This window comes from Seonamhaeicola sp. NFXS20 (assembly GCF_049132085.1).
GTDB lineage: Bacteria > Bacteroidota > Bacteroidia > Flavobacteriales > Flavobacteriaceae > Seonamhaeicola.
In genome coordinates this window covers 1-103,794 of the sequence record NZ_JAFMPU010000014.1, presented here as the reverse complement: position 1 = coordinate 103,794, position 103,794 = coordinate 1, and the positions used below count along the sequence as shown (strand labels likewise).

95 protein-coding genes, 6 tRNA genes, 1 other RNA gene and 1 pseudogene are annotated in these 103,794 nt (G+C 31.3%); 72 read left to right on the top strand and 31 right to left on the bottom strand.

The window, feature by feature from the left end:
- Both J1D01_RS16035 and J1D01_RS16030 read left to right on the top strand, forming a co-directional pair.
- Nucleotides 1-212: pseudogene (locus J1D01_RS16035) on the top strand (glucosamine-6-phosphate deaminase); the annotation flags it as partial.
- 214 nt (nucleotides 213-426) lie between these two features.
- Nucleotides 427-714: a DUF6371 domain-containing protein gene (locus J1D01_RS16030; RefSeq protein ID WP_421151555.1), complete on the top strand. Its 288-nt coding sequence runs from the start codon at nucleotides 427-429 to the stop codon at nucleotides 712-714.
- Between the two features lie 324 nt (nucleotides 715-1,038).
- Here J1D01_RS16030 and ssrA read toward each other — a convergent pair.
- From ssrA to J1D01_RS16015, 3 genes are all read right to left on the bottom strand, one after another.
- Nucleotides 1,039-1,434, bottom strand: a transfer-messenger RNA (tmRNA) gene (ssrA, locus tag J1D01_RS16025).
- Between the two features lie 191 nt (nucleotides 1,435-1,625).
- Nucleotides 1,626-2,444 carry a 3-deoxy-8-phosphooctulonate synthase gene (gene kdsA / locus J1D01_RS16020; RefSeq protein WP_372938061.1) on the bottom strand — a complete coding sequence of 273 codons (819 nt, stop codon included), beginning with the start codon at nucleotides 2,442-2,444 and terminating at the stop codon, nucleotides 1,626-1,628.
- Nucleotides 2,445-2,478: 34 nt separating this feature from the next.
- Nucleotides 2,479-2,838 (bottom strand): hypothetical protein, encoded by a 360-nt coding sequence (locus tag J1D01_RS16015; protein ID WP_421151553.1) that lies wholly within the window; start codon nucleotides 2,836-2,838, stop codon nucleotides 2,479-2,481.
- A 163-nt stretch (nucleotides 2,839-3,001) separates the two neighbouring features.
- On the opposite strand from J1D01_RS16015, the gene typA reads away from it, so the two are divergent.
- The 7 genes from typA to J1D01_RS15980 all read left to right on the top strand — a co-directional run bounded on the left by typA (nucleotide 3,002) and on the right by J1D01_RS15980 (nucleotide 10,818).
- On the top strand, nucleotides 3,002-4,801 hold the full coding sequence (gene typA, locus J1D01_RS16010) for a translational GTPase TypA (protein ID WP_421151552.1): 1,800 nt from the start codon (nucleotides 3,002-3,004) through the stop codon (nucleotides 4,799-4,801).
- Nucleotides 4,801-5,034: a uroporphyrinogen decarboxylase gene (locus J1D01_RS16005; protein ID WP_372938059.1), complete on the top strand. Its 234-nt coding sequence runs from the start codon at nucleotides 4,801-4,803 to the stop codon at nucleotides 5,032-5,034. The genes typA and J1D01_RS16005 overlap by 1 nt, the downstream gene beginning before the upstream one ends.
- A 160-nt stretch (nucleotides 5,035-5,194) precedes the next feature.
- Nucleotides 5,195-6,493, top strand: coding sequence for an O-antigen translocase (locus J1D01_RS16000; RefSeq protein ID WP_421151551.1), 1,299 nt, complete (start codon nucleotides 5,195-5,197; stop codon nucleotides 6,491-6,493).
- 14 nt (nucleotides 6,494-6,507) lie between these two features.
- A complete protein-coding gene (locus J1D01_RS15995) occupies nucleotides 6,508-7,482 on the top strand; it encodes a GNAT family N-acetyltransferase (RefSeq protein ID WP_421151550.1) in 975 nt (324 codons plus the stop codon).
- On the top strand, nucleotides 7,479-8,582 hold the full coding sequence (locus J1D01_RS15990) for a DegT/DnrJ/EryC1/StrS family aminotransferase (RefSeq protein WP_421151549.1): 1,104 nt from the start codon (nucleotides 7,479-7,481) through the stop codon (nucleotides 8,580-8,582). Before J1D01_RS15995 ends, J1D01_RS15990 begins: the two co-directional genes overlap by 4 nt.
- A 4-nt stretch (nucleotides 8,583-8,586) precedes the next feature.
- Nucleotides 8,587-10,074: an oligosaccharide flippase family protein gene (locus tag J1D01_RS15985; protein ID WP_421151548.1), complete on the top strand. Its 1,488-nt coding sequence runs from the start codon at nucleotides 8,587-8,589 to the stop codon at nucleotides 10,072-10,074.
- Nucleotides 10,075-10,164: 90 nt separating this feature from the next.
- Entirely contained in the window at nucleotides 10,165-10,818 is a 654-nt protein-coding gene (locus J1D01_RS15980) for an acyltransferase (protein WP_421151547.1), read from the top strand.
- Between the two features lie 31 nt (nucleotides 10,819-10,849).
- On the opposite strand, the gene J1D01_RS15975 is transcribed toward J1D01_RS15980, so the two are convergent.
- Complete coding sequence (locus J1D01_RS15975; protein ID WP_421151546.1) at nucleotides 10,850-11,722, bottom strand: glycosyltransferase family 2 protein; 873 nt, start codon at nucleotides 11,720-11,722, stop codon at nucleotides 10,850-10,852.
- Nucleotides 11,723-11,773: 51 nt separating this feature from the next.
- Here J1D01_RS15975 and J1D01_RS15970 point away from each other — a divergent pair, with 51 nt between their 5' ends.
- Together J1D01_RS15970 and J1D01_RS15965 are read left to right on the top strand one after the other, a co-directional pair.
- Nucleotides 11,774-12,865: a glycosyltransferase gene (locus tag J1D01_RS15970; RefSeq protein ID WP_421151545.1), complete on the top strand. Its 1,092-nt coding sequence runs from the start codon at nucleotides 11,774-11,776 to the stop codon at nucleotides 12,863-12,865.
- Nucleotides 12,865-13,278, top strand: a complete 414-nt coding sequence (locus J1D01_RS15965; RefSeq protein ID WP_421151544.1) for a sugar 3,4-ketoisomerase — start codon at nucleotides 12,865-12,867, stop codon at nucleotides 13,276-13,278. Before J1D01_RS15970 ends, J1D01_RS15965 begins: the two co-directional genes overlap by 1 nt.
- Here J1D01_RS15965 and J1D01_RS15960 read toward each other — a convergent pair.
- The 3 genes from J1D01_RS15960 to J1D01_RS15950 are packed head-to-tail and all read right to left on the bottom strand — an operon-like array spanning nucleotide 13,262 to nucleotide 15,776.
- Nucleotides 13,262-14,197 (bottom strand): glycosyltransferase family 2 protein, encoded by a 936-nt coding sequence (locus tag J1D01_RS15960; RefSeq protein ID WP_421151543.1) that lies wholly within the window; start codon nucleotides 14,195-14,197, stop codon nucleotides 13,262-13,264. The genes J1D01_RS15965 and J1D01_RS15960 overlap by 17 nt on opposite strands.
- Nucleotides 14,197-15,090 (bottom strand): glycosyltransferase family 2 protein, encoded by an 894-nt coding sequence (locus J1D01_RS15955; protein ID WP_421151542.1) that lies wholly within the window; start codon nucleotides 15,088-15,090, stop codon nucleotides 14,197-14,199. The genes J1D01_RS15960 and J1D01_RS15955 overlap by 1 nt, the downstream gene beginning before the upstream one ends.
- A gap of 2 nt (nucleotides 15,091-15,092) precedes the next feature.
- Entirely contained in the window at nucleotides 15,093-15,776 is a 684-nt protein-coding gene (locus J1D01_RS15950) for a cell division ATP-binding protein FtsE (RefSeq protein ID WP_421151541.1), read from the bottom strand.
- A gap of 211 nt (nucleotides 15,777-15,987) precedes the next feature.
- Between J1D01_RS15950 and J1D01_RS15945 the strand changes: the two genes are divergently transcribed.
- The gene (locus tag J1D01_RS15945; protein WP_421151540.1) at nucleotides 15,988-19,017 is read left to right on the top strand and encodes a tetratricopeptide repeat protein; all 3,030 of its coding nucleotides are present in this window, start codon (nucleotides 15,988-15,990) and stop codon (nucleotides 19,015-19,017) included.
- A 26-nt stretch (nucleotides 19,018-19,043) separates the two neighbouring features.
- Nucleotides 19,044-20,774: a TonB-dependent receptor gene (locus J1D01_RS15940; protein ID WP_421151539.1), complete on the top strand. Its 1,731-nt coding sequence runs from the start codon at nucleotides 19,044-19,046 to the stop codon at nucleotides 20,772-20,774.
- Nucleotides 20,775-20,863: 89 nt separating this feature from the next.
- Here the strand turns inward: J1D01_RS15940 and J1D01_RS15935 are convergent, their stop codons facing one another.
- The 3 genes from J1D01_RS15935 to J1D01_RS15925 form a co-directional block, all read right to left on the bottom strand.
- The gene (locus J1D01_RS15935) at nucleotides 20,864-21,472 is read right to left on the bottom strand and encodes a hypothetical protein (protein WP_421151538.1); all 609 of its coding nucleotides are present in this window, start codon (nucleotides 21,470-21,472) and stop codon (nucleotides 20,864-20,866) included.
- A gap of 129 nt (nucleotides 21,473-21,601) precedes the next feature.
- Nucleotides 21,602-22,831, bottom strand: coding sequence for a HEPN domain-containing protein (locus J1D01_RS15930; RefSeq protein ID WP_421151537.1), 1,230 nt, complete (start codon nucleotides 22,829-22,831; stop codon nucleotides 21,602-21,604).
- Between the two features lie 137 nt (nucleotides 22,832-22,968).
- Nucleotides 22,969-23,667, bottom strand: coding sequence for a class I SAM-dependent methyltransferase (locus tag J1D01_RS15925; protein ID WP_421151536.1), 699 nt, complete (start codon nucleotides 23,665-23,667; stop codon nucleotides 22,969-22,971).
- An 18-nt stretch (nucleotides 23,668-23,685) separates the two neighbouring features.
- On the opposite strand from J1D01_RS15925, the gene J1D01_RS15920 reads away from it, so the two are divergent.
- Together J1D01_RS15920 and J1D01_RS15915 are read left to right on the top strand one after the other, a co-directional pair.
- A complete protein-coding gene (locus J1D01_RS15920; protein WP_421151535.1) occupies nucleotides 23,686-24,177 on the top strand; it encodes a YkgJ family cysteine cluster protein in 492 nt (163 codons plus the stop codon).
- A 56-nt stretch (nucleotides 24,178-24,233) separates the two neighbouring features.
- Entirely contained in the window at nucleotides 24,234-25,070 is an 837-nt protein-coding gene (locus J1D01_RS15915; protein ID WP_421151534.1) for a sterol desaturase family protein, read from the top strand.
- A 100-nt stretch (nucleotides 25,071-25,170) separates the two neighbouring features.
- On the opposite strand, the gene J1D01_RS15910 is transcribed toward J1D01_RS15915, so the two are convergent.
- Complete coding sequence (locus tag J1D01_RS15910) at nucleotides 25,171-26,457, bottom strand: exo-beta-N-acetylmuramidase NamZ domain-containing protein (RefSeq protein WP_421151533.1); 1,287 nt, start codon at nucleotides 26,455-26,457, stop codon at nucleotides 25,171-25,173.
- 7 nt (nucleotides 26,458-26,464) lie between these two features.
- Here J1D01_RS15910 and J1D01_RS15905 point away from each other — a divergent pair, with 7 nt between their 5' ends.
- Nucleotides 26,465-27,700 (top strand): ABC transporter permease, encoded by a 1,236-nt coding sequence (locus J1D01_RS15905; protein WP_421151554.1) that lies wholly within the window; start codon nucleotides 26,465-26,467, stop codon nucleotides 27,698-27,700.
- 205 nt (nucleotides 27,701-27,905) lie between these two features.
- Here the strand turns inward: J1D01_RS15905 and J1D01_RS15900 are convergent, their stop codons facing one another.
- Nucleotides 27,906-28,838 carry a hypothetical protein gene (locus J1D01_RS15900; RefSeq protein ID WP_421151532.1) on the bottom strand — a complete coding sequence of 311 codons (933 nt, stop codon included), beginning with the start codon at nucleotides 28,836-28,838 and terminating at the stop codon, nucleotides 27,906-27,908.
- A gap of 127 nt (nucleotides 28,839-28,965) precedes the next feature.
- Nucleotides 28,966-29,361 (bottom strand): DUF2721 domain-containing protein, encoded by a 396-nt coding sequence (locus J1D01_RS15895; protein ID WP_076697666.1) that lies wholly within the window; start codon nucleotides 29,359-29,361, stop codon nucleotides 28,966-28,968.
- 53 nt (nucleotides 29,362-29,414) lie between these two features.
- Between J1D01_RS15895 and J1D01_RS15890 the strand changes: the two genes are divergently transcribed.
- The 24 genes from J1D01_RS15890 to J1D01_RS15775 all read left to right on the top strand — a co-directional run bounded on the left by J1D01_RS15890 (nucleotide 29,415) and on the right by J1D01_RS15775 (nucleotide 51,083).
- Nucleotides 29,415-30,686 (top strand): DUF2851 family protein, encoded by a 1,272-nt coding sequence (locus J1D01_RS15890; RefSeq protein ID WP_421151531.1) that lies wholly within the window; start codon nucleotides 29,415-29,417, stop codon nucleotides 30,684-30,686.
- A gap of 36 nt (nucleotides 30,687-30,722) precedes the next feature.
- On the top strand, nucleotides 30,723-30,947 hold the full coding sequence (locus tag J1D01_RS15885; protein WP_076697664.1) for a PspC domain-containing protein: 225 nt from the start codon (nucleotides 30,723-30,725) through the stop codon (nucleotides 30,945-30,947).
- 4 nt (nucleotides 30,948-30,951) lie between these two features.
- Nucleotides 30,952-31,986: a potassium channel family protein gene (locus tag J1D01_RS15880; RefSeq protein ID WP_421151530.1), complete on the top strand. Its 1,035-nt coding sequence runs from the start codon at nucleotides 30,952-30,954 to the stop codon at nucleotides 31,984-31,986.
- A gap of 96 nt (nucleotides 31,987-32,082) precedes the next feature.
- Nucleotides 32,083-33,705 carry an alanine/glycine:cation symporter family protein gene (locus J1D01_RS15875; protein ID WP_372938033.1) on the top strand — a complete coding sequence of 541 codons (1,623 nt, stop codon included), beginning with the start codon at nucleotides 32,083-32,085 and terminating at the stop codon, nucleotides 33,703-33,705.
- 18 nt (nucleotides 33,706-33,723) lie between these two features.
- Nucleotides 33,724-34,593 carry a ComEA family DNA-binding protein gene (locus J1D01_RS15870; RefSeq protein ID WP_421151529.1) on the top strand — a complete coding sequence of 290 codons (870 nt, stop codon included), beginning with the start codon at nucleotides 33,724-33,726 and terminating at the stop codon, nucleotides 34,591-34,593.
- Nucleotides 34,594-34,605: 12 nt separating this feature from the next.
- Complete coding sequence (locus tag J1D01_RS15865; RefSeq protein WP_421151528.1) at nucleotides 34,606-35,772, top strand: acyl-CoA dehydrogenase family protein; 1,167 nt, start codon at nucleotides 34,606-34,608, stop codon at nucleotides 35,770-35,772.
- A gap of 84 nt (nucleotides 35,773-35,856) precedes the next feature.
- Entirely contained in the window at nucleotides 35,857-36,051 is a 195-nt protein-coding gene (rpsU, locus tag J1D01_RS15860) for a 30S ribosomal protein S21 (RefSeq protein ID WP_372938030.1), read from the top strand.
- Nucleotides 36,052-36,147: 96 nt separating this feature from the next.
- Nucleotides 36,148-37,035, top strand: a complete 888-nt coding sequence (locus J1D01_RS15855; protein ID WP_421151527.1) for a tyrosine-type recombinase/integrase — start codon at nucleotides 36,148-36,150, stop codon at nucleotides 37,033-37,035.
- A gap of 37 nt (nucleotides 37,036-37,072) precedes the next feature.
- Entirely contained in the window at nucleotides 37,073-37,375 is a 303-nt protein-coding gene (gene hpf, locus J1D01_RS15850) for a ribosome hibernation-promoting factor, HPF/YfiA family (protein ID WP_372938028.1), read from the top strand.
- 102 nt (nucleotides 37,376-37,477) lie between these two features.
- Nucleotides 37,478-37,551, top strand: a tRNA-Thr gene (locus J1D01_RS15845).
- A gap of 41 nt (nucleotides 37,552-37,592) precedes the next feature.
- A tRNA-Tyr gene (locus J1D01_RS15840) sits at nucleotides 37,593-37,675 on the top strand.
- A 149-nt stretch (nucleotides 37,676-37,824) separates the two neighbouring features.
- Nucleotides 37,825-37,897, top strand: a tRNA-Gly gene (locus tag J1D01_RS15835).
- Nucleotides 37,898-37,956: 59 nt separating this feature from the next.
- Nucleotides 37,957-38,028, top strand: a tRNA-Thr gene (locus tag J1D01_RS15830).
- A gap of 65 nt (nucleotides 38,029-38,093) precedes the next feature.
- Entirely contained in the window at nucleotides 38,094-39,281 is a 1,188-nt protein-coding gene (tuf, locus tag J1D01_RS15825) for an elongation factor Tu (protein WP_421151526.1), read from the top strand.
- A gap of 62 nt (nucleotides 39,282-39,343) precedes the next feature.
- Nucleotides 39,344-39,416: transfer RNA gene (locus J1D01_RS15820), tRNA-Trp, on the top strand.
- A gap of 15 nt (nucleotides 39,417-39,431) precedes the next feature.
- Nucleotides 39,432-39,626 carry a preprotein translocase subunit SecE gene (gene secE / locus J1D01_RS15815; RefSeq protein ID WP_076697656.1) on the top strand — a complete coding sequence of 65 codons (195 nt, stop codon included), beginning with the start codon at nucleotides 39,432-39,434 and terminating at the stop codon, nucleotides 39,624-39,626.
- A gap of 13 nt (nucleotides 39,627-39,639) precedes the next feature.
- The gene (gene nusG / locus J1D01_RS15810) at nucleotides 39,640-40,194 is read left to right on the top strand and encodes a transcription termination/antitermination protein NusG (protein ID WP_076697655.1); all 555 of its coding nucleotides are present in this window, start codon (nucleotides 39,640-39,642) and stop codon (nucleotides 40,192-40,194) included.
- Nucleotides 40,195-40,270: 76 nt separating this feature from the next.
- Nucleotides 40,271-40,708: a 50S ribosomal protein L11 gene (gene rplK / locus J1D01_RS15805; RefSeq protein ID WP_421151525.1), complete on the top strand. Its 438-nt coding sequence runs from the start codon at nucleotides 40,271-40,273 to the stop codon at nucleotides 40,706-40,708.
- 17 nt (nucleotides 40,709-40,725) lie between these two features.
- The gene (gene rplA / locus J1D01_RS15800; protein ID WP_421151524.1) at nucleotides 40,726-41,415 is read left to right on the top strand and encodes a 50S ribosomal protein L1; all 690 of its coding nucleotides are present in this window, start codon (nucleotides 40,726-40,728) and stop codon (nucleotides 41,413-41,415) included.
- Between the two features lie 25 nt (nucleotides 41,416-41,440).
- The gene (rplJ, locus tag J1D01_RS15795; RefSeq protein WP_421151523.1) at nucleotides 41,441-41,962 is read left to right on the top strand and encodes a 50S ribosomal protein L10; all 522 of its coding nucleotides are present in this window, start codon (nucleotides 41,441-41,443) and stop codon (nucleotides 41,960-41,962) included.
- Between the two features lie 64 nt (nucleotides 41,963-42,026).
- Entirely contained in the window at nucleotides 42,027-42,407 is a 381-nt protein-coding gene (gene rplL / locus J1D01_RS15790) for a 50S ribosomal protein L7/L12 (protein ID WP_076697650.1), read from the top strand.
- A gap of 125 nt (nucleotides 42,408-42,532) precedes the next feature.
- Nucleotides 42,533-46,345 (top strand): DNA-directed RNA polymerase subunit beta, encoded by a 3,813-nt coding sequence (gene rpoB, locus J1D01_RS15785; RefSeq protein ID WP_421151522.1) that lies wholly within the window; start codon nucleotides 42,533-42,535, stop codon nucleotides 46,343-46,345.
- A gap of 29 nt (nucleotides 46,346-46,374) precedes the next feature.
- Nucleotides 46,375-50,676 (top strand): DNA-directed RNA polymerase subunit beta', encoded by a 4,302-nt coding sequence (rpoC, locus tag J1D01_RS15780; RefSeq protein ID WP_421151521.1) that lies wholly within the window; start codon nucleotides 46,375-46,377, stop codon nucleotides 50,674-50,676.
- Nucleotides 50,677-50,765: 89 nt separating this feature from the next.
- Nucleotides 50,766-51,083 (top strand): DUF3467 domain-containing protein, encoded by a 318-nt coding sequence (locus J1D01_RS15775; RefSeq protein WP_421151520.1) that lies wholly within the window; start codon nucleotides 50,766-50,768, stop codon nucleotides 51,081-51,083.
- Nucleotides 51,084-51,117: 34 nt separating this feature from the next.
- Here the strand turns inward: J1D01_RS15775 and J1D01_RS15770 are convergent, their stop codons facing one another.
- A complete protein-coding gene (locus J1D01_RS15770; RefSeq protein WP_421151519.1) occupies nucleotides 51,118-51,351 on the bottom strand; it encodes a (4Fe-4S)-binding protein in 234 nt (77 codons plus the stop codon).
- 126 nt (nucleotides 51,352-51,477) lie between these two features.
- Nucleotides 51,478-53,067 (bottom strand): peptide chain release factor 3, encoded by a 1,590-nt coding sequence (locus J1D01_RS15765; RefSeq protein ID WP_372938838.1) that lies wholly within the window; start codon nucleotides 53,065-53,067, stop codon nucleotides 51,478-51,480.
- 139 nt (nucleotides 53,068-53,206) lie between these two features.
- Between J1D01_RS15765 and idi the strand changes: the two genes are divergently transcribed.
- From idi to J1D01_RS15745, 4 genes are all read left to right on the top strand, one after another.
- Nucleotides 53,207-53,746: an isopentenyl-diphosphate Delta-isomerase gene (idi, locus tag J1D01_RS15760; RefSeq protein ID WP_421151518.1), complete on the top strand. Its 540-nt coding sequence runs from the start codon at nucleotides 53,207-53,209 to the stop codon at nucleotides 53,744-53,746.
- The gene (locus J1D01_RS15755) at nucleotides 53,730-54,140 is read left to right on the top strand and encodes a 6-pyruvoyl trahydropterin synthase family protein (protein ID WP_421151517.1); all 411 of its coding nucleotides are present in this window, start codon (nucleotides 53,730-53,732) and stop codon (nucleotides 54,138-54,140) included. Before idi ends, J1D01_RS15755 begins: the two co-directional genes overlap by 17 nt.
- Before the next feature lie 50 nt (nucleotides 54,141-54,190).
- Nucleotides 54,191-54,460: a hypothetical protein gene (locus J1D01_RS15750; RefSeq protein ID WP_421151516.1), complete on the top strand. Its 270-nt coding sequence runs from the start codon at nucleotides 54,191-54,193 to the stop codon at nucleotides 54,458-54,460.
- A 61-nt stretch (nucleotides 54,461-54,521) separates the two neighbouring features.
- Nucleotides 54,522-54,595: transfer RNA gene (locus J1D01_RS15745), tRNA-Thr, on the top strand.
- A 63-nt stretch (nucleotides 54,596-54,658) separates the two neighbouring features.
- On the opposite strand, the gene J1D01_RS15740 is transcribed toward J1D01_RS15745, so the two are convergent.
- Together J1D01_RS15740 and J1D01_RS15735 are read right to left on the bottom strand one after the other, a co-directional pair.
- Nucleotides 54,659-55,354: a DUF4369 domain-containing protein gene (locus J1D01_RS15740; RefSeq protein ID WP_421151515.1), complete on the bottom strand. Its 696-nt coding sequence runs from the start codon at nucleotides 55,352-55,354 to the stop codon at nucleotides 54,659-54,661.
- A 48-nt stretch (nucleotides 55,355-55,402) separates the two neighbouring features.
- Nucleotides 55,403-56,707, bottom strand: coding sequence for a DUF819 domain-containing protein (locus tag J1D01_RS15735; protein WP_372937811.1), 1,305 nt, complete (start codon nucleotides 56,705-56,707; stop codon nucleotides 55,403-55,405).
- A 524-nt stretch (nucleotides 56,708-57,231) separates the two neighbouring features.
- On the opposite strand from J1D01_RS15735, the gene J1D01_RS15730 reads away from it, so the two are divergent.
- Nucleotides 57,232-57,897 (top strand): M15 family metallopeptidase, encoded by a 666-nt coding sequence (locus J1D01_RS15730; RefSeq protein WP_421151514.1) that lies wholly within the window; start codon nucleotides 57,232-57,234, stop codon nucleotides 57,895-57,897.
- A 98-nt stretch (nucleotides 57,898-57,995) separates the two neighbouring features.
- On the opposite strand, the gene J1D01_RS15725 is transcribed toward J1D01_RS15730, so the two are convergent.
- The 3 genes from J1D01_RS15725 to htpG all read right to left on the bottom strand — a co-directional run bounded on the left by J1D01_RS15725 (nucleotide 57,996) and on the right by htpG (nucleotide 61,684).
- Complete coding sequence (locus J1D01_RS15725) at nucleotides 57,996-58,931, bottom strand: sterol desaturase family protein (protein WP_372937809.1); 936 nt, start codon at nucleotides 58,929-58,931, stop codon at nucleotides 57,996-57,998.
- A 118-nt stretch (nucleotides 58,932-59,049) separates the two neighbouring features.
- Entirely contained in the window at nucleotides 59,050-59,682 is a 633-nt protein-coding gene (locus J1D01_RS15720; RefSeq protein WP_421151513.1) for an MOSC domain-containing protein, read from the bottom strand.
- A 91-nt stretch (nucleotides 59,683-59,773) separates the two neighbouring features.
- Nucleotides 59,774-61,684 carry a molecular chaperone HtpG gene (htpG, locus tag J1D01_RS15715; RefSeq protein WP_421151512.1) on the bottom strand — a complete coding sequence of 637 codons (1,911 nt, stop codon included), beginning with the start codon at nucleotides 61,682-61,684 and terminating at the stop codon, nucleotides 59,774-59,776.
- 166 nt (nucleotides 61,685-61,850) lie between these two features.
- On the opposite strand from htpG, the gene J1D01_RS15710 reads away from it, so the two are divergent.
- The gene (locus J1D01_RS15710; protein WP_421151511.1) at nucleotides 61,851-62,858 is read left to right on the top strand and encodes a 3-oxoacyl-ACP synthase III family protein; all 1,008 of its coding nucleotides are present in this window, start codon (nucleotides 61,851-61,853) and stop codon (nucleotides 62,856-62,858) included.
- A 445-nt stretch (nucleotides 62,859-63,303) separates the two neighbouring features.
- Here the strand turns inward: J1D01_RS15710 and J1D01_RS15705 are convergent, their stop codons facing one another.
- Nucleotides 63,304-65,778: a TonB-dependent receptor domain-containing protein gene (locus J1D01_RS15705; protein ID WP_421151510.1), complete on the bottom strand. Its 2,475-nt coding sequence runs from the start codon at nucleotides 65,776-65,778 to the stop codon at nucleotides 63,304-63,306.
- 97 nt (nucleotides 65,779-65,875) lie between these two features.
- Here J1D01_RS15705 and J1D01_RS15700 point away from each other — a divergent pair, with 97 nt between their 5' ends.
- Nucleotides 65,876-66,238, top strand: a complete 363-nt coding sequence (locus J1D01_RS15700; RefSeq protein ID WP_421151509.1) for a CoA-binding protein — start codon at nucleotides 65,876-65,878, stop codon at nucleotides 66,236-66,238.
- Here the strand turns inward: J1D01_RS15700 and J1D01_RS15695 are convergent.
- Nucleotides 66,215-67,672, bottom strand: coding sequence for a sodium:solute symporter (locus J1D01_RS15695; RefSeq protein ID WP_421151508.1), 1,458 nt, complete (start codon nucleotides 67,670-67,672; stop codon nucleotides 66,215-66,217). The two genes, J1D01_RS15700 and J1D01_RS15695, sit on opposite strands and share 24 nt — an antisense overlap.
- Before the next feature lie 112 nt (nucleotides 67,673-67,784).
- Between J1D01_RS15695 and recR the strand changes: the two genes are divergently transcribed.
- The 13 genes from recR to J1D01_RS15630 all read left to right on the top strand — a co-directional run bounded on the left by recR (nucleotide 67,785) and on the right by J1D01_RS15630 (nucleotide 80,085).
- On the top strand, nucleotides 67,785-68,402 hold the full coding sequence (recR, locus tag J1D01_RS15690; protein WP_372937019.1) for a recombination mediator RecR: 618 nt from the start codon (nucleotides 67,785-67,787) through the stop codon (nucleotides 68,400-68,402).
- A gap of 9 nt (nucleotides 68,403-68,411) precedes the next feature.
- Nucleotides 68,412-69,509, top strand: coding sequence for a glycosyltransferase family 2 protein (locus J1D01_RS15685; protein WP_421151507.1), 1,098 nt, complete (start codon nucleotides 68,412-68,414; stop codon nucleotides 69,507-69,509).
- A gap of 112 nt (nucleotides 69,510-69,621) precedes the next feature.
- Nucleotides 69,622-70,935, top strand: coding sequence for a dihydrolipoamide acetyltransferase family protein (locus J1D01_RS15680; protein WP_421151506.1), 1,314 nt, complete (start codon nucleotides 69,622-69,624; stop codon nucleotides 70,933-70,935).
- An 87-nt stretch (nucleotides 70,936-71,022) separates the two neighbouring features.
- On the top strand, nucleotides 71,023-71,811 hold the full coding sequence (locus tag J1D01_RS15675) for a hypothetical protein (protein WP_372937016.1): 789 nt from the start codon (nucleotides 71,023-71,025) through the stop codon (nucleotides 71,809-71,811).
- Nucleotides 71,812-71,817: 6 nt separating this feature from the next.
- The gene (locus J1D01_RS15670; protein WP_372937015.1) at nucleotides 71,818-72,594 is read left to right on the top strand and encodes an exonuclease domain-containing protein; all 777 of its coding nucleotides are present in this window, start codon (nucleotides 71,818-71,820) and stop codon (nucleotides 72,592-72,594) included.
- A 6-nt stretch (nucleotides 72,595-72,600) separates the two neighbouring features.
- Nucleotides 72,601-73,212, top strand: coding sequence for a fumarylacetoacetate hydrolase family protein (locus J1D01_RS15665; RefSeq protein ID WP_421151505.1), 612 nt, complete (start codon nucleotides 72,601-72,603; stop codon nucleotides 73,210-73,212).
- Complete coding sequence (locus J1D01_RS15660; RefSeq protein ID WP_372937013.1) at nucleotides 73,212-73,553, top strand: Hpt domain-containing protein; 342 nt, start codon at nucleotides 73,212-73,214, stop codon at nucleotides 73,551-73,553. Before J1D01_RS15665 ends, J1D01_RS15660 begins: the two co-directional genes overlap by 1 nt.
- A gap of 3 nt (nucleotides 73,554-73,556) precedes the next feature.
- Complete coding sequence (locus J1D01_RS15655; protein WP_421151504.1) at nucleotides 73,557-74,807, top strand: competence/damage-inducible protein A; 1,251 nt, start codon at nucleotides 73,557-73,559, stop codon at nucleotides 74,805-74,807.
- Between the two features lie 82 nt (nucleotides 74,808-74,889).
- On the top strand, nucleotides 74,890-75,126 hold the full coding sequence (rpmB, locus tag J1D01_RS15650; protein ID WP_372937011.1) for a 50S ribosomal protein L28: 237 nt from the start codon (nucleotides 74,890-74,892) through the stop codon (nucleotides 75,124-75,126).
- A gap of 25 nt (nucleotides 75,127-75,151) precedes the next feature.
- Complete coding sequence (rpmG, locus tag J1D01_RS15645) at nucleotides 75,152-75,334, top strand: 50S ribosomal protein L33 (RefSeq protein ID WP_008271040.1); 183 nt, start codon at nucleotides 75,152-75,154, stop codon at nucleotides 75,332-75,334.
- 7 nt (nucleotides 75,335-75,341) lie between these two features.
- Nucleotides 75,342-75,494, top strand: coding sequence for a DUF4295 domain-containing protein (locus J1D01_RS15640; protein ID WP_372937010.1), 153 nt, complete (start codon nucleotides 75,342-75,344; stop codon nucleotides 75,492-75,494).
- Between the two features lie 253 nt (nucleotides 75,495-75,747).
- The gene (gene ftsY / locus J1D01_RS15635; RefSeq protein WP_372937009.1) at nucleotides 75,748-76,701 is read left to right on the top strand and encodes a signal recognition particle-docking protein FtsY; all 954 of its coding nucleotides are present in this window, start codon (nucleotides 75,748-75,750) and stop codon (nucleotides 76,699-76,701) included.
- Nucleotides 76,702-76,845: 144 nt separating this feature from the next.
- On the top strand, nucleotides 76,846-80,085 hold the full coding sequence (locus J1D01_RS15630; protein WP_421151503.1) for a S41 family peptidase: 3,240 nt from the start codon (nucleotides 76,846-76,848) through the stop codon (nucleotides 80,083-80,085).
- A gap of 48 nt (nucleotides 80,086-80,133) precedes the next feature.
- Here the strand turns inward: J1D01_RS15630 and J1D01_RS15625 are convergent, their stop codons facing one another.
- The gene (locus J1D01_RS15625; protein ID WP_421151502.1) at nucleotides 80,134-81,207 is read right to left on the bottom strand and encodes a serine hydrolase domain-containing protein; all 1,074 of its coding nucleotides are present in this window, start codon (nucleotides 81,205-81,207) and stop codon (nucleotides 80,134-80,136) included.
- A gap of 83 nt (nucleotides 81,208-81,290) precedes the next feature.
- Here J1D01_RS15625 and rimO point away from each other — a divergent pair, with 83 nt between their 5' ends.
- A complete protein-coding gene (gene rimO, locus J1D01_RS15620) occupies nucleotides 81,291-82,595 on the top strand; it encodes a 30S ribosomal protein S12 methylthiotransferase RimO (protein WP_421151501.1) in 1,305 nt (434 codons plus the stop codon).
- A 7-nt stretch (nucleotides 82,596-82,602) separates the two neighbouring features.
- Nucleotides 82,603-83,286, top strand: coding sequence for a peptidoglycan DD-metalloendopeptidase family protein (locus J1D01_RS15615; RefSeq protein ID WP_421151500.1), 684 nt, complete (start codon nucleotides 82,603-82,605; stop codon nucleotides 83,284-83,286).
- A gap of 97 nt (nucleotides 83,287-83,383) precedes the next feature.
- Here J1D01_RS15615 and J1D01_RS15610 read toward each other — a convergent pair whose 3' ends face one another.
- Complete coding sequence (locus J1D01_RS15610; RefSeq protein WP_421151499.1) at nucleotides 83,384-83,980, bottom strand: porin family protein; 597 nt, start codon at nucleotides 83,978-83,980, stop codon at nucleotides 83,384-83,386.
- Nucleotides 83,981-84,305: 325 nt separating this feature from the next.
- Nucleotides 84,306-84,683, bottom strand: coding sequence for a DoxX family protein (locus J1D01_RS15605; protein ID WP_421151498.1), 378 nt, complete (start codon nucleotides 84,681-84,683; stop codon nucleotides 84,306-84,308).
- Between the two features lie 42 nt (nucleotides 84,684-84,725).
- On the opposite strand from J1D01_RS15605, the gene J1D01_RS15600 reads away from it, so the two are divergent.
- Nucleotides 84,726-85,163 (top strand): winged helix-turn-helix transcriptional regulator, encoded by a 438-nt coding sequence (locus J1D01_RS15600; protein WP_421151497.1) that lies wholly within the window; start codon nucleotides 84,726-84,728, stop codon nucleotides 85,161-85,163.
- A gap of 169 nt (nucleotides 85,164-85,332) precedes the next feature.
- Here the strand turns inward: J1D01_RS15600 and secA are convergent, their stop codons facing one another.
- The 5 genes from secA to J1D01_RS15575 form a co-directional block, all read right to left on the bottom strand.
- Nucleotides 85,333-88,686, bottom strand: a complete 3,354-nt coding sequence (secA, locus tag J1D01_RS15595; protein WP_421151496.1) for a preprotein translocase subunit SecA — start codon at nucleotides 88,684-88,686, stop codon at nucleotides 85,333-85,335.
- Nucleotides 88,687-88,849: 163 nt separating this feature from the next.
- Nucleotides 88,850-89,071: a DUF2795 domain-containing protein gene (locus J1D01_RS15590; RefSeq protein ID WP_019387375.1), complete on the bottom strand. Its 222-nt coding sequence runs from the start codon at nucleotides 89,069-89,071 to the stop codon at nucleotides 88,850-88,852.
- A 152-nt stretch (nucleotides 89,072-89,223) separates the two neighbouring features.
- A complete protein-coding gene (locus J1D01_RS15585) occupies nucleotides 89,224-89,796 on the bottom strand; it encodes a cob(I)yrinic acid a,c-diamide adenosyltransferase (protein ID WP_372937388.1) in 573 nt (190 codons plus the stop codon).
- Nucleotides 89,797-89,950: 154 nt separating this feature from the next.
- On the bottom strand, nucleotides 89,951-90,715 hold the full coding sequence (locus J1D01_RS15580) for an O-methyltransferase (RefSeq protein ID WP_372937389.1): 765 nt from the start codon (nucleotides 90,713-90,715) through the stop codon (nucleotides 89,951-89,953).
- Nucleotides 90,716-90,780: 65 nt separating this feature from the next.
- A complete protein-coding gene (locus J1D01_RS15575) occupies nucleotides 90,781-92,643 on the bottom strand; it encodes an ABC-F family ATP-binding cassette domain-containing protein (protein WP_421151495.1) in 1,863 nt (620 codons plus the stop codon).
- A gap of 128 nt (nucleotides 92,644-92,771) precedes the next feature.
- Here J1D01_RS15575 and J1D01_RS15570 point away from each other — a divergent pair, with 128 nt between their 5' ends.
- The 9 genes from J1D01_RS15570 to J1D01_RS15530 all read left to right on the top strand — a co-directional run bounded on the left by J1D01_RS15570 (nucleotide 92,772) and on the right by J1D01_RS15530 (nucleotide 102,281).
- Nucleotides 92,772-93,572, top strand: coding sequence for a polysaccharide biosynthesis/export family protein (locus J1D01_RS15570; RefSeq protein ID WP_421151494.1), 801 nt, complete (start codon nucleotides 92,772-92,774; stop codon nucleotides 93,570-93,572).
- Nucleotides 93,573-93,579: 7 nt separating this feature from the next.
- On the top strand, nucleotides 93,580-96,036 hold the full coding sequence (locus J1D01_RS15565) for a polysaccharide biosynthesis tyrosine autokinase (RefSeq protein ID WP_421151493.1): 2,457 nt from the start codon (nucleotides 93,580-93,582) through the stop codon (nucleotides 96,034-96,036).
- 20 nt (nucleotides 96,037-96,056) lie between these two features.
- Nucleotides 96,057-96,920: an ABC transporter permease gene (locus J1D01_RS15560; protein ID WP_421151492.1), complete on the top strand. Its 864-nt coding sequence runs from the start codon at nucleotides 96,057-96,059 to the stop codon at nucleotides 96,918-96,920.
- A 115-nt stretch (nucleotides 96,921-97,035) separates the two neighbouring features.
- The gene (locus tag J1D01_RS15555) at nucleotides 97,036-97,386 is read left to right on the top strand and encodes a four helix bundle protein (RefSeq protein WP_372937971.1); all 351 of its coding nucleotides are present in this window, start codon (nucleotides 97,036-97,038) and stop codon (nucleotides 97,384-97,386) included.
- Between the two features lie 182 nt (nucleotides 97,387-97,568).
- The gene (locus J1D01_RS15550) at nucleotides 97,569-98,840 is read left to right on the top strand and encodes a polysaccharide ABC transporter ATP-binding protein (RefSeq protein ID WP_421151491.1); all 1,272 of its coding nucleotides are present in this window, start codon (nucleotides 97,569-97,571) and stop codon (nucleotides 98,838-98,840) included.
- Nucleotides 98,837-99,736, top strand: a complete 900-nt coding sequence (locus J1D01_RS15545; protein WP_421151490.1) for a class I SAM-dependent methyltransferase — start codon at nucleotides 98,837-98,839, stop codon at nucleotides 99,734-99,736. The genes J1D01_RS15550 and J1D01_RS15545 overlap by 4 nt, the downstream gene beginning before the upstream one ends.
- 4 nt (nucleotides 99,737-99,740) lie before the next feature.
- Nucleotides 99,741-100,442: a class I SAM-dependent methyltransferase gene (locus J1D01_RS15540; RefSeq protein ID WP_421151489.1), complete on the top strand. Its 702-nt coding sequence runs from the start codon at nucleotides 99,741-99,743 to the stop codon at nucleotides 100,440-100,442.
- A complete protein-coding gene (locus J1D01_RS15535; RefSeq protein WP_421151488.1) occupies nucleotides 100,439-101,551 on the top strand; it encodes a glycosyltransferase family 4 protein in 1,113 nt (370 codons plus the stop codon). The genes J1D01_RS15540 and J1D01_RS15535 overlap by 4 nt, the downstream gene beginning before the upstream one ends.
- 418 nt (nucleotides 101,552-101,969) lie before the next feature.
- Nucleotides 101,970-102,281: a GIY-YIG nuclease family protein gene (locus J1D01_RS15530; protein WP_421151487.1), complete on the top strand. Its 312-nt coding sequence runs from the start codon at nucleotides 101,970-101,972 to the stop codon at nucleotides 102,279-102,281.
- 201 nt (nucleotides 102,282-102,482) lie between these two features.
- Here the strand turns inward: J1D01_RS15530 and J1D01_RS15525 are convergent, their stop codons facing one another.
- Entirely contained in the window at nucleotides 102,483-103,232 is a 750-nt protein-coding gene (locus J1D01_RS15525) for a hypothetical protein (protein ID WP_421151486.1), read from the bottom strand.
- Between the last annotated feature and the right edge of the window lie 562 nt (nucleotides 103,233-103,794).

Sequence of the window (103,794 nt, the reverse complement as noted above, 5' to 3'; positions counted from 1 at the left end):
CAGTACCAATGGGTCCAGACCAAGTACTGGAAAAACGTCATGCCATATTCAAGCACCAATCGCAAAAGGATGGTGTGGTCTTTCAAGGATCCGATAGTAGAGAGTTCTGGCAACGCGCAGAAGATCGTAACCGTGAAACAGCCGATATATACCACCAATTAGGTTTAGCGCATTACGCTGCTATGGAGGCTTTTGTAAGATGGCATTATTAAAACCCTATAGAATTTTGATTAATAGCTAATTTTTAATCCTGCCTAATTTTATATTTATGGCAGGATTATTTTAATCAAAAAAGTAAAAAAAACTGATAAATATGTTATCAGGTTTTTTTTTGTTCTATCTAAATTAAAATCTTGAATATTTTTAATTTCTTTTTTTAATCATTTCCTTTATTAGGTTAACAACAATTTCTGGTTCTGAAAAGATATTGCAATTGTTGAGAGTGAAAAAACCGCTATTATTATGAGTATGTTTTTGCCAGACTTCATTTGGTTAGCCACAGGAAGTAAAGGAAATTTTAAATATGAATTATTAGAACCATTAAAAAAACGAAATTGTTTTGCATTTCCTGACAAAGGCGAATTTGAAAACTGGAACAATAGAGCAACTGAATTAAAGACAAAAGGTTTTAAGATTGCCGTTAGTGATTTGTTAGAGCAAACAGATTATAAAAATGGCTTTGATTTGGCAGATTATTATTTTAAGCTTAATTAAAATTTTTAAACTTCGTTGGTATCTGTCGTGCGTGTAGTTATGAAAGCCTAAAAAAGAAAAGATTGATTAATCAATCTTTTTTTCAAAATAATACTAAATTGAATAATCAAATTTTTTCAAGTTTAGATAAAATCAAACGAAATGAACGGGCTAAAAGGTGTTTTAATGTAATAAATGCACAAAATGAAGCTTTAAAAACAACTTTATTTTTAACTAAAAAAATTACACAAAACAGATACTAGAAAGCTAACAATACAAAAATCGTACAAATTTATAAAATACAAAACCTCAACTAGTTAAAAATCAATTAGTTGAGGTTTTTTAATGTGGAGTCGGAGAGAATCGAACTCTCGTCCAAACAAGTAATCAAAGGGCTTTCTACACGTTTAGTTTTTACTTAATTTTCGATAATAAGCCGGCTAAAAACTACCTACTTATTACTTAGCTTCTAAATCTCGAAAAGGTATCGAAGCGCTACCTAATCTTGGTTAATATTTACGATGCCTCTAAAAAGAACGCCATTAACCAAGGCTTTCTGGAGACATTTAGCTTACACACCTTGTGTGCCGAGGCTTGAACTTACTATAATTCAGTTATTAAGCAGCTAAAGCGTAATTATTTTCGCCGTTTAAAGTTTGATTTAGCCTTTTAGGTGTTTCAAAATCATTACACCACGTGCTTACCGTTTAATTAATCTCGCTGTCAAAACCAGTCGACCCCATTAATATATGGTAAGATTTAAATATTTTATTTGGGCGTTACCCTATCGGGTCAGGCTTTCGGTAGTCGCTCTTTTCAAGGAGCTCCAACAAATACCTCAATCCTTAACGCAGAGGGCAAAGGTATTAAAAACTTTCAAATTTGTTTTTAAATACAATACTAATAGAGCAAAAATTGTTCCAAAATACGTATTACAAATTGGTAATAGTTTTTCTTATAGCAACTAAGTTTGTAAGTAGTTTTTCCAAATTATTTAAATGTAGCATATTGGCACCATCACTTTTTGCGTTAGCAGGATCAAAATGAGTTTCAATAAATAATCCATCAACATTATTAACAATACCTGCTCTTGCAATGGTTTCAATCATTTCAGGTCTTCCGCCAGTTACACCAGCACTTTGGTTTGGTTGTTGTAAAGAATGGGTAACATCTAAAATTGTTGGAGCATATTGGCGCATGGTAGGAATACCTCTAAAATCTACAATCATGTCCTGGTAACCAAACATGGTACCTCTATCTGTTATCCAAGCTTTATCACTACCAGAGTCTTTTACTTTTTGAACGGCGTGTTTCATGGCTTCCGGACTCATAAATTGTCCTTTTTTTAAATTCACCACTTTACCTGTTTTAGCAGCTGCAACTACTAAGTCTGTTTGTCTAACTAAAAATGCTGGGATTTGTAAAACATCAACATATTGGGCTGCTAAAGTAGCATCGGTAACTTCATGAATATCTGTTACTGTGGGTACATCAAAAGTATTAGAAACTTTTTTAAGAATTTTTAAAGCTTTTTCATCACCAATGCCAGTAAAACTATCAATTCTGCTTCGGTTTGCTTTTTTAAAGCTACCTTTAAATACATAAGGAATTTGTAATTTATTGGTAATAGTTACTATTTTTTCGGCAATTCTTAAAGCCATGTCTTCTCCTTCAATAGCGCATGGGCCAGCTAATAAAAAGAAGTTGTTAGAATTAGTATGTTTAATCTTTGGAATATCTAGAAGATTCATTTGCTTAAAAAATTAAGCAACAAAGATAATCAATTTAAAAAGCGGTTTTTAAACTATTTCTTATAATCCACGTAGCCATAAAAAAATTGACTAAAACAAATAAACCAGTATAAATTATTGCACTTAGCGTATTATGGTTATTAAAAACAAAGCTAAAAATACCAGATAGATACACTAAAATTAAATATGAAGAAATACAAACAAATGTAATTCCTAGTATAAAGTTTAATTTATTATTAGGCTTAATTATTTGCCATAAAAAAGGAATGCCAAATAATAAAATAGGGTAAGCTGTTAATCCTTCGGTTTTGTTAATTTTAGTGAACCAATAAATTGTAATTGATATAAAATACAGATAAGGTACGTACTTTACGTATTTGTTAATTAGGGTCATAAAAATAAATTTTAGAAATTGAGAGTAAAATTGGTCGGTTAAATATAATAAACTTAACTTAAATACTTTAAGAAAATTATTCAGCATTTTAAATTATAACATTTAATTAACTAAATGAGAAAATAAACGCTACCTTTGCACGCTTAATTTAAGGAGGCTCAGAATGAATACAATAAAAAACATAGCTATTATTGCACACGTAGACCACGGTAAAACTACTTTGGTTGATAAGATTATGTACCACTGTCAACTGTTTCGAGAAAATGAAAACACAGGTGATTTAATTCTAGATAATAACGATTTAGAACGCGAACGCGGGATAACTATTACTTCAAAAAACGTTTCAGTTACTTATAAGGATATTAAAATTAATATTATTGATACACCTGGTCACGCCGATTTTGGAGGAGAAGTAGAACGTGTTTTAAATATGGCAGATGGTGTTTTATTATTGGTTGATGCTTTTGAAGGTCCTATGCCACAAACCCGTTTTGTGTTGCAAAAAGCAATTGACTTAGGATTAAAACCTTGTGTAGTTGTTAATAAAGTAGACAAGGAAAATTGTACACCAGATGAAGTTCATGAGAAGGTGTTCGATTTAATGTTTGAATTAGGAGCAGAAGAATGGCAGCTAGATTTTCCAACCGTTTATGGTTCTGCCAAAAACAATTGGATGAGTGAAGATTGGCAAAAACCAACAGATAATATTGAGCCTTTATTAGAAATGGTTATTGAGCATATTCCTTCACCAAAAATTGAAGAAGGAACAACTCAAATGCTTATCACGTCATTAGATTTCTCATCATTTACAGGTAGAATAGCTATTGGTAGATTAACCAGAGGCGAGTTAAAAGTTGGTCAAAACATTTCTTTAGTAAAAAGAGATGGAAGTATTGTGAAGTCTAAAATTAAGGAATTACACACTTTTGAAGGTTTAGGAAGAAAGAAAGTAGAAGAAGTGCAAGCTGGTGATATTTGTGCCATTGTTGGTCTTGAAGGGTTTGAAATTGGTGATACAGTAGCCGATTGGGAAAACCCAGAAGGTTTAAAAACCATAGCCATAGATGAGCCTACTATGAGTATGTTGTTTACAATTAATGATTCACCTTTCTTTGGAAAAGATGGAAAGTATGTTACATCGCGCCACATTAAAGAACGTTTAACAAAAGAGCTAGAAAAAAACTTAGCTTTACGAGTTGAAGAAACTGATAGTGCCGATAAATTTATGGTATTTGGTAGAGGGGTATTACATTTATCTGTTTTAATAGAGACTATGCGTCGCGAAGGATATGAACTTCAAATTGGTCAGCCACAAGTAATCATTAAAGAAGTAGATGGTGTAAAATGCGAACCCGTTGAAGAAATGACCATTGATTTACCCGAAGAAGTATCTGGTAAAGCTATAGAAATGGTAACTATGCGTAAAGGAGAAATGTTAAGTATGGAGGCCAAAGGCGATAGAATGGTATGTGAGTTTATCATTCCATCAAGAGGTATTATAGGATTACGTAATCAATTATTAACAGCAACTGCCGGAGAAGCTATAATGGCGCATAGGTTTAAAGAATATCAACCCGTAAAAGGAGGTATTCCAGAACGTCAAAATGGTAGTTTGGTTTCTATGGAAAACGGAACAGCAATTCCGTATTCAATAGATAAATTACAAGAACGTGGTAAGTTTTTTATAGATCCAGGAGAGGATATTTATGAAGGACAGGTTATTGGAGAAAACTCTAGAGGAGATGATATGACGGTTAATGTTACTAAAACTAAAAAATTAAGTAACGTGCGTTCTGCTGGAGCCGATGATAAAGCAAAAATTGTTCCTGCAGTTAAGTTTTCATTAGAAGAAGCCTTAGAGTACATTCAAAAAGATGAATACGTAGAGGTAACGCCAAACCACTTACGATTAAGAAAAATATTTTTAAAAGAGGTTGAACGTAAACGAAATAAGTCTATTTAATGGAATTTTTAGGGGTTTCAATTGTTGAGTGGGTTGGGTATTTAGCTATGGCTACAGTGCTTTTATCATTCTTAATGAAATCTGTTATTAAGCTTAGAATGGTAAATTTATTAGGGTGTTTGTTCTTTGTTATTTATGGATTTATGCTTAGTCCAATTTCAAAACCTATAATAATAACTAATTCAGCAATTCTTATTATTAACTTATTTTACCTATTAAGAAAAACAAAATAAAGGTAATCTAGTACACTTTATCTATTAAACTTATTATAATAATTTAAAAGTATATTGATTTTGTATATTTGATTTCGTTCAAAATGAATTAGATAGACAATTTTTTTTTAAACGAGTGAACTAAGTTGAATATATTATTATAATAGGAAATTTGTATTAATTGAAAAAATTAATAGACTATATAAATAAGTTTGTACTAGTTAAAATTGCATCTCTACAAACAGCATCTGTAACAACAAGAGTTATTGCAGGTTTGTTAACATCTAAAGCTATTGCTGTTTTTATAGGAGCAGAAGGGATGGCATTGATTGGGAATTTCCAAAATTTTGTAAGTTCATTTCAAACTATATCAATACTGGGGTTCTATAAAGGTGTTGTAAAATATATAGCTAAGTTTAAAGATAATGTTGCAGAACTAAGTAAAACCATTTCTACGGTGTTTTATGCTGGTTTTATTGCAACTGTATTAGTGTCTGTAGTTTGTTATTTCAATGCAGAATTAATTACAAATGTTATATTTCCAGAATACAACAACTACTCACTAGCTATTAAGGTTTTTGCAATAGTACTTCCTTTTTATGCTTTAAACATGTTTACCTTTTCTATAATGAATGGGTTTTCTAAGTATAAAATTTTAATCATAATAAATATCATTGGGCAGATTTTAAGTGTATCTGTAGCTTTATTATTAATTTATCAAGAAGCATTAAAAGGCGCTTTAATTTCTGTAGCCATAGCAGAATCGTTAATCTTCTTAATAACCTTGGTTGGTATTATAAATAGAAAAAGTTTAGTGCCTTTAATAAGTGTTAATAAATTTAGTTTTAGCTTTTTAAAAAAACTAAGACCATATTCTATGATGGCACTTTTTTCGACTGTTTTACTCCCCCTTGTAGCTATTGCTATTAGAAATTACATTATTGAAAACGTTGGCTATAAAGATGCTGGCTTTTGGGAAGCAATGACCAGAATATCTAAATATTATTTAATGTTTATTACATCTTTAATGGCATTGTATATTTTACCCAGATTTACAGAAATAAATAATACTAAAGATTTTAGAAAAGAAGTTTTTGGTTTTTATAAAACAGTAATGCCAATTTTAGCCTTTGCCTTATTAGTAATATTTTTACTTAAGCCATTAATTGTTTCGGTAGTTTTTACAGAAGAGTTTAAACCTGTTGAAGATTTATTTTTGTGGCAATTATTAGGAGATTTTGTTAAAGTACTTTCAATGGTTATAGCCTATCAATTTATTGCAAAAAAAATGTTTTGGCATTATATTTTAACCGAAACATTTTTAATAATTACACTATACTGTAGTAGTATTTATTTTATTAATCATTTTGGTGTTAAAGGTGTAGTTATTGCTCACTTTGTAAGTTATTTAGTTTACTACGGCATTATTTTATCTATTTTTGGTAAATCGCTTTTTAGTTCTTTTAAAGAAGAAGTATAGCATAAAATTTTTACATGCAAGAATTTAGAATTGTTCAATATTCAAAAGAATATTTCCATGAATGGAATAACTTTATTCTAAACACAAAAAATAGTACTTTCCTATTCAATAGAAATTTTATGGAATATCATCAAGATAGGTTTCAAGATATTTCATTGTTAATTTTTAAAGAAAAGAAGTTAATTGCTGTATTACCAGCAAACAAAGTAGGTAGTATGGTTATATCTCATCAGGGGTTAAGTTATGGAGGCTTAGTGTTTAACTCAGCTTTAAAATTTAACGTTGTAATAAAAATATTTACTCAAATTTTATATTATTTAAAAACAGAGGGTGTAGATAGATTTCAGCTTAAAATATTACCTTCAATATATAGTAAATTACCAAATGATGAGTTACCATATTTAATGTATTTAGTACAAGCAAAATTAATTAAAAGAGAAGCGCTTTCGGTGTTAAACTTAAAACAGAGAGTTAAAATTTCAAACAATAGATTAGAAGGGTACAAGAGAGGAATTAAATTTGGTTTAGAAATAAAAGAAGACGATAGTTTAGAGGCTTTTTGGAACACTATTTTAATTCCAAATTTAAAAGAAAAGCATAAGGCTAGCCCTGTTCATTCTTTAGATGAAATTAATCAATTAAAGATTAAATTTCCAGATAATATAAAACAGTATAATGTATATTACAATAAAAAAATAGTAGCAGGAACTACGTTGTTTATAACAGAAAATACTGTGCGAACCCAATATATTTCTGGTAATTCTGAAAATAATAAATTAGGAAGTATAGACTTTTTGTTTGTTAGTTTAATAGAAAAGTTTAAAAATAAATCTTTTTTAGATTTAGGAGCCTCAAATACCAATAATGGTAAACAAATAAATACAGGATTACAATATTGGAAAGAAGGCTTAGGAGCTAGAACTATTGCGCAAGATTTTTATGAAATTGAAACCAAAAATCATAAATTACTAAACCAAGTTATGATATGATTAAGTTTTTAGATTTACATAAAATAAATAAACGGTTTGAACCCCAATTTCATGACAAGTTTCAACAATTCTTAAATTCAAACAATTATGTTTTAGGTTCTGAAGTTGATTTATTTGAAAAAGAATTTGCAACTTATTGTGGTACAAAATATTGTATTGGAGTTAGTTCTGGTTTAGAAGCACTACATTTAATTTTAGAAGCATATAAAATATTAGGGAAGTTAGCTGAAGGAGACGAGGTTATAGTACCCGCTAACACCTACATAGCCACAATTTTAGCAGTTTCTCATAAAGGGTTAAAACCAATTTTAGTGGAGCCTAGTTTGCAAACTTATAACATAGATGCAACAAAAGTAGAAAGTGTTATTACACATAAAACTAAGGCCATTTTAGGAGTTCATTTATATGGCTATTTATATAATGTAAAAGAATTAGAAAGAATATCTAAAAAGTATAATTTATTATTAATAGAAGACGCAGCCCAAGCTCATGGGGCAGTTAATTCAGATGGCAGAAAAGCTGGAAATGTTTCAAATGCAGCAGCCTTTAGTTTTTACCCTACCAAAAATTTAGGAGCTTTGGGAGAAGCAGGAGCCATTACAACAAATGATTCTGAATTAGCCAAAGTTGTTTATAAACTAAGAAACTACGGGCGTAAAACGTCTTATGAAAATGATTATAAGGGATATAATTGTAGATTAGATGAAATTCAAGCAGCCCTTTTAAGAGTTAAGTTAAACTATCTTGATGACGACAATAAAAGAAGACAAGAAAATGCCAAATATTACTTAAGTAACATAAATGCAAAAAATATTGTTTTACCGTATTATGAAAATTTAAAAGAACACGTATTTCATTTATTTGTTGTTAGGTCTAAAACTAGAGATTCCTTAAAAGATTATCTTTTTAAAAACGGTATTGAAACATTTGTGCATTATCCAATACCAACACATAAACAAAACGCTTATAAAGAGTTTAATAAAGAAAGCTATCCTATAACAGAACAAATACATCAAGAAGTTTTAAGTTTACCAATAAATCAATTATTAGAAATTTGTGAAGTTGAAAAAATAATTGATGTTGTTTCTAATTACAAGTAGTTTTTTGAACGAGAATAAAAACTCATATAAGCAAATCTTAAAAGCCACAACACTATTTGGTGGTGTTCAGGTTTATAATATTTTGTTATCCGTTATAAAAACAAAATTAGTAGCTGTTTTAATAGGAGCTAATGGTTTGGGTGTTTTAGGCTTGTTTAATTCAACCATTAGACTTATTGTTGATTTAACAAAGGTGGGGTTAGATACAAGTGCAGTAAAAGAAATTTCAGAGTTAAATTCAAATCAAGGAACTCATGAAGTTTCTAGTTTTATATCTGTTTTAAACAAAGTTATTTGGATTACCGGAATTTTAGGGGCAATTTTAGTGGTATGTTTTTCAAAACCAATAAGTGTTTGGACTTTTGGAGATGATGCATATACTGTACATTTTATTTGGCTAGCAATTGCTATTGTATTCAGTCAACTTACAAATGGGAAAAAAGCTATATTACAAGGAACTCATCAACTAAAAAAGCTCGCAAAAGCAAACTTAATAGGGAGTTCTTTATCCTTAGTTATTACGCTACCCATTTATTATTATTTTAGAATCGACGGTATTGTTCCTGCTATAATTTTAGGTTTTGTAATAGCATATTTAGTTTTTTTAAGATATTCTAATACAAAAAAAAACAAAGTAGTTAAATATAGTTTATCTGAGGTTTACCAAAAAAGTAAGCCTATGTTGTTATTGGGGGTGACTATGAGTTTTACATCTATTGTAGGGGCTTTAACGTTATGGCTAATTCAAATTTATATAAGAAATAAAGGAGGTGTTGAAGAAGTTGGATTTTATAGTGCCGGAATAGTTGTTATTAACTCCTATGTAGGCATGGTTTTTAATGCTATGTCAACAGATTATTTCCCTAGGCTATCAGCTATAAATAAAAATAATATTTTGGTAAAAGAAGTGGTTAATAAACAAGCTAACATAGCTATTTTAATAATAACTCCTATAATACTATTGTTTTTAACTTTTGATTTTTTAATCATTAGAATATTATACACAAAGGAGTTTCTAGTTATTTTAGGCTTTGTAACTTTTGGGGTTTTAGGAACATTATTTAAAGCTGTTTCTTTTTCAATGGGTTATGTGATTATAGCAAAAGGAGATTCAAAAATCTTTATAAAAACAAGTTTGTTTTTTAATACTTTGTTGTTTTTAATATGTGCGCTATCTTATAATTATTGGGGGCTTAGAGGTCTAGGAATTGGTTTATTATTGCATTATATTATACACTTTACTGTTTTAAAAATATTAACCTATTATTTATATAACTTAACTTTAAATAAAGCATTTTATAAGACGTTTTTATTTTGTGTTATGTTATGTTTTTTAGGGTTTTTAGGAACACTTATAGATTATAAATATATTCGGTTTTTAGTAATGGTTTTAATTGTTTTAATTTCAGTTATATTTACCATTAAGGAGTTTAATAAACAGATGAATTTAAAGGAAATATTACTTAGACTTTTAAAGATTAATAAAAAATAAATAGGCGATATGTTTGGGCTTGGAATAAAAAGAAAAGTTAAGTTTTTTATTAAAGTAAATTGGATAAAGACTGTGTATTTTAATTTTAAAATGTTTCCTTTTAAAATTGCAAAGAAGCTTCCGGTATTTTTTTATGGAAGTGTTAAGTTTACAAGTCTTAGCGGAGAAATTATTATTGATGCACCAATAAAAATAGGTATGATTGGTTTCGGGCAGCAGTTTGAGATTTTTACGTGTAGTAAAAAAACAGCTGAAATAAACTTATCAGGTAGATTAAAAATAAAAGGACATGTACATATTGGTAAAGATTGTTCTTTATATATTGCGAAAGAAGCCTATTGTGAGTTTGGTAATATGACTTGTTTAGGGTATAATGTCAAGATATTTTGTACTAATAAAATTATTTTAGGTGAATGGGCTAGAGTAGCTTATGAATCGCAAATATATGATACGAATTTTCACAACATCTATAATACTTCAACCCAAGAAAGATATAGTAAGAGTAAACCAATTATAATTGGAAATTATAATTGGGTGGCTAATAGAAGCACCATTACAAAATCAACTATAACTCCAGATTATTGTATTGTTGCATCAAATAGTGTGTTAAGTAAGGATTATTCGAAATTTGGAAGTTATATTTTGTTAGGAGGTATTCCTGCTAAATTAATTAAAGAACATATTTCTAGAGATTGGGAAGGGGAACGAGCAAGGATTGAAGATTTCCTTATATTTAAAAAATAAAACGTATAAAGCAGGTGCTCTCTAAATAGAATCATACACTTTTTAATAAAGCCTTTAACCCTGTGTATAAAAGTTTAAAGAGAAGCATAAATTCTCTGGCTTTTATAAATTTAAATATTTCAAAGTGCACTCTTTTAAGCATGATGCGGTATTCACTTTTTGAAGAATTGAGTTTAAGTATTTTTTCAAGAATTTTTAGAGTAGATGTATGTAATTTATGAGATAGATTACCATTCTTTAAAAAATTAGCACTTAATGAATTTGATAACTCTCTTTTTTGAGCAAGCACTAATGGGATGTATTGAAAACTATAATTTCTAGAAATTCGCACCCATAAATCCAAATCTTCATAAGCTAAACTTTCATCATAACCACCAACACCATCGAAAATATTTTTTTTTATCATGGCAGCCACAGAGCATATTTTTGTGGTTCTACCTATAACCATTTTATAAATATCACCACTGTTAGGTGTTTCGGTTTTATCATAATATATAGAAATATAATTATTGTTTTCGTCTATTAAATCAATATTTCCATAAACAATAGCAAGGTTTTCATACTTACTTTCAGTAAAAGCTCTAACTTGTTCTTCAATACAATTATTTAAAAGTATATCATCAGCAGCAAAATCTACAATATATTCACCAGTTGCATATTTAATAGCGTTATTAAATGTTTTTGTATTACCAAGGTTTTCTGGGTTTTTTAAAAAAAGAATATTGCTGTGTTTTTCTAGCCATTGGTTAATTTTTGTGACAGAATTATCAGTGCTGCAGTCGTCAGTAATTATAAGTTGAATGTTATTATAAGTTTGATTTATTATTGAATTTAAAGCTTCTAATACATAATCTTGGTGGTTGTAGCAAGTGCAAATAACAGATACTTGTGGAGTTGATGACATCAGTAAAAACTATGTTTTATATTTGTTACTAAAATAACCAAACCATAAGCATTGCAAAAGAAAAAACTAAAAATAGCAATTGTTGCTTATAATTTACAAGTAGGAGGCTTAACAAAGGTAATAACTACTTTGTATAATTTGCTTAGTAGTATAGAAGGGGTTAGTGTAGAATTGCTTTTTTTAGATAATGACGAAGCTATTAATTCTAATATTTACTATAAAAGTTTTAACAGCAAATCACAAAATGGGCGTTTTTTTCAAAAATATCTTAAGTACATTCGTTTTAAAAAGTATTTAAAAAGTACAGAATTTGATTTTATAATAGACCAACGTTATAGGATAAATGTAGTTTCAGAAATACTTATTACAAAGTATATTTATGCCAAAGAAAAAGTTATATATAACATTCATAGTTCGCAATTAAAAACCTATTTACCTCATTCTGTTAAGGTAACAAAGTTTTTATACAAAGACGCTTATAAAATTGTTTGTTGCTCTAAAGGAATTAAAGATTTAGTAAAAAATAAATATGGGCTAACCAATGTAACATGCATTTATAATTCTTTAAATTTAAATAGTTTTACAGAGCAAAAAAGCATTACATTAGGTTATAAATATATAGTTGCCGTAGGCCGTATTGAACCAGTAAAGCAGTTTGACAAGTTAATACAAGCATATGCAAATTCAATATTACCAAAGAAAAATATTAAACTTGTTATATTGGGTAATGGTTCTCAATTAAACACTTGTAAAAGAATTTCAGAAAAATTAAACTTATCCAATAAAGTTGTTTTTACAGGTGTTGTTTCAAATCCTGCTACTTATATGGTTAATGCTGAGTTTTTAGTTTTATGTAGTAAATATGAAGGGTTTCCTATGGTGCTTTTAGAATCTTTAGCTTGTTCAACACCGGTAGTTAGTTTTGATGTGGTTGCAGGGCCTAATGAAATTATTATTCCAAATGTAAATGGGGTTTTGGTTGAAAATCAAGATTTTGAATCTTTGACTAGAGTAATGAATAAAATGATAGAGGATGATAAATTTTTAAAAAACTGTAAAAAAGAAGCTAGAAATAGTATTGTAAGGTTTTCAAATGATGAAATAAAAAAAACTTGGTTAGAATTATTAAAAATAACTGAATAATGATGATAGGTAAAAAAATACAAATACAAAAAATTGAAGACTACAGAGGCAACCTATCTGTTATAGAAAAAGAAATTTTACCATTTGAATTTAAGCGTGTTTATTATTTATATGATGTCCCTGCTGGGGCTGAACGTGGAGGGCATGCACACATAGAACAAAAAGAATTTTTGGTAGCTTTATCTGGTAGCTTTGAAGTTGTTTTAAACAATGTAAAAGAACAAGAAACTGTGGTTTTAAATAAACCTTTTGAAGGGGTGTTAATAGATAAAGGTATATGGAGGGAATTAAAAAACTTTTCATCAGGTGCCGTTTGTTTAGTTATAGCATCAGATGTGTTTAAAGAAGAGGATTATATTAGAGATTTTGATGATTATAAAAATTACTTAAGAAGCTTTAATGGTAAATTGTAAAATCAATTCCTTTTTTCCTTAAATAGTGTTTTACTTTTAGCAACACTTGTAATAATTTAGGAGGAAGTTTTAATAAGATTTTTGATTTTAAAGAAATATCAGATGTAATTTCTTTAAGTAACTCCCCCGATTTTGAAATACTACCAGATACTCTGTAATGTAAAGCATATTCTAAGCGGTAATGATCTAGAAATATTTTTAAACTTTTATTAGTTTTTTCTAGTGCTTCAAATTTTTTAAAATCAATTAATTTTTTTGATAGAATATTTGTTTTAGAAAGCGACTCTTGAATTTCAAATCTATAAATAGAGGTGATTTCGTTTGATATAGCCACATTACAATGCGCAGCAATTCTAATCCATAAATCTAAATCCTGTCCGCTAGAAATATTAACATCAAATACTCCATATTCATCTAAAATGTGTTTTGGAATAGCAAGGGCAGAAGTATGGGCTATTCTATTTTTTAAACTAGCTTTAAAGAAATCAGAAACAATACCTCTGTAATTGTCTTCAATGCAATTGGTTAAATCATTTTCAATGATTTTTTTTCTAGAAATTTTAGTTTTGTATCTGCTACAATAAAGACCGCAGTTTGTGAAGTCGTTAAAAAGATTTGCAAGAACTTTTAAATGATTGGGTAACCATAAATCATCAGCATCTAGAAAAGCTATTAAACTGCCTTTAGCTAATTCAATACCTTTGTTTCTAGCTGCAGAAGCTCCTGAATTTTTTTGACTAAAAATGTTGACTCTTGAATCTTTAATAGCATTAATTTTTGATATGCTATTATCTGTAGAACCATCATTAACAATAATGACTTCAAAGTCTGTAAATGTTTGATTTAAAACACTGTTTAATGTGTCTTCAATAAAATTTTCTTTGTTGAAAAGGGGGATTATTACAGAAAAAAAAGCCATTATTTTTTTGAGTTAAGAGAAAGAAAATATCCTAAGCGATAAAAATCAAATAACAATAAGGAAGGTGTTTTAGATAATAATTGCTTCTTAATGGGGGTTTTTAAGCTTGAAAACAATAAAGTTATAGGATAATTGAGTTTAAATTTAGTGCATAATTGAGCAAATTTTGATAAAGCTACTTCGTCTGGTAAAATTAAATTCTTTTTTATCATATAATTAAGAGTGTAGACTGCTTCTTCAGATTTTTTTAAAAAAACAGAGCTAGTTTCTAGCCCTGTATGTAAAACAGGGTTATTTATATGTTTTACTTTAAAATTCTTTTTCTTTGCGTTTAATGAAAACAACGTGTCCTCGTGTCTTAAATTGGGTATTTCTGTGTTAAAAGTTAGTGTATTAAATAGGTCTTTTTTTATTAAAAAACTTAGGGTTAAAAATCTTATATAAGGTTTTTTTATTCTTTTATTAACATTTAAAGCTTCTCTTTTATTTCCATAAAACCAACGTAAGTGTTGATTACTTTTAGGAGCTTCTTTTTGATACTCAATGCCACCATAAATGATATCACTATTTTTATCTATAGATTTAATGTATTCTTGTAAAAAATTTTGGTTTAATATTTTCACATCAGCATCTAAAAAAAGTAAATATTCAAATTTAGCTTTTTGTGCAAGAAAATTACGAATTCCACTTCTGCCCATGTTAGTTTTATGAGCTATAAAAGTGGCATTAACTAAGTTATTAATTTTTTTATTTTCGTTATTTAATTTTGAGTTAGAACCATCATCAATACAAATTAATTCAAAATCTATTTCATAAAAACATGCTTGTTTGTGAATTTCTTCAGCTAAAGGAAATGCATTATAGTTATATGTAGGTATTAAAATTGAAAGCATAATTACCCCTTTCTCTGCACCACTTCATAAATTTTGTTGTCATCACATTTTAGTGTTTTACTTGGGTATTTTAAAAGTAAAGCATAATCGTGTGTAGCCATTAAAATAGTGTTGCCGTTTTTGTTAATATCTTGCAGTACTTTCATTACTTCAACACTGGTTTGTGGGTCTAAATTACCGGTGGGTTCATCGGCTAAAATAAGTTCTGGATTGTTAAGTAAGGCTCTTGCAATAGCAATACGTTGTTGTTCACCACCAGAAAGTTCATGCGGAAATTTAAAGCCTTTTGTTTTCATATCTACCTTTGCTAAAACTTCTTCAACTCTGGTATTCATTTCGTCTTTATTTTTCCAGCCTGTTGCTTTTAAAACAAATAATAAATTATCGTTTATAGTTCTATCTGTAAGTAATTTAAAGTCTTGAAAAACAACACCAAGTTTTCGTCTTAAAAAAGGAATATCTTTTTCTTTTAAGTGCTTTAAATTGTATTCAACAATATGGCCATCGCCTTCTTTTAAAGGTAAATCGCCATAAAGTGTTTTCATAAAACTACTTTTTCCTGTACCTGTTTTACCAATTAAGTACACAAACTCTCCTTTATTAATTTCAACATTAACGTTAGAGAGCACTAAACTATCTCCTTGATAAATAGAAGCGTTTTTTAATTGTAAAATAGGATTTGACATAAAGATAAAGTTTGAAGATACAAGTTTAAAATTTAATGTTTAACATAACAAACACAAAAGCACATTTTTTGTTGTACTAACAAAAAAAATTATACAGAAAACCTCATTTTTTTTAACATTTAATAACTTGGTTTATAATTATGGCACGATTATTTCGTTATAGGCTTTATAATAATTTATCTTTGGTTTCAATTAAAAAAACGAATAGTCAATGACTAAAAAAAGTATTATTACCCTTTTAGTAGCTATCGGTTTTAGTCTTCACCTTTTAGCTCAACAATCAGCTGTATATACCAATAACAAAGTAGATTATCAAAAAGCACTTTCGTTATACAATAATCAACAGTATTTAGCAGCACAATCTTTATTTGCAAGTGTAAAAAAAACAGCTAAAGAAGACATTTTACAATCAGACTGTGCTTATTACATTGCAAATTGTGCGGTTAGATTAAATCAACAAAATGCAGACCGACTTGTTGAGGATTTTGTAAAAGAATACCCCACTAGTACAAAGCGTAATACAGCTTATGTAGATGTAGCCGATTATTATTTTGAAAACTCAAAATATGCCTATGCTAGAAAGTGGTATAACAAGGTAAATGAAGATGCTCTAGGAAAAACCGAAAAAGAAAAGTTCTACTTTAATAATGGATATTCTGCCTTTACAACCAAGCAATATAGAGATGCTAAAAAGTATTTATCTAAGGTAGAAAGTTCTAAAGAATACGGTTCGCAAGCTAAATATTACATTGGTTATATGGCTTATGAAGGCGATGATTATGATGAAGCTAATGAGTATTTTGATCAAGTGAGTGACCAAGAGCGTTACAAAGAAAAACTGTCTTATTATCAGGCCGATTTAAACTTTAAACTAGGCAATTTTGAAAAAGCTATAGAATTAGCAAAAGAAAGATTACCAAATAGTGATGAAGAAGAAGTTTCAGAACTATCTAAAATTATAGGAGAAAGTTATTTTAATTTAGAAGAATATGCAGCAGCCATTCCTTATTTAACCGCTTACAAAGGAAAAAAAAGTAAAAGAGAACGCACTGCAAAATGGAATAACACAGATTTTTATCAATTAGGATACGCGCATTATAAACAAGGTGATTATGAAAAAGCCATTTCTGAGTTTAACAAAATAATTGGCGGAAACAATGCTATTGCCCAAAATGCCTATTATCATTTGGGTGAAAGCTATATTCACTTAGGTAAAAAACAAGAAGCATTAAATGCCTTTAGATATGCTTCTCAAATGGATTTCAATTTAAAAATTCAAGAAGATGCTTGGTTAAATTATGCCAAAATTAGTTATGAAATAGGAAACCCTTACCAATCGGCTCCACAAGTTTTGGCTGGTTATTTAGAAAAATATCCAGAAACAAGTTATAAAGAAGAAATTGAAACCTTACTGATAGACTCTTACATTACTTCTAAAAACTATAAGGAAGCACTTAAGTTACTAGAAGGAAAAAAGAATTTTGAAAACAAGCTAGCCTACCAAAAAGTAGCATTTTACAGAGGTGTAGAATTGTATAATGAAAATCAATATTTAGAAGCTAAAAAGTTATTTGAAGCTTCGTTAAAAGAACCCAGAGATGATAACTACACCGCTAGAGCAACCTTCTGGAAAGCCGAAGCAGATTACAATTTAACCAATTTTGATGAGGCTCTTATTGGGTTTAAACAGTTTGAGCAAATGGCAGTAAACGCACCAGAAACCGAGAATTTAGATTATAATTTGGCTTACACCTATTTTAAATTGAAAAATTATGCCAAAGCTACCGAGTATTTCAATAAATTCATTTCTAATAAAAAAAATGATGAAGTAAGACTAAACGATGCCTATTTACGCTTAGGTGATGTTAATTTTGTTACTAGCAATTATAGTAGTGCCATAAAAGCCTATAACAACGCCATTAAATTAAACGAAATAGAATCAGATTATCCAGCGTTTCAAAAAGCAATCAGTGTTGGTTATTTGGGGCAATCTTCTAAAAAAATTAAAGAATTAGAGCAATTTATTTCAGACTATCAATCGTCTAAACTTCGTGATGATGCCATGTATGAATTGGGTAATTCTTATGTAAAAGCTAACCAAACTAGTAAAGCACTTCAAATTTACAACCGTTTAAATACTGAGTACAAAATGAGTTCCTTTGTTCCTAAATCATTACTCCGTCAGGGACTTGTGTATTATAACGGTAATGAGAATGAAAAAGCTTTAACAAAGTTTAAAAAAGTGGCAGAAAGTTATCCTGGAACACCAGAAGCAGTTCAAGCAGTTTCAACAACCAAATTAATTTATATAGATTTGGGTAGAGTTGATGATTATGCTAATTGGGTACGAACTTTAGATTATGTTGAAGTTACCGATACAGAATTAGATAATGCGTCATATACTGCAGCAGAAAAACAATATTTAGACGGTAATACAGATAGGGCTATTAAGCAATTTAATAGTTATATAAACGAATTTTCTAACGGATTACATATTTTACAAGCACACTTTTATTTAGGGCAATTGTATTATAAAAAAGGGTTGGTTGCCAATGCAGCTCCACATTACAAATACATTGTAGAGACTTCGCAAAGCGAATACACCGAAGAAGCTTTATCGCGTTTATCTCAATATTATTTAGAAGAAAAAAAATGGGAACAAGCCATTCCTATATTACAAAGGTTAGAAAATGAAGCTAACTATCCGCAAAATGTGGTGTTTGCACAATCAAACTTAATGAAAGCTAATTACCAGTTAGAAAACTACGAAAAAGCAGTTTCATATGCCGAAAAAGTGTTAGCAAATTCTAAAATTGACAATAAAATTAAGAGTGATGCATACATTATAATAGCACGTTCTGCCATTAAAACAGGTGATGAAGACAAAGCAAAATCAGCCTACGCTCAAGTTGAAAAAGTAGCAACCGGAGAAACCGCTGCTGAGGCCTTATACTACAATGCTTACTTTAAAAACAAAGAAGGAGACTATCAAGCGTCAAACAATTCGGTACAGAAATTAGCTAAAGATTATTCGGGATATAAATATTATAGTGCCAAAGGATTAGTAATTATGGCAAAGAATTTTTATGCGTTAGGAGATGCTTTTCAAGCAACTTATATTCTAGAAAGTGTTATAGAAAACTTTGCAGAGTTTGATGATGTGATAAATGAAGCTAAAGAAGAACTAAGCAAAATAAAAGCAGAAGAGGCTAAAACTAATTCATCAATTCAACCAGAATAAAATTCATCAATCTTAAATTAATAAATATGCGTAAGCACGTAAAACATATATTAAATTTTGTTATCATTTTTAGTGTAGCATTTTCTTTTTCTCAAGATAGAAACAAAGACACAATTAATACAGGTGTAATAGATGTTGTAAAACCTTATACGCCTTCCATTTCAGATGCATTTAAAGTAAAAGAAACGCCTACTATACAAGATGAAACAACCGAAAATAAAAAGGAAGTTAAGTATAACATATTTTCGTTTCCAGTAGCATCAACATTTACACCAGCTAAAGGAAAAGCAGCTGTAGTTGAAAAAAGAAAACCAATAAAACTTTATGATAATTATGCCACCCTTGGTGTTGGTACTTATACCACTATTTTAGGTGAAGTTTATTTAAATCATGCCATTAGCAGAACCGAAAGTATAGGCGGGTACGTAAGCCATAATTCATCACAAGGAGGTATTGAAGATGTCTCGTTTGATGATAATTATTCCATTTCAAAAATTAATGTAAATTATGCTACAACATTACGTGATCTATCGTGGAATGTAGAAGCAGGCTTTGATCATCAAATGTATAATTGGTATGGTGTTGCAGAGTCCTTTGTAGATACAGCTATAACTAATAATATAGATGAAGAACACACCTTTAACAATGCATATTTTGGTGGAAATATAAATTTTGAAGACACATATATTAACTCTGGAAGTTTCTTTTTTAGACGTTTTGCAGACAACCAAGGCTCTGGTGAAAATAGGTTTTTAATAGATACTAAAATCGATATTCCTATTGATAGAGAAGAGATTTCAACCACCTTTAAATTTGATTATTTAAAAGGTACGTTTGATAGAAGTTATGGCATTGATTCCGAATTTAATTACGGCAATTTTATTGTTAGTGCTGCCCCAACTTATGAAATGAAACAAGATGATTTAACCGTAAATGTTGGCGTAACGGTAGCCTATTTAAGAGACTCAGAATCTAAAGAAAGTAAATTTTACATTTACCCCAATGTAACAGCAACTTATAGATTGGTAAACGATGTGTTAATTGCATATGGTGGTATTGAAGGCGGGTTAAACCAAAACTCGTATTACGATTTTGCTTCAGAAAATCCGTTTGTATCACCAACGTTGTTTATAATACCAACAGACCAACAATACAACGCTTATATAGGTTTAAAAGGAAAACTGTCTAGTAATACAAGTTATAATGTAAGTGGTAGTTATATAGCCAATAGAAATAAAGCCTTATTTAAAAACAATGATATTACCTTAATGCCTGAACAAGCCTACTCATACGGAAATTCTTTTGGAATTGTTTATGATGATGTAGATACCTTTGGAGTGGCAGGTGAAATTAATGTTGATGTAAACCGAAACTTTAAATTAGGCATAAAAGCAGAATATTTTAGCTACAATACCGATACTGAAACAGAAGCTTGGAACTTACCAGATTTTAAAGGCTCTTTATTTTTAGATTACCAAATAGATGACCATTGGTTTACAGGCGCTAATCTGTTTTATGTAGGCGAAAGAAAAGATCAATATTTTTTAAATGATGGCGTAACCGTAACCACACCTTTTACAGTTAATTTAGATAGTTATTTTGATGCTAATGCACATGTAGGTTATCATATTAACGATAAAATTTCGGTATTTGCAAAAGCTAATAATATAGCTAATAATGCTTACCAACGTTGGCAAAATTTTCCGGTACAGAGTATTCAGTTTTTAGCAGGAGCTACGTTTAAGTTCGATTTTTAATTTAGATTATAAACCTAAAATAAAATCTGTATTAGTTTTTTAAGTAGCTAAATAATAAGTGCTTAAATAAAATTTTATTGTGGTGGTTTTTATTTTTTAAATGGTTTGTTGTTCAACTTTTGAGAGGCTTTGTTTCTTACTTTTTTTGTAATTCCATTTTGTGAAAAATCCAATATTATTTCTCTTGTTATTTCTTTAGAGTCTAATATTTGATTTTGAATTTTAGCACTGCCATTTTTTAATATTTTTTCTACTAACTCAGTAGAAATCCCATTTTTATTAAATTCTAAACGATAAGTTTCTGAAAGCTCATCTACAACACCTCTTTTTTTAGTTATTCTTGGGTCTTTGTAAACAGGTAAAGTTTGCATTAATTCCTCTAGCTTTTCTACAAGTTTTAATCTTGACTTTGTAGTAAAAGATAAAAATGGATGTTCCCAATTAGGCTTAATATCAAATTTGTTGGTTTTTGAATTAAAATTCTCTACAAAATTTAAAACGTTCACTTGAAACTCGCCATTAAGGTCTCGTTCAGGTCTCCATTGTACATCAATAAGTTTTAAGCGTGCATTATTACGTAGCATTAATAAACTAGAACCTTCAAAATAATGTTCGTAACCAGAAATGGGGTCAACTTCATAAAGTTGATTGTAATCTACTTGCCAACCAGCGGCAATTCTTAAAGGTTGAAGGTTCATTTTTATTCTTGAGTTGTGATGTTAAATTGATGAGTATGTTTTATGGATTTTGTTTAATGATTTGTATATGATTTCGTTGTGTGTTTGTAACGTATGATTACCAGAAGAGGCTTTGTTCTGAGATAGCTTTTAATTATTTAACTCTATTATATATCTTTCAACGTTATGTGGTATTATCGAATTAAGATTAATTCCAATTTCTCTCAGAAAAATTTCTCGAATTATAAATTCAAGCAAATAATTTGTTTTAAGAATCTCTTCACTTTTTAAACTCTTTGCTTTGTGCTTTTCTTCTAAATGAGCGTGGTAATTTCTTGTTATTTTTAACCTTTCTGCATATTCGTCCAATTTTTTTAATTGTGATGCTAAACTTGAATTATTTAATAAATATTCTAAACGTGTTTTCAAATAACCATTTTTATTAATATGATTCTTGTGATAGTTTTCTAAAATCGAGATATAGGTAAGAAATTTATTCTCAATTAAAACACCTTTTTGACCATAGACACTAAAAAAATTTATAATTGCTAATTCTAGTGTTTTTTGTTTTTCGTACCATTTTTCAAATATTGAATTCGAATATTTAGTAAAAATTTCAAATTCAATCTCTTTACCTAAGCCATAATCTGGTTTATTTGATTTTTTTATGGCTTTATATGTTGCTCGACCTTTAGTTCTAAGTTCAATAACTTTAGATAAAAATGGTTTGAAAAGAATTAAACTAAAAAGTCGTTCTATTGATTTTCTGATTTTTGATAATTCAGTTATTTCAAAAGGGGCATTAGGCTCAATATTTATAAAAACAGTTTCTATAATATGTGATTTTCTGCGTCTTTGGAAATTCGTAGAAGCTCGAAAATATAAATAAACACTAAAATCTTTATTCTTGAATAACTTAATAATATCTGGTTGGTTATACAAATGACTTATTTCAAATTTCTTGTCAATTTTTGTGTTAAAGTCAAATCCACTAATTGGAATCCAATTGTTAAGCTCATCAGAACTAAGCATTAATATATTATATAGATTTGATTCAATTTCTGAATCATAAGCGGAAGCGATTAATATATTGTCGGATTTGTACTTAATTTTGTCTAGTGGGCCAATTGATTGGTAGGATTTATAGGTGTCATAAAGTTTAACAGAATAAGTTTTAGAATCACTATGACAATTTAAATAACCTAATACTAATTTTGTTTCACCCCATTTATCAGTAATGTCGGTTTCATCTTCTAATGGTTGTAAGGAAGAAATAGTTGCACTGCCATTTTCGTCTATAAATAAAGTTGCAATAACCTTTTTTTTATCTCTGTCAGGAATCCAAAAAATTCCATTAAAATATTGATTGTAATAATTCAATTGTCAAGTATATTATATTGTTCCAAGGTTGCTCGCTACTATAAAGATACGCATTACTATAAAACCACATATCCAACACTAAACGAAAATAGCAGAAAAATTTTACAAATTCAAGTTTAGTAAGTTGAAGAAATTAATTATAGGGTTAAGCGGGCTAAATAATCAAAATGTTCACCACCCTTAATCAATTCACATTGTAAACCAACAGTTTCGCAAGCCAACTTTAATGTATTAAAGTCTAAATACAACCATTTCATGGGTATTTCTTTTTCGCCTTTATAACTAATAAAATAATCTAATTCGCCATAATAATTTGCGTTAGTATCAATCCAAAAACCACCATCGTTATCTTCATACATATATTTAATATCAGAAGAATCAATTAAAATTTGTCCGTTGGGTTTTAAGAGGCTTTTTAGGTGTTTTAAATATTTAGCTACTTTATTTAATTCCTGAAAAATACCAGTTCCATTCATAAGCAAAAGAATAGTATCAAAGGTTTTGGTTTCATTTAAAATATCTAAAACTTCGGCATTAAAAACACCGCGTTTTTTGGTAACATCAATAGCGCCTTTAGAGATGTCTATAGCTTTTATATTAAGCCCCTTTTGTTGTAAATACAAACTGTGGCTTCCAGAGCCGCAACCAACATCAAGCACACTTCCTTTTGCCAATTGTAGAGCCTTTTGTTCTAATTTAGGCATTTCTGAGAAACTTCTAAATAAATAGGGTAGCGGAAGCTCATCTTCTTCAGAAATATTGGTTGATGTAATAATGTCTTCGGTATAATTATTATTGTAATAATCTATGAGTGCCTTACCAAAAATGTCTTTCATTTAAATTACTTTTGTACTATGCAAGACATTATAAATAATCTTCCAAAGCAGGCCAAAGATAAGCATAACGAGAATAAAAAATTCTTTCAGAAATTAAAAAAGAAACCTCCAAAGAATTTAGATTATATAATGCAGGAGTTACACCAGGAAGAATTTGAAAGCACCAATTGTTTAGAATGTGCCAACTGTTGTAAAACAACTGGACCTCTATTTACAGATAAAGATATAGAGCGTATTGCTAAGTTTTTTAGATTGAAACCAAAACAATTTATTGAACAGTATTTAAGAGTAGATGAAGACAACGATTATGTGTTACAAACTGTACCATGCACTTTTTTAGGAGCAGATAATTATTGTTCTATATATGAAGTTAGACCAAAAGCATGTAGAGAATTTCCGCATACAGACAGAAAAAAGTTTCAGCAAATTTCTAACCTAACACTTAAAAATGTAGCTATATGTCCGGCAGCTTTTAATATTGTTGAAGCCATGAAACAACGTTTAAAATAAACTATGCACGCATAGTTTATGGTTTTATTGTATATTTAAAGAAACTAAATAAGTACATGCAGGCGTTCTTAAATTACTTTGAAACCATATCATCGCTCCACCGTGCAATAATTATAGTTGGTGGTTTAACCTTTTTTTGGCTACTAGAAGGTATCATGCCATTATTTGGCAAACCTTATAAAAAATGGAGTCATGCTATACCCAATATTTTCTTTACACTTACTACTGTGTTGGTAAATTTACCATTAGCTTTTTTATTGTTAAAATCATCAGATTGGGTGGTAAATAATACCTTTGGAGTTTTGTATTGGTTACCAGAAATGCCACTTTGGTTATTTGTTGTTTTTGGTTTGTTATTAATGGATCTTGTAGGTGCCTATTTACCTCATTTAATTGAGCATAAAGTAAAACTATTGTGGATGGTACATTTGGTACATCATACAGATCATAACGTAGATGCTACCACAGCAAACCGGCATCACCCCTTAGAAAGTGTCATTAGGTATGTGTTTACTTTGTTAGGGGTTTTTATTATTGGCGCTCCTATAGCATTGGTAATGTTGTACCAATCTTTATCGGTTGTAGCAACGCAATTTAACCATGCTAATATAAAGTTACCAAAGCGCGTTGATGCTGTTTTAAGCTATATTATAGTGTCTCCAGATATGCATAAAGTACATCATCATTATCGGTTACCGTACACCGATTCTAATTATGGAAATATTTTCTCTGTTTGGGACAAGTTATTTGGAACCTTTATGAAATTAGATACCAACAAAATTATTTATGGCGTAGATGTATTTCCAGATGAAAAGAAAAATACCCATATAGCAGAGTTGTTAAAACAACCTTTTCAAAAATATGAAAAGTCAACAATGAATCCAGATAATTAAATCAATTAGTTGTATTTGGGCGTTACCTAAAGGTCGGGCTTTCGGTAGTCGCTCTCTGTGAGGAGCTCCAACAAATACCTCAATCCCTAACGCAAAGTAATTACAGATAAATTAAATACTGTTTTCTAATTGTTTTAAAATGTTCTAAACCTTCAGTCCAAGTAGATTTAATTTCTTTTGCACTTAAACCAGACTCAATTTGTTTTTGCAATGCTTCTGTACCTGCAAGTTTAATAAAAAAGGAATTGAAGAATTTAGCTTTATCAGTAGTGTTTTGGTACGCTTTTATTAACCATTCAAGGTTAAGATGGTTTAAATTAGCTTTGTTGTTTAGCTTTTCGCCATAACAAATTTTACCTTCATGTTTTGGGTATTTAGCACCTTCATTGGGTTGAGGCGTAAACTGAAAATTAAAAACTTCGGCATTTAAAAACGGACTACCATAAATTTGAAATTGCCTGTTAGTACCCCTGCCAGCACTTACGTTTGTGCCTTCAAAAAAACATAAACTAGGGTACAGATTTATAGCAATATCATTAGGTAAATTAGGGCTTGGTTTTATGGGTAAACTGTATTTTGTTTGGTGTGTGTAATTTTTAATAGAAATCACTTTTAGGTCACATTGAACACCGTTTGGCAACCATTTTTCGCCATTAATCATTTTAGCATATTCACCAATAGTCATACCATGTACTACGGGTATGGGGTGCATGCCCACAAAACTTTTGTGTTTGGGCTCTAAAATAGGGCCGTCAATGTAGTGCCCGTTTGGGTTTGGTCTATCTAAAATTAGTACAGGAATACCAGCTTCAGCACAAGCTTCCATAACGTAATGTAATGTAGAGATATAGGTGTAAAAACGAGCTCCTACATCTTGAATATCAAACACAACAATATCTATATTTTTAAGTTGCTCTGGCTTAGGTTTTTTGTTGTTTCCATAAAGCGATATAATAGGAATCCCCGTTTTGGTATCAACACCATCTTTAACTACTTCGCCAGCATCGGCTTTTCCTCTAAAACCATGTTCTGGAGCAAAAACTTGTTTAATATCAATATTTAGTGCACGTAATGAGTCAACAATATGCGTGCTCTCATAAATAATTTTTTCAAATTTAGTTTCGTTAGTTTCAGGGTCAACTAAAAACAAAGAATCTTTCTCTTTAAAAATAACACTAGTTTGATTTGCAACAATACCAATCCGTTTTCCTTTTAAAAGAGGTAAATATACTTCAGTTTGGTTGGCACCAACTACAACACTTGTATCATTCTGAATATGTTTGAGAGGCTCATGATAAACCACATCATCTTTTTTCACTTTAGAAGCACAAGAAATTAGTACTAAAACAAATAATAAAACTGTATTTTTGAAAACATTAAACCGCATTATAAAATTGAATTTCGAGTTTTTTATAGCTAAACGCATAATTAGTAGTAAGTCGTATAAAAGTAGTATTTCGGCACCAATAATAAAAATTGGCATTGCTGCAATTGCTATTGGGTTGATTGTGATGATGATAGCTATTGCAACGGGTATTGGTTTACAACAAAAAATACGAGATAAAGTAGTGGCGTTTAACGGGCATGTGCTAATTACTAATTATGATAGTAATAATACAGAAGAAAGTATTACACCTATATCTATTAACCAAGAGTTTTATCCGGAGTTTAAAACTGTAGAGGGGATTTCTCACGTTCAAGCTGTAGCTTCAAAATTTGGTGTAATTAGAACTGATAATGATTTTGAAGGCGCTTATTTAAAAGGTGTTGGAGCAGATTATAATTGGAAATATTTTAAAGAATTTTTAATTGAAGGAAAGCTGCCCAATTATTCTAATAAACGTAATGAAGATGTTTTAATATCTCAATATTTAGCCAATAGGTTAGAGTTAAAGTTGAATGAAACGTTTCAAATGGTGTTTCCAAAAGAAGACCCAGAAAAACTTCCAAACATTATTACATATACCATTGTTGGAATTTATAATTCTGGATTTCAGGATTTTGATGCTAACTTTATTATTGGCGATATAAGGCACATACAGCGTATTAATAAATGGGAAAATGACCAAATTGGAAATTTTGAGGTTTTTATTGATGATTATAATGAATTAGATACAAAAGGTGAAGAGATTTATAAAAGTATTCCATCGGTTTTAAACACCCAAACCATAACCAATAAATACAGTTCTATTTTTGAATGGATTAAAATTTTTGATACCAATATTTATGGTATTATTGGTATTATGATTTTGGTAGCAGGTATAAATATGATAACAGCATTATTGGTTTTAATATTAGAACGTACCCAAATGATAGGTATTTTAAAAGCCTTAGGAAGTAGTAATTGGGGTATCCGTAAACTATTTCTTTACAATGCTTCTTACCTAATAATTCTTGGTTTATTTTGGGGTAATGTTTTAGGACTAGGGCTACTTTTTGCACAAAAATATTTAAAGCTATTTCCGTTAGACCCTAGTGTGTATTATGTTACAGAAGCACCTGTTTATATTAGTTTTGGCTATGTGTTTGCCTTAAATATTGGTACACTTTTACTGTGCTTATTAATGTTATTAATACCTTCTTATATTATTACAAAAATATCACCTGTTAAAGCTATTAGGTTTGATTAACTGTGGTTTATTTATTGTCTCTAAATTGGGAATAACTTCAGGGAAGTAGAGTTTTGTTTGATGGTTTCATGGTTTCGGCGTGGGTAAAAAATCCGTAGGATTTGTTTGAAGAGAAATCAAATAAATATATAGTTTTACTTTCGGTCTTTGCACGGTCACCGCACTGAATTATAGTTATTTTTGTAGCTAGTTTTTTATTATTTAACTACCAATATCCTAGTTCTTGTCCTTTTTTATACCTTAAACGACCTAATAACTCATAACCTATTTTATTAAGATGTATTCCATCGTAGAGTAAAGAAGGTGGAGCATTATTCTTTTTCATTGCATTTATATCGCTTTCAGTAGGATAAGATACGTTATCAGGTAAAAGTTTTAAACTAATGGCGTCATATATAGCTTTATTAGACATATATTTTTTTAAATCAATAAGTTTTTTGCCATATTTCTTTTTTATTGGCTCAATTGTTTTTGAATCTCCGTTACCATGAGAAGTTATAATAATAACATTTTCGTCTCCTTTATGTTTAATAAATAGATTTATCTGATTTAGTAAATCCTGAGGATTTTCATAACCACCATTCTGTCCAATGAAAATTGTAGCAATCCCATCTTTTTCTAAAGAAAGTTGAGTGATAATATTAGTTTTTGGTTTTACTGTATACGATTCAAAACTTCTTCTATTTCTTTTAATGTAATATTTTTCTGTTTTTGAGTTTCTGCTGAGCGTACATTCAATGCCATCTATATAGCAAGGGTTTAAACCGCCTTCTCCCTGAATAAGAGGGTGTATTTTTTTGTCATTGTAAGAACTGTAAATTCCGCTGGGAATTTCCACAATTTCTCCATTGGCAGGTAATATTATGGTATCTTTGATGTACATTGGAATTCCTCCTTGTCTTGCCCCAATAGTTAATGTGTTTTCTCCTCCAACCCCTCTGTTTTTTACAATCCATTTTCCTTGTAAAAGTTTTAAAGTGACATTAGACATTGTTGTTCCTTCTCCTCCAGCACCAACAGTTAGAGAATCTCCAATATCGATTAAAATTTTTTCTCCTTTATAATTTGATATATTATTGAAAGAACTAATAGATAAAAGGATTATTCCAAAAAATAGATATTTTCTTGTTTTTTTCATTTTCATTTTTTGATTTATTAAAAACTAGCACAATAACTTTATGGATACAAATTATATGGAATATAGTATATAGTTTATATCCAAACACAAACAAAGTTAGCTGAAAATTATTACAAAATCAAGTTTGTTAACTGTTTTCAATATCACTAATATGGTGTTCTAAAGCTTTTACAGAAATTTGAATTTCTACAATTAAAAGTGCTAAAGAAGCTATTAGTAAAAGTAATGCAACTCCAAATACCCAAACCGCAATAATTTGTTGATCTATGTATATTAAAAACATGGTTAGTACACATAGTAACAAACTGCTAATACCCAAGATTTGCATTGCGCGCGTTAAATAAAGTCTTTTTTTTATATTTTCTATTTGAGCAATTAAAACACTTTTTTTATTTTTCACATATTTGTCGTGTAAATTTCTAATAGTTGCTGCATAGGCTAAAAACCTATTGGTATAAGCTAACATTATTAATGAAATTGCAGAAAATAATAAAGCGGGTGTTGTTAATGTTAATGCTTCCATAATAAAGATTAAATCTGTGTACAAAGTTAGAGAACTTTTCATATTTTAGAGAGGTGCAAGAAGATTTTTTACATTACATCTGGAAATTCAAAAAGTTTCAATTACAGAACTTAAAGACAACCAGCAGAGAGCCTATTGTAATTAATTCTGTAGGTAAGCATAACCATAATTCTGGACCAGATTTTTTTAATGCTCAAATTAAAATTAATGGGCAACTTTGGGCTGGTAATGTTGAGGTTCATATTAAATCATCAGATTGGTTTTTACATAATCATGAAAATGATAAGGCCTATGATAATGTTATTTTACACGTAGTTTGGGAAGATGATACCCAAATTTTTAGAAAAAATAATACTGTAATTCCCACTTTAGAATTAAAAAATTTAGTTGAACCCAATATTTTAAATAATTACCAGAGTTTAATTTTTAAACAAGATAAGTGGATTAATTGTGAGCAAGATTTTTTACAAACAGATGATTTTGTTCTAAACAATTGGTTAGAGCGTTTGTACTTTGAACGTATAGAAATAAAAGCAAAAACCATAGAACAACTGTTGAAGCATTCTAAAAACAATTGGGAGTCTGTTTTGTTTAAAATGATAACCAAAAACTTTGGATTAAAAGTAAATGGCGAATCGTTTTTAAGTATAGCACAATCGGTAGATTTTTCGGTTGTAAGAAAAGTACAACCTAATCAATTAGCTTTAGAAGCTCTTTTATTTGGACAAGCTAATTTATTAGATAATGATATTGAAGATGCGCATTTTTTAAACTTAAAACGAGAGTATCAGTTTTTAAAGCAAAAGTTTGGTTTAAGTAACCAATCAGTCTTACCATTACAGTTTTTTAGGTTGCGGCCTTTAAATTTTCCTACCATTAGGTTATCACAACTAGCCAGTTTGTATCATAAACATCAAAATTTGTTTTCAAAAATTAATGAAACCAATAAAATAGATGAATTTTATAAATTGTTTAAAGTATCGGCTTCAAATTATTGGAAAAACCACTATACATTTCAAAAGGAATCAAAACTTGCCTCAAAAACATTGTCAAAATCGTTTATAGATTTATTAATGATTAATACCATCTTACCAATAAAATTTTGTTATTCTAAGCAAAAAGGAGAACCTATTGATGGTGTTATTTTAGAAATGGCCACAAACATAGCTTCAGAAAATAACAGTATAATTTCTGCCTTTAATAAATTAAAGAAAGTATCAAAATCTGCATTGCAATCACAGGCTTTAATTCAGTTAAAAAAAGCGTACTGTGATAAAAATAAATGCTTACAATGTGCTGTAGGTAATTCAATTTTAAATAAATAAACTTTTAAACTTGTAAACTAAAGTTTAAATTGCAGCATGAATGTTTATAAACCTTTATTATTTTTTCAAAAACATGGCTATTATGTATGCCAGCGTATAGCAGATAGGTTAGGTATTAGAGCAAAAGTTGTACGTACATCATTTATGTATTTAACATTTGTTACACTTGGCTTTGGGTTTGCTTTGTATTTGTTTTTAGCATTTTGGATGCGTATTAAAGATTTAGTTTATACCAAACGTTCGTCAGTTTTCGATTTGTAAATGTATGAGTAACCCTTTAATTAGACTTTTTAGATCTAAAATTTATACGTCCATAATTTTACTAGTTTTTTTAATGCTAGTTGGCATTGTGGGGTTTATGACAATTTCAAATTACTCATGGGTAGATTCTTTGTACATGACAGTTATTACAATGACTACCGTAGGTTTTGGAGAGGTAGAACCACTAGATGAACAGGGTAAAATATTTACAATATTCTTAATTTTAGCAAGTATAGTTATTGTAGGTTATGCGCTTTCTATTATAACAGAGTACATTTTAAGTAGAAATCATTTTGAAGAAATAAAATACAAAAAGATGCAAAAACAAATAGATGGTTTTAGCAACCATGTTGTAATTTGTGGTTACGGAAGAAACGGAAAACAAGCAGCTAGAAAACTTATGGCTCATAATAAATCGTTTGTCATTATTGAAAAAAATAAAGAAGTTGAAGAGCGTTTGAGGTTAGATGGAGTTCCTTACGTTATAGGAAATGCTAATGAAGACGAAACATTAATGCTAGCAGGTGTTGATAGAGCCTCCAGTTTTATATCGGCGCTTCCTAATGATGCCGATAATTTATTTGTAGTGCTATCTGCTAGACAAATGAATAAAAATATCAATATAATAAGTAGAGCATCTCAAGAATCATCTTATGATAAATTAAAATTTGCGGGAGCTAATAATGTTATTTTACCAGATATGATTGGTGGAGATCATATGGCTTCTTTAGTGGTGGTTCCAGGTTTAATGGAGTTTATAGATAATCTATCAATTGTAGGAAAATCTAATATTAACATAGAAGAAGTTGCCGTAGAAAAGCTTTATCATTCTAATAAAGCACAAACCATAAAAGATTTAGATTTAAGAAAAAAAACAGGTTGTAATATTATAGGTTACAAAGATGCGAAAGGGGATTATGTTGTTAATCCTGAGGCAGATACTGTAATAGAAGCAAATTCTAAAATTATAGTTTTAGGGCGTCCAGAGCAAATAGAAAAGTTAAATTCTGTTTTCAATATTAAAAATGAAACCCATTGATTAACAGTTATAATTTTAAAAAATCAATTATTTTTAGCATCTTGCTAGCTTAAATGGTCGTTTTATCTAAAGAAATTAATTAACTCAATATATACTATGAAGAAATATCTTCTATCTATTTCTGCAATTATTTTTCCATTATTAACATTTGCTCAAGAAACAACCTCTGAAAAAATCGATAGGGTTTTTAAAGATTACACAGGGTGGTTTGTTGAAGCTATTTTTTATGAAATTCCATTTTCCGAAGAATATAAAATTCCATGGGTGTTAATTGTACTTATAGGAGGTGCCGTATTTTTTACCATATATTTTCGGTTTATAAATGTTACAGGTTTTAGAACTGCTTTAAGAGTAGTACAAGGTAAATACGAAGATATTGAAAAACATGGAGCAGACACTTTATATGGAGATATAACAGATAATGTAGATCATAATGTTTTTGAAACCTTAAGAGATGATAGTGCTCATGGTGAAGTATCGCATTTTCAAGCTTTAACAGCAGCTTTATCTGCAACAGTAGGGCTAGGTAATATTGCAGGTGTAGCAGTTGCGCTTTCTATAGGCGGACCCGGTGCTACCTTTTGGATGATATTAGCAGGCCTTTTAGGTATGGCATCTAAGTTTGCAGAATGTACCTTAGGTGTAAAATATAGAGATGTAGGTGATGATGGAACGGTTTACGGTGGACCAATGTATTACTTAACAAAAGGTTTTGGAGAAAAAGGCTTAAAGCCTCTTGGTAAAATACTAGCAGTACTATTTGCCATTTTTGTTATAGGAGGATCCTTTGGTGGTGGAAATATGTTTCAAGCTAACCAAGCAGCTGCACAATTTGTTAAATTATTTAATTTTGAAAGTGATAACGCTGGTATGTACTTTGGTATAGTTATGGCAGTTATTGTAGCCATTGTTATTATTGGCGGTATTAAACGAATAGCTTCTGTAACCGAGAAAATTGTACCGTTTATGGCTGGTATTTATGTTTTAGCAGCTATAATAATTTTAGCAGCTAATTGGAGCCTTATTGATGATGCTTTTATGTTAATTTTTGAAGGTGCATTTTCTGGATTAGGAATAGCAGGCGGATTAGTGGGTGTTATGATTCAAGGAGTTAGACGAGGTGCTTTTTCTAATGAGGCAGGTGTTGGTAGTGCAGCTATTGCGCATTCTGCGGTACGTACTAAGTATCCAGCAAGTGAAGGTATTGTGGCACTTTTAGAACCTTTTGTTGATACCGTAGTTATCTGTACCATGACGGCCTTAGTAATAGTAATTACTAATTTTGATGGTAGTTTTATGGAATACGGTGTGCCTATTAAAGAAGGTGTAGAACTTACAGCAACCGCTTTTGATAGTGTAATTCCTCATTTTTCAATCATATTAACAATAGCTGTTATATTATTTGCTTTTTCAACCATGATTTCTTGGTCTTATTACGGTATGCAAGGTTGGGTGTTTTTATTTGGAAAAGGAAAAGTTAGCGATTTGATATATAAAATATTATTCTTATTTTTTGTTGTGGTAGGCTCGTCTATTAGTCTTGGTGCAGTAATAGATTTTTCAGACGCTATGATTTTTGCCATGGTAGTTCCAAACATAATAGGAGTTGTTGTATTATCTCCAATTATTAGTAGAGAACTTAAAAAATACTTAAAAGCTATTAACGTTAAGCATGATGCTATGGATGAAGGAGCAGAAGACTTAACAAAACATATGTAAAACAAAATTTATAAAAATATGAAATCTCATTTCACGTTTACTAAAGAACAGCGGAATGGGATTTTTTTATTAATATTACTTATTATCCTTTTTCAATGCGCTTATTTTTTTATAGATTTTTCTTCAAAAGATATTGTTGTAAACCAAAAAACACTCGCTAAGTTTAAAAATGAAATAGATTCTTTAAAACAGATTGAAATAGAATCTAGAAAACCAAAAATATTTCCTTTCAATCCAAATTATATTACAGATTATAAAGGAGCTACATTAGGAATGAGTAATGAAGAAATTGATAGGTTATTAGCCTTCAGGAAACAAGGTAAATGGATTAATTCTACTAAACAGTTTCAGCAAGTAACTAAAGTTTCAGATTCTCTTTTAAAAATCATTTCACCATATTTTAAGTTTCCAGAATGGGTAACAAACTCATCACCTAAATCAAAAACAAACTACAAGTATAGTAACACTCCAAAAACCTTCAATCAAAAAAAAGATTTAAACAAAGCTACTGCTAAGCAGTTACAAAGCATAAATGGTATAGGAGAAGTGCTTTCAGAAAGAATTATAAAATTTAGAAATAAGTTTGTTGGTGGCTTTATTGCAGATGTTCAATTATTAGATGTTTATGGTTTAACACCCGAAGTTATTGAGCGTCTTACCAATGAGTTTACTGTAAAAACACCAAGGCAAATACAAAAAATAAATTTAAATACGGCAACCGTAGAGCAGTTGGTAACTATTCAGCATATAGATTATGAAGTTGCTCATAATATAGTAGAACAACGCATATTAAGAGAAGGATATAAGTCTTTAGATGAATTATTAAAAGTAAAAGACTTCCCAGTAAATAAAATAGAGATAATTAAATTATATTTGTCGCTCTATTAAAAAAGTGTGCAGATGAACAGTATGTACTTCACCGAAGAACATAACCTATTTAGAAAAAGCCTTCAAGATTTTTTAAAAAAAGAAGTAGTTCCAAATATAGAACAATGGGAGCAAACAGGTAATATAGATAAGTCTATTTGGAAAAAGTTTGGAGACATGGGTTTCTTGGGAATTAGTTACCCCGAGGCTTATGGCGGCTTAAATTTAGACATGTTTTACATGGTAATTCTTTTAGAAGAGCTTCAAAAAGTAAACTCAGGAGGATTTGCAGCAGCATTATGGGCTCATGTTTATTTAGCTATGACCCATCTTAATACAGAAGGAACTGATGCTATAAAACAAAAGTATTTGGCACCAAGTATATCTGGAGAAAAATTAGGTTGCCTTTGTATTACAGAACCATTTGGAGGTAGTGATGTAGCAGGAATAAAATCTTCAGCAGTTAAACAAGGAGATTATTATATCTTAAACGGGTCTAAAACATTTATTACTAATGGTGTATATAGCGATTATTTAGTAGTTGCAGCAAAAACAAGCCCAGAATTAGGCAATAAAGGCATTAGCATATTTGTTGTAGATAGAGAAACACCCGGAGTATCTGCTACTAAACTAGATAAATTAGGTTGGAGAGCATCAGATACCGGAGAAATAGCTTTTGATAATGTAAAAATACCAGCTAGTAATTTATTAGGAGAAGAAAATAAAGGCTTTGGTTATATTCTTCAGCATTTTTCTTTAGAGAGATTGGTAATGGGAGTAAACGCCCATGCTAGAGCAGAATATGCTTTAGATTATGCAAAGCAGTACATGTCAGAACGTATGGCATTTGGTAAAACCATAGATAAGTTTCAAGCCCTTCGTCATAAATTATCAGATTTATATGCAGATATGGAAGTTTGTAAGGAGTTCAATTACTCAGTAGCCTATAAACTTAATCAGGGTATGTATGTTGTAAAAGAAGCTACCATATCTAAATTAAAATCTACACAAATGGCAGATGATGTTATTTATAACTGCTTGCAATTTTTAGGAGGCTATGGGTATATGGAAGAGTTCCCAATGGCAAGACTTTTAAGAGATAGTAGGTTGGGGCCAATAGGAGGTGGTACTTCAGAAATTTTAAGAGAAATTTTATCAAAAATAATTATCGATAAAAAAAGTTATAAACCAGTAACATAAAATTTTTCTAATTAAAAATTCTAAATTAGAAATAATTTTTATATTTGCACTCCAAAATTTTAAAAGAAGGGAGGTTAAGACACTATGTTAGTAATACCAATTAAAGAAGGAGAAAATATAGATAGAGCGTTAAAACGTTACAAAAGAAAATTTGATAAAACAGGTAGAAAGAGAGCTTTACAAACACGTAAGCAATTTACTAAACCTTCGGTAGCACGTAGAGCGCAAATACAAAAAGCGCAATACATTCAAAAATTAAGAGATGCAGAAGATATTTAATCTTTTGTGTTTACATAAAAATTAAATCCCGCTTTTTGCGGGATTTTTTTTGCTTCAAAATAAAGTGCTATCTTTAACAAAAGCCCATTTCAAACAATGCCATTATCACCTTTTATAGATTATTTATTACTAGAAAAAAAGTATTCAGAGTTAACAGTAAAAGCCTATCAAAATGATTTAAATAGCTTTTTACAATTTGTAAGTTCAGAATGTCAAACCAACAATATTAAAAATGTAAACTATTCACAAATTAGAAGTTGGATAGTGTCAATGGTAGAAAACGGAGTATCTAATCGCAGTATTAACAGAAAAGTTTCTGCACTAAATACCTATTATAAATTCCTTTTAAAAGTAGGAGACATCAAAATAAACCCACTAGCAAAACACAAAGCTTTAAAAACAAGTAAAAAAGTGCAAGTGCCATTTTCAGAAAAAGAAATAATAGCAGTTATAGATAATTTTGATGAAAATGATTTTGAAGGTATAAGAGATAAATTAATAGTAGAACTATTTTATTCAACAGGTATTCGTAGAATAGAATTAGTTAACCTAAAACTGTCTAGTATAGATTTTGATAATAAAACGTTAAAAGTATTAGGTAAAAGAAATAAAGAACGCATGGTGCCGTTATTAAACTCAGTACAGCAAACAATGCGTAAGTATATAAACATAAGGCAAAAATTAGAAAATATAAAAGACACTAATAGTTTATTTTTAACAAAAAAAGGGGTTAAAATTTACGAAACACTTGTTTACAGAATAATAAATAACTATTTTAGTAAGGCATCTTCAAAAGTAAAAAGAAGTCCTCACATATTAAGACATTCTTTTGCAACACATTTACTAAACCAAGGTGCCGATATTAATGCTGTGAAAGAACTTTTAGGACATTCTAGTTTGGCTGCCACACAAATTTATACTCACAACAGTATAGCTGAATTAAAAAAAGTGCACATTAAAGCACACCCAAGAAGCAAAAAATAACAGCAAGAAATTATTGTCTAACCATAAAAAGAAAAGTATGAAAGTAAACACGCAATCCGTTAATTTCAGCGCAGACAAAAAATTATTAGACTTTATCCAAAAAAGAATGGATAAACTAGATTTGTTCTATGACAAAGTAATTAAATCAGATGTTTATTTAAAATTAGAAAATACTAGTGACAAAGAAAACAAAGTTTTTGAAGTAAGAGTAAGCGTTCCTGGAGATAGTTTTGTAGTGAAAAAACAATGTAAATCATTTGAAGAAGGTGCAGACATGGCAGTTTCATCATTAGAAAGACAACTAAAAAAACGAAAAGAGAAATTAAGAGCACATTTATAAATAAAATTTCTTAAAAAATGTTTTGAATAAAAAAATAAATCAATACATTTGCAGTCCGTTAGAAATAGCGGACTTTTTTTATGCAAAAAAGCGTATAAAAACGCCGATGTAGCTCAGCTGGCTAGAGCAGCTGATTTGTAATCAGCAGGTCGTGGGTTCGAGTCCCTCCATCGGCTCAAATAAAAGAAGATAAGTTCTTTAAAATACTGGATAAATTGGGAAGATACTCAAGCGGCCAACGAGGACAGACTGTAAATCTGTTGGTTTTTACCTTCGCAGGTTCGAATCCTGCTCTTCCCACAAGTAATTTTAAATTTAGGAGTTGTCAAAAGTTCACTTTTGTAAAACTGCGTTTTGAAATTATTTGGAATGGGTTTTTAATTTAGAATATCGAGTATAATAAGATAATTCTAATAAAACCAAGCAAACAAAAATAGTTTGCAAAAAACGCGGGAGTAGCTCAGTTGGTAGAGCGTCAGCCTTCCAAGCTGAATGTCGCCGGTTCGAACCCGGTCTCCCGCTCTAAATTCCTGCGAAGGCAGGAATCTCATTTAAATTAAATGAGGATGTAAACACTTTACGCCGGCGTAGCTCAGGGGTAGAGCGTTTCCTTGGTAAGGAAGAGGCCACGGGTTCAAATCCCGTCGTTGGCTCAATTTTGAAAAGAATTAGAATATACACTAATATTATTATATAACTAAGATTAAATTATTTTAACATGGCAAAAGGAACTTTTGATCGTTCAAAACCACATTTAAATATAGGTACTATTGGACACGTAGATCACGGTAAAACAACTTTAACAGCTGCTATTACAAAAGTGTTAGCAGATGCAGGTTTATCTGAAGCTAAAGACTTCGATCAGATTGATAATGCTCCAGAAGAAAAAGAAAGAGGTATTACAATTAATACATCTCACGTAGAGTATCAAACAGCTAACCGTCACTATGCGCACGTAGACTGTCCAGGTCACGCCGATTATGTAAAAAACATGGTAACTGGTGCTGCTCAAATGGATGGTGCTATCTTAGTTGTTGCTGCAACTGATGGACCAATGCCACAAACACGTGAGCATATCTTGTTAGGTCGTCAAGTAGGTATTCCTCGTATCGTTGTTTTCTTAAACAAAGTTGATATGGTTGATGATGAAGAGCTTTTAGAGCTTGTTGATATGGAAGTTAGAGATTTGTTAAACTTCTATGAATACGATGGAGATAATGGTCCTGTAATTTCTGGTTCTGCTTTAGGTGCACTTAACGGTGAGCAAAAATGGGTAGATACGGTTTTAGAATTAATGGAAGCTTGTGATAACTGGATTGAAGAGCCAACAAGAGAAATTGATAAAGATTTCTTAATGCCAATAGAAGATGTATTCTCTATTACAGGTCGTGGTACTGTAGCAACTGGTAGAATTGAAACTGGTATTGCTAATACAGGAGATCCTGTTGAAATTATTGGTATGGGAGCTGAAAAATTAACTTCTACTATTACAGGAATTGAAATGTTCCGTCAAATATTAGATAGAGGTGAGGCTGGTGATAACGCTGGTATCTTATTAAGAGGTATTGAGAAAACTCAAATCTCAAGAGGTATGGTGATCTGTAAACCAGGTTCTGTAACGCCACATGCTAAATTTAAAGCTGAGGTTTATATCCTTAAAAAAGAAGAAGGTGGACGTCATACGCCATTCCATAATAACTACCGTCCTCAGTTCTACGTGCGTACAACTGATGTAACTGGTAATATTGCTTTACCTGATGGTGTAGAGATGGTTATGCCTGGTGATAACTTAACTATTACTGTTGAGTTAATCCAACCAATTGCAATGAATATTGGTTTACGTTTTGCTATCCGTGAAGGTGGTAGAACTGTAGGTGCTGGTCAGGTAACTGAAATTTTAGACTAATACAGTTAAATATAGTGTAAGCTTAAGGTATTCCGTTTTTCGGAATACCTTGACTTATGTTTACGGGTTTAGCTCAGTTGGTAGAGCACTGGTCTCCAAAACCAGGTGTCGTGAGTTCGAGTCTCGCAACCCGTGCAAATAAAATTATAAATGGCAGGATTTGTAAATTATATTAAAGAATCATTTAATGAACTTAAGACTAATGTAAGTTGGCCAACTTGGGCAGAAGCTCAAAGTTTAACCGTACTAGTAGCTGTGTTTACAATTGTTTTCTCTTTAGCAATATGGGGAGTAGATACAGTTTTTAGTAAAGTTATTGGTTTTTACTTTGATTTAATTAAGTAGTTAATAAAAAATTATGTCTGAAGTTAGCGAAAAAAAGTGGTATGTAGTTAGGGCTGTAAGTGGTCAAGAAAACAAAATTAAAACTTACATTGAGAATGAAATAGCTCGTTTAGGTTTACAAGATTATGTTGATCAAGTATTAGTGCCTACCGAAAAAGTAATTCAGATAAGAAACGGGAAAAAAATAAGTAAAGAAAAAGTTTATTTCCCTGGATATATTATGATTCAAGCCAATTTATCGGGAGAGGTTCCTCATATTATCAGGTCAGTTACTAACGTAATTGGGTTTTTAGGTGAAACCAAAGGAGGGGATCCAGTACCGTTAAGGCAATCTGAAGTAAATAGAATGTTAGGTAAAGTTGATGAACTATCGGTAGAAGAAACTACCAATGTAGCCATTCCATTTACAAAAGGAGAAACTGTTAAGGTTATTGATGGTCCGTTTAATGGATTTGATGGTACCATTGAAAAAATAAATGAAGAAAAGCGTAAGCTTGAAGTAATGGTAAAGATTTTTGGAAGAAAAACACCATTAGAGTTAAGCTATATGCAAGTAGAAAAAGTATAATAATTGTTACACTATATAATAGATACATTCTTAAGCTTCCAACTTATAAGAAGTGTATCAAATTAAATTATTAAAAATGGCAAAAGAGTTAAGTAAAGTAGTTAAGCTACAAGTTAGGGGAGGTGCAGCGAATCCGTCGCCACCGGTTGGACCCGCTCTAGGTGCTGCTGGAGTTAATATCATGGAGTTTTGTAAGCAATTTAATGCTAGAACTCAAGATAAAGCAGGTAAAGTATTACCAGTTGTAATTTCGGTTTATAAAGACAAGTCTTTCGACTTTGTAATTAAAACCCCTCCGGCTGCAGTACAATTATTAGAAGCGGCCAAGGTGAAGAAGGGTTCAGGAGAACCAAACAGAAAAAAAGTAGCTAAAGTTTCTTGGGATCAGGTTAAAACTATTGCAGAAGACAAAATGGTTGATTTAAATGCATTTACTATTGAGTCTGCTATGAAAATGGTTGCTGGTACAGCAAGAAGTATGGGAATCACTGTAACAGGGAAATTCCCTAATTAATCTTTAAAACATTAGAAATGGCAAGATTAACAAAGAAGCAAAAAGAAGCTGTAGCGAAAATTGAAAAAGGAAGACTTTATTCGGTAGATGAAGCTTCAGCATTAATTAAAGAAATTACCAATACTAAGTTTGATGCATCAGTTGATTTAGCAGTACGTTTAGGTGTAGATCCTAGAAAAGCAAATCAAATGGTAAGAGGTGTGGTTTCATTACCTCATGGTACTGGTAAAGACGTAAAAGTATTAGCATTAGTAACACCAGATAAAGAAGCAGAAGCTAAAGAAGCAGGTGCTGATTATGTAGGTTTACAAGAGTACCTTGATAAAATTAAAGGTGGTTGGACAGACGTTGATGTTATTATTACTATGCCAAGCGTTATGGGTAAATTAGGTCCTTTAGGACGTGTATTAGGTCCTCGTGGTTTAATGCCTAACCCAAAAACTGGTACAGTAACTATGGATGTAGCTAAAGCAGTAAGTGAAGTAAAAGCAGGTAAAATTGACTTTAAGGTTGATAAAACAGGTATTGTTCACGCTGCAATAGGTAAAGCATCGTTTAGTCCTGATAAAATTGCTGGTAATGCAAATGAATTATTACAAACATTAATAAAACTTAAGCCAACTGCTGCAAAAGGAACATATGTAAAAAGCATTTACATGTCATCTACTATGAGTCCTAGTGTTGCTATTGACCCTAAGATTGGTTAATTAACCTTAGTTAAAAACTTTTATTATGACAAGAGAAGAAAAATCACAAGTAATTGAGGAATTAACTAGCGAATTAGCTAATAGTACAAATATCTATTTAACAGATATTTCAGGGTTAAACGCAGGAACAACCTCAGCTTTACGTCGTGCTTGCTTTAAAGCAAACGTAAAAATGGCCGTAGTTAAAAATACATTACTAGAAAAAGCCATGGAAGCTTCAGATAAAGATTTTGGAGATCTTCCAACGGTTTTAAAAGGGAATACATCTGTGATGTATTGCGAAACTGGTAATGCGCCAGCAAAGTTAATAAAAACCTTCCGTAAGAAATCAGATAAACCTTTATTAAAAGGAGCGTTTATTGAGGAAGCTATTTATATTGGCGATGAACAGTTAGACGTATTAGTAGATATCAAGTCTAGAGAAGAGTTGATTGGTGAAATTGTAACATTATTACAATCGCCTGCTAAAAACGTTGTTTCTGCACTTCAATCAGGAGGCGGAAAACTGGCTGGTATTATTAAAACTCTTTCTGAAAAAGAAGGGTAGTATTAAAAAGTACGCACTTATTACAATTATATTATTATTAAAAATTTATTAAAACGATAGAAAAATGGCAGATTTAAAAGATTTCGCAGAACAATTAGTTAACTTAACAGTAAAAGAAGTTAATGAGTTAGCTACTATATTAAAAGATGAGTATGGTATCGAGCCTGCTGCTGCAGCTGTAGCTGTTGCTGCTGGTGGTGGTGCTGCTGGTGGAGGAGAAGCTGCAGAAGAAAAAACTGAGTTTGATGTAATTCTTAAAGCACCAGGAGGATCTAAATTAGCTGTAGTTAAATTAGTTAAAGAATTAACTGGTTTAGGCTTAAAAGAAGCTAAAGGATTAGTTGATGAGGCACCAAGCGCTATTAAAGAAGGTGTTTCTAAAGACGAAGCAGAAGGCTTAAAAGCTTCATTAGAAGAGGCTGGAGCTGAGGTTGAGCTTAAGTAAGCTAAGTAACCTAAAAACATAAAGGTTTAGGTCTGGAGGAAGATTCTCTAAGACCTAAACCATTTTGCGTATATAAAGAGTACATACGCTATCACTATTTTTTTTAATCAAAATTCCGTTCATTGATGTTGTCAACACAAGCTGAAAGATTAAATTTCTCGTCTATTGTAAATAGAACAGAATATCCAGATTTCTTGGATATTCAAATTAAATCCTTCCAGGATTTTTTCCAATTAGAAACAAAGTCTGAAGAACGAGGTGACGAAGGTCTTTATAATACCTTCATGGAAAATTTTCCAATCACAGACTCTCGTAATCAATTTGTTTTAGAATTCTTAGATTACTTCATAGATCCACCTAGATATACTATTGAAGAGTGTATTGAAAGAGGACTAACTTACAGTGTTCCCTTAAAGGCAAGACTAAAATTATACTGTACAGATCCTGAACATGAAGATTTTGAAACTATAGTTCAAGATGTTTATTTAGGAACCATTCCTTACATGACACCTAGCGGTACATTTGTAATCAATGGAGCAGAACGTGTTGTAGTATCTCAATTACACCGTTCACCTGGGGTGTTCTTTGGGCAGTCATTCCACGCCAATGGAACAAAATTATATTCAGCAAGGGTAATTCCTTTCAAAGGTTCTTGGATTGAATTTGCTACAGACATCAATCAGGTAATGTACGCTTACATTGATAGAAAGAAAAAGTTACCTGTAACAACATTATTCAGAGCTATTGGCTTTGAACGCGATAAAGATATTTTAGAAATTTTTGATTTAGCTGAAGAAGTTAAAGTATCAAAAACGGGATTAAAAAAGTATTTAGGCAGAAAATTAGCAGCACGTGTACTTAACACTTGGCATGAAGATTTTGTTGATGAAGATACAGGTGAAGTAGTATCTATTGAGCGTAACGAAATTGTGCTTGATCGTGATACTGTGCTAGAAAAAGAGCATATTGAAGAAATTTTAGGTGCAGAGGTTAAAACCATTCTTTTACATAAAGAAACATCTGAACAAGGAGATTATGCTATTATTCATAATACGCTTCAAAAAGATCCAACAAACTCTGAAAAAGAAGCTGTTGAGCATATTTACCGCCAATTACGTAACGCAGAACCACCAGATGAAGAAACTGCTCGTGGAATAATTGATAAATTATTCTTTTCAGATCAACGTTATTCCTTAGGTGAAGTTGGTCGTTACAGAATGAATAAAAAATTAGGTCTTGATATTGGAATGGACAAGCAAGTACTTACCAAAGAAGATATCATAACTATTATAAAATATTTAATTGAGTTAATCAACTCTAAAGCAGAGATTGATGATATTGATCACTTATCTAACCGTCGTGTACGTACCGTAGGTGAACAGTTATCTTCTCAGTTTGGTGTTGGTTTAGCTCGTATGGCACGTACTATTCGTGAGCGTATGAATGTACGTGATAACGAGGTGTTTACGCCAATAGATTTAATTAATGCAAAGACTTTATCATCTGTTATTAATTCATTCTTTGGTACAAACCAATTATCTCAGTTTATGGATCAAACCAATCCATTAGCAGAGATTACTCATAAACGTCGTTTATCAGCATTAGGACCAGGAGGTTTATCTCGAGAGAGAGCTGGTTTCGAGGTTCGTGATGTACACTATACTCACTACGGACGTTTATGTCCTATTGAAACACCTGAGGGACCAAATATTGGTTTGATATCATCTTTATCAGTATTTGCAAAGGTGAATTCTATGGGATTCATTGAAACGCCATATAGAAAAGTAACTGATGGTGTTGTAGATATTAAAAACGAACCAACTTATTTAAGTGCAGAGGAAGAAGAAGAAAAACTAATTGCGCAGGCAACTGTTAAAGTAGATGATGATGGTAAGATTTTACACGATAAAGTTATTGCCAGAATGGAAGGTGATTTCCCTGTAATAGATCCTAAAGAACTGCATTATACAGATGTTGCACCAAACCAAATTTCATCCATATCAGCTTCTTTAATTCCTTTCTTAGAGCATGATGATGCAAACCGTGCATTAATGGGATCTAACATGATGCGTCAAGCTGTACCTTTATTAAGAGTAGATGCTCCTATTGTTGGTACTGGTTTAGAGCGTCAAGTAGCTAAAGATTCTAGAGTATTAATAAATGCAGAAGGATCAGGTGAGGTACTATACGTTGATGCAACTGAAATTAAAATTAGATACGACCGTACAGAAGATGAAGCTAAAGTGAGTTTTGATTCTGATGTTAAAACTTATCCTTTAGTAAAATTCAGAAAAACAAACCAAGGTACTTCTATTAACCTTAAACCAATTGTTGTAAAAGGTGATAGAGTAACTAAAGGTCAGGTACTTTGTGAAGGTTATGCCACTCAAAAAGGAGAGTTAGCACTTGGTAGAAACATGAAAGTGGCCTTTATGCCTTGGAAAGGGTATAACTTTGAAGATGCCATTGTGATTTCTGAAAAGGTTGTACGTGAAGATATCTTTACATCTATTCATATAGATGAGTACTCTTTAGAAGTTAGAGATACAAAACTAGGTAATGAAGAGTTAACTAATGATATTCCTAACGTTTCTGAAGAAGCTACAAAAGATCTTGATGAAAACGGAATGATTCGTGTTGGTGCAGAAGTTAAACCAGGTGATATCTTAATAGGTAAAATTACACCAAAGGGAGAATCTGATCCAACACCAGAAGAGAAATTATTACGTGCTATCTTTGGTGACAAAGCAGGAGATGTTAAAGATGCATCTTTAAAAGCTTCACCATCATTAAACGGTGTTGTAATTGATAAAAAATTATTTGCTAGAGCCGTAAAAGATAAGCGTAAAAGAGCTCAAGATAAAGATGATATTTTAGCTTTAGAAGCTGAATATGATAGAAAATTTGATGATTTAAAAGCTGTTTTAGTTGATAAATTATTTGCTATTGTAAACGGTAAAACTGCTCAAGGTATTTATAATGATTTAGGAGAAGAAGTATTGCCAAAAGGTAAAAAGTTCACTTTGAAAATGTTAAATGCTGTTGATGATTATGCACATTTAGTGTCAGGAAAATGGACAACAGATGAGCATACCAATCAATTAGTAGCAGATTTAATTCACAACTATAAAATTAAAGAGAACGATTTACAAGGATCTTTAAGACGTGAGAAGTTTACCATTTCTGTAGGTGATGAATTACCAGCAGGTATCATCAAACTTGCTAAAGTTTATATAGCTAAAAAACGTAAACTTAAAGTAGGTGATAAAATGGCAGGACGTCACGGTAACAAAGGTATCGTTGCTCGTATTGTTCGTCAAGAAGATATGCCATTCTTAGAAGATGGAACGCCAGTAGATATTGTATTAAATCCACTAGGGGTACCATCACGTATGAATATTGGTCAGATTTATGAAACAGTTCTTGGTTGGGCTGGTCAAAAATTAGGTCGCAAATTTGCAACCCCTATTTTTGATGGTGCTACTTTAGATCAAATTAATGAATTGACAGATGAAGCTGGAATACCACGTTTCGGTCATACATATCTATATGATGGTGGAACAGGAGAACGTTTCGATCAGCCTGCTACGGTTGGCGTAATTTACATGCTTAAATTAGGCCACATGGTAGATGATAAAATGCACGCACGTTCTATAGGACCTTACTCATTAATTACTCAACAACCATTAGGTGGTAAAGCACAATTTGGGGGTCAGCGTTTTGGTGAGATGGAAGTTTGGGCACTTGAGGCATACGGTGCATCAAGTACCTTACGAGAAATATTAACTGTAAAATCTGATGATGTAATTGGTAGAGCTAAAACTTACGAAAGTATTGTTAAAGGCGAACCAATGCCAGATCCTGGATTACCTGAATCATTCAATGTATTAATGCATGAATTAAAAGGTTTAGGATTAGACATTAGATTAGAAGAATAGTAAATTAAAAATCATTTCATCCATATATTATGGCAAGAAAACAAGATAAAAATACAGTTAAGAGATTTAATAAAATCTCTATTGGTTTAGCATCACCAGAATCTATTTTAGCAGAATCTAGAGGTGAAGTTTTAAAACCAGAAACTATTAATTACCGTACGCATAAACCAGAACGCGATGGTTTGTTTTGTGAGCGTATTTTTGGTCCTGTAAAAGACTATGAATGTGCTTGTGGTAAGTATAAGCGTATTCGTTATAAAGGTATTGTTTGTGACCGTTGTGGTGTTGAAGTTACTGAGAAAAAAGTACGTAGAGATAGAGTAGGGCACATTAACCTTGTAGTGCCTGTGGCACACATTTGGTATTTCCGTTCTTTACCAAATAAAATTGGTTATTTATTAGGGTTACCATCTAAGAAATTAGATATGATTATTTACTACGAACGTTACGTAGTAATTCAACCAGGTAATGCTAAAAATGAAGAAGGAGAACCATTACAAAAAATGGATTTCCTAACAGAAGAAGAATACTTAAATATTCTTGAAACGCTTCCGCAAGAAAACCAATATTTAGATGATTCAGATCCAGAAAAGTTTATTGCTAAAATGGGAGCTGAATGTTTAATTGAGCTTTTAGCAAGAATAGATTTAGAATCTTTATCATATGAGTTACGTCATAAAGCAAATACTGAAACGTCTAAACAACGTAAAACAGAAGCTTTAAAACGTTTACAAGTTGTAGAAGCTTTACGTGAGTCTAATAATAACCGTGAGAACCGTCCAGAATGGATGATTATGAAGGTTATTCCTGTAATTCCACCAGAATTACGTCCGTTAGTACCTTTAGATGGAGGCCGTTTTGCAACTTCAGATTTAAATGACTTATACCGTCGTGTAATTATCCGTAACAATCGTCTTAAAAGATTGGTTGAAATAAAAGCGCCAGAAGTAATTTTACGTAACGAAAAACGTATGTTACAAGAATCTGTAGATTCATTATTTGATAACACACGTAAGTCTTCTGCTGTTAAAACAGATTCTAACAGACCATTAAAATCTTTATCAGATTCATTAAAAGGTAAGCAAGGGCGTTTTCGTCAAAACTTACTTGGTAAACGTGTTGATTATTCTGCACGTTCTGTAATTGTTGTTGGTCCAGAATTAAGATTATATGAATGTGGATTGCCAAAAAATATGGCAGCAGAACTTTACAAACCTTTTGTAATTAGAAAATTAATTGAAAGAGGTATAGTAAAAACTGTAAAATCTGCAAAGAAAATTATAGATAAAAGAGAGCCAGTAGTTTGGGATATCTTAGAGAATGTTCTTAAAGGACATCCTGTATTACTAAACCGTGCTCCTACGCTTCATAGACTTGGTATTCAAGCTTTCCAACCTAAATTAATAGAAGGGAAAGCTATCCAGTTACACCCATTAGTGTGTACAGCATTTAATGCCGATTTTGATGGAGACCAAATGGCGGTTCACTTGCCATTAGGACCAGAAGCTATTTTAGAGTGTCAATTATTAATGTTGGCATCTCATAATATCTTAAACCCTGCAAATGGTTCGCCAGTAGCGGTACCATCTCAAGATATGGTTCTTGGTTTATATTACATGACTAAAGAACGAAAATCTACACCAGAAATGCCTATTAAAGGTGAAGGCTTAACATTCTATTCTCCAGAAGAGGTAGAAATTGCATTCAATGAAAAACGTGTAGATTTAAATGCATCAATAAAAGTTCGTACCATTGATATTAATGAAGAAGGTAAGCTAGACAGAATGCTTATTGAAACCACTGTTGGACGTGTACTATTTAACCAACATGTACCAGAAGCAGCTGGATTTATCAATAAAGTATTAACTAAAAAATCGTTAAGAGATATTATTGGTGATATTTTAAAAGCAACATCAGTTCCAGAAACGGCAGATTTCTTAGATGCTATTAGAACTTTAGGATTCAACTTCGCATTTAAAGGAGGTTTATCATTCAGTTTAGGTGATATTATTATACCACAAGAAAAGCAATCTATGATTGATGCTGCCAATAAACAAGTTGATGGTATTATGGGTAACTATAATATGGGACTTATTACCAATAACGAACGTTACAATCAGGTTATTGATATTTGGACTTCTACGAATGCTGAATTGACTGAACTATCTATGAAACGTATTCGCGAAGACCAACAAGGTTTCAACTCGGTATTTATGATGCTTGATTCTGGTGCTCGTGGATCTAAAGAACAAATTCGTCAGTTAACCGGTATGCGTGGATTAATGGCAAAACCAAAAAAATCTAATGCAGGAGGTGGAGAAATTATTGAAAATCCAATTCTTTCTAACTTTAAAGAAGGTCTTTCAATTTTAGAATACTTTATCTCTACGCACGGTGCTCGTAAAGGACTTGCAGATACGGCTCTTAAAACTGCCGATGCAGGTTACTTAACACGTCGTTTGGTAGATGTTTCTCAAGATGTTATTGTTAACACAGAAGATTGTGGAACGTTAAGAGGTGTTGAAGTAGAACCTTTAAAGAAAAATGATGAAGTTGTTGAAACTTTAGAAGAAAGAATTGTAGGACGTGTATCATTAAATGATGTTTATGACCCAGTTACTGATGAATTATTAGTTGCAGCAGGTCAATTAATTGATGATGATATTGCTAAAAATATTGAAAATTCACCAATTGAAAGTTTAGAAGTACGCTCGCCATTAACTTGTGAAGCTACAAAAGGTATTTGTGCTAAATGTTACGGACGTAACTTAGCCACAGGTAAAATGGTACAACGTGGTGAAGCAGTTGGTGTTGTTGCAGCACAATCTATTGGTGAACCTGGTACTCAGCTTACCTTACGTACATTCCACGTAGGTGGTATTGCAGGTAACATTTCAGAAGATAATAAACTTGCTGTTAAGTTTGATGGTAAAGCAGAAATTGAAGATTTAAAAACTGTTAAAGGTGTAGATAATGAAGGCAATGAAATTGACATTGTTATTTCTCGTACATCTGAAATCAAATTAATTGATGAAAAGACAGGAATTGTTTTAAGTACAAATAATATCCCTTACGGTTCTTATTTATTAATTAAGAACGGACAAAAATTAAGTAAAGGCGATGTAGTTTGTACTTGGGATCCTTATAACGGTGTAATTATTTCAGAGTTTGCTGGTAAAATTAAATACGAAAACATTGAGCAAGGTGTTACTTATCAAGTAGAAATTGATGAGCAAACAGGTTTCCAAGAAAAAGTAATTTCAGAATCTAGAAATAAGAAGTTAATTCCTACCATCCATATTCAGGATGATAAAGGAGAAACCATTCGTTCATACAACTTACCAGTTGGAGCTCATATAATGATTGATGACGGTGAGAAAATTAACGTAGGTAAAGTGTTAGTTAAAATACCTCGTAAATCTGCTAAAGCAGGTGATATTACAGGAGGTTTACCACGTGTAACCGAGTTGTTTGAAGCACGTAACCCATCTAACCCAGCTGTGGTAAGTGAAATTGATGGTGTTGTTTCTTTTGGAAAAATTAAGCGTGGTAACCGTGAAATTATTGTTGAGTCTAAAACTGGTGATGTTAAGAAATATCTAGTAAAACTTTCAAATCAAATTCTTGTTCAAGAAAATGATTATGTTAAAGCGGGTATGCCTTTATCTGATGGTTCTGTAACACCAAATGATATTTTAAATATCAAAGGACCTTCAGCTGTACAACAATACTTAGTAAATGAGGTACAAGAAGTATATCGTTTACAAGGTGTGAAAATTAATGATAAACACTTTGAAGTAGTTGTTAGACAGATGATGCGTAAAGTAAGAATTATTGATTCTGGTGATACTATTTTCTTAGAAAACCAATTAATTCACAAGGCAGATTTCATAAAAGAAAACGATGATATTTTCGGAATGAAAGTTATTGAAGATGCTGGTGATTCTACAAACCTTAAAGCAGGTCAAATTGTATCACCACGTGAGTTAAGAGATGAAAATTCTATTTTAAGAAGAGAAGATAAGAAACTTGTTGAGGCTAGAGATGCTAAACCAGCAACTGCAACTCCAATATTACAAGGTATTACAAGAGCTTCACTTCAAACTAAATCATTTATCTCTGCAGCATCATTCCAAGAAACCACTAAGGTTCTTAACGAAGCAGCTGTAGCAGGAAAAGTAGATTCTTTAGAAGGACTTAAAGAAAATGTAATTGTTGGTCATAGAATTCCAGCAGGTACAGGTATGAGAAGTTATTCTGATATCATTGTAGGTTCTAAAGAAGAATTTGATGAAATGATGCAAGTAAAGCAAGAATTAAATTATAATTAATAATTTTCCTGCGAAGGCAGGAGTTTATAAAATAAAAAGCCTTCATGTTTAATTACTTGAAGGCTTTTTTAATTAAAAATATAATAATTATGGCAGATGAAAATAATAAACCCAAACAAGGGCAAATTAATATTGAATTAGATGAAAAAGTAGCTGAAGGAACTTACTCTAATCTGGCTATTATAAACCATTCGGTTTCAGAATTTGTTGTAGATTTTGTAAATATTATGCCCGGTGTTCCTAAGAATAAGGTGAAATCTAGAATTATATTAACACCACAGCATGCAAAAAGATTGTTAAAAGCTTTAGCAGATAATGTTAATAGGTTTGAAAGTGCCCATGGTGAAATTAAAGATTATGAGCAACCACCAATGCCTCTTAATTTTGGGCCAACAGGTGAAGCTTAAAATAAAAGGTTGAACTTATTAGTTCAACCTTTTTTTATGAAATTTCTAGTTTTTTATTTTTAAAATATTTTAAAGCACCAGAAGGACATCGTTTTACTTGTTCAATAATTCGTTTCGTTTCGGTGTTTTCTAAATTTACCCAAGGAATAATAGAATTACTGAATACTTCAGATAGTTCTTCGGCACATTTTCCAGACAGTTTACAAATACAAGGGTCGTAAGTTACCGTAATATCTTTATTACTGAATTCTTTAGAATTTATTTCCATGGTATATCAATTTGGGGTTGACTAACAAGTTGAAGTTATAAATTGAAATTTTTCTTGGTTTAAAAAATCGTTCAATCACAAAAAAAGATATTTAATGAACAAAATTCGAGAAAATATAAGGTTAATTTATTCAAATTCTGAGGTAAAATGAAACTTAATACTTGGGTATTTCTGCTGTGTCATTTGTAATGAAAACAAAGAATCTGCTAAAAAAACTAATTGTCCTTTTTTGTCTTTAGCAAGAAAACGCTGTTTTACTTGAGTAAATTCTTTATACTCATCATTTTTTTCATCTTCAGGGTCTACCCAACAAGCCTTAGCAACATTTAAGTTTTCATAAGTACATTTGGCACCATATTCATGCTCAAGTCTATACTGAATAACCTCATACTGAAGTGCTCCTACGGTTCCAATAACTTTTCTTCCGTTTAATTCTAAAGTAAATAATTGTGCAACACCCTCATCCATTAGCTGGTCAATACCTTTAGCTAATTGTTTAGATTTTAAGGGGTCTGCATTATTAATATATCTAAAATGTTCTGGAGAAAAATTTGGAATTCCTTTATATTGTAATATTTCACCTTCTGTTAGAGTATCTCCAATTTTAAAACTACCAGTATCTTGTAAGCCTACTATATCACCTGGATACGAGATATCTACTATTTCTTTCTTTTCAGCAAAAAAGGCATTTGGACTAGAAAATTTTAGTTTTTTGTTATGTCTAACATGTAAATAAGGCGTATTACGTTTAAACTCACCAGAAACAATTTTTACAAACGCTAATCTATTTCTATGATTAGGATCCATATTGGCATGAATTTTAAATACAAACCCAGTGAATTTTTCTTCGTCGGGTTTAACTAAACGTATATCACTTTGTTTAGGCCTTGGTTTTGGTGCAATTTCAACAAAACAATCTAATAATTCTCTAACACCAAAATTATTTAATGCAGAACCAAAAAATACAGGTTGCAAATCGCCATTTCTATAAGCTTCTTTATCAAAGCCTGGGTAAATGCCTTCTACTAACTCTATTTCTTCTCTTAAAGTATTAGCGGGAACTTCACCAACTAAAGTATCTAACTCAGGTGAAGCTAAATCTGATATTTCAATAGTTTCTTCAATATCTTTTCTACTATCTCCACTAAATAGATTTATGTTTTTCTCCCAAATATTGTATATGCCCTTAAATTCGTACCCCATGCCAATAGGGAAACTTAAAGGTGTTACTTTTAAACCTAGTTTTTGCTCAACTTCATCTAATAAATCAAAAGCGTCTTTACCTTCTCTATCTAATTTATTGATAAAAACAATCATGGGTATGTTGCGCATTCTACAAACTTCAACCAATTTTTCAGTTTGTTCCTCAACACCTTTGGCAACGTCTATTACTACAATAACACTATCAACAGCAGTTAATGTTCTAAAAGTATCTTCGGCAAAGTCTTTATGTCCAGGCGTATCAAGAATATTAATTTTAATATCGTTATACTCAAAGGCTAATACCGATGTTGCTACCGAAATACCACGCTGGCGTTCAATTTCCATAAAGTCGCTAGTAGCACCTTTTTTTATTTTATTATTTTTTACAGCACCAGCCTCTTGAATGGCTCCACCAAAAAGTAGCAATTTTTCTGTTAAGGTTGTTTTACCTGCATCTGGGTGAGATATAATACCAAAAGTACGTCTGCGTTCAATTTCTTTTAAAAAGCTCATGTTGATATTCTTGAATGGCTGCAAAGATACTTTATAATTTAATATTTCATCATCCTCAAATTTAGTTTTTCTCATAAACATTATATATATTAACTATTACTTGGTATTTTTGTTTATCACTAAGTGATATTTTATTGTTATGGAAGAAGAAAAAGTAATTCTTGTAAATGAAAATGATGAGCAAATTGGGCTTATGCCCAAGATGCAAGCTCATGAAAAAGCGGTTTTACACCGTGCTTTTTCAGTTTTTATTTTTAATGATAAAAACGAATTGATGTTACAGCAACGTGCATTTAATAAATATCACTCTCCTGGACTTTGGACTAACACTTGTTGCAGTCATCAAAGAGATGGAGAAACTAATATTGAGGCAGGAAAACGTAGGTTACAAGAAGAAATGGGCTTTGTAACAGAGTTAGAAGAATCTATTTCTTTCATATACAAAGCACCATTTGATAATGGTTTAACAGAGCATGAATATGATCATGTTTTACTTGGGAAATATCAAGGTGAACCTTTAATAAATAAAGATGAAGTAGCCAGTTGGAAATGGATGCCATTAAAGGCTGTAAAAGAAGATATTGGCTTGCATCCTAAATTATATACTGAGTGGTTTAAGGTGATATTTGATAAATTCTATGACCACATAAACGTAGTTAAAAATGAAAGTAACAGTTAGTAGAAAAGGGCATTTTAATGCAGCTCATAGATTATACAGAAAAGATTGGAGCGATGAAAAAAACCAAGAGGTTTTTGATAAATGTAGCAACCCTAATTTTCACGGACATAACTATGAAATAATTGTAAGTGTTACAGGAGAAATTGATAAAGAAACAGGCTATGTTATTGATATAAAAACCTTAAAAGACATTATAAAAGAAGAAGTAGAAGACGCCTTTGATCATAAAAACTTAAACCTTGAAGTTAAAGAGTTTAAAAATTTAAATCCCACGGCAGAAAATATTTCTATAGTTATTTATAATAAAATTAAACCAAGAATTAAACCCGATTTAGATTTAGAGATAACTTTATATGAAACTCCAAGAAATTTTGTTAGCTATTCTGGCAATTAATTCTTTCTATTTATTTACCTATATTTATTAAAATTTTAAAAACTAAAAAAATGGCAAGTGTAAGAGACCTTAAAAAAGATATCAATTATGTACTAGGAGATATAATTGAAGCAGTGTATGTTTGGGAATATGAAAACACCGATAAAGACACCAAAAAAAGTGAAGCAATTATTGATGAAGCTATTGAAACATTTGATGAATTAATAGCCAAGGTAAATGCTAGAAATATTGATGATGTAAAAGCCCACTATAAAGCAATAAATAATGAGTTAGAAACGAAAGGAAGGGCATTAATTGAAAAAATTAATAAATTAGGATAATTTTTTTTAATGTTGTTCTTGCAAATTATATAATTGATATTATATTTGCACCCGTTAAAACGCCGATGTAGCTCAGCTGGCTAGAGCAGCTGATTTGTAATCAGCAGGTCGTGGGTTCGAGTCCCTCCATCGGCTCTAAAACAGAAAAAGCCTTTCAAAAATGAAAGGCTTTTTCTGTTTTATAAAACTTATGTTAAGTTATTCTTTTGCTTTAATTTGTTTTATAAATTCATCCAACTCTTTACCGTATTTAGATGCTTTTACTTTTGGTGTAAGTGATTTATTTATAGTATCTAAGAAATTTAGTTTTGCATTATAAATTTCAGTTAAGGCTAAGTAAGGAGCTACTTCACTGTCTTTATTATTTAAAGCAAAATTTACAGTATATAAATATTTGCGCTTAATAGAGTTATCGTAATCTTTTTTAATTTTATTAATTTTGGCTGTATCACCTTCTTTTATAGCTTCAAAATTTTCTTTTATTAATTCTAAATCGTTATTATTTAATCTAGACATAATAGTTAAATATTCTTCTAATACTTTTTGTTGTTCACTCCCAGTAATTTTAGCATCAAAAGCAAAATTTTTAAGTGTTGTGTTTATTTCTGTTATACCCTTATCTGCAAAAAAGGTAATTCTATCTTCTTCTTTACTATTTTTATCTAAATACAAGTAAAATGCTTCAGGTGATTCAATGTCACTATATAATTCAAATTGTGAGTTACCATTAACAACAACAGAGTCTACAGTAACTAAATTAGTGTCTACCACTTTTTTTAAGTAAACAATACCTTTTTTTAGCCCCTTAACATGTGTTTTAACAATTAAGTCATGTTTTTCCTTTCCGCAGGAAATAATTAAAAGTGAAAGGATAAAGAATGCAATATTTTTCATTTTAGATTTTAGTTTGAACGCAAATATCATATAATTATTAATTATATGCTAGCCACCAGCAGCAATTTTCATTAACTCAGCACAAAGCATTGCCCCATAAGTACCAACAACATAACCAAAAACAGCTAAAAGAACACCAACAGTAGCTAAAGAAGGATGAAAAGCAGCAGCTACCACAGGGGCAGAGGCAGCACCTCCAATATTAGCTTTACTACCTACAGCTAAAAAGAAATAAGGAGCTTTAATAAGTTTTGCTACTAAAAATAATAGCCCAACGTGTATTGCCATCCACACTAAGCCAACAAAAATTAAACCTGGGTTTTCAACAATTTTAGTGAGATCCATTTTCATACCTATACTTGCTACAAGTATATAAATAAACACACTACCAATTTTACTAGCTCCAGCACCTTCATATTGTCTAAGTTTTGTAAATGAAAGTAGAATTCCAAGTGCCGTTGCAATAGTTATCATCCAGAAAAACTGTGAACCAAAAGAAGACATAGCAGATGATTTGTCTCTAACCGATTCAAAATTAGAAGATAAAAATTCTGAAATATTATTAGCGCCAAAATGGGCAATACCAACAACGGTAAAGGCTATACCTAGAATAACCATAAAATCGCTTAATGATGGATTTCTTGATATTTTATCTGCATAAGAAGACACTTTTACTTTAAGTGCTTCTATGGCTGAATTATCGGCCTTTAACCACTTATCAATTTTTTCTGATTTTCCTATTCCTAATAATAAAATTGCCATCCAAATATTGGCAACAACAATATCAACAATGACCATACCTGCGTAATTATCAGTATTAAACTTATAAATTTCTAGCATTGCTGCTTGATTAGCGCCACCTCCAATCCAACTACCAGCTAAAGTGGCCAAACCACGCCATACGGCATCAGGACCTGCTCCACCAACTGTTTCAGGAGAAATCATAGAAATTATAAGAATAGCAATAGGACCACCAATAATAACACCCACAGTGCCTGTTAAAAACATTATTAGAGCTTTAGAACCTAGATTATAAATAGCTTTTAAATCTATACTTAGTGTCATTAAAACTAAAGCAGCTGGTAATAAAAACCTACTAGCCACATAGTATGCTTGAGATTTGTGTTTTGTTACAGCACCAGTATCACTTATAGATGTCCATTCTGGAGCAATAATACCAAAAGTGGTTAATGCTCCAGGAAGCATGTAAGCCATTAATAACGCGGGTATATACTTGTAGAATTTTTTCCAAAAAGAATTTTCACTTGATGATGTATAAAAAACAAAGCCTAAAGTTAGCATTAATAGCCCAAAAACTATAGTATCATCTGTAAACAAAGGTTGGTTATTCATTTAATAGAATTTTTAATAATATAACGCAATATAAATAAAATAAACGAAGGGTTATTTGTAGTTTGGCATGATGATTGTGTTATAAATAACAACATTCAGTTACAAGAAGTTTATTGAGTGGTTACTTTAAACTAGTAATTGTAATTCATATTTTTGGTTGGTTAGTTAGTAAAAAAAGCATCTTTAAAAGATGCTTTTTTTTATTTGTTTAAAATAAATTTAATGTATTTCATCGATTAAATACTTAATTTAAACCTATTTTGTTAAAATTTAATGCATTTCATCGATTATAAATGTTTTTTGTCGTGTAAATTGAAATATAATTTTACATTTGAAGAGTACTAAATAACATACTTTTTAGTTCAATGGATTAATTAATTAATATTTGCATTATGTTGTTGATATAGAGACCCTAAATCTACTGCGTAATAACAAAGCAAATTAAGAAGAGACCGAGTTTGAGGGAACTCGGTTTTTTTGTGCTTTAGATTTTCTTCTAATTATTTTTATCTAAATTTATGTTCATGAAATCATTTATTAAACTGCTTATATTTCTGGGTGTTTTAAATACTTTTGGACAACTGCCTAAAGGTTTTGTATATGTTAATGACATTATACCAGATTTAGAAGTAGAGTTACGTTATTATACTGAAAATAATTTTGTAGGAACCCGTATTGATGGTTACAACGCAAATAAATTAATTTTAACAGAAGAAACAGCTTTAGCTTTAAAAAGGGTACATGAATATTTGCAGAATAATAATTTGTGCTTAAAAGTATTTGATGGTTATAGACCACAATCTGCAGTTAATCATTTTATTAAATGGGCTAAAAAGTTAGATGATACTATTAATAAGTCTATATTTTACCCAGATGTAAAAAAAATAGATTTATTTAGAGAAGAATACATTGCTGTAAGATCTGGACATAGCAAAGGAAGTACTGTAGATTTAACTATTATAGATGCTAATACAGGAGAACCAATTGATATGGGGAGCGTTTTTGATTTCTTTGGTAAACAGTCTTGGGTTAACTATGAGCAAATCACAGATGAGCAAAAAGCCAACAGGCAACTTCTGCAAAATGTGATGAAAAAATATGGATTTAAGAATTACTTTAAGGAGTGGTGGCATTTTACATTAAAAAATGAACCATTCCCTAATACTTATTTTGATTTTCCTATAGAATAAAACCTGCTTTTGCTAAAAAAAACAGGTTTTTAAGCTTTTCTACAATAAACTAACTTGAGAATGGAGTAATTTTAGAGTGAACAAAGTTTTTTTAATTATTAAGCATATGATGCTTCTTTGTTTTTAGCCATTTCTTTGCGCATTTGTTTAATGGTTAAAGTACTGCCATCATGACTCCAACCTGGTGGGCCAAAGGCATACATGAATTTATGATAAAGATTAGGGCTCTTTTTCATATCATTCCAAATGTCTTTGTATTCGTGTGTTAAAATAATTAGTGGGTTATATGAATTTGGTGGTTTGGTAACTCCAAATTCTATATCAATATTTTCATCTAGTTCTTTCCATGTTCCAAATATTTTATCAAAAATGTTTAAAAAACCACCGTGATTTTTATCCATATATTCTATGTTTTTGGCATGATGGACTTGGTGCATGGTGTGGGTATTCAATATTTTTTCAATAAAACCCATTTTGGGAATATACACAGAGTGTAGCTGAAATTGCCAGAGGGCTTCAATACCCAAGCAAACAACAACCATTTCTGGAGGAAACCCTATAGCAGGCAACCACATATAAAATAATGGTTTGTATAAAATGGTAAACCAACCGTTACGTACAGCAGTACCTAAGTTATAATTATCTGATGAGTGGTGAACTATATGAGCAGCCCATAAAAACCTAATCATATGGTTTTGGCGGTGAAACCAATAATAAGTAAAATCATCTAAAAACTGGCAAGCTATCCAAACATACCATGCGTAACCAAAAGATTCATAACCTAGAATGTTTGTTCTAACACCATTAACCATTGGGTTACATAGCTCATATAAATAATTAAAAATAATTATGGCAGAAATGGTTTTTATTAATGGTGCTAAAACCACCGAGCCTATGCCCATAAACAGACTAGAACCTAGGTCTTTCCAATTATAAAGGTCTTTGTTTTTATGTGTTTTGCTATATGTAAGTTCAACTAGAATAAGTCCTAAAAAACAGGGTATGCCGTAAACTAACGGATTGGTGAAATTCATTTATAAATTAGAGTAATAAGTGTTAGTAAAGACATTTTTATGATAATTATATCGTGGTTCGTAATATATAACAGATTTTTTAATGAAATAGTGTAAATTCCTTATTTCTTTTAAAATTTTATAGAAAAGCTTTTAATTTATCTCTTTTCTTTTGTGGTAAGGCTTCATTATTTATAATTAATTTAACAAGGTTTTTATCTTTTTCTTTGGCAAATATTAACCGAAATAGTTGAGCAGTTGTAATGCTTTTATGGGGGCGTTCAATAAGAGTGAATTCATCATTAATTTTTACAAAACCTTCTTCTAAAACTTTAATATAGGTACCAGGGTAGCCATAATTAATAAACTGTTTTAATACGTCTTGTGAGCCAAACTTATAACCAAACTTAAAACAAGGTTCACGAGGTTGGGTAATTTGTACTAAGGCTTCACCAACTTTATAAATATCTCCAATAAAAATGTCATCTTCATTTAGTCCATTTACTGTTATGTTTTCACCAAACATACCCCAGTTCCAATTTAAATTTGGGTATAAATTTTTCCAGTATTGGTAGTGGTTTTTAGAAAACAGATAACACGCTTTAAACTTACCGCCATGATATTTTCTATCAATTACAGTATCATCTTTAACATCATATTTGCCTAAATAAATAGGTGTATTTGTTGGTATTTTGTAAATACCCGTGGTTACTTTTTTATCGTTCCAAATAAAAGTTTTTGGTTTAGCAATATTAGTGGATAGAATTTTCATGTATTAAAAATAATAAAAAAAACCATCTTGCTTTTAGCAAAATGGTTTAGAATATATATAGAATACTGACAGGGTCAGTATAATAAAGCCTTTACTTTATCATATCATAACTACGCTTAATAAAGTTTGTAAGTTCTTCACCTTTTAGTAAACCTTGAGATAAGCGTGCTAAATCTAAACTTTGGTTTATTAAACGCTCTTGCTTTTTACGTGTTTTTGTGTTTAGAATTTCACTTATTAAATCGTGGTTAGTGTTAACTACCAAGTTGTACATTTCTGGCATATTACCCATACCAAACATGCCTCCGCCACCAGTAGCTTGCATTTCTTTCATTCTGCGCATAAATTCTGGTTGTGTTATAATGAATGGACTTGCTTCACTATCCATAGCCTCTAATTGAACCATGAATTTTTCTGATGGAATCACTTCTTTTAAAAGCTCATCTAAAGATTTCTTTTGGTCTTCATCTAATTTAGAAATGGTGGTGTCATCTTTCTTAATTAAATTGTCAATATGGTCGCCATCAACACGAGCAAACGAAATGTTTTCTTTGGTAGTTTCTAGCTTTTGAATTAAGTGCGAAACAATTGGAGAATCTAATAATAACACTTCGTAACCTTTAGCTTTAGCAGCTTCAATATAGCTGTGTTGAGCATCTTTATCGGCTGCATAAAGAATAACTAGTTTGTCATCTTTATCAGTTTGGTTAGCTTTAATTTTATTATATAATTCTTCGTAAGTGTAGTATTTACCATCAACGGTTGGGTACAAAGCAAAAGCTTCAGCTTTTTCAAAGAATTTTTCTTCAGAAAGCATACCGTATTCAATAACTACTTTAATGTCATTCCATTTGGCTTCAAAATCTTCACGATTATTGTTGAATAACGATTTTAATTTATCGGCTACTTTTCTGGTAATATAAGATGAAATCTTTTTAACTGCACCATCGGCTTGTAAATAAGAACGTGATACGTTTAAAGGAATATCTGGAGAATCTATTACCCCACGTAACATGGTTAAAAATTCTGGTACAATACCTTCAACATTATCAGTTACAAAAACCTGATTTTGATAAAGTTGAATTTTATCTTTTTGAATGTTTAAATCGTTGGTCATTTTAGGGAAATATAGAATTCCCGTTAAGTTGAACGGATAATCAACATTTAAATGAATGTTGAATAACGGCTCCTCAAACTGCATAGGGTACAGTTCTCTGTAGAAATTTTTATAATCTTCTTCTTTTAAATCTGCAGGCTGTTTTGTCCATGCAGGTTCTGGGTTGTTAATAATGTCATCAACAGTAATTTTTCTATGCGGTTCTTTTGTTTCTTTACCGTCTTTATCTTTAATTGTTTTAGGTTCATGCTCAGGGTCGTTAATTTCTTTATTACCAAATTTAATTGGCACAGGCATGAACTTATTGTATTTGGTTAATAATTCACGTATTCTGCTGTCTTCAAGAAATTCTTTTTCATCTTCAGAAATATGTAAAATTATTTCGGTACCTCTTTCTGTTTTATCTGCGGGTTCTAAGGTAAATTCTGGCGATCCATCGCAAGTCCAATGTGCAGCAGGTTCATCTTTATAAGATTTAGTGATAATTTCTACTTTATCGGCTACCATAAAGGCAGAGTAAAATCCTAAACCAAAATGACCAATAATACCAGAATCTTTAGCAGAATCTTTGTATTTGTCTAAAAACTCTTCAGCTCCAGAAAAGGCAACTTCATTGATGTATTTTTCAACCTCTTCGGCAGTCATACCTAAACCTTGATCTATAATATGAAGTTTTTTGGCATCTTTATCAATTCTAACTTCAATTTTTGGGTTGCCATACTCAACTTTAGCTTCTCCAATATTGGTAAGGTGTTTTAGCTTTAAAGTAGCATCTGTAGCATTACTTATTAACTCACGTAAAAAGATTTCGTGATCGCTGTATAAGAATTTTTTAATGAGAGGAAAGATATTCTCTACCGAAACATTAATATTTCCTTTTGTCATGATATATCTGTTTTATCTATTTATTATTACAATTCTCTAATAGTCAAAAAAAATACCAAGGATAAAAAAGTGACAAACTGACACAACTTATAAAAAAATACATTTTTATTGTATAATTGGAATTTAAAAACAGTTATTGTACTTTGATAACCTAAACTAGATAGCTATGTATAATTCTAAAATAACAGGTCTTGGAAAGTATCTACCAGATAATGTGGTAACCAATGATGATTTATCTAAAATGATGGACACTAATGATGAATGGATACAAGAAAGAACAGGAATAAAAGAAAGACGTTGGATAAAGGAAGGAACAGAAGATACTTCTGCTGTTATGGGGGCAAAAGCAGCAAAAATTGCTATTGAACGTGCTGGTTTAACTAAAGATGATATAGATTTTATTGTGTTTGCAACCTTGAGTCCAGATTATTATTTCCCAGGTTGTGGTGTGCAAATTCAAGATATGTTAGATATGAAAACTGTAGGCGCTTTAGATATAAGAAATCAGTGCTCTGGTTTTGTTTATGCCATGTCAGTTGCAGACCAATTCATTAAAACAGGAATGTATAAAAATGTTTTGGTTATTGGCTCTGAATATCATTCAGGAGGATTGGAAAAATCTACTAGAGGACGTGGTGTAACGGTTATATTTGGTGATGGAGCAGGAGCTGCTGTTTTAAGCAGAACAGAAGATAACACCAAAGGTATTTTATCATCACATTTACATTCTGAAGGAAAATATGCCGAAGAACTTACCGTTTTAGGCCCAAGTATTAAACATTGGGTGCCAGAAATTTTAGAAGCTAATGACCCTGATGATACCTCATATTACCCATACATGAACGGCACTTTTGTATTTAAACATGCTGTGGTGCGTTTTAGTGAAGTTATAATGGAAGGTTTAGTAGCCAATAACCTTAAAAAAGAAGATATAGATATGTTAATTCCGCATCAGGCTAATTTGCGTATTTCTCAATTTATTCAAAAGAAATTTGGGTTACGTGATGACCAAGTGTTTAATAATATTCAAAAATACGGAAACACAACGGCAGCTTCTATAATTATAGCTTTAACAGAGGCTTGGGAAGAAGAAAAAATAAAAGAAGGAGATACGGTTGTTTTAGCGGCGTTTGGTAGTGGATTTACTTGGGGAAGTGTGATTATTAAATGGTAAAAACTAGATTTAATAAATATAAAAACCCAAAACGTTTAAGTTTTGGGTTTTTCAGCTATTAATCAACTTCAACTAACACTAATTTGAAGAATCATAATTATTAGACGTGTAAAACCTGATTTTATTGCACAACATTGTAACATTTAACTCTTTTTAACATTTAATAAAAAACTCGAAACTGTTAAGTTTCGAGTTTTTTTAGTGAATATATACTAATCTTTGATACGAAATTTAATGTGTAAGACGACTAACTCTAAATAATTATTCTTCGCTTTTTGGCTAGATTGTATATTACGTTTAACGTAAAGTTATTTTGCTTATTGTGTGATAGTTAAATTTTTTTTTTAATAAAAACCCCAAAGTTGTAAAACTAAGGGGTTTCTTATTTAATAGCCTAATTTAACCACTAACCATAAATTATTATGCAGGCTATTAAAATACATTTTTATAAAAAGCCTCCGCTTTCTTGTTTTGTATTATCATCACGTTGTTTTCTTTTTAACGCTCTGTATTTTCCACCTCCAAAGCGGTATGATAGAGCAACATTCCATGTATTGCTTTCCCAGTTAAACTGACCTTGATTTGGGAAAGGACTTGTGCCATCAAATTCAAAATTCATAGTATTAAAAATATCGCTATAGTTAAAACTAAATGTAGCCCTTTGGTCTTCTAAGAATGAATAACGCATACCTGTATTTAGCATAAACATGGGTTTTCTAGTAAATTGAATGCCTTTTTGTTTTCCTCTATACATTGAAAACAAAGAGAAGCTAAGCTTTTTTGAAGCTCTAAAATTATTGAAAAGCCTTAAATTCCATACTATATTATCAACAACGGTTTCGTTGGTTTTAATGTCTGCTATGGTAGCATTTTGAATATCAGGATTATCTATATATTCTGTTATACCACTTTGTTCTTGAGAAAACAAATCAAAACTACCGTTTACACTCCACCATTTTGTTGGACGGTAATTGCTAGAAAGTTCAATTCCGTATGCGGTTGTGTTATCAAAGTTATCATATGATAAAATAACATTTCCAGAGGTTACATCTGTTCTGTCTATACGTACATAACGGTTAATGTTATCTTCAATGATTCTAAAAAACACACCTCCGGTAATACTACCTTTGTTTAATTTTCGTGTATAGTTTGCTTCTACAGAATTGGTGAATTGTGGTTTTAACTCTGTATTTCCAAAAGATGAAACTCTTGGGGTACTCCACTCGCGAATAGGGTTAACTTGCTGTAATCCTGGTCTATCAACACGACGACTTGCACTTAATTGATAGGTGTTTTTATCAGAAGCGTTATAACTTATAAATATTGAAGGATAGACCTGGAAATAATCATTTTCAAAAGGAGTTATTTCTGTTGTACCATCATTAAAAATTCTCAATGCATTGGCTTCTTCGGTTACAGATTCTAAGCGAGCTCCAATTTGATAGCTCCATTTTTCAAAACTCTTGCTGTAAGTAGCGTAGGCAGAATAGATATCTCTTTTATATTCAAAATCTGTACTTGGTGTAGGAATAAGGTTGCCTTGTTCAGAATAAGTTTGTCCAGTAGAGTTATAATCAACATCAGTGCCAAATAAGCGCACTTCTGCACCTAGTTCTAGTTTAGATTCCTCGTTTAAAGGTTTTACATAGTCAACATTTATGGTTGTTTGGTCTCTATTAGTGTTAACAAAATCCATATAGTCTGTTGGAAATGTAAAGTTTATAAAGCTAAAATTAGCGTCTTCATCATTTGTAAAGTCATTATAATCTATTTCTATATCTAAGGTTTCATCTTCATTATTAAACTCATGTTTATAGGCAAAGTTATATTGTCCAGAATGGTTTTCTGAAAGACTGTTAAACAATTGCCATTGTGTTGTGCTTGGATACGTTATAACGGTATTGCCAAAACCATCTCCATTAAATGAGTTTTGATTGGTAAAGAAAGAGAGTGTGTTTTTTTCGTTTAGGTAAAAGTCTACACCAAATTTGTATAGATGTGATTGGTTATTATTACCAAATTTAAAATCTTGACGCGAATTGTCATCTAACCTATTAATAAATCCAAAGTTGTCATATTTACCAATATTGTTACCGTAATTACCATAAAAATTAAATTTTCCGTTGCGGTAATTCATGTCTATTGAGCTGTTAAATTTTGCAAATATTTCTTTGGTTAATCCAACGTTTAGGTTTCCGTTAAATCCTATTTGCGTATTTTTATGCAATTTAATGTTGATAATACCGCTCATACCTTCTGGATTGTATTTTGCAGATGGGTTGGTAATAAGCTCAATAGATTTTATTGATGTTGAAGGTATTTGTTTTAATAACTGCGCAATGGGGACATTACTAAGTTTTCCATCTACCATAACTCTAACATTTTCGTTTCCTCTAAGACTAATGTTTCCTGTTTGTTGGTCTACGTTTACAGATGGTAGATTGTTCATAATATCACTAGCTGTAGCACCTGCAGTGGTAAGATCTTTACCTATTGTAATAACCTTTCGGTCTACTTTTTGTTCTATAGTAGAAACTTCTGCAACTACAGTTACGGCGTCTAAGCTTTCGGCTTCTTCTTCTAAATAAATAGACCCAAGATTTACATTGTAATTTCCTTTTTTAAGGGTTACATTTTTGATGTATGTTTTGTAGCCTATATATTGAATGTTTACTGTAATGTTACCTTTATCAATTTTTTCAATTTTAAAGGTACCGTCATCAGAGGTAATTCCACCGGTAAGAGTGTTATTATTGTTGTCTTTAATAATTACATTTACGTAAGGTAAGGGTTGTTTAAGTGTTGCGTCTAATACGGTTCCGAAGATAGACCCTTTTTTATCAATGTTTTTTTCGGGATCTGTATGCGCTTTTGCTATAATAGAAAGCAATAGAAAGCACATGAAAAATACGTTTTTCATTTGATTTGATTGTTTTTTGATTGATTTCTGTTAAGTTTAAGACGCTGAACAATAGAATATGTTACTAATTTTTTTAACCTTAACACCATTTTAACAAATGAATAAGAGAACCTTAGTGCTAGGAGCTTCTTTAAAACCCAATAGATATTCTAATTATGCTATTCAAAGATTAGTTGATAATAATTTTGAGGTTGTAGCTTTTGGATTGAAAACAGGAACAGTATCTGGAGTGACAATTGATACGGAGTTGTTGCCTTATAAAGAGATACACACTGTAACTTTGTATCTTAACCCTAGTAGGCAAAAAGATTATTATGATTACATAGTGTCTTTAAAACCTAAACGTGTTATTTTTAATCCTGGTACAGAAAATCCAGAGTTGTTTTCAATACTAAAAGCTAACAATATTCATTTTGAAGCAGCTTGTACATTGGTGTTACTTTCTACTAATCAGTATTAAACCAATAAAGGTTATTAAACCATTTATAGGTAGTAATTCATACCCTAAAACATAACCACCCAATTTTTCTGGCGGGATGTTTCCAATAATAGTAATTAGAACAACTGAAGATAAAGCAACTACCCAAACATATTGATCTTTAACTTTGTATTTTGTAAAAATACCAAAAGCAAATAACCCAAGTAGTGGCCCATAGGTGTAGCCAGCAACAGTAAGTAAACTATCTATAACATTGCTATTAAGTACATATTTAAAAATAATTATAACAATTATTAATAAAATGCTCATGCCAATATGAGCCTTTTTTCTAACTCGTTTTTGTTGTTTTTTTGGTTTTTGTTCAATGTTTAAAAAGTCTACACAAAATGAAGTAGTTAATGAGGTTAAAGCACTATCTGCACTACTGTATGCTGCAGCAATTAATCCGAGCATAAAGGTTATTGATAAAGTAATACCTAACCCGCTATTTAACGCTATTTCAGGAAAAAGTAAATCGGTTTTTGGTTTGCCATCCATAAGCGGAATGGTTATATTGTGTTTGTTGGCATAAATGTATAGTAAAGCCCCTAAAAGCATAAATAAAAATGTAACAAAAACAAGTACAACACTGAAAGAAATCATATTTTTTTGAGCATCTTTTAAAGATTTACAGGTTAGGTTTTTTTGCATCATATCTTGGTCTAAACCAGTCATGCATATGGTAATGAACATACCGCCTAAAAACGATTTAACAAAATGATTTCGTTCTAAAAAACTATCGGTAATAAATATTTCATTATAGGTTTTAAGTTCATTAGAAGCTAAAAACTCTCCAAAACTCCAACCTAAACTATCATTAATAAAATAGATAGAGAGTATTACAGCTAAAATCATAAACAGCGTTTGTAATGTGTCTGTCCAAACAATAGTTTTTATACCGCCTTTGTTGGTGTAAATCCAAATGAGTAAAATAGAGATGATAACAGTAATTTCAAAAGGAACATGCCACGCATTAAAAACAAATTGCTGTAATACAATAGCAACTAAAAACAACCTAAAAGCGGCTCCTAACACTCTAGATATAAAAAAGAAAAAAGCACCTGTTTTATGGCTAACCACACCAAAACGTTGTAGTAAATACTCATAAATAGAGGTAACATTCAATTTATAATAAATGGGTAATAGAACATAAGCAACTATAAAGTAACCAAACATATAGCCTAAAACCACTTGGAAATAGCTGAATTTGGAGCCTTCAATCCACCCTGGAACCGATATAAAAGTAACACCAGATAGTGAAGCGCCCACCATTCCAAAAGCTACTAAATACCAAGGAGATTGCTTTCCGGCTTTAAAAAAATCTTCGTTATTATCGTTCTTCCCTGTAAAGTATGATATTACTAAAAGCACCCCAAAATAGGCAGCAATAAGTAGAAGGATTTGAGTGGCATTCATATTAATGATTTATTTGGTTTTCAAAATACAAATTAAAAGTTTCAAAATCTAAATTCCACTAAAAAGAAGAAACTCTAGTAAACAATTCATATAATATTGTATTTTCGTGGTCATGGAATTTTCTTCAAAATTACTAGAAAAAGCTGTTAATGAAATGTCTCAATTACCAGGAGTGGGTAAGCGTACTGCATTGCGTTTAGTACTGCATATGTTACGCCAACCAAAGGAGCAAACTCTAGCTTTAACAAAAGCATTACAGTCTATGAGAGAAGAGATTAAGTTTTGCAAATCTTGTCATAATATAAGTGATGATGAGTTGTGTGAAATTTGTTCAAGTAAAAACCGAAACGAAGAAATTGTGTGTGTGGTAGAAGATATACGAGATGTTATGGCAATTGAAAATACCAGCTCTTATAAAGGGTTGTATCATGTGTTAGGAGGTAAAATTTCACCTATGGACGGTATTGGTCCGCATGATTTAAACATAGATTCTTTGGTTGAAAAAGTTAAAAGCGGGAAAATAAAAGAACTCATTTTTGCGTTAAGCTCAACAATGGAAGGAGATACTACTAATTTTTATATATTTAAGCAAATTCAAGATTACAATATTGTTACATCAACTATTGCTAGAGGGATTTCGGTAGGAGATGAACTTGAATATGCCGATGAAATTACCCTTGGGCGAAGTATTGTTAACAGAATTCCTTTTGAAACCTCTTTAAAGCTATAGTCTCTCTATTTGAAACTTTCTGTAGTCATACTAAACTATAACGTTAGGCATTTTTTAGAGCTTTGTTTAAAAAGTGTAAAAGAAGCCATTACAAATATTGACGCAGAAATAATTGTGGTTGATAATAATTCTGAAGATGAAAGCTGTACCATGGTTAAAGAATTATTCCCAGATATTATTTTAATAGAAAACAAAGAGAATTTTGGGTTTTCTAAAGGGAATAATATTGGTGTGAAAAAGGCAAAAGGAGAGTATATCTGTATTTTAAACCCAGATACTGTAGTTGCCGAAGACACTTTTATAAAGTTATTAAAGTTTAGTGAGAGTATAGATAGGTTAGGTATAGTTGGTTGTAAGCTAATTAATGGCGTAGGTCGCTTTTTACCAGAAAGTAAACGTAATATCCCCTATGTAAGTGCTGCCTATAAAAAAATGTTGGGTAACTCTAAAAAGTACTATGCAAACCATTTAACCGAAAATGAAACGGGTAAGGTAGATATTTTAGTTGGCGCTTTTATGTTAATGAAAAAAAGCGTTTATAAAGATATTGGAGGTTTTGATGAAGATTATTTTATGTACGGAGAAGATATTGATTTGTCTTATAGGGTTTTAAAATCCGGATATCAAAATTATTATTTTGCTAATACTACAGTTGTTCACTTTAAAGGAGAAAGTACTTTAAAAGATAAAAACTATGCGCGTAGGTTTTATGGAGCTATGCAAATATTCTACCAGAAGCATTTTAAAAAGAATGTTTTATTTGATTTGTTTGTTTTTATAGGAATATGGTTTGTGTATTTTTTTAGAAAAACACCCATTCATAAAATTAAGCGAGTAAATAAGTATGTGCTTATTTCAGATAAAATGATAAAAGGTTTAAAGACTTCATTACATAATAACCTCACATTAGAAAAAAAAGTAGGTAATTATGACAAGGCAACAGAAATTATACTAGATGCCAATTATTTATCCTACAAGGAAATAATTAATATAATGCAAAACGCTTCGGTAGTTAGAAAGTTAACCTTTAGAATTTTACCTAATAATTCTAAATTTATTTTAGGAAGCGACAACGCAATAAGTAGAGGAGAGGTCATTACTTTTTAGCTTATAGATTAATACAATGCCGTTTATATTTGTTATAAATAATTAACAAAAATCGTTGCATTTTCGTTAATTTTGCAAGCAAAAATTAAAACAGAACTATTACATTATAGATATGGCAAAATTTGAACTTAAGTTACCAAAAATGGGAGAAAGTGTTGCAGAAGCAACTATAACATCTTGGTTAAAAGAAGTTGGAGAAACAATAGAGTTAGATGAGCCTATTGTTGAAATTGCTACAGATAAGGTGGATAGCGAAGTGCCAAGTGAAGTAGAAGGAGTTTTGGTTGAAAAGTTTTTTAATGTAGATGATGTTGTGCAAGTAGGGCAAGTTATTGCTGTTATAGAAACTGAAGGCGAAAATGAACCAACTTTAGAGCCTGAAGTTGAAGAGGTTGAACCAGAAACTATAGAACAAATTGAAGAAACCATTACAGTAGCTAAAGAAACCGTAACTCCAGTTGTTTCTAGTAGTAATCGGTTTTATTCACCTTTGGTTAAAAATATAGCAAAACAGGAAGGCATTTCTCAACAAGAATTAGATGCCATTTCAGGAACGGGGAAAGATGGAAGAGTTACCAAAAATGATATTTTAGCCTATGTTGAAAACAGAGGAGCAAAACTAGAACCTCAAATAGTAAAAGAAAACGCACCACAACCTAAAATAAAAGTAGAGGATACCCCAAAAGTTGTAGCTACACCACCTGTTATTCCTAGTGGGGAAGATGAAATTATTGAAATGACACGCATGGGTAAACTTATAGCGCATCATATGGTGGAGTCAATTCAAACATCAGCACACGTTCAAAGTTTTATAGAAGCCGATGTAACCAAAATTTGGAATTGGAGAAATAAAGTGAAAAATGATTTTGAAAAACGTGAAGGTGAAAAATTAACCTTCACCCCAATTTTTATGGAGGTAATAGCCAAAGCATTGCGAGATTATCCTATGATGAATATCTCAGTGCAAGGTGATACTATCATAAAAAAGAAAAACATCAATTTGGGTATGGCAGCAGCTCTACCAGATGGTAATTTAATAGTGCCTGTAATTAAAAATGCAGATCAGTTAAATTTAGTAGGAATGACCAAACAGGTTAACGATTTAGCTGCTAGAGCAAGAAATAATCAATTAAATCCAGATGATATTCAAGATGGTACGTATACTGTAACAAACGTAGGTTCCTTTGGTAGTATTATGGGGACTCCAATTATAAATCAGCCCCAAGTAGGCATTTTAGCTTTAGGAGCTATTAGAAAAGTACCAGCAGTTATTGAAACCAACGAAGGCGATTTTATAGGTATTCGTTATAAAATGTTTTTATCACATTCTTATGATCATCGTGTAGTAAATGGCGCGTTAGGAGGTATGTTTGTAAAGGCGGTAAAAGACTATTTAGAAGCTTGGGATGTGAATAGAGAAGTGTAGTTCATTAAAAATAGGAAATATTTTAACTAACTTTATTAAGATGCGTTTTTTGTGAAGAAATTGAAATTAGTTTAAAAATAAATGAAAATGATAACTAAAAACATATTAGTTTTATGTGGTTGTGCCTTCATTCAATTTTTCTCGTTCAATTGTTTTTCACAAGTAGATACTTTGTACTTTGATATTGATGATAAAGAAATAGATAAGGTTAGTTTTAAAGATAAATTACGTTCTAAATTTTATGGTGGAGTTAGGTATTCTACAGATACATTGGTAGTTCAAGAATTGATTCCTAATTATGTGTTTGGAAAACTTAGTCCTAATTTGAAATCTCAACTGTTTAAAATGTTGAGCTCGAGAAATAATATTGATACTCTTAAAACTTTATTGATATATTATAAAGACACACTAATTTCTCGAAATGAATTTCCAAAAAGAGATTATCTTATTTTTAGAGATAGTTTAGGAGAAGTTATGGGGATTTCTAAAAAAACTGGATGGTATTTTGATGTAAGACCATACAAAAAAGCTAAATATCATGAGGTTAAATATAGTTACAAGAGTTTTAATAAAATAATGCGTTTTAATTTTAAAAAGTATAAGAGGTTTAAACAGGTAGAGCCTGTGTTTTTTTATGGATATAATAAAGGACTAGATTTAAACAATCTAAAAGTTCAATGGCATAAAGATTATGGCCATCTTATTAAAAAACTTTTTAAATATAAAAATTATTGGTTCAGACAATTAATTTTAAAACCTAACGGCGAGTTTTTTGTTAGTATAGGTTCACAAAATATTGATAATAAAGAGCTGTTTAATGAAAAAAAATGGAATGCTTATAGAAATACTTATTTTAATAAAATGAAAATTAATTAACAAAACATGCAGTTAAACCTAACAAAACCCATTTGTTTTTTCGATTTAGAAACAACAGGAATCAATATAACAAATGATAGGATAGTAGAAATATCCATTCTTAAAGTACATCCTAACGGGAAGGAAGAAAGCAAAACATGGTTAGTAAATCCAGAAATGCCTATTCCTAAAGAGGTTACCGCTATTCATGGTATTTCAGATGAAGACGTTGCAGATAAGCCCACTTTTAAAGAATTAGCCAAAGAAATCTATAACATGATAAAAGACTCAGATTTAGGAGGATTCAATTCTAACCGATTTGATATCCCATTACTAGCTGAAGAAATGTTAAGAGCCGATATAGATTTCGATATGAAAAACCGTCAAGCCATAGATGTGCAAACCATATTCCATAAAATGGAACAGCGTACACTAAGTGCTGCCTATAAATTTTATTGTAATAAAAGTTTAGATGATGCCCATAGTGCTGAAGCCGATACAAATGCAACATACGAAGTGTTAAAAGCACAAATAGAAAAGTACGATGAACTAGAGAACGACACCAAGTTTTTAGCAGAATTTAGTTCCAGAAAAAAATTTGCAGATTTTGCAGGTTTTATTGCTTATAATAAAGATGGCGAAGAGTGCTTTGCATTTGGTAAACACAAAGGAAAGTTGGTAACAGAAGTATTAGAAAAAGAACCCGGGTATTTTGGGTGGCTGTTAAATGCAGACTTTCCGCTATATACAAAAAAAGTATTAACCAACATTAAACTTAGAGGTTTCAATAATAAACTGTTTTAAAATTAAATGAAACTAATTTGTATTGGTCGTAATTATACAGAGCATATTGAAGAATTGGAAAACGAAAAACCATCAGAACCAGTAATTTTTCAAAAGCCAGACTCTGCCATTTTATTAAAAAAACAACCCTTTTTTATCCCAGATTTTTCAAATGATATCCATCATGAGGTAGAAGTTCTAGTAAAAATTAATAGAATAGGTAAGTATATAGATAAAAAATTTGCTCACAAATATTACAATGAAATTGGGCTAGGAATAGACTTTACAGCCAGAGATTTACAAAGTAAATTAAAAGCAAAGGGCTTGCCTTGGGAAAAAGCAAAAGCATTTGACGGAGCAGCTGTGGTTGGAAAATGGATACCCAAAGAAGAGCTAGGAGATATTAATAGCATTGAATTTTCTTTAAAAAAGAACGATAAAATTGTTCAAAAAGGAAATACAAGCCACATGCTTTGGAAAATTGATGAAATAATAGAATATGTCTCAAAATATTTTACATTAAAGATAGGAGATATTATATTTACAGGAACTCCTGCCGGTGTTGGTAGAGTAATTCCTAATGATAAATTAATAGGATTTATAGGAAACACAGAAATGTTTTCAGTAACAATAAAATAATGGAACAACATTACAAATTATTTAGGGTACGCGAGCTAGCAGATAACGATGAAGATTTTATAAAGAGCTTAGCAGAAGCTTTTTTAGAAGAGGTGGAACCAGATTTAGAGCGATTAAAAAAAGCTGTTGCAGCAGAAGATTACACAGAAGCTTATCAAGCTGCACATAAAATGAAACCAACAGTAGATTTATTTGAGTTAGGTGTTTTAGATACCTTAATAGAAGTACAAGATTGGGGTAAGTTTACTAAAAAAGGAGAAGATATTACACCACAATTAGAAATAGTTGTTAATGCTGTAGAAAAAGCATTGGTAGAGATAAAGTCAGATTTTAAATTATAATGAATGCAAGCAGAGATAATTACCATTGGCGATGAACTCCTAATAGGTCAGGTAATTGACACTAATTCTGCTGATATAGCAAAGCAACTCAATAAAATAGGTGTTTCTATTTATCAAGTAACCTCAGTTCAAGATGATAAAAACCATATTTTAAAGGCTTTAAAAGATGCTGAAAAGTATTCGGATATCATTATACTTACAGGAGGTTTAGGGCCTACAAAAGATGATATTACCAAGAAAACTATAGCAGAATATTTCAATGATACCTTAGTTAAAAATCAAGCTGTTTTACAAAACATAGAAGAACTTTGGGCAACCAATGTAAGTGATAAAATACTTCAAGTAAATAAAGATCAAGCTTTAGTACCATCAAAATCTAAAGTATTAATGAATAAACTAGGTACCGCTCCAGGTATGTGGTTTGATAAAGGAAACAAAACGTTTATTTCACTTCCAGGAGTTCCTTATGAAATGGATGCTTTAATGGAAAACGAAGTGGTGCCTAAGCTAAAAGAAAAATACAACTTTCCTTATATACTACACAAAACACTTCTAGTATATGGTATTGGCGAGAGTGCTTTAGCAGCTAGAATTGAAGACTGGGAAGACGCTTTACCACCAAATATAAAACTAGCCTACTTACCTAATTTAGGTAAGGTAAGACTACGTTTATCTGCAAAGGGGGCTAATAAAGAAGATATTGAAGTTAAAGTAGATGCAGAGGTAAAAAAACTATTACCATTAATTAAAGATAAGTTTTTTGGTTTTGAAGATGAAGAAGGCTCGGTTGAAATTATTATAGCAAAACAACTAACAAAAACAGGAAAAACTTTAGCCATAGCAGAAAGCTGTACAGGCGGAACTTTAGCAGGTCAGTTCACAAAACACTCTGGAGCATCGGCTTATTTTAACGGTGGTGTAGTAACCTATTCTACAGAATCAAAAGTGAATGTGTTAGGTGTTTCTTCAGAAGTTATTCGGGAACATTCGGTGGTAAGCGGGCAAGTTGCAGAGTCTATGGCAAGCAATGCTTTAAAATTATTTAATTCAGATTTTGCAGTGGCTACAACTGGTAATGCAGGTCCTACAAAAGGCGAGTCAGATGCAGATGTTGGCACCGTGTATATTGCTATAGCTAGTAAAGATGGCGTTTTTTCAGAAAAATTTTCTTTAGGAAATCACCGTATAAAAGTAATAAATAAAGCAGTAAACAAAGCCTTAGAAATGCTGCTAAAAGAAATTTTTAAAAATTGATACAATTTAGATTGTCATAATCTAAAGAATTTGTATATTTGCACCTCGATTTTAAGCAATAAAAAAATTAAAGTTATATATAATGTCAAGAGTTTGTGAACTTACAGGGAAAAAGGCAATGGTTGGTAACAACGTGTCTCACGCATTAAATAGAACTAAGCGCAGATTTAACGCTAACTTAGTTAAGAAACGTTTTTACATACCAGAAGAAGATAAATGGATAACTTTAAAAGTTTCTACATCTGCTTTAAAAACTATTAATAGAATAGGAATTTCTGCAGCAATTAAAGAAGCTAAAGCTAAAGGATTTTTAAAATAATAGCTGTATTTAAAAGTATTAAGAAATGGCAAAGAAAGGCAACAGAATTCAGGTAATATTAGAATGTACTGAACATAAAGCTTCTGGGCAACCAGGAACTTCAAGATACATTACAACAAAAAATAAAAAGAATACGCCAGATAGAATGGAGATTAAAAAATTCAATCCTATCCTAAAGCGTATGACAGTTCATAAAGAGATAAAATAATAAAGTCATGGCAAAAAAATCAGTAGCAACGTTACAAACCGGATCAAAAAGGTTAACAAAAGCCATAAAAATGGTTAAATCGCCTAAAACAGGAGCTTACATGTTTGTAGAGTCTATTATGGCTCCAGACCAAGTTAATGACTTTTTAAATAAAAAGTAAACACAAGCTTTTCTTAAAATATACAAACTGCTTTCTAATTTTAGAAAGCAGTTTTTTTATGTTTATATTTGAGAGATTATCTGCTAATATGGCAGAATAAAAAATATGGTTAAGTATTTGTAATATATATTTGGGCGTTACCACGCTATTGGCGTGGTCGGGCTTTCGGCAGTCGCTTCCCAATTTACAATTGGGAGAGCTTCAACAAATGCCTCAATCCCTAACGCAATTAACAACTTAAGGTTTTAAAGTAATGAGTCTTTTTAAAAAAATATTTTCTTCAGATAAAAAAGAAACACTAGATAAAGGTTTAGAAAAATCTAAAACAAGTTTTTTTGGTAAATTAAGTAAAGCAGTAGCAGGAAAATCTAAAGTAGATGATGAGGTTTTAGATAACTTAGAAGAAGTTCTTGTAACTAGTGACGTTGGTGTAAATACCACTTTAAAAGTTATTGAGCGCATTGAAGCACGTGTAGCCAAAGATAAATATTTAGGTACAGATGAACTTAATCAAATTCTAAGAGAAGAAATAGCTGGTTTGTTAAGTGAAACCAATATTGGTGAAGAAACAGAATTTACAGTTCCTCAAGATAAAAAACCATACGTTATTATGGTTGTAGGAGTTAACGGAGTAGGTAAAACAACTACTATTGGTAAATTAGCATATCAATTTAAAAAGCAAGGGTTAAAAGTGGTTTTAGGTGCTGCAGATACTTTTAGAGCAGCAGCCATAGATCAACTACAAGTTTGGGCAGATAGAGTAGATGTCCCTATAATAAAACAAAGTATGGGGAGTGATCCTGCTTCTGTTGCTTTTGATACCTTACAAAGTGCTGTAAAACAAGATGCCGATGTGGTTATAATTGATACAGCAGGACGGTTGCATAACAAAGTAAATTTAATGAATGAGCTTACTAAAGTTAAACGGGTAATGCAAAAGGTAGTAGATGATACTCCAAATGATGTTTTATTAGTACTTGACGGCTCTACAGGACAAAACGCTTTTGAACAAGCTAAACAATTTACTGCAGCTACCGAAGTAACATCTTTAGCAGTTACTAAATTAGATGGAACTGCTAAGGGAGGCGTAGTAATTGGTATCTCAGATCAATTTCAAATTCCAGTAAAGTATATTGGTGTTGGCGAAGGAATTGAAGATTTACAAGTATTCAATAAATATGAATTTGTAGATTCTTTTTTTAAGTAAATTTTTTGTTTTACAACGAGTCCAAAAAAACATTCTCTTTCATGCTTTATAATAAACACTCAGACGCACACCATTTAATTTAACTTTTTTAAATTATTATAAGATTTTCAAGTAAAAATCACAATCAATACTTAAAATATAAAGATGAAAAAATATTTTATTCTTGTTTTAATAGCTCTCAATTATTTAAGCATCAATGGTCAAAATGATGCGTATTGGCTGAGGTATCCAAGTATTTCCCCCGATGGTTCAACTATTGTGTTTAGCTATCACGGTAATTTGTATTCTGTTGATGCAAATGGAGGTAATGCTGTAGCAATAACTACTGGGGATGCGTATGATGGATACCCGGTTTGGAGTCATGATGGAAAAACCATTGCTTTTGCAAGTGATCGTTATGGTAATTTTGATGTCTATACAATGTCTGCTCAAGGAGGTAAACCAACAAGACTAACCTATAATAGTGCTAATGATTTTCCTTATGACTTTACAATAGATAACAAATACGTTCTTTTTGGAAGTGGAAGAGATGCACCAGCATCAAGTGTTCGTTTTCCATCTCCTAGATTGTTTCTTAATCTCTATAATATCCCAGTTCTAGGAGGAAGACCTATTTTAGTTTCTGCAGCTGGAGCTGAAAGTGCACACTATAACAATGATGGAACTAAAATAATATTTCAAGACAGAAAAGGATATGAAGATGATTTTAGAAAACATCATACGTCTTCTGTTACCCGCGATATTTGGATTTTTGATATAAAAAATAACACCTACAAACAAATTTCTGATTTTAAAGGAGAAGATAGAGAGCCTGTTTTTAATAACGATGGCTCATCTGTTTTTTATCTTAATGAAAAAAGTGGGACTCAGAACTTATATAAAAGAGCATTGGAAACAAACAATGAAATGGCTTTAACTAATTTTAAAGACTTTCCAGTTAGGCATTTAAGTATAGCAAAGGATAACACAATGGCTTTCTCTTGGAAAGGAGATATTTATACCATATCAGAAGGAAGTGAGCCTAAAAAACTTTCAATTAAAGTTAGAGATGATTCTGCATACGAAACTTTTAAAAATATTGATATTAGTGATGTAAGTGAATTTAAAGTTAGCCCAAATGGTAAAGAAATAGCCTTTGTTAATAGAGGAGAAGTTTTTGTTACTGGTGTAGACGATTCAAGAACTAAACGTATTACTAATACACCACAACAAGAACGTATGATTAATTGGTCTCCAGATGGTAAAACCTTGTTGTTTTCTGGCGAGAATGATACAAGTTGGGATATTTATAAAGCAACAATTTTGCGTCCAGAAGAAACTTATTTTTATGTAAGCACAATTATAAAAATTGAGCCATTAATAGCTACTATGTCTGAAGAATATCAGCCTGAATTTTCACCTGATGGGAAAAAAGTAGCCTATGTTAAAGATAGGAATATTTTAAAGGTATTAGATTTAGAATCAAAGAAAGAAGTTACAGTATTGCCAGAAGGACATAATTATTCTTATTCAGATGGAGACTGGGGATTTCAATGGAGTCCTGATAGTAAGTGGCTTTTTGTTTCTGATCAAAAGGGATATGGATTTGACACTAATACTGCCTTATTAAAAGCAGATGGAACAGGTGAATTTATATATCCGGTAAATAGTGGTTTTGGAGAAAGTGGTGCAACATGGGCTCTAGATGGGAAAATGATGGTTTATAAAAGTTCGCGTGATGGTGAGAAATCGCTTGCTGTTAACGGAAGTAGTGAGAGCGATATATATGCTGTTTTCTTTGACCAAAAGGCTTTTGATACCTACAACCTAAGTAAAGAGGAATATGACTTGTTTAAGGAGCAGGAGGAGAAGGATAAAAAAGATTTAGAGGAAAATGAAAATGATGTTAAAAAAGACAAAAAGAACAAAATAGATAAGAAGGTAGAAAATTTAAAAATAAATTTAAATAATTTAGATTACCGTAAAGTTAAATTGACAATAAATAGTTCGCATATAAGTGGTTATGCGCTTAATAAAGATGCTAGCAAATTATTCTATTTATCTAAATTTGAAAAGGGATATGATGTCTGGGTTACAGAACCTAGAACAAAGAAAACTAAAATTTTAGCAAAATTAGGAGGGTCGCCTAGTGGCATTCAAATAAGTGATGATGATAAAATATTGTTTTTAAGTAATAAAGGAAAACTTGTTAAAGTTGATGCTGAGAGTGGGAAAATTACAGGAGTTAAAATTGAAGGAGATATGGTGTTGGACCCTTCTGGAGAACGTCAATATATTTTTGAACATGCATGGCGTCAAGTAAAGGAGAAGTTTTATGATCCAAACCTTCATGGTATTGATTGGAAAATGTATCATGATGAGTATGCTAAGTTTTTACCACATATTAACAATAACTATGACTTTCAGCAATTGTTGAGTGAACTTCTAGGAGAGCTTAATGCTTCTCATACAGGAGGAAGATATACACATAGAGCTAAAAATGGAGATATAACAGCTTCATTAGGTTTGTTGTTTGATGAGAAATACACAGGTAAAGGAATTAAAATCAGTGAAGTTCTTTCAGGAGGGCCATTAGATACTGCTAATAGTAAGGTTAAGAGAGGTGATGTTATTTTAAAAATTAATAATAAGGAAGTAAAAGCTGATGACAATTGGAATAAATATTTAAATAACATTACAAATAAAAACATACTGTTAACTCTCACGGATGGGAATGTAATATTTGAAGAAAAAACTAAACCAGTATCTAAGAGAACTCAAACAAGATTAATGTATAAGCGTTGGGTGAAAATAATGGAACATAAAGTAGATTCTCTAAGTGGAGGTAAATTAGGTTATGTACATGTTAAAAGTATGGATGATGGCAGTTTTAGAGAGGTTTATGACAATGTTATGGGAAAAAACAAAGAAAAAAAAGCCCTTGTTGTTGATACAAGATTTAATGGGGGAGGCTGGCTTCATGATGATTTGAATACGTTTTTAAGTGGTACTCTATATTTAAAATTAGCACCTCAAGGTAATTTGCTAAAAGGAGGTGAGTCTTTAACACGTTGGACCAAGCCTAGCATTGTCATTATGAGTGAGTCTAATTATAGTGATGCTTATATTTTTCCTTATATCTACAAACAAAATGGTATAGGTAAACTTGTAGGAATGCCAGTTCCAGGAACTGGTACCGCAGTTTGGTGGGAACGTCAAATAGATCCAACTATAGTTTTTGGCATACCAATGATTGCAACTATTGGTGCAGAAGGTAGGCCTACTGAAAATTTACAGGTTAATCCAGATATTGAAGTTAAATTACCATATAATGATTTTTTAAATGGTAAAGATTCTCAATTGCAAGCGGCTGTTAGTGAATTGCTTTTAGAAATTAAAGACTAGTTTGTAAATCAAAAAAACTCAAAGAGAAAGGCTTTGGGAATTTTTAAATTAATCTATCAATGCATTAATTTTCTCCCACAATTCATCATCAAAAGTAGAAAGTGCAAAATTCTCTTCGCTAGCAGCATCTCCCATTCTAACAATAACTAGCTCTTTGCTTGGTATGATATAAAGTTTTTGGTCATTTTTACCCAAGCCAGCAAACATGTCGTCTGGGGCATTGGGTATAAGTTCGCCACTAAACTCAAATTGGGTTTGCGGCAAATGGTAACTCGCTTTTCCGTTAAGCCACCACATGTAGCCATAGGCTTCATTAATGGTTTGTGAAGTGTTTATAGCTTCGTTTAAATATGTTTCTGGTATAATTTGCTCGTTCTCCCATTTACCATTGGCGTACATAAGCAACCCAAATCTAGCCATACTACGGGTATTACTCCAGTATACATTGGTACTTTCAAATGGCAACCAAAATCCGTTCATGCCAATTTCATCTTTTAGTTTTGTATTAAAATAGTTGTTCCAAGTATCGTTAGTAGCTTGTGCAACCACATCTTGTAATTTTAAAAATACACCATGGTATGCCCAACGTGTTCCAGCATCTGCAAGGTAGTTTAAGTTTTCTGCCGAAATATCATCGTTAGAATCATCTAAACCAGAGGTCATGGTTAGCAGGTGTTTATTAGTAATTAGGTTTTCTTTTTCTAGTGGTGCATTTGTCCAGCCTGTTCCTAAATAATCAGATACTTTATCGTTTAAATTTAAAAAACCTTCATTTTGAGCAATACCTGTAATGGCAGTTGTTAATGTTTTTCCAGCACTTGCCCAATACCAAAGGGTGTTAGCATTATGCTCGTTCATATAAGCTTCAACAACAATTTTTCCGTTGTGGAGTATTATAAAACTTTTGGTGTTAAATTCTTCTAAAAAATCTAATAGTGGCTGAAGTTGATCTTCATTCCACTCTAAGTCGCTTATGGGTTTTGTTTCCCAAGTATCAGAATCTAAAGGAGGAAAATAAATTTCGGTTTCAGTAGTTTCAGTATTTTCATTAGTAACTTCTTCTGTAGAGCAGCTAAACACACTAAAAAGCCCTAAAAATAGTATGTATATTAAGGTTTTCATAAGGTAGATTTGGTAATTAAGACCTTCAAATATATAAAAGGTTTAATTAAGTTGTATCTTTGCGCCCTGATTTATAGAAACGTATGCGTACAAAAACTCTTAAAAAGAACAAGATAAATGTAGTAACCTTAGGTTGCAGTAAAAATGTTTACGATAGCGAAGTGTTGATGGGACAACTTAAAGCTAGTGGTAAAGATGTTGTGCATGAAGAAGAGGGGAATATTGTTGTTATTAACACTTGTGGTTTTATTAATAATGCTAAAGAAGAAAGTGTGAATACTATTCTGGAGTATATGCAAAAAAAGGAAGCAGGCCATGTAGATAAAGTTTTTGTTACTGGTTGCCTTTCAGAGCGTTATAAACCAGATTTAGAAAAAGAAATTCCAGATGTAGACCAATATTTTGGTACAACAGAATTACCAGGATTATTAAAAGCGTTAGGTGCCGATTATAAACACGAGCTTATTGGTGAGCGTTTAACTACTACACCAAAAAATTACGCCTATTTAAAAATTGCTGAAGGTTGTGATCGCCCGTGTAGTTTTTGTGCTATACCTTTAATGCGTGGTAAACACCGCAGTACACCTATTGAAGATTTGGTTACCGAAGCAGAAAAACTGGCAGCAAAAGGTGTAAAAGAACTTATTTTAATAGCTCAAGATTTAACTTACTACGGATTAGATTTATACAAAAAACGAAATTTGGCCGAATTACTTGAAGCCTTAGTAAAGGTTGAAGGTATTGAATGGATTCGTTTGCATTATGCTTTCCCAACAGGGTTCCCTATGGATGTGCTAGATGTAATGAAGCGCGAACCTAAAATTTGTAATTATTTAGATATTCCGTTGCAGCATATTTCAGATACTATATTAAAAAGTATGCGTAGAGGTACTACCAAAGAAAAAACAACTAAACTTATAAATGAGTTTAGAGCAAAAGTGCCAGAAATGTGTATTCGTACAACGTTAATTGTAGGATACCCTGGTGAAACTGAAGCCGATTTTGAAGAGTTAAAACAATGGGTAAAAGCTATGCGTTTTGAACGTTTAGGTTGTTTTACCTATTCGCACGAAGAAAACACTCATGCTTATAATTTAGAAGATGATGTGCCAGAAAATGTAAAAATAGATCGTGCTAACCAAATAATGGAAATACAATCGCAAATTTCCTGGGAACTTAACCAAGCTAAAATAGGGCAGGAGTTTAAAGTTGTTATTGATAGAAAAGAAGGAAATTATTTTGTTGGTAGAACCGAATTTGATTCGCCCGATGTTGATAACGAAGTTTTAATTGATGCCAGTAAAACCTATTTAAAAACAGGCGAATACACCATCGTAAAAATTATTGAAGCCGAAGATTTTGATTTATATGCTGAGGTTGTAAGTTAGAATAATAATGCAGTTAGATAAGTTTTCTAAATTTTTAAAAACACTTAGTTTAAAACCTATTCAAGTACTAGATGCTTCAATAACTTTGTCAAAATATGTTCCCTTAAATCTGTCTGTTACTAATAATAATTTAAAGACTGTTAATGTTGCTTCAATTTCAGAATTAAGTCAGTTTATAAAACATAATATTCTGCAGCAAAAAGGTAAAGTAGCGTTTGGGGGTTATTTAGAAGAACGCAATATTTACAAACGAAGTAACCATTTTAGTAATGCTATCCAAGAACGTAACATTCATTTGGGAACAGACTTATGGAGTGAAGCTAAAACATCAGTTCTTACGCCATTAGATGCTAAAGTACATAGTTTTAAAAACAATACTAATTTTGGCGATTATGGCCCAACAATTATATTAGAGCATACTATTGATGATGCAGTGTTTTATACACTTTACGGGCATTTAAGTTTAGAATCTATTGAAAATTTAAAGGTTGGACAGATTTTTAAACAGGGCGAGCAAATAGCAGCTTTAGGAGACGAGACTGTTAATGGAAATTACCCACCACATTTGCATTTTCAGATTATTAAAGACTTGCAAGGTAATTTTGGCGATTATCCAGGAGTTTGTGCTAAAACGGATTTAGATTTTTATATAAAAAATTGCCCAGACCCTAATTTGCTTTTGAAGTTGTAATTAGCAGTTTATAAGTTGTTTTACATTAATTTATTTTAGAATGAGACTAAAACACACCTTAATTTTAAGGCATGTTTTTGGTTTAGATTTGGCATAATTAAAACTTATACCCTAATGAAATTTGAAATACACTATTTTTAATATCAGGGTTTTCAGTAACTGTTGTTATACCATAATTATATCTTGCTTGAGCAAACAGATTAGAATTAATAGCATACCCCAAACCTAAATTAAGTCCAAAATCAAAGCTAGAAGCATCTGTTTCTGCATCTGGAATTGAACTGTCATTAAACTTAGCTTTGTCATTAACTAAAAATGACATTTGAGGGCCAGCTTCTAAACTAAATTTTTCAGACAAATAGTATTTTGTCATCAAAGGTATTGTTAAGTAATCAACTTTAACTTTTACAGTGTTTTCTGCTTCAGAACCTTGAGTAGAATATAGTAATTCAGGTTGAATGCTAAACGTTTCGTTTAACTTAAATTCTGCAAATCCACCAATATGAAATCCAAAAAGACTATTTCTATCGGCATCACCACCAGTGAAATTAGAAATATTAAGTCCCGTTTTTAACCCTAAATCAATATTTTGAGCTTTAATTGAATTCGATAAACCAAGAATAGTAATAACTGATAATAATAAAAATTTTCTCTTAATTAATATAGTTTTAATTTGTTCCGAAGTACTTTTCAAAAGATATGCCAAATTTTTAAGCTTGATAAGTAACCATGTATAATAAATTTATAATTTGTTTGAATTAAAAGAAAAGAAGTAAGACAGGAACTGTTAATATAATCTTTCAAATTGTCAATTGTTTTGCTGGCAAATAATAGCCTTGTATCTAAGAATAGTAGCGAATTTACATTCTGATTTTTAGGTTTATAACAGGCCTTAAATGTAAAAAAAGCCATAAACGAAGTACAAATTTCGCTATGGCTTAAATGTATTGTTGGCTGTAGTTTTTTATGCAACCTATTAAGTTGAAATTTTACAACTAGGATTAATTAAATGTCCTTTGCTAATTTTCTATAATTGGTTTGTATTTATTCCAATTGTCAATAATTGCCCAAATATTGATGGCTAATAAAATTAATGCTATTGCAATACCTGCTATATCGTGTACCAAATGATGTATAAAAATACCTATTATAACAGGAAGAATTATGATTGCACCTAGGGCCCTTTTTTTTGGAATTGCAATTAGAACTCCACCAATAATTTCGACAATAGCCACAAGTGGAAAAATCCATTTTATAGCCATAAATCCGCCCATTATTTGCATCATTTCTTCAGACATTTCCGGCATTGGCATATAGTTTAAGAATTTGTTTAAACCTGAATTAACCATCATTAATCCGAAAAGAATACATAAAACTGTAAGAATCTTGTTTTTCATTTTATATTGTTGTTATTAATAATATGTCAAAATTAACTATTTTTGATTACCATAAGTAATCAGATACCTATAGGTAATCAGTTACTTGTAGGTAATCAAAAATCAATACTGATGAAAAAGAAAGAACACAAAGAATGTATGTCTGCATTGTTACCTGTAAGGGATACGTTAGATGTAATAGGTGGCAAATGGAAACTTTTAATATTAATTTCAATTTGGGAAGGAAACAAGCATTTTAGAGAAATTGAACGTAGTATTCCAAAATTGAGTACTAAAGTATTGTCAAAGGAATTGAAAGATATGGAAGAAAATCAGTTAATTACAAGAACTGTTTTAAATGGTTTTCCCGTAAGAACAGAATACGCGCCTACAGAGCATTCCAAAACGTTAAAAAAAGTTATTCTTGAATTATATAATTGGGGTGTTAATCACAGGAGAAAAATCTTTGGTGAAAAATCTGAGGTAGTAAGTTCTAATTGAGTCTAATCTGGATTTGGTTTACATTACTCCCAATGAAGTAATATAAGTTATTTTAATTTTTTATGTTTTAAGCTAAACCGATGTTAACATATTACAAAGCTAATATATCTCTATAGATAAAAAATCCCGATAATTTCTTATCGGGATTTTTATTTATGTAGCAATTTATTTAGTCTTCAACTAGAACCCAATCTCCTTTAGCAATTAAAGGTTCGGCTTGTTTGTATTTTAGGGTTTTGTTTTCACCATTTATAACATGTTTTATAGTAACACGATCATTACGCCCTATTTTGGGTTTGTCCCTTACTATGGTTTCTACCACTTGTTGTTGGCGTTGGGTATTACCAGCAGCTCTACTTTCGGCAGCCCGTTCATCTAAATTAGGAATTTCTTCTTTTGTGGTTTGTACCTTTTCTTGTTTTCTGGCACGTGCTTCTTGAATGTTATCTTGTGTTTCTTGAGGTAATTCTCCTTTAAATAAGAATGAAATAACATCTTTATTCACTTGGTCTATCATACTTTTGAACAATTCAAAAGCTTCAAACTTATAAATTAAAAGCGGGTCTTTTTGTTCGTGAACTGCTAATTGTACCGATTGCTTTAACTCATCCATTTTACGTAAATGGGTTTTCCAAGCATCATCAATAATGGCTAGTGTAATGTTCTTTTCAAAATCAGTGATAAGCTGTTTACCATTAGTTTCATAAGCTTTTTCAAGGTCTGTAACCACATTTAAGCTTTTTACACCATCGGTAAATGGTACTACAATACGTTTGTATTTATCACGCTGATTTTCGTAAACATTTTTTATTACCGGGAAAGCAATATCTGCATTGCGTTCCATTTTATTACGGTAGTGCTCAAAAGCGGCTTTGTAAATTTTAGACGTTAATTCTTGCTCAGACAATTTACCGAATTCTTCTTCGGTTATAGGAGAACTCATTGAGAAGTAACGAATTAACTCAAATTCAAAGTTCTTATAATCATTGGCAGCTTTATTGGTTTGCGCTATACCTTCTGATGTATCAAAAATCATGTTTGCTAAATCTACACGAAGACGCTCACCATGTAATGCATGACGACGACGTTTGTAAACAACCTCACGTTGAGCGTTCATAACATCATCATATTCTAACAAACGTTTACGAACTCCAAAGTTGTTCTCTTCAACCTTTTTCTGAGCACGCTCAATAGATTTAGAAATCATGGAATGTTGAATAACTTCGCCTTCTTTTAATCCCATGCGGTCCATCATTTTGGCAATGCGTTCACTACCAAATAAACGCATTAAATTGTCTTCTAATGATACATAGAATTGAGAACTACCCGGATCTCCTTGTCGACCTGCACGACCACGTAACTGGCGGTCTACTCTACGAGAATCATGGCGTTCTGTACCTATAATGGCTAAACCGCCTGCTTTTTTAACTTCATCGGTTAATTTAATATCGGTACCACGACCAGCCATATTAGTAGCAATGGTAACTTGCCCACTTCTACCTGCTTGGTCTACAATTTCGGCTTCTTTTTTATGTTGTTTTGCGTTTAATACGTTATGCGGAATTTTTCTAATGCTTAGCATTTTTCCTAATAACTCTGAAATTTCAACCGAGGTTGTACCAATTAATACAGGGCGACCTGCTTTTGATAATTCTGTAACCTCATCAATTACGGCATTGTATTTTTCGCGTTTTGTTTTGAAAACTAAATCTTCTCGGTCATCACGTGCAATTGGTTTGTTGGTAGGAATTTCAACAACATCAAGTTTGTATATTTCCCAGAACTCTCCAGCTTCTGTAACGGCTGTACCTGTCATACCAGAAAGTTTACGGTACATTCTAAAGTAATTTTGAAGTGTTACGGTAGCAAATGTTTGTGTAGCATCTTCAATTTTTACGTTTTCTTTAGCTTCAATAGCTTGGTGTAAACCGTCAGAATAACGACGACCATCCATGATACGTCCCGTTTGTTCATCAACTATCATAACCTTATTGTCCATCACCACATATTGTGTGTCTTTTTCAAATAATGCATATGCTTTAAGTAATTGATTTAGCGTGTGGATACGTTCTGATTTTACACCAAATTCTTTATAAAGTTCTTCTTTAAGATTGGCTTCTTCTTCTGGAGGTAACCCTTGACTTTCAATTTTTGCAATTTCCATACCTATTTCTGGCATTACAAAGAAATTAGGGTCATCTTTTCCAGATAAGTAATCAACACCTTTATCGGTTAATTCAATTTGATTGTTTTTTTCATCAATTACATAATATAATTCTGCATCAACCTTAGGCATTTCTCGGTTGTTATCTTGCATGTAGAAGTTTTCAGTTTTTTGAAGTAACTGTTTTACGCCTTCTTCAGATAAAAACTTAATAAGTGCTTTGTTTTTTGGCATACCACGGAATACACGAAGTAGTTGGAATCCTCCTTCTTTAGTGTCTCCTTCTTTAATAAGTTTTTTGGCTTCGGCTAAAACCCCTGTTAAATACTTACGTTGTACATTAACAATGTCATCAACTTTGGGTTTTAATTCGTTAAATTCATGGTGATTTCCTTTAGGAATAGGACCAGAAATAATTAAAGGCGTACGTGCATCATCAACTAAAACCGAGTCTACCTCATCAACAATAGCGTAGTGATGTGGGCGTTGTACTAAATCTTCTGGTGAATGTGCCATATTATCACGTAAGTAATCAAAACCAAATTCATTGTTGGTTCCGTAAGTGATATCGGCGTTGTATGCTTTTTTACGAGCCTCTGAGTTTGGTTGATGGTAATCAATACAATCTACACTTAATCCGTGGAATTCAAAAATAGGTGCCATCCACGCACTATCACGTTTTGCTAAGTAATCATTTACTGTTACTAAGTGTACCCCTTTACCAGAAAGCGCATTTAAATATACAGGTAATGTTGCTACAAGCGTTTTACCTTCACCGGTTTGCATTTCTGCAATTTTGCCTTGATGTAGAGCAATACCACCAATTAGCTGTACATCGTAATGTACCATATCCCAAGTGATGGGTTTACCTGCAGCATCCCAAGAATTTGCCCATATAGCATGGTCTCCGTCTAGGGTTACATATGTTTTTTCACCAGAAAGTGTTCTGTCAAACTCATTAGCTTTTACGGTGATTTCTGTATTATTAACAAAGCGTTTTGCAGTTTCTTTAACCACAGCAAAGGCTTCTGGTAAAATATCGTTTAAAACCCCTTCTGTTACTTCATATACATTGTCATGGAGTTTATCTATTTGTTCATAGATATCTTCACGGGCGTCAATATCATCGGTGTTTTCGGCTTCTTTGGTAAGTTTATCTATTTGATTGTTTAAATCTTTGGTGGCTTGAGCAATTTTATTTTTAAACTCAATGGTTTTATTTCTCAGTTCATCATGAGATAATGCTTCTAGTGCAGCCTCAAAGGTTTTTATTTTTTCTACTATTGGCGTTATAGCCTTAACGTCTTGTTTAGATTTGTCTCCTACAAATACTTTTAAGACAGAATTTAAAAAATTCATGATTTAATGTTTTATGTTTACTAGGGTTCCCCTAGGATTCTTAATTACTTTTTAATGTAAACAAATAAAGTAATCAAAGATACATTTTGTTATTATGTTTTGAGTATTACGGGTAAAAAAAAAGCCTCAAACAGAGACTTTTTAACTAATTTTTATGTTTTATTTAATATTCATCTTCATTCCAGAGATAATCTTCGTCTGTTGGGTAGTCAGACCAGATTTCTTCAATAGAATCGTACGAATCTCCTTCGTCTTCAATAGACTGTAAATTTTCTACAACTTCTAATGGTGCACCAGTTCTAATGGCGTAGTCAATTAACTCATCTTTTGTAGCCGGCCATGGCGCATCACTTAAATAAGATGCTAGTTCTAAAGTCCAATACATTTCTTAATACATTTAAATTTTTGCAAAAATAATTTTTTAGTTCAAACGTGCAAGAAAAAATTGCATTATTTAATCATTAATTAAAAGAGCGTATTTTTTATTTGTTAAAAACGTTTAAAAAAAGCTAGAAGTTAGTAGGTTATATCCATGATTTATTTCTTCTCAGGAATCCATTTCACTTCATTAGCTTGTAAGTCATAAGTCAACTTTCGTGCCAATACAAAAAGGTAGTCAGAAAGACGGTTTAAATATATTAAAGGATGGGAGTCTATAGGCTCTATTTCATTGAGAGCTGAGACTAAACGTTCGGCTCTACGGCACACACAGCGCGCAATATGACAGAATGACACGGTTTGATGCCCACCAGGTAAAACAAAATGTGTCATGGGAGGTAAGGCTTTATTCATGGTGTCAATTTCTGTTTCTAAAAGCGCGATATCTTCATCAGAAATTTTATTAATATTTAAACGTTCTTTACCGTTTTTTAAGATTGCTTTTTCTGGGTCTGTGGCTAAAATAGCGCCAACAGTAAAGAGCTTATGTTGAATTTTAATGAGTATGTCTTTGTAATGTTGGTTAATGTTTTGGTCTCTTATTAAGCCAATGTGAGAATTTAATTCGTCAACAGTTCCGTAGCTTTCAATACGTATGTGGTGTTTGGGTACGCGTGTGCCTCCAAATAATGCTGTAGTACCTTTATCGCCTGTTTTTGTGTAGATTTTCATGGTTTGCAAGTTAATAAAGTTTTATGTGAATAGTGAGAAGTGAATAGTGAAAAGTGAATAGTGAAAAGTGAATGGTGAGAAGTGAGAAGTGAATGGTGAAATAGTGAATAGTGAGAGGTGAGTGGTGAGTGGTGAAAAGTGATATGGTGAGAAGTTAAACTCTTATTGTAAAGTGTTCTTTTGCTTGTTCTTTTCTAAAAAATACAAAGCCCCAATGAAATGTATTAATTGTAACGGTAACTTTTGGGTGTTGTTTTATAATTTCCCAAGCTTCTTTCATGTCTTTGCTCCAATAAATATCATCAAAAATAAAAACAGTGTTGTTGTGGGCTTTGGGTAAAAGGGTTTTAAAATAATGTAAGGTTGCTTCTTTTTGGTGATTACCATCAAAGAACACAAAATCATATTTATTGAGGTTTAATTTAGATAAGTGATTAGAAAAATCATCATTTATAATATTAATGTTATTATATGGATTTAATTTTTCTTTAGAAAAAGCAGAAATATTTGGACAACCTTCAATGCTTGTAATTTTAGATTTTGGGTTTCCTAAACTCATAGCTTGGGTTGCAATGCCTAATGACGTACCTAACTCTATAATGGTTTCTGGTTGAAAGTATTTGGTTAGCCTAAATAATAGTTTTGCACGTTTAATACTAGAACCAGATGTTTTAGCTATTTCAGAAATATGTCTTTTATTGGTTTTAGTTTTTCTAGAGCCCGAACCTAGATCTGTAATTTCTAGAACCCGTTTGTTTTTTAAAAGACTTTTTCTGTATTCTTTTATCTGATTATATTCAGGATAATCATTTTTATTATAAAAACATTTGGTAACTAAATTATATACAAAAGGGGAGTGTACACCATGTTGGTTGGTAGATTTAATTAAGAATTTTATGTATTGAATGATTTGATACATTTAAGTTCTAAGTTCTAAGTTCTAAGTTCAAAGCTTAAAGCTATAAGCTATAAGTTTACTGGTTGTTAGTCTTCTAATTTTTCAGAGAGTTCAAACCAACGTTCTTCTTTAGCTTCAATGGTATCTATGATTTTTTGAAGTTCATCAGATAAGGTGTTTATCTCTTCCTGAGTTAAATCTGGATTTAGGAATTTGTCTTCTAACTGTTTTTTATCGTAAGCTAAAGATTTGAGTTTACTTTCAATATTTCTGAGTTCTTTTTCTTCATTAAAAGACAGTTTAGAGGCTTCGTTTTGTTTCCAGGACTGTTTTTCTTTTTTATCTTCTGAAGGCTTAGAGGTTACAGGTTGACTATCTTCATACACTCGATAATCTGTGTAATTACCCGGGAAATCTTCAATTTCGCCTTCGCCTTTAAATACAAACAAGTGGTCTATGACTTTATCCATAAAATAACGGTCATGTGACACCACAATGATGCACCCGGGAAAATCTAATAAGAAGCTTTCTAAAACATTTAGTGTAACAATATCTAAATCGTTGGTAGGCTCATCAAGAATTAAAAAATTTGGATTTTGAATTAGCACGGTACATAAATACAGGCGTTTACGTTCGCCACCACTTAATTTTTCAACAAAATCATATTGTTTTTTTCTACTGAAAAGAAAACGCTCTAATAGTTGTTGTGCACTAATTTGGCGTCCTTTTTTTAAAGGAATATAATCACCAAATTCTCTAATAACATCAATAACTTTTTGTTCTGGTTTTATGGTAATGCCACTTTGTGTATAATAACCAAATTTAACGGTGTCTCCTTTAACTACTTTACCGCCATCTGGCTGTGTTGTTTGTGTTAGAATATTTAAAAAGGTGGTTTTACCAGTACCATTTTTACCAATAATGCCTACGCGTTCGCCTTTTTTAAAGGTATAATTAAAACCTTTTAAAATGGTTTTATTTTCAAATGCTTTAGATACATTATGAAATTCAATAATCTTGCTACCCAAACGCTCCATGTTGAGTTCTAACTGTACTTTATGTTCTTTTCTGCGTTGGTGCGCTCTATGTTTTATATCTTTAAAATCATCTATTCTAGATTTAGATTTAGTGGTACGCGCTTTGGGTTGGCGTCGCATCCAATCTAATTCTTTTTTAAAGAGTTGTTTGGCTTTTCCGGTTTCAATGGCTTCACGTTCTATTCTAGCATCTCGTTTTTCTAAATAATACGAGTAGTTGCCTTTGTAGCTGTAAAGTTTACCATCATCTAATTCTATAATTTCATTACACACACGTTCTAAAAAATAGCGGTCGTGTGTTACCATAAACAGGGTTATATTTTCTTTAGCAAAAAAGGCTTCTAACCATTCAATCATTTCTAAATCTAAATGATTTGTAGGTTCGTCAAGAATTAATAAATCGGGTTTATTAATTAAGGCATTGGCAAGCGATAGTCGTTTTTTCTGTCCGCCAGAAAGTAAACCAACTTTTTGGTTTAAGTTTTCAAGTTTTAACTTAAAAAGTATTTGTTTGTATTGTGTTTCAAAATCCCAAGCATGGTGTTGTTCCATATTTTCAAAAGCCTTTTGATAGGCTTCGGTATCTTCAGGGTTTAAAAGCGCTTGTTCGTAATTTCTAATAACCTCTAAAATGGGATTATCGCTAGCAAAAATAGTTTCTTCAACAGTTAAATTGTTGTCAAACTTAGGGTCTTGAGATAAAAAAGCTACTTTAATATCTTTTCTGTAAATAATATTGCCAGAATCTGCTTGGTCTTCACCAGATAAAATATTTAGAATAGACGTTTTTCCTGTACCGTTTTTGGCAACAAAAGCTATTTTTTGATCTTTATGTACACTAAAAGAAAGGTTTTCAAAGAGCACCAATTCTCCGTAAGATTTCGATATGTTTTCTACAGTTAAATAATTCAAAACCCTGTTTTTTTGCAAATAACGAACAAAAAACTATAAAATCCGAGATGAGTTTTATTATTCATGATGAAAAGCTATATTTGTGATATCTCAAAATCACTAATTAGTGATATCTCAAACCACTTTGAATGAAACATTACTTTTTGCTTTTTATCATATTCTTTATTTTTTTGTTCTCTTCATGTATTACTAATAAAGATGTTGTATATCTTCAAGAAAAAGGTACTTTAGCCAATGATTCTTTACAAATAGAAGCGCTATCAAAACCTTATAGAGTACAAGTAAATGATATTTTAAGTATTAATGTAAAAGCTTTAGATGAAGAGTTGGTTAGCATTTTTAACCCTGTTGAAACTACGGCTACTAGCGGTGGGCAACAAGGGCAATCATCGCTTTATTTTAATGGTTTTACGGTAGATTTACATGGCAATATTAAATTTCCAATTTTAGGAGAAATAAATGTTTTAGGCTATACCATTAAAGAGATTGAAGAACAAGTAAAAAACGAACTATTAAAGCAGTACTTTAAAGAAACTGCTGAAATTTTTGTAACCGTAAAACTTGCAGGATTACGTTATACCGTAACAGGAGAAGTAGGCGGAACCGGTGTTTATACTTTATACCAAGATAGAGTGAATATAATTGAAGCCCTTGCTAATGCTGGCGATATTAAAAATACGGGTGATAGAACAGACGTTTTGGTTATTAGGCAATATCCAAATGGGCAACAAATTCATCATATAGATTTAACAGATGTAGCGGCTATGAAATCGCCTTACTATTATATACAACCCAATGATATGATTTTGGTAAAGCCATTAAAGCGTAAAGCTTTAGGAGCAGGAGAAACGGCCTCTCAAACCATTACCACTATAGCATCTATATTTTCAGTTTTAGTATCTACTTATTTTTTAACTCGAAACCTATAATAAATTTATGAATGACGAGTTTGAAATATCAGAATCTGGTTCAAATTTCGATATAAAGAAATTTTTATTCAGAGCTCTAAGCTACTGGAAGTTGTTTGTAATACTACTTGCCGTAGCCATTTTTTACGTGTATCAAAAAAATATAAGAGAAGAGTTTTCATATCGTCTTAGTACAAAAATTTCGGTTGAAGATGATAGCAATCCGCTGTTTACCTCTAATGCTAGTTTAACTTTTAACTGGGGAGGTGTTACTGCTAAGGTACAAACTATGGTAGTTACATTAAAATCGCGTTCGCACCATGAAAAAGTAGTAGAGCGTTTAGAGTTTTATAAAAGTTATTTAAAACAGGGGCGATTTAGAAAACAAGACATTTATAAATCGGCGCCTTTTAGATTTCATCACGATTATAATTTTTCTCAACTTATAGGAAATCCTATAAAAATAACTTTTTTAGATGAAGACTCTTTTGAATTAGAAGTTGAATTTGCAAGCCAAACGGCTTCAACACAAAACTATGTCTCTAAAAAAATAAATACGGTTGATGTATCTCCGGGTATTTTTAAAAAGCAATTTAAAATAGGAGCTCCTATAGAATTACCATTTTTAAAAGGTACTTTAGTTTTAGCAGAGAACAGAACAGTAAGTTCTGGAGCAAGTTATTTTATTCAATTTAATAATTTTGATGGTGTGGTAGCTAGTTATAAAGGGCGTACTTCGGTTTCTAACCCTGCTAGTTCTCCTATACTCGATATATCTTTAATAGATAAGAATACAGAAAAAATAGTAGATTATTTAAATACCGTTGTTGCTGTTTTAAGAGAAGACCAATTAAATAGAAAAAACCAATACGCTACCAATGCCATTAAGTTTATAGATGAGCAGATATCTAGAGTTAAAACCGAGTTGAGTAAAAATGCCGAAGATTTAAATGATTACAGAAAGAAGAATAAAATATTTAGCTTAGATAATGAAAGCGTTATATTAAACGAAAAACTTACCGAGTTAGATGCTGAGAAAGACAATATAAATAGGCAACTTAATTATTATGCTAACTTAAAAAACTATTTAGCCACCAGCAGTTCATTTACAGAAATTCCAGCGCCATCTATAGCAGGTATAAGTGATGGTAATATTTTAAACAATGTGTCTAAAATTAATGAACTTTCGGTTCAAAAGTCTAAACTTCAATACTCTGTACGTAGTGATGCTTCTATTTTTAACGATTTAAACAGACAAATAGAAGGTTTAAAAAATGTATTGCTTGAAAATATAAGTGCTGCTACCGATGTTTTAAAACGAGAGGCTAAACTAGTAAATAGTAAATTAAGTAGTGTAGAGTCTCAGTTTAGCAAATTACCAGAAGACCAACAGCGATTAATAACTATAGAGCGTCAATACTCATTAAGTGAACAAACTTATAATGTGTTTTTAGCTAAACGGGGCGAAGCAGAAATAATAAAGGCTTCTAACGTGTCAGATATTTTAATAATAGATTCGGCCAAAAACACAGGTGCCCAAGTATTGGGTAGAAACTTAAATATTAGATATGTTTTTGCCTTTTTTGCAGCTTTATTAGTACCGTTGTTATTGGCTTTTATCTTTACTTTTTTAGATAATAACATTCAGAACCCTATGGATGTAGAGCAATTGTCTCCCATTCCAATTTTAGGTGTTATAGGTAAAAATCCGTTAGATAATAATTTAATTGTTCACAGAAAACCAAAATCTGCAGTAGCAGAGGCATTTAGGTCTATTAGGTCTAACCTTCAATACTTTTATAAATCTCAACATTTAGAAGGTGCTAAAACGCTTTTAGTAACCTCATCGGTTAGTGGAGAAGGTAAAACCTTTTGTTCTATAAACATAGCAACTGTTTTTGCATTAAGCGGAAAAAAGACAGTGCTTGTAGGCTTAGATTTAAGAAAGCCTAAGATTTTTGGCGACTTTAATATAAAAAACGACGTTGGGGTTGTTAATTATTTAATTGGGCAAGAAACATTAAAAGCTGTGGTTCAAAAGACCGATGTTGAATTTTTAGATGTTATTACCTCGGGGCCTATTCCTCCTAATCCAGGAGAACTACTTATAAGTCCTAAATTAAGTGAGTTGATAGGTGAATTAAAAAAACAATACGATTACATTGTTCTAGATACACCACCAATGGGCTTAGTGGCAGATGCTTTAGAGTTGTTTGATTTTGTAGATACCTCTTTATATATGGTTAGGCAAGATTACACCAAAAAAGGAATGCTTAATTTTATAAACGAAAAATATAGAACTAAACAAATACAAAATATTAGTCTTGTTTATAATAGCTATGACCAAAAAGCTAAATATGGTTATGGTTACGGTTATGGTTACGGCTATGGCTATGGTTATGGTAATTATGCTAATGGTTATCATGAGGATACAAAAACAAAATCAGGATTATTAGCTAGATTAAAATCAATTTTTAAGAAATAAATTACTAACATTTTAAATTTTTGAGTAAGCATCATACAAACGAGTGGTTATTTACAATTTCCTCTAAACGCAAATTGATAGATTTAAATTTTAAGGAAGTTTGGAGGTATAGAGATTTGTTGCTGCTCTTTGTAAAACGAGATATAGTAACGGTTTACAAGCAAACTATTCTTGGACCTTTATGGTATTTAATAGAGCCGTTATTTACCTCTATAATTTTTACTTTAATTTTTAATAACGTAGCCAATATATCTACAGGAACTGTACCTCCGTTTTTATTTAATTTGGCAGGTATTACCATTTGGAATTATTTTAAAGTATGTTTTATGTCAACCTCCAATACCTTTTCGGCTAATGCCGGTATTTTTGGTAAGGTTTATTTTCCGCGTATTATAGTGCCTTTATCGGTGGTTATTTCAAACTTATTAAAGTTTGGTATTCAGTTGCTTGTTTTTGCAGGTTTCTACATATATTATTACAATCAAGGTGCTGAAATTTCTTTAAATAAACATACTTTTTTATTCCCTTTAATTATCATTATTATGGGCGTTTTAGGTTTAGGTTTAGGGATGATTATTTCTTCACTAATAACAAAATACAGAGATTTAAGGGTTTTAATTGGGTTTGGGTTGCAACTACTTATGTATGTTTCGGCGGTAATGTATCCTGTTTCTTTTTTTAAAGAACAACTCCCTAACTATGTATGGATTGTAGAATATAACCCGTTAACTTTTGTTATAGAAAGTGTTAGGTATATGTTGTTAAGTACCGGTAGTTTTAATATCGATATGTTTATTTATACACTGTTTGTTACCCTAGTGATATTTTTTATTGGAATGATTATATTTAATAAAACAGAAAAGAATTTTATTGATACGGTTTAGAGAGGTGAGTAGTGAGAGGTGAATAGTGAATAGTGAATGGTGAATAGTGAATGGTGAATAGTGAATAGTGGGTGGTGAATAGTTAGTGGTGAATAGTGAATAGTATTAGTTTGTTATGGATCATAAAGATTTGGATGTTTGGAAGAAGAGTATGGATTTGGTTGAGCTTGTTTATAGTTTAACTTCTGAGTTTCCTCCTGATGAAAAATATGGTTTGGTAAGTCAAATGAGAAGAGCTGCAGTGTCTATTCCTTCTAATATAGCTGAAGGTACTGCAAGAAAAGGTGATAAAGAATTGCTTCAGTTTTTAATGATTTCTATTGGCTCCTTATCAGAATTAGAAACACAGTACTTAATTGCGGTAAGATTAGAGTTTGTTGAAAAACATAATGATTTTGAGTGTATGCTTATGGAATGTAAACGCTTACTTTTGGGGTTTAGGAATTATTTGGTTGGTAAGAAGTGAATGGTTAGTAGAGAGAAGTGAATAGTGAGAAGTGAATGGTGAGAGGTGAATGGTGAGAAGTGAATGGTGAGTAGTGAGAAGTGAATGGTGAAGATTTATAGTATTTAGCGTTGGTAATATAAAAAAGAATAAAAAATTATAGTGATACAATTTACGTTTCATTAATAATGATTCACTAAATAATGAGTGATATAATATTAAAAGTTGAAAATTTAAGTAAGCAATATCGGCTAGGTGTTATTGGTACGGGTACCGTTAAAGATGATTTAAAACGGTGGTGGTATGGCGTGAGAGGTAAACCAGATCCGTTTCAAAAGATAGGCGAGGAGAATGATAGAACTGCTAAAGCTAAATCTAATTATGTATGGGCTTTAAAGGATATTAATTTTGAAGTAAAACAAGGCGAAGTATTAGGTATTATTGGTAAAAACGGTGCGGGTAAATCTACGTTGCTTAAAATACTCTCTAAAATAACAAGTCCAACAACAGGTTGCGTAAAATCTAAAGGCACTGTAGCGTCTCTTTTAGAAGTAGGTACAGGGTTTCATGCCGAACTTACAGGTAGAGAAAACATATACCTTAATGGTGCTATCTTAGGGATGACTAAAAAGGAAATAGCCTCTAAAATAGATGAAATTATAGAGTTTAGCGGTTGTGAACGTTATATAGACACCCCTGTAAAGCGTTATTCTTCGGGTATGACAGTAAGGTTAGCCTTTGCGGTAGCTGCTTTTTTAGAACCCGATATTTTAATTATAGATGAGGTTTTGGCTGTTGGTGATGCCGAATTTCAGAAAAAAGCTATTGGGAAAATGCAAGATATTAGCAGAGGTGGGGGTAGAACGGTTTTGTTTGTTAGTCATAATATGGCAGCGGTTAAAAAATTATGTACTCGGGCTGTAATTTTAGAAAATGGTATAGTTACTTATAAAGGGGAGGTTAATAAAGTAGTTGAAAAATATTTATCTAATGATTCGGAAAACAATTTTATTTATGAAAATAATGATTTTGATATAACCAAATCATCTATTAAATCAATTAAAGTTTTTACTAGTACAGGAGGTAAGATTCATGATTTTAACGAAGATTTAGAGGTTCAAATTGAAGTATATTGTAATCAGGAAATAAAGCAAGCAGCTGTGTCGTATCAAATTCTTAATTTTGATAATATTCCTGTAATTCATGAGCTAATTTTAAGCAAAGAAGTAGAATTTGGAAAGAAAAAAGGTTTTTTTAAGTTAACATCTAAAATTAGAAAAATAAAGCTATATCAAGGGGTATATAAGCTTAATGTTTATTTTGCCGATAATTATACCAAAGTTAAATTAGATGAAAAAATTGAAGTTTGTTATTTTGATATAATAAATAAGAATAAAAGACCATATTATTGGCAAGCAGGTTCAGCTATATATAAAGAAGACCATACAAGTTGGCAGTTATCATACAAAGAATGAAAAAAATAATAAGTCCTTTATTTCCTGAAAATAGTAGAGTTGAATTAGAAGAAACATTTAAGTCTGAAAAAATAATTTCTTTATATAGTAGTTTAAATATTGATGTTTCAAGATTTTTTCCGGATAAGGAAGTAAACTTATACAAATGCAAAAATACAGGATATAGATTCTATTATCCATATTCAACAATAGGAGACGCGGAGTTTTATGAAGACTTATCAAAAAACAGGAAGAACTATTATTCAGAAAGATGGGAACACAAAGAGTCGCTTAAATATATAGGCTTAAATAAAAAAGTTTTAGAAATTGGTTCAGGTTTTGGGGCGTTTTTAAACATGTTGAAATCTAAAAATATTACAGGTAAAGGTTTAGAATTAAACCCGCATGCTGTATTAACATGTAAAGAAAATGACTTAGATATAGAACAAAAGCTTATACAAGAACTAATAGAAGAACAAAAAGAAACCTTTGATGTAGTGTGCTTTTTTCAAGTTTTAGAGCATATACCTAAGGTTCATGATTTTTTAGAGTCGGCTATAAAGGCATTAAAACCAGGCGGAAAATTAATAATAGGGGTTCCAAACAACAATCCGTATTTATTTAAGTACGATAAACTTCATACGCTTAACTTACCACCACACCATGCTGGGTTATGGAACAAAAAATCTTTACTATCACTTGAAAAAGTTTTTCCTTTAAAACTAGAAGCTATAAAGTTTGAACCTATAAGTTTGAATTATGACTATTATTTAAATGTTATATTAAACCAATCTAATAATGTTTTTGAAAGAATCGTATATCGTATATTAAATAAACTAGCATCAAGTATATTAAAAAAACTAATATGTAAATTCCATAAAGGAAGAAATGTTTTAGCAGTTTATTCTAAACTATAGTATTATGGATGGTTTTATAGATATAGCTTTTGATAAGGGTAATTTAGATAGGTATTATATAAGAACATCTATACTAAAAGCATTAAATATAGTTATACCTCAATTATCTGGAAATCTACTAGATATTGGTTGTGGTAAAATGCCTTATAAAAATTATATTTTAGAACATTCTGAAGTAAAAACATATATTGGACTGGATATTGAAAATGCTTTAATGTATGATGCAACTATAAAACCAGATGTGACTTGGGATGGTAAAACAATGCCTTTTGAAAAAGAAAGTTTTGACTGTGCCTTTGGAACAGAGGTTTTAGAGCATTGTCCTGAACCAGAAATTGTTTTAAAAGAAGTATATAGGGTTTTAAAACCAGGAGGTATTTTCTTTTTTACAGTCCCTTTTTTGTGGAATTTACATGAAGTGCCACACGATGAATATAGGTACACGCCTTTTTCTTTACAACGTCATTTAGAACATGTAGGTTTTAATAATATTGAAATCAAAGCTACAGGGGGGTGGCATGCTTCAATGGCGCAAATGTTAGGTTTATGGGTTAGAAGAAGTGATATGCCAAATTTTAAAAGAGATGTTTTATCTTCTTTAATAAAACCATTTATGAGCTATTTAATTAAGATAGATAAACCTGAGCTAATTAATTTTAAAGAAGGGCAAATGGTAACAGGTTTATATGGTATTGCAAAAAAATGAAACAAAAACAATTAAACATAGCCATTTTTACTCCTAGTCAGAATCCATATTCTGAAACCTTTATTCAAGCTCATAAAAAGCATTTAAAGGGTCGTGTTTTTTATTATTATGGTATGGGGGCTCATATTCAATTAGAAGGAGGTGGGCGTTTAATGCCTGTTAGTCTTTGTAAGTTTTATCGTATTTATGAAAAGCTTTTTAAAAAAGGAAAGGCGTATTTATGGCACAAGCGTTTGCTATACAGTTTAAAAAAAAATAAAATTGATGTTGTGTTGGTAGAATATGGTACCCATGCGCATCATTTATACAACGTTTTAAAAACTTCAAAAATACCAACGGTAGTCCATTTTCATGGTTATGATGCTAGTATTAAAAGTATTATAGAATCTTGTAATTATTATAAAGAAGTTTTTAGTTTTTCTAAAGCTATAGTGGTTGTATCTAATGTTATGAAACAGGCCTTGTTAGAAATAGGGTGTCCTAAAAGTAAACTGGTATATAATGCTAATGCTCCACAGCATGAATTTGAAACCGTAACACCAGATTTTTCTAAAAAACAGTTTTTATTTGTTGGTAGATTTACCGATAAAAAAGCACCCTATTATACTATCATGGCTTTTAATAAGGTTTTAAAAAAGCATCCAGATGCTACATTGTTAATGGCTGGTGATGGCGTGCTTCTTAATACCTGTAAAAACTTAGTAAACTATTTAAACATCGCTCAAAATGTTACATTTTTAGGTGTTATTACACCAGAAACATATAGTGATTTGTTACGAGAATCTTTGGCATTTGTGCAACATTCTGTTACGGCTTCTAATGGCGATATGGAAGGTACTCCGTTAGCTGTTTTAGAAGCTAGTGTAGCAGGTTTGCCGGTAATTTCAACCTACCATGCAGGAATCCCTGATGTTATTAAACATGGTGAAACGGGTTTGTTGAGTGATGAACATGATGTGGAAACCATGGCGAATCACATGTGTAAGGTGTTAGATGATTTAGATTATGCTAAACAATTGGGGTGTGCTGGTAAAATTTATATAAAAAAACATTTTAGTTTACAAAGGCATATTGATGGTTTGCAGGAGGTTTTGAATAGTGAGAGGTGAATAGTGAGAAGTGAGTGGTGAATAGTGAATGGTGAGAGGTGAATAGTGAATAGTTAGTGGTGAATGGTGAATGGTGAGGGGTGAGTAGTGATTGGTACTGGTTTTAAAGGTTTAATTTGATTTGGGGGACTTCGACGGGACTTCGACAAGCTCAGTCTGACAGGAAGGACTTCGACAGGCTCAGTCTGACATTTGGGCTTTGATGGGGCTTCGACAAGCTCAGTCTGACACAGCTCAGTCTGACAGGAAGGACTTCGACGGGCTCAGTCCTAAAGGCTCAGTCCTAAAGGCTCAGTCTGATATGGTGAATTTGGTGAGGGAAATGAAACAATAAAATAAATAATTGGTTAGTTAAGTGTGTCAAGCTGAGCTTGTCGAAGCTGAGCTTGACGAAGCTTATCAAGAAACGTAAAAAATAATGAAAAGTTTTTTTGTTTACATCGTTAAATGTAAAGATGATTCATTTTATACTGGGTTTACAAATAATCTTGATCGGAGATTATATGAACATAATGCGGGAATCGATAAAAATGCTTATACTTATAAAAGACGCCCTGTAGCGTTGGTTTGGTATGAAATGTTTACAGACCCTTCTCAAGCTATTATGTTTGAGAAAAAAATAAAAGGATGGAGTAGAAGAAAAAAACAAGCATTGATTGATGGCGATTGGAATCGGTTGGTGCGATATTCTAAAAATTATACGGAATATGGTAAGGGTGAAGATGATTAGATATGGAGGGGGACTTCGACGGGACTTCGACAGGACTTCGACAAGCTCAGTCTGACAGGAAGGACTTCGGCAGGACTTCGACAAGCTCAGTCCTAAAGGCTCAGTCTGACGCAGCTCAGTCCTAAAGGCTTAGTTTGATAATTATAAAACAAAAAACGGATGCTTGTGCATCCGTTTTTTTGGGGTATAACAACACCTTTTCTAAATAATTTCAATGAGTTGTAGCGCATTGAATGTACCATTATTAAGTGGGTATTGTACGCTATTAATCTCTTGAAAAAATGCTACTTTTAAAAAGAAAAAGTTTTGTCCAGACCCTGTGGCAGGTGTTGGTGGTGTTAATGTTACAGTGGTAGCTGTTCCATTAATAGGTAGGTTTACCACTGGACTCATTTGTAAGTCTTTGGTGTTGGTTTCTAAGTCTAAATTTAAAAACGCACTATTAAAGCTTACATGTGTAGCACCAACAGGTACTGCTAATTGTTGGTTTGGTACAAAATTGGTTATAACAATTTCTCCAGATGAGGTATCTAAACTGTATTCTGCTAATAACACACTTTCTAGATTAGCATTTGTATTAAAGTTAAAGCCTTTTAACCAAGCTTTACCAAGGGGTGTTGTGAGTCCGTTGGCTACATTGCGTAGGCCTCTTGCCGAGGTTAGGTCTTCGTTTTTAACTTTACTGAGTACTTTGGTAAGTCTAGATGTAATTTGGTTATCTTTAGCATCGGCCATAAGGCTGCTAATAGCGCGCCTTATATGCTTGCCACTACTAGCAGTGTTACCAAATTCAGACAGGTTTTCGCGTGTTCTCGCAAAATTAGGGTCGTTTAAAATACGGTTTTTATTAACGCCGCCTTTATTACGTACGTAGTAACCGTCTTTTCCTTTGTAGAAGGTTACATCTCCAATAGTCCCTTCTACTTTAAATATTGAGCTGTATTTAGCCATAATTTAAAAAAATTATGTATAACATTACTATTTTTGTTATACGGTTAAACAAAAAATTCTCTATTAAAAACTATTAGAACTATTAGCTTTTACATGTGCACCTGTAATGCTAGGTTTCAATAGTTTTTTAATTTGATACCGTAAAAATATTGTGAAAATAAACTGCTATTTTTTTAAGTTCTGTATTATGCCGGTTTAAGGCGTTTATTTCTTGTATTGTGTTTTTTCTTCTTTTTTAAGGTTTAAAAGTGCCTTTTTGTTCCGTGTTATTTATGTAAACAATTGTTTTTCAGTGATTTGTAAAAAGTGATTTTTTGTGTCCTTTTTTTAAAGATGCCTTTGTGTTTATTTAGTATGGCTTTATAGGATTACCATAGGGTATCCATAGGACATCCATAGGGTATCTATAGGGTTGGTGTTAAGTGAGTAGTGAGATGACCCGTCCTAAAATAGCTATACAGGTTAATAAATAAATCCTGATATAATTATACAACTCTTTTTCTTAATCCTAAAATGCCTGTACAGGCATTTTAGGATTATTATATGTCTGATAGTTTTTCCA

Bases quoted from the DNA above. Each gene is read 5' to 3' on its own strand.
- rpmG (WP_008271040.1), top strand. From the start codon at position 75,152: ATGGCAAAGAAAGGCAACAGAATTCAGGTAATATTAGAATGTACTGAA.
- J1D01_RS15995 (WP_421151550.1), top strand. From the start codon at position 6,508: ATGCAAGAATTTAGAATTGTTCAATATTCAAAAGAATATTTCCATGAA.
- J1D01_RS15605 (WP_421151498.1), bottom strand. From the start codon at position 84,683: ATGAAAAACAAGATTCTTACAGTTTTATGTATTCTTTTCGGATTAATG.
- tuf (WP_421151526.1), top strand. From the start codon at position 38,094: ATGGCAAAAGGAACTTTTGATCGTTCAAAACCACATTTAAATATAGGT.
- J1D01_RS15950 (WP_421151541.1), bottom strand. From the start codon at position 15,776: ATGTCAAATCCTATTTTACAATTAAAAAACGCTTCTATTTATCAAGGA.
- J1D01_RS15700 (WP_421151509.1), top strand. From the start codon at position 65,876: ATGAATAAGAGAACCTTAGTGCTAGGAGCTTCTTTAAAACCCAATAGA.
- rplA (WP_421151524.1), top strand. From the start codon at position 40,726: ATGGCAAGATTAACAAAGAAGCAAAAAGAAGCTGTAGCGAAAATTGAA.
- J1D01_RS15865 (WP_421151528.1), top strand. From the start codon at position 34,606: ATGAACAGTATGTACTTCACCGAAGAACATAACCTATTTAGAAAAAGC.
- secE (WP_076697656.1), top strand. From the start codon at position 39,432: ATGGCAGGATTTGTAAATTATATTAAAGAATCATTTAATGAACTTAAG.
- J1D01_RS15880 (WP_421151530.1), top strand. From the start codon at position 30,952: ATGAGTAACCCTTTAATTAGACTTTTTAGATCTAAAATTTATACGTCC.
- J1D01_RS15705 (WP_421151510.1), bottom strand. From the start codon at position 65,778: ATGAAAAACGTATTTTTCATGTGCTTTCTATTGCTTTCTATTATAGCA.
- J1D01_RS15875 (WP_372938033.1), top strand. From the start codon at position 32,083: ATGAAGAAATATCTTCTATCTATTTCTGCAATTATTTTTCCATTATTA.
- rplK (WP_421151525.1), top strand. From the start codon at position 40,271: ATGGCAAAAGAGTTAAGTAAAGTAGTTAAGCTACAAGTTAGGGGAGGT.
- J1D01_RS15550 (WP_421151491.1), top strand. From the start codon at position 97,569: ATGAGTGATATAATATTAAAAGTTGAAAATTTAAGTAAGCAATATCGG.
- J1D01_RS15910 (WP_421151533.1), bottom strand. From the start codon at position 26,457: ATGCGGTTTAATGTTTTCAAAAATACAGTTTTATTATTTGTTTTAGTA.
- nusG (WP_076697655.1), top strand. From the start codon at position 39,640: ATGTCTGAAGTTAGCGAAAAAAAGTGGTATGTAGTTAGGGCTGTAAGT.
- J1D01_RS15640 (WP_372937010.1), top strand. From the start codon at position 75,342: ATGGCAAAAAAATCAGTAGCAACGTTACAAACCGGATCAAAAAGGTTA.
- J1D01_RS15585 (WP_372937388.1), bottom strand. From the start codon at position 89,796: ATGAAAATCTACACAAAAACAGGCGATAAAGGTACTACAGCATTATTT.
- J1D01_RS15720 (WP_421151513.1), bottom strand. From the start codon at position 59,682: ATGAAAATTCTATCCACTAATATTGCTAAACCAAAAACTTTTATTTGG.
- J1D01_RS15925 (WP_421151536.1), bottom strand. From the start codon at position 23,667: ATGAAAGACATTTTTGGTAAGGCACTCATAGATTATTACAATAATAAT.
- J1D01_RS15980 (WP_421151547.1), top strand. From the start codon at position 10,165: ATGTTTCCTTTTAAAATTGCAAAGAAGCTTCCGGTATTTTTTTATGGA.
- J1D01_RS15855 (WP_421151527.1), top strand. From the start codon at position 36,148: ATGCCATTATCACCTTTTATAGATTATTTATTACTAGAAAAAAAGTAT.
- htpG (WP_421151512.1), bottom strand. From the start codon at position 61,684: ATGACAAAAGGAAATATTAATGTTTCGGTAGAGAATATCTTTCCTCTC.
- rplJ (WP_421151523.1), top strand. From the start codon at position 41,441: ATGACAAGAGAAGAAAAATCACAAGTAATTGAGGAATTAACTAGCGAA.
- J1D01_RS15770 (WP_421151519.1), bottom strand. From the start codon at position 51,351: ATGGAAATAAATTCTAAAGAATTCAGTAATAAAGATATTACGGTAACT.
- J1D01_RS15590 (WP_019387375.1), bottom strand. From the start codon at position 89,071: ATGTATTGGACTTTAGAACTAGCATCTTATTTAAGTGATGCGCCATGG.
- recR (WP_372937019.1), top strand. From the start codon at position 67,785: ATGGAATTTTCTTCAAAATTACTAGAAAAAGCTGTTAATGAAATGTCT.
- J1D01_RS15535 (WP_421151488.1), top strand. From the start codon at position 100,439: ATGAAACAAAAACAATTAAACATAGCCATTTTTACTCCTAGTCAGAAT.
- J1D01_RS15695 (WP_421151508.1), bottom strand. From the start codon at position 67,672: ATGAATGCCACTCAAATCCTTCTACTTATTGCTGCCTATTTTGGGGTG.
- J1D01_RS15670 (WP_372937015.1), top strand. From the start codon at position 71,818: ATGCAGTTAAACCTAACAAAACCCATTTGTTTTTTCGATTTAGAAACA.
- J1D01_RS15680 (WP_421151506.1), top strand. From the start codon at position 69,622: ATGGCAAAATTTGAACTTAAGTTACCAAAAATGGGAGAAAGTGTTGCA.
- J1D01_RS15545 (WP_421151490.1), top strand. From the start codon at position 98,837: ATGAAAAAAATAATAAGTCCTTTATTTCCTGAAAATAGTAGAGTTGAA.
- J1D01_RS15525 (WP_421151486.1), bottom strand. From the start codon at position 103,232: ATGGCTAAATACAGCTCAATATTTAAAGTAGAAGGGACTATTGGAGAT.
- J1D01_RS15570 (WP_421151494.1), top strand. From the start codon at position 92,772: ATGAAACATTACTTTTTGCTTTTTATCATATTCTTTATTTTTTTGTTC.
- J1D01_RS15630 (WP_421151503.1), top strand. From the start codon at position 76,846: ATGAAAAAATATTTTATTCTTGTTTTAATAGCTCTCAATTATTTAAGC.
- J1D01_RS15725 (WP_372937809.1), bottom strand. From the start codon at position 58,931: ATGAATTTCACCAATCCGTTAGTTTACGGCATACCCTGTTTTTTAGGA.
- rplL (WP_076697650.1), top strand. From the start codon at position 42,027: ATGGCAGATTTAAAAGATTTCGCAGAACAATTAGTTAACTTAACAGTA.
- J1D01_RS15975 (WP_421151546.1), bottom strand. From the start codon at position 11,722: ATGTCATCAACTCCACAAGTATCTGTTATTTGCACTTGCTACAACCAC.
- typA (WP_421151552.1), top strand. From the start codon at position 3,002: ATGAATACAATAAAAAACATAGCTATTATTGCACACGTAGACCACGGT.
- J1D01_RS15940 (WP_421151539.1), top strand. From the start codon at position 19,044: ATGCGTAAGCACGTAAAACATATATTAAATTTTGTTATCATTTTTAGT.
- J1D01_RS15565 (WP_421151493.1), top strand. From the start codon at position 93,580: ATGAATGACGAGTTTGAAATATCAGAATCTGGTTCAAATTTCGATATA.
- rpoC (WP_421151521.1), top strand. From the start codon at position 46,375: ATGGCAAGAAAACAAGATAAAAATACAGTTAAGAGATTTAATAAAATC.
- J1D01_RS15765 (WP_372938838.1), bottom strand. From the start codon at position 53,067: ATGAGCTTTTTAAAAGAAATTGAACGCAGACGTACTTTTGGTATTATA.
- J1D01_RS15625 (WP_421151502.1), bottom strand. From the start codon at position 81,207: ATGAAAACCTTAATATACATACTATTTTTAGGGCTTTTTAGTGTGTTT.
- J1D01_RS15965 (WP_421151544.1), top strand. From the start codon at position 12,865: ATGATGATAGGTAAAAAAATACAAATACAAAAAATTGAAGACTACAGA.
- ftsY (WP_372937009.1), top strand. From the start codon at position 75,748: ATGAGTCTTTTTAAAAAAATATTTTCTTCAGATAAAAAAGAAACACTA.
- J1D01_RS15580 (WP_372937389.1), bottom strand. From the start codon at position 90,715: ATGTATCAAATCATTCAATACATAAAATTCTTAATTAAATCTACCAAC.
- J1D01_RS15665 (WP_421151505.1), top strand. From the start codon at position 72,601: ATGAAACTAATTTGTATTGGTCGTAATTATACAGAGCATATTGAAGAA.
- secA (WP_421151496.1), bottom strand. From the start codon at position 88,686: ATGAATTTTTTAAATTCTGTCTTAAAAGTATTTGTAGGAGACAAATCT.
- J1D01_RS15775 (WP_421151520.1), top strand. From the start codon at position 50,766: ATGGCAGATGAAAATAATAAACCCAAACAAGGGCAAATTAATATTGAA.
- rpmB (WP_372937011.1), top strand. From the start codon at position 74,890: ATGTCAAGAGTTTGTGAACTTACAGGGAAAAAGGCAATGGTTGGTAAC.
- J1D01_RS15530 (WP_421151487.1), top strand. From the start codon at position 101,970: ATGAAAAGTTTTTTTGTTTACATCGTTAAATGTAAAGATGATTCATTT.
- J1D01_RS15960 (WP_421151543.1), bottom strand. From the start codon at position 14,197: ATGGCTTTTTTTTCTGTAATAATCCCCCTTTTCAACAAAGAAAATTTT.
- J1D01_RS15870 (WP_421151529.1), top strand. From the start codon at position 33,724: ATGAAATCTCATTTCACGTTTACTAAAGAACAGCGGAATGGGATTTTT.
- J1D01_RS15735 (WP_372937811.1), bottom strand. From the start codon at position 56,707: ATGAATAACCAACCTTTGTTTACAGATGATACTATAGTTTTTGGGCTA.
- J1D01_RS15555 (WP_372937971.1), top strand. From the start codon at position 97,036: ATGGATCATAAAGATTTGGATGTTTGGAAGAAGAGTATGGATTTGGTT.
- J1D01_RS15990 (WP_421151549.1), top strand. From the start codon at position 7,479: ATGATTAAGTTTTTAGATTTACATAAAATAAATAAACGGTTTGAACCC.
- J1D01_RS15710 (WP_421151511.1), top strand. From the start codon at position 61,851: ATGTATAATTCTAAAATAACAGGTCTTGGAAAGTATCTACCAGATAAT.
- J1D01_RS15915 (WP_421151534.1), top strand. From the start codon at position 24,234: ATGCAGGCGTTCTTAAATTACTTTGAAACCATATCATCGCTCCACCGT.
- rpoB (WP_421151522.1), top strand. From the start codon at position 42,533: ATGTTGTCAACACAAGCTGAAAGATTAAATTTCTCGTCTATTGTAAAT.
- J1D01_RS15945 (WP_421151540.1), top strand. From the start codon at position 15,988: ATGACTAAAAAAAGTATTATTACCCTTTTAGTAGCTATCGGTTTTAGT.
- J1D01_RS15900 (WP_421151532.1), bottom strand. From the start codon at position 28,838: ATGAAAAAAACAAGAAAATATCTATTTTTTGGAATAATCCTTTTATCT.
- J1D01_RS16015 (WP_421151553.1), bottom strand. From the start codon at position 2,838: ATGACCCTAATTAACAAATACGTAAAGTACGTACCTTATCTGTATTTT.
- J1D01_RS15920 (WP_421151535.1), top strand. From the start codon at position 23,686: ATGCAAGACATTATAAATAATCTTCCAAAGCAGGCCAAAGATAAGCAT.
- idi (WP_421151518.1), top strand. From the start codon at position 53,207: ATGGAAGAAGAAAAAGTAATTCTTGTAAATGAAAATGATGAGCAAATT.
- J1D01_RS15660 (WP_372937013.1), top strand. From the start codon at position 73,212: ATGGAACAACATTACAAATTATTTAGGGTACGCGAGCTAGCAGATAAC.
- rpsU (WP_372938030.1), top strand. From the start codon at position 35,857: ATGTTAGTAATACCAATTAAAGAAGGAGAAAATATAGATAGAGCGTTA.
- J1D01_RS16005 (WP_372938059.1), top strand. From the start codon at position 4,801: ATGGAATTTTTAGGGGTTTCAATTGTTGAGTGGGTTGGGTATTTAGCT.
- J1D01_RS15730 (WP_421151514.1), top strand. From the start codon at position 57,232: ATGAAATCATTTATTAAACTGCTTATATTTCTGGGTGTTTTAAATACT.
- J1D01_RS15935 (WP_421151538.1), bottom strand. From the start codon at position 21,472: ATGAACCTTCAACCTTTAAGAATTGCCGCTGGTTGGCAAGTAGATTAC.
- J1D01_RS15540 (WP_421151489.1), top strand. From the start codon at position 99,741: ATGGATGGTTTTATAGATATAGCTTTTGATAAGGGTAATTTAGATAGG.
- hpf (WP_372938028.1), top strand. From the start codon at position 37,073: ATGAAAGTAAACACGCAATCCGTTAATTTCAGCGCAGACAAAAAATTA.
- J1D01_RS15615 (WP_421151500.1), top strand. From the start codon at position 82,603: ATGCAGTTAGATAAGTTTTCTAAATTTTTAAAAACACTTAGTTTAAAA.
- J1D01_RS15655 (WP_421151504.1), top strand. From the start codon at position 73,557: ATGCAAGCAGAGATAATTACCATTGGCGATGAACTCCTAATAGGTCAG.
- rimO (WP_421151501.1), top strand. From the start codon at position 81,291: ATGCGTACAAAAACTCTTAAAAAGAACAAGATAAATGTAGTAACCTTA.
- J1D01_RS15750 (WP_421151516.1), top strand. From the start codon at position 54,191: ATGGCAAGTGTAAGAGACCTTAAAAAAGATATCAATTATGTACTAGGA.
- kdsA (WP_372938061.1), bottom strand. From the start codon at position 2,444: ATGAATCTTCTAGATATTCCAAAGATTAAACATACTAATTCTAACAAC.
- J1D01_RS15955 (WP_421151542.1), bottom strand. From the start codon at position 15,090: ATGCTTTCAATTTTAATACCTACATATAACTATAATGCATTTCCTTTA.
- J1D01_RS15755 (WP_421151517.1), top strand. From the start codon at position 53,730: ATGAAAGTAACAGTTAGTAGAAAAGGGCATTTTAATGCAGCTCATAGA.
- J1D01_RS15675 (WP_372937016.1), top strand. From the start codon at position 71,023: ATGATAACTAAAAACATATTAGTTTTATGTGGTTGTGCCTTCATTCAA.
- J1D01_RS15885 (WP_076697664.1), top strand. From the start codon at position 30,723: ATGAATGTTTATAAACCTTTATTATTTTTTCAAAAACATGGCTATTAT.
- J1D01_RS15740 (WP_421151515.1), bottom strand. From the start codon at position 55,354: ATGAAAAATATTGCATTCTTTATCCTTTCACTTTTAATTATTTCCTGC.
- J1D01_RS15895 (WP_076697666.1), bottom strand. From the start codon at position 29,361: ATGGAAGCATTAACATTAACAACACCCGCTTTATTATTTTCTGCAATT.